82 protein-coding genes, 1 other RNA gene and 2 riboswitches are annotated in these 87,275 nt (G+C 36.2%); of the genes, 39 read left to right on the forward strand and 44 right to left on the reverse strand.

Translation table 11 applies throughout. The annotated features are described in order from the left end of the window. Window positions 1-19: 19 nt before the first annotated feature. The 17 genes from ACE199_RS15180 to ACE199_RS15260 form a co-directional block, all read right to left on the reverse strand. Window positions 20-511: a PCYCGC motif-containing (lipo)protein gene (locus tag ACE199_RS15180; protein ID WP_375350606.1), complete on the reverse strand. Its 492-nt coding sequence runs from the start codon at window positions 509-511 to the stop codon at window positions 20-22. Window positions 512-1,063: 552 nt separating this feature from the next. Further along, window positions 1,064-1,276 carry a DUF4176 domain-containing protein gene (locus ACE199_RS15185; protein ID WP_375350528.1) on the reverse strand — a complete coding sequence of 71 codons (213 nt, stop codon included), beginning with the start codon at window positions 1,274-1,276 and terminating at the stop codon, window positions 1,064-1,066. A gap of 534 nt (window positions 1,277-1,810) precedes the next feature. Then, window positions 1,811-2,518, reverse strand: coding sequence for a hypothetical protein (locus tag ACE199_RS15190; RefSeq protein WP_375350529.1), 708 nt, complete (start codon window positions 2,516-2,518; stop codon window positions 1,811-1,813). A gap of 41 nt (window positions 2,519-2,559) precedes the next feature. Then, window positions 2,560-3,276 carry a hypothetical protein gene (locus tag ACE199_RS15195; RefSeq protein WP_375350530.1) on the reverse strand — a complete coding sequence of 239 codons (717 nt, stop codon included), beginning with the start codon at window positions 3,274-3,276 and terminating at the stop codon, window positions 2,560-2,562. Between the two features lie 30 nt (window positions 3,277-3,306). After that, window positions 3,307-3,540 carry a hypothetical protein gene (locus ACE199_RS15200; protein ID WP_375350531.1) on the reverse strand — a complete coding sequence of 78 codons (234 nt, stop codon included), beginning with the start codon at window positions 3,538-3,540 and terminating at the stop codon, window positions 3,307-3,309. A 316-nt stretch (window positions 3,541-3,856) separates the two neighbouring features. Next, window positions 3,857-5,590, reverse strand: a complete 1,734-nt coding sequence (thiC, locus tag ACE199_RS15205; RefSeq protein WP_375350532.1) for a phosphomethylpyrimidine synthase ThiC — start codon at window positions 5,588-5,590, stop codon at window positions 3,857-3,859. A 120-nt stretch (window positions 5,591-5,710) separates the two neighbouring features. After that, window positions 5,711-5,825: riboswitch (TPP riboswitch) on the reverse strand. Between the two features lie 67 nt (window positions 5,826-5,892). Then, window positions 5,893-6,786 carry an intracellular short-chain-length polyhydroxyalkanoate depolymerase gene (gene phaZ, locus ACE199_RS15210; protein ID WP_375350533.1) on the reverse strand — a complete coding sequence of 298 codons (894 nt, stop codon included), beginning with the start codon at window positions 6,784-6,786 and terminating at the stop codon, window positions 5,893-5,895. Between the two features lie 54 nt (window positions 6,787-6,840). Then, entirely contained in the window at window positions 6,841-7,020 is a 180-nt protein-coding gene (locus ACE199_RS15215) for a hypothetical protein (RefSeq protein ID WP_127760080.1), read from the reverse strand. A 1-nt stretch (window position 7,021) separates the two neighbouring features. Then, window positions 7,022-8,029, reverse strand: a complete 1,008-nt coding sequence (locus ACE199_RS15220) for a branched-chain amino acid ABC transporter permease (RefSeq protein WP_375350534.1) — start codon at window positions 8,027-8,029, stop codon at window positions 7,022-7,024. A 4-nt stretch (window positions 8,030-8,033) separates the two neighbouring features. Then, entirely contained in the window at window positions 8,034-8,894 is an 861-nt protein-coding gene (locus ACE199_RS15225; RefSeq protein ID WP_127760079.1) for a branched-chain amino acid ABC transporter permease, read from the reverse strand. Between the two features lie 10 nt (window positions 8,895-8,904). Further along, window positions 8,905-9,612, reverse strand: a complete 708-nt coding sequence (locus tag ACE199_RS15230; RefSeq protein ID WP_127760078.1) for an ABC transporter ATP-binding protein — start codon at window positions 9,610-9,612, stop codon at window positions 8,905-8,907. Beyond that, window positions 9,590-10,360, reverse strand: coding sequence for an ABC transporter ATP-binding protein (locus ACE199_RS15235; protein WP_375350535.1), 771 nt, complete (start codon window positions 10,358-10,360; stop codon window positions 9,590-9,592). Before ACE199_RS15235 ends, ACE199_RS15230 begins: the two co-directional genes overlap by 23 nt. Window positions 10,361-10,454: 94 nt before the next feature. After that, window positions 10,455-11,663: a substrate-binding domain-containing protein gene (locus ACE199_RS15240; RefSeq protein WP_375350536.1), complete on the reverse strand. Its 1,209-nt coding sequence runs from the start codon at window positions 11,661-11,663 to the stop codon at window positions 10,455-10,457. 129 nt (window positions 11,664-11,792) lie between these two features. After that, a complete protein-coding gene (locus ACE199_RS15245) occupies window positions 11,793-15,050 on the reverse strand; it encodes an AfsR/SARP family transcriptional regulator (protein ID WP_375350537.1) in 3,258 nt (1,085 codons plus the stop codon). A 157-nt stretch (window positions 15,051-15,207) separates the two neighbouring features. Next, window positions 15,208-16,083, reverse strand: a complete 876-nt coding sequence (locus ACE199_RS15250) for a patatin-like phospholipase family protein (protein WP_375350538.1) — start codon at window positions 16,081-16,083, stop codon at window positions 15,208-15,210. 311 nt (window positions 16,084-16,394) lie between these two features. Continuing rightward, window positions 16,395-17,087: an LrgB family protein gene (locus ACE199_RS15255; protein ID WP_375350539.1), complete on the reverse strand. Its 693-nt coding sequence runs from the start codon at window positions 17,085-17,087 to the stop codon at window positions 16,395-16,397. After that, window positions 17,057-17,461: a CidA/LrgA family holin-like protein gene (locus ACE199_RS15260; protein ID WP_375350540.1), complete on the reverse strand. Its 405-nt coding sequence runs from the start codon at window positions 17,459-17,461 to the stop codon at window positions 17,057-17,059. The genes ACE199_RS15255 and ACE199_RS15260 overlap by 31 nt, the downstream gene beginning before the upstream one ends. Window positions 17,462-17,675: 214 nt before the next feature. Between ACE199_RS15260 and ACE199_RS15265 the strand changes: the two genes are divergently transcribed. Together ACE199_RS15265 and ACE199_RS15270 are read left to right on the forward strand one after the other, a co-directional pair. Further along, the gene (locus ACE199_RS15265) at window positions 17,676-19,337 is read left to right on the forward strand and encodes an alkaline phosphatase (RefSeq protein WP_375350541.1); all 1,662 of its coding nucleotides are present in this window, start codon (window positions 17,676-17,678) and stop codon (window positions 19,335-19,337) included. Window positions 19,338-19,583: 246 nt separating this feature from the next. Then, on the forward strand, window positions 19,584-20,213 hold the full coding sequence (locus ACE199_RS15270) for a 2OG-Fe(II) oxygenase (RefSeq protein ID WP_252290697.1): 630 nt from the start codon (window positions 19,584-19,586) through the stop codon (window positions 20,211-20,213). Between the two features lie 373 nt (window positions 20,214-20,586). Here the strand turns inward: ACE199_RS15270 and ACE199_RS15275 are convergent, their stop codons facing one another. From ACE199_RS15275 to ACE199_RS15285, 3 genes are all read right to left on the reverse strand, one after another. Then, complete coding sequence (locus tag ACE199_RS15275; protein WP_375350542.1) at window positions 20,587-21,669, reverse strand: hypothetical protein; 1,083 nt, start codon at window positions 21,667-21,669, stop codon at window positions 20,587-20,589. A 264-nt stretch (window positions 21,670-21,933) separates the two neighbouring features. Next, the gene (locus ACE199_RS15280; RefSeq protein ID WP_375350544.1) at window positions 21,934-22,620 is read right to left on the reverse strand and encodes a response regulator transcription factor; all 687 of its coding nucleotides are present in this window, start codon (window positions 22,618-22,620) and stop codon (window positions 21,934-21,936) included. Beyond that, window positions 22,598-24,064: a sensor histidine kinase gene (locus ACE199_RS15285; protein WP_375350545.1), complete on the reverse strand. Its 1,467-nt coding sequence runs from the start codon at window positions 24,062-24,064 to the stop codon at window positions 22,598-22,600. Before ACE199_RS15285 ends, ACE199_RS15280 begins: the two co-directional genes overlap by 23 nt. A gap of 636 nt (window positions 24,065-24,700) precedes the next feature. Between ACE199_RS15285 and ACE199_RS15290 the strand changes: the two genes are divergently transcribed. Next, complete coding sequence (locus ACE199_RS15290) at window positions 24,701-25,162, forward strand: nucleoside deaminase (RefSeq protein ID WP_375350546.1); 462 nt, start codon at window positions 24,701-24,703, stop codon at window positions 25,160-25,162. Between the two features lie 95 nt (window positions 25,163-25,257). On the opposite strand, the gene nhaC is transcribed toward ACE199_RS15290, so the two are convergent. Further along, window positions 25,258-26,640, reverse strand: a complete 1,383-nt coding sequence (gene nhaC / locus ACE199_RS15295) for a Na+/H+ antiporter NhaC (protein WP_375350547.1) — start codon at window positions 26,638-26,640, stop codon at window positions 25,258-25,260. Between the two features lie 278 nt (window positions 26,641-26,918). On the opposite strand from nhaC, the gene ACE199_RS15300 reads away from it, so the two are divergent. The 3 genes from ACE199_RS15300 to ACE199_RS15310 all read left to right on the forward strand — a co-directional run bounded on the left by ACE199_RS15300 (window position 26,919) and on the right by ACE199_RS15310 (window position 29,584). Beyond that, entirely contained in the window at window positions 26,919-27,599 is a 681-nt protein-coding gene (locus tag ACE199_RS15300) for a lysozyme family protein (RefSeq protein ID WP_483878204.1), read from the forward strand. Window positions 27,600-27,721: 122 nt separating this feature from the next. Next, window positions 27,722-28,864 (forward strand): CAP domain-containing protein, encoded by a 1,143-nt coding sequence (locus tag ACE199_RS15305; protein WP_375350549.1) that lies wholly within the window; start codon window positions 27,722-27,724, stop codon window positions 28,862-28,864. 129 nt (window positions 28,865-28,993) lie between these two features. Next, window positions 28,994-29,584: a DUF502 domain-containing protein gene (locus ACE199_RS15310; RefSeq protein ID WP_375350550.1), complete on the forward strand. Its 591-nt coding sequence runs from the start codon at window positions 28,994-28,996 to the stop codon at window positions 29,582-29,584. Window positions 29,585-30,271: 687 nt separating this feature from the next. Here ACE199_RS15310 and ACE199_RS15315 read toward each other — a convergent pair. From ACE199_RS15315 to ACE199_RS15330, 4 genes are all read right to left on the reverse strand, one after another. Then, window positions 30,272-31,684 carry a LysM peptidoglycan-binding domain-containing protein gene (locus ACE199_RS15315; RefSeq protein ID WP_375350552.1) on the reverse strand — a complete coding sequence of 471 codons (1,413 nt, stop codon included), beginning with the start codon at window positions 31,682-31,684 and terminating at the stop codon, window positions 30,272-30,274. A 117-nt stretch (window positions 31,685-31,801) separates the two neighbouring features. Next, window positions 31,802-32,968 (reverse strand): LL-diaminopimelate aminotransferase, encoded by a 1,167-nt coding sequence (locus ACE199_RS15320; protein ID WP_375350553.1) that lies wholly within the window; start codon window positions 32,966-32,968, stop codon window positions 31,802-31,804. Window positions 32,969-33,103: 135 nt separating this feature from the next. After that, complete coding sequence (locus tag ACE199_RS15325) at window positions 33,104-34,255, reverse strand: CapA family protein (RefSeq protein WP_375350554.1); 1,152 nt, start codon at window positions 34,253-34,255, stop codon at window positions 33,104-33,106. Window positions 34,256-34,485: 230 nt separating this feature from the next. After that, entirely contained in the window at window positions 34,486-35,640 is a 1,155-nt protein-coding gene (locus ACE199_RS15330) for an MFS transporter (protein WP_375350555.1), read from the reverse strand. A 285-nt stretch (window positions 35,641-35,925) separates the two neighbouring features. On the opposite strand from ACE199_RS15330, the gene ACE199_RS15335 reads away from it, so the two are divergent. The 6 genes from ACE199_RS15335 (at window position 35,926) to nikE (ending at window position 41,833) form a co-directional block, all read left to right on the forward strand. Beyond that, window positions 35,926-36,408, forward strand: coding sequence for a C40 family peptidase (locus ACE199_RS15335; protein ID WP_375350556.1), 483 nt, complete (start codon window positions 35,926-35,928; stop codon window positions 36,406-36,408). A 345-nt stretch (window positions 36,409-36,753) separates the two neighbouring features. Next, window positions 36,754-38,379, forward strand: a complete 1,626-nt coding sequence (gene nikA, locus ACE199_RS15340) for a nickel ABC transporter substrate-binding protein (RefSeq protein ID WP_375350557.1) — start codon at window positions 36,754-36,756, stop codon at window positions 38,377-38,379. A 20-nt stretch (window positions 38,380-38,399) separates the two neighbouring features. Then, window positions 38,400-39,344, forward strand: a complete 945-nt coding sequence (gene nikB / locus ACE199_RS15345; RefSeq protein WP_375350558.1) for a nickel ABC transporter permease subunit NikB — start codon at window positions 38,400-38,402, stop codon at window positions 39,342-39,344. After that, complete coding sequence (nikC, locus tag ACE199_RS15350; protein ID WP_252294889.1) at window positions 39,341-40,174, forward strand: nickel ABC transporter permease subunit NikC; 834 nt, start codon at window positions 39,341-39,343, stop codon at window positions 40,172-40,174. Before nikB ends, nikC begins: the two co-directional genes overlap by 4 nt. 66 nt (window positions 40,175-40,240) lie before the next feature. After that, window positions 40,241-41,008, forward strand: coding sequence for a nickel import ATP-binding protein NikD (nikD, locus tag ACE199_RS15355; protein ID WP_375350607.1), 768 nt, complete (start codon window positions 40,241-40,243; stop codon window positions 41,006-41,008). Window positions 41,009-41,026: 18 nt separating this feature from the next. After that, window positions 41,027-41,833 (forward strand): nickel import ATP-binding protein NikE, encoded by an 807-nt coding sequence (nikE, locus tag ACE199_RS15360; protein WP_375350559.1) that lies wholly within the window; start codon window positions 41,027-41,029, stop codon window positions 41,831-41,833. A 649-nt stretch (window positions 41,834-42,482) separates the two neighbouring features. Here the strand turns inward: nikE and ACE199_RS15365 are convergent. Beyond that, a complete protein-coding gene (locus tag ACE199_RS15365; RefSeq protein WP_375350560.1) occupies window positions 42,483-43,364 on the reverse strand; it encodes a hypothetical protein in 882 nt (293 codons plus the stop codon). Window positions 43,365-43,538: 174 nt separating this feature from the next. Here ACE199_RS15365 and ACE199_RS15370 point away from each other — a divergent pair, with 174 nt between their 5' ends. Together ACE199_RS15370 and ACE199_RS15375 are read left to right on the forward strand one after the other, a co-directional pair. Beyond that, a complete protein-coding gene (locus ACE199_RS15370; protein ID WP_375350561.1) occupies window positions 43,539-43,673 on the forward strand; it encodes a YuzL family protein in 135 nt (44 codons plus the stop codon). 50 nt (window positions 43,674-43,723) lie between these two features. Further along, window positions 43,724-43,894, forward strand: a complete 171-nt coding sequence (locus tag ACE199_RS15375; protein ID WP_164853176.1) for a hypothetical protein — start codon at window positions 43,724-43,726, stop codon at window positions 43,892-43,894. 96 nt (window positions 43,895-43,990) lie between these two features. Here ACE199_RS15375 and ACE199_RS15380 read toward each other — a convergent pair whose 3' ends face one another. Next, window positions 43,991-44,380: a YidH family protein gene (locus ACE199_RS15380; RefSeq protein ID WP_375350562.1), complete on the reverse strand. Its 390-nt coding sequence runs from the start codon at window positions 44,378-44,380 to the stop codon at window positions 43,991-43,993. A gap of 251 nt (window positions 44,381-44,631) precedes the next feature. Between ACE199_RS15380 and ACE199_RS15385 the strand changes: the two genes are divergently transcribed. From ACE199_RS15385 to ACE199_RS15400, 4 genes are all read left to right on the forward strand, one after another. Next, entirely contained in the window at window positions 44,632-45,021 is a 390-nt protein-coding gene (locus ACE199_RS15385; RefSeq protein ID WP_375350563.1) for a thiol-disulfide oxidoreductase DCC family protein, read from the forward strand. A 116-nt stretch (window positions 45,022-45,137) separates the two neighbouring features. Next, window positions 45,138-45,275, forward strand: a complete 138-nt coding sequence (locus tag ACE199_RS15390) for a hypothetical protein (protein WP_375350564.1) — start codon at window positions 45,138-45,140, stop codon at window positions 45,273-45,275. A 249-nt stretch (window positions 45,276-45,524) separates the two neighbouring features. After that, window positions 45,525-45,764, forward strand: coding sequence for a hypothetical protein (locus ACE199_RS15395; RefSeq protein WP_375350565.1), 240 nt, complete (start codon window positions 45,525-45,527; stop codon window positions 45,762-45,764). 165 nt (window positions 45,765-45,929) lie between these two features. Further along, a complete protein-coding gene (locus ACE199_RS15400; protein WP_375350566.1) occupies window positions 45,930-46,220 on the forward strand; it encodes a hypothetical protein in 291 nt (96 codons plus the stop codon). 139 nt (window positions 46,221-46,359) lie between these two features. On the opposite strand, the gene ACE199_RS15405 is transcribed toward ACE199_RS15400, so the two are convergent. Continuing rightward, window positions 46,360-46,875 (reverse strand): undecaprenyl-diphosphatase, encoded by a 516-nt coding sequence (locus ACE199_RS15405; protein WP_375350567.1) that lies wholly within the window; start codon window positions 46,873-46,875, stop codon window positions 46,360-46,362. 420 nt (window positions 46,876-47,295) lie between these two features. On the opposite strand from ACE199_RS15405, the gene ACE199_RS15410 reads away from it, so the two are divergent. Further along, window positions 47,296-48,069, forward strand: coding sequence for an alpha/beta fold hydrolase (locus ACE199_RS15410; protein WP_375350568.1), 774 nt, complete (start codon window positions 47,296-47,298; stop codon window positions 48,067-48,069). Between the two features lie 135 nt (window positions 48,070-48,204). On the opposite strand, the gene ACE199_RS15415 is transcribed toward ACE199_RS15410, so the two are convergent. From ACE199_RS15415 to ACE199_RS15425, 3 genes are all read right to left on the reverse strand, one after another. After that, window positions 48,205-48,330 (reverse strand): hypothetical protein, encoded by a 126-nt coding sequence (locus tag ACE199_RS15415; protein WP_252283341.1) that lies wholly within the window; start codon window positions 48,328-48,330, stop codon window positions 48,205-48,207. A 194-nt stretch (window positions 48,331-48,524) separates the two neighbouring features. Continuing rightward, a complete protein-coding gene (locus ACE199_RS15420) occupies window positions 48,525-48,821 on the reverse strand; it encodes a hypothetical protein (RefSeq protein ID WP_375350569.1) in 297 nt (98 codons plus the stop codon). Window positions 48,822-48,850: 29 nt separating this feature from the next. Beyond that, window positions 48,851-51,427: a DEAD/DEAH box helicase gene (locus ACE199_RS15425; protein ID WP_375350571.1), complete on the reverse strand. Its 2,577-nt coding sequence runs from the start codon at window positions 51,425-51,427 to the stop codon at window positions 48,851-48,853. Between the two features lie 629 nt (window positions 51,428-52,056). Here ACE199_RS15425 and ACE199_RS15430 point away from each other — a divergent pair. From ACE199_RS15430 to ACE199_RS15455, 6 genes are all read left to right on the forward strand, one after another. After that, window positions 52,057-52,557: a hypothetical protein gene (locus ACE199_RS15430; protein WP_375350572.1), complete on the forward strand. Its 501-nt coding sequence runs from the start codon at window positions 52,057-52,059 to the stop codon at window positions 52,555-52,557. Then, window positions 52,538-53,332, forward strand: a complete 795-nt coding sequence (locus ACE199_RS15435; protein ID WP_375350573.1) for a 6-carboxyhexanoate--CoA ligase — start codon at window positions 52,538-52,540, stop codon at window positions 53,330-53,332. The genes ACE199_RS15430 and ACE199_RS15435 overlap by 20 nt, the downstream gene beginning before the upstream one ends. Continuing rightward, window positions 53,329-54,525 (forward strand): 8-amino-7-oxononanoate synthase, encoded by a 1,197-nt coding sequence (bioF, locus tag ACE199_RS15440; protein WP_375350574.1) that lies wholly within the window; start codon window positions 53,329-53,331, stop codon window positions 54,523-54,525. The genes ACE199_RS15435 and bioF overlap by 4 nt, the downstream gene beginning before the upstream one ends. Before the next feature lie 175 nt (window positions 54,526-54,700). Beyond that, a complete protein-coding gene (locus tag ACE199_RS15445) occupies window positions 54,701-55,183 on the forward strand; it encodes a DUF2975 domain-containing protein (RefSeq protein WP_375350575.1) in 483 nt (160 codons plus the stop codon). 10 nt (window positions 55,184-55,193) lie between these two features. Next, the gene (locus tag ACE199_RS15450) at window positions 55,194-55,412 is read left to right on the forward strand and encodes a helix-turn-helix domain-containing protein (RefSeq protein WP_119117935.1); all 219 of its coding nucleotides are present in this window, start codon (window positions 55,194-55,196) and stop codon (window positions 55,410-55,412) included. Window positions 55,413-55,457: 45 nt separating this feature from the next. Beyond that, window positions 55,458-56,249, forward strand: a complete 792-nt coding sequence (locus ACE199_RS15455) for a DUF817 domain-containing protein (RefSeq protein ID WP_375350576.1) — start codon at window positions 55,458-55,460, stop codon at window positions 56,247-56,249. Window positions 56,250-56,471: 222 nt separating this feature from the next. Here the strand turns inward: ACE199_RS15455 and ACE199_RS15460 are convergent, their stop codons facing one another. Further along, window positions 56,472-56,912, reverse strand: a complete 441-nt coding sequence (locus tag ACE199_RS15460; RefSeq protein WP_127760043.1) for a peptidylprolyl isomerase — start codon at window positions 56,910-56,912, stop codon at window positions 56,472-56,474. Between the two features lie 288 nt (window positions 56,913-57,200). Here ACE199_RS15460 and ACE199_RS15465 point away from each other — a divergent pair, with 288 nt between their 5' ends. Beyond that, window positions 57,201-58,379, forward strand: a complete 1,179-nt coding sequence (locus ACE199_RS15465) for a chromate transporter (protein ID WP_375350577.1) — start codon at window positions 57,201-57,203, stop codon at window positions 58,377-58,379. Between the two features lie 100 nt (window positions 58,380-58,479). Here ACE199_RS15465 and ACE199_RS15470 read toward each other — a convergent pair whose 3' ends face one another. Together ACE199_RS15470 and ACE199_RS15475 are read right to left on the reverse strand one after the other, a co-directional pair. After that, window positions 58,480-59,532, reverse strand: coding sequence for a zinc-dependent alcohol dehydrogenase family protein (locus tag ACE199_RS15470; RefSeq protein WP_375350578.1), 1,053 nt, complete (start codon window positions 59,530-59,532; stop codon window positions 58,480-58,482). Window positions 59,533-59,729: 197 nt separating this feature from the next. Beyond that, a complete protein-coding gene (locus ACE199_RS15475) occupies window positions 59,730-59,867 on the reverse strand; it encodes a hypothetical protein (RefSeq protein ID WP_164853174.1) in 138 nt (45 codons plus the stop codon). A 411-nt stretch (window positions 59,868-60,278) separates the two neighbouring features. On the opposite strand from ACE199_RS15475, the gene ACE199_RS15480 reads away from it, so the two are divergent. The 9 genes from ACE199_RS15480 to mscL all read left to right on the forward strand — a co-directional run bounded on the left by ACE199_RS15480 (window position 60,279) and on the right by mscL (window position 67,924). Continuing rightward, window positions 60,279-60,407 carry a hypothetical protein gene (locus ACE199_RS15480; RefSeq protein ID WP_375350579.1) on the forward strand — a complete coding sequence of 43 codons (129 nt, stop codon included), beginning with the start codon at window positions 60,279-60,281 and terminating at the stop codon, window positions 60,405-60,407. A gap of 406 nt (window positions 60,408-60,813) precedes the next feature. After that, window positions 60,814-62,073: an ATP-binding protein gene (locus tag ACE199_RS15485; RefSeq protein ID WP_375350580.1), complete on the forward strand. Its 1,260-nt coding sequence runs from the start codon at window positions 60,814-60,816 to the stop codon at window positions 62,071-62,073. Between the two features lie 73 nt (window positions 62,074-62,146). Further along, window positions 62,147-62,256, forward strand: a riboswitch (TPP riboswitch). A gap of 92 nt (window positions 62,257-62,348) precedes the next feature. Next, window positions 62,349-62,966, forward strand: coding sequence for a thiazole tautomerase TenI (tenI, locus tag ACE199_RS15490; protein WP_375350581.1), 618 nt, complete (start codon window positions 62,349-62,351; stop codon window positions 62,964-62,966). Beyond that, window positions 62,950-64,050 (forward strand): glycine oxidase ThiO, encoded by a 1,101-nt coding sequence (thiO, locus tag ACE199_RS15495; RefSeq protein WP_375350582.1) that lies wholly within the window; start codon window positions 62,950-62,952, stop codon window positions 64,048-64,050. The genes tenI and thiO overlap by 17 nt, the downstream gene beginning before the upstream one ends. A gap of 4 nt (window positions 64,051-64,054) precedes the next feature. Further along, entirely contained in the window at window positions 64,055-64,261 is a 207-nt protein-coding gene (thiS, locus tag ACE199_RS15500) for a sulfur carrier protein ThiS (RefSeq protein ID WP_119117943.1), read from the forward strand. 5 nt (window positions 64,262-64,266) lie between these two features. Continuing rightward, window positions 64,267-65,034, forward strand: a complete 768-nt coding sequence (locus ACE199_RS15505; protein ID WP_252294851.1) for a thiazole synthase — start codon at window positions 64,267-64,269, stop codon at window positions 65,032-65,034. Next, on the forward strand, window positions 65,031-66,047 hold the full coding sequence (locus ACE199_RS15510; RefSeq protein WP_375350583.1) for a ThiF family adenylyltransferase: 1,017 nt from the start codon (window positions 65,031-65,033) through the stop codon (window positions 66,045-66,047). The genes ACE199_RS15505 and ACE199_RS15510 overlap by 4 nt, the downstream gene beginning before the upstream one ends. A 155-nt stretch (window positions 66,048-66,202) precedes the next feature. After that, window positions 66,203-67,438, forward strand: a complete 1,236-nt coding sequence (locus ACE199_RS15515; protein WP_375350584.1) for an ATP-binding protein — start codon at window positions 66,203-66,205, stop codon at window positions 67,436-67,438. Window positions 67,439-67,543: 105 nt separating this feature from the next. Next, a complete protein-coding gene (gene mscL / locus ACE199_RS15520) occupies window positions 67,544-67,924 on the forward strand; it encodes a large conductance mechanosensitive channel protein MscL (protein ID WP_375350585.1) in 381 nt (126 codons plus the stop codon). A 72-nt stretch (window positions 67,925-67,996) separates the two neighbouring features. On the opposite strand, the gene ACE199_RS15525 is transcribed toward mscL, so the two are convergent. The 6 genes from ACE199_RS15525 to ssrS form a co-directional block, all read right to left on the reverse strand. Beyond that, window positions 67,997-68,215 (reverse strand): hypothetical protein, encoded by a 219-nt coding sequence (locus ACE199_RS15525; RefSeq protein ID WP_375350586.1) that lies wholly within the window; start codon window positions 68,213-68,215, stop codon window positions 67,997-67,999. Between the two features lie 280 nt (window positions 68,216-68,495). Then, window positions 68,496-71,612: an MMPL family transporter gene (locus tag ACE199_RS15530; RefSeq protein WP_375350587.1), complete on the reverse strand. Its 3,117-nt coding sequence runs from the start codon at window positions 71,610-71,612 to the stop codon at window positions 68,496-68,498. 62 nt (window positions 71,613-71,674) lie between these two features. Next, window positions 71,675-72,244: a TetR/AcrR family transcriptional regulator gene (locus ACE199_RS15535; protein ID WP_375350589.1), complete on the reverse strand. Its 570-nt coding sequence runs from the start codon at window positions 72,242-72,244 to the stop codon at window positions 71,675-71,677. A 183-nt stretch (window positions 72,245-72,427) separates the two neighbouring features. Beyond that, window positions 72,428-72,628, reverse strand: a complete 201-nt coding sequence (locus ACE199_RS15540) for a cold-shock protein (protein WP_127760028.1) — start codon at window positions 72,626-72,628, stop codon at window positions 72,428-72,430. A gap of 243 nt (window positions 72,629-72,871) precedes the next feature. After that, complete coding sequence (locus ACE199_RS15545; RefSeq protein WP_375350590.1) at window positions 72,872-73,507, reverse strand: GGDEF domain-containing protein; 636 nt, start codon at window positions 73,505-73,507, stop codon at window positions 72,872-72,874. 148 nt (window positions 73,508-73,655) lie between these two features. Then, window positions 73,656-73,844, reverse strand: a non-coding RNA gene (gene ssrS, locus ACE199_RS15550) — 6S RNA. A gap of 170 nt (window positions 73,845-74,014) precedes the next feature. Here ssrS and tatA point away from each other — a divergent pair. Beyond that, window positions 74,015-74,239, forward strand: a complete 225-nt coding sequence (tatA, locus tag ACE199_RS15555; RefSeq protein ID WP_375350592.1) for a twin-arginine translocase TatA/TatE family subunit — start codon at window positions 74,015-74,017, stop codon at window positions 74,237-74,239. 147 nt (window positions 74,240-74,386) lie between these two features. On the opposite strand, the gene ACE199_RS15560 is transcribed toward tatA, so the two are convergent. Next, window positions 74,387-75,688 (reverse strand): protoglobin domain-containing protein, encoded by a 1,302-nt coding sequence (locus ACE199_RS15560; protein ID WP_375350593.1) that lies wholly within the window; start codon window positions 75,686-75,688, stop codon window positions 74,387-74,389. A 1,131-nt stretch (window positions 75,689-76,819) separates the two neighbouring features. Next, on the reverse strand, window positions 76,820-77,542 hold the full coding sequence (locus tag ACE199_RS15565; RefSeq protein WP_375350594.1) for an SH3 domain-containing protein: 723 nt from the start codon (window positions 77,540-77,542) through the stop codon (window positions 76,820-76,822). A 613-nt stretch (window positions 77,543-78,155) separates the two neighbouring features. On the opposite strand from ACE199_RS15565, the gene ACE199_RS15570 reads away from it, so the two are divergent. Beyond that, window positions 78,156-78,638: a hypothetical protein gene (locus ACE199_RS15570; protein ID WP_375350595.1), complete on the forward strand. Its 483-nt coding sequence runs from the start codon at window positions 78,156-78,158 to the stop codon at window positions 78,636-78,638. Window positions 78,639-78,901: 263 nt separating this feature from the next. Here ACE199_RS15570 and ACE199_RS15575 read toward each other — a convergent pair whose 3' ends face one another. Then, entirely contained in the window at window positions 78,902-79,489 is a 588-nt protein-coding gene (locus ACE199_RS15575) for a branched-chain amino acid aminotransferase (protein WP_375350597.1), read from the reverse strand. 400 nt (window positions 79,490-79,889) lie between these two features. Here ACE199_RS15575 and ACE199_RS15580 point away from each other — a divergent pair, with 400 nt between their 5' ends. Beyond that, window positions 79,890-81,236 carry an MFS transporter gene (locus ACE199_RS15580; RefSeq protein ID WP_375350599.1) on the forward strand — a complete coding sequence of 449 codons (1,347 nt, stop codon included), beginning with the start codon at window positions 79,890-79,892 and terminating at the stop codon, window positions 81,234-81,236. 166 nt (window positions 81,237-81,402) lie between these two features. Here ACE199_RS15580 and ACE199_RS15585 read toward each other — a convergent pair whose 3' ends face one another. After that, window positions 81,403-85,746 carry a lamin tail domain-containing metallophosphoesterase family protein gene (locus tag ACE199_RS15585; protein ID WP_375350600.1) on the reverse strand — a complete coding sequence of 1,448 codons (4,344 nt, stop codon included), beginning with the start codon at window positions 85,744-85,746 and terminating at the stop codon, window positions 81,403-81,405. Window positions 85,747-85,939: 193 nt separating this feature from the next. Here ACE199_RS15585 and ACE199_RS15590 point away from each other — a divergent pair, with 193 nt between their 5' ends. Beyond that, window positions 85,940-87,052 (forward strand): NAD(P)/FAD-dependent oxidoreductase, encoded by a 1,113-nt coding sequence (locus ACE199_RS15590; RefSeq protein ID WP_375350601.1) that lies wholly within the window; start codon window positions 85,940-85,942, stop codon window positions 87,050-87,052. Window positions 87,053-87,275: the final 223 nt, after the last annotated feature.

The following is an 87,275-nucleotide window of genomic DNA, read 5'->3' on the forward strand; positions in this document are numbered from 1 at the left end:
ATTAAATTACCAATAAAATTCACACTTCCGGCGTATCCGTTGGCTTTGCATATCCGTCTTTATATTGTTGATCAATTGCCTTTCGTATTTCTTTTACCGTTTTTCCGTTGTTAAAATCAACTACTGCCTGAGCGGCAATTTCTAAACAGACACCACATTTCGTCCCATGATCATCCCAGACAACAGCTCCGCTTTCTCTGTTTTCAAACACAAAGCAGTCGTAATTGTTTTTGTGGTTGGCCGATTCCCCGCATCCACAATAACAAGGGATTTGTTCTAATAGCTTTTGATGTTTAGCAGCAGCTGCATAGATGGTCTGCATATCCTCTGGTTTATCCGCTAGAAATTCAGGCATTTCTCCTATCCCGCTTGTTTCTTCACGAATATCACCTGAATCTGTATGTTCCGTATGAATTGGATGATTATCATGACTTTCTTCTTTACTAGAACAAGCTCCAAGTAATAGGGTAGAACAAATTCCAAATGTTAGCATTGTTTTTTTCCATCTCATCATATACACCTCTAGAAAAATTTGGTTTTTATTATTTTACTAGAAAAAGTGGGGCTTCTTCAAAGTTAATGTTTTCTTAAAGCAAATTTATCAACATTCAATTGATAGGATTTTTTTACAAAAAATGGGTAAATGAATTAATTTTGATTTCCTTCCATTCTCTCAATTCAATCCTTTTGCTTTTCTCCCCATTTTCTTATTAACAAAATAAACAAGCTGAATATTTTCTTTTATAAAAAAGTATTTATGAAAATATTTAGCTAATAACCAAACAAAAAATAAGAAAAACCATACCAAACAATGATCATGACAACAAGAACAATGGTTGGAGAAAGTCCCATTAGGTAATGAGCAATAATATATCCTCCAGGAACGGAAACACGGACCAATGTATATTGCCAAGCTGGTGTGTTCTTCTTTGGCCGTTTACTTCCTTTTTTTACAAACCAATACTTTTCATTCCTTCAATACGTATTATCAAAATAAAAAAGAGAGTGCTCACAAGCTATGTCTCGCCTTTTAATTTTTTGTTTTTCTCTCTATCAATGAAGCCTATTGTTTAACCTGCTCCAATACAGTTTGGAACTCTTCCTCTTCTTCATTAGCAAATCCTTCAAAGATGACTTTAACGATATTAGCATGATTAAACACATACGTATACTCCTGTGATATATAGCCTTCTGGATAAGGGACAGCTAAATAATCATATATCGTTCCCTGTTGATCGTCTTCCGTCATCAGAATTTGTTTTCTTCCGTAAATCATTAACTTTATCTTTTCCCGACAGAAGACCCCCATCCTCAAGGAATATGAAGGGCAATAGCCCAATGAGTAGGTGGGAGATGAATGTCAGTTGGCGGTAGCCAAAACACTTGTTTGTATGGTAGAATATTCCTGTAAGTTGTTCTTTGAAAACTGAAGATAGGAGGTTGTGACAGGAAAAACGTCTGTCGCGTAAAATCTTCAACGTTCTAATCGCCTCCACACGCACCGAAGTAGCGAAAACCAAGCAGAGTAGGGCGTGTGGCGAGTTCAACGTACAAAATAGCAACACCGCGCAGGAGGCTAATAAGCCGTCTGCACTGCTAACTGTCGGTGCGACAGGGTTAGCCTGCTAAATAACTAGTGGATACACTGGTGTTCGCAGGAATCCCCCACTTCAAGCTTTAGCTAAGTGGTGGGTAGTTCAAATTCCCGCCTTCTAGTACTACAATCGAACCATTAGGTAATAATTTCTGCTTCATGTTATATCCTCACTTTTTTATTCACATTTTTCAACCTACATTTCTGCCCGTTCTCTCAATCCAATCCTCTTACTTTCCGATACAGTTCTTTATTGGCAAAGTACGCTACATGCATGTTTTTCTTAATAAAAAAATATTTATGAAACGACCTAGCCATTATAAAAATAAAAAAGATACAAAAAATCCAATAGACCAACATCATAATCGAAAGGAGGATTGATTGAGAAAAGCTCATTACATATTGTGCCACAATATATCCTGCTGGTACTGATATACTTACCAAGGTATACTGCCAAGCCGGTGTTTTCTTCTCTGATTGTTTTTCCAAAGACGAATATTTTTTTATTTGTTGACGCACAAAAAAATAAATTAACGCTGCATAAATGATAAACCAGATTACATAATAAATTGGTGATATAAATCCTAACATATACGAATACTTAAGAATTAACATAAAGTAACAAAATGATCCGATGATGCCTGAACCACCTATAAATAAAAGGGATTCCATTTCGGTTTTTTCTGGTTTTCTAATCAGAAGCGCGATTGCCCAAATATTAATCATGGCCATTAAAGGAAATGTTACATAAAGAATCGGTTTGATAACCGGAAAAAGGAGTGGCATGATAATAAGAAAATCAAGAAGAAGGAAGGTATAAGCAAAAATCATTCCTTTAATTTGCACTGTAGAAAAAGGGGTTAATCCTTCCTGAATATGATCGGGTAAATCTCTTCGTTTTATATCTTTGCTGATTGTTAACATGTACTAAATCACCTGAAAAATGAAAGTAATCCATAAGACTATCATTTCTTACTGTCAAGTCCTCTTATTTTTCGATTCAATTCCTTATTAGAAAAATAAACAAAGTGAATATTTTCCTTCATAAAAAAGTATTTATGAAAATATTTCGCTAATAACCAAATAAAAAAGTAAGAAAAACCATACCAAACAATAGTCATCACAACAAGAACTAAGGTTGGAGAAAGTCCCATTATGTATTGAGCAATAATATATCCTACAGGAACGGAAACACGAACCAATGTGTATTGCCAAGCTGGTGTGTTCTTCTTTGGCCGTTTTTCAATTGAACCATATTTTTTATATTGCTGAAGGATAGAAAAATAGACCGTCGCGAGAAATAATACACACATCACAATATAAAAGATGGGTGATTGTATTCCTCCTATATAGGAATACTTTAGCCCCATAAGAAAATAACTAACTGCACCAACTATACCTAAATATCCACTAAATAATATAGAATCTAGTTCTATATCTTCTACTTTCTTACACAAAAGCCAGATCGCCCATACACTTATTCCTGCTAATAAAGGTAAAATGACATACAGAAAAGCCTTTATATACGGAAAAAGTAAAGGTACAAGAACAAAAGCATCCAGCATTAAAAATGTACTACCTGCAATAACAAATTTAATCTGATAAACAGGTAAAGGCTGTAACTGGTCTTGAATATGTCCTGGTAATTGATTAAATCTTTTATGTTGTGGTATTTTCAACATGTATAAACCACCTAATTTCTTGATTGTCATTTACTTCATCCAACCTGCAACTGTTTTAATTCCTTTTTGCACTCCATCCTTGAGTCCATCAGAAAGGTTTTTCTCATCCTTGCCTATCTTAATACCATCTGTCAAATACGTAGTAACGAGAGAAGCACCAAGCCCAATAGCAGCTACTCCTACTAAAGGTGCACCAAACATACCAGCAATTGAAACCACTACAGCTCCCGCAGCTAACGATACAGCTCCTAGCCCTGCATCCACAATTGCATCTCCAGCAATTTTCTCAATTAATGTTTCTCACAAATCTATTAAATCATAAAAAATTTAGAAGTCTCAATGCTATTGATGAAGGATATACCAAAAATGAGCCTTATTCCCTGTTAGAGTAAAATCGTTTCACAGGAAGAAAGAACCGATCTGATTTTTTATCATCTCCCGACAGAAGACTCCCACTTCAAATTTCGTTAGAAATTAAGTGGTGAGTAGTTCAAAGAATCGACAAATTGATCCAAATCTATGAAACGATTCATTATAAAAAAACAAGCTCCCTTCAAAAGAAAGGAGCTTACTGATGCTATTATTGATAAATCTTTGAACCACTCTGACGGAATTCCTCCGCTTTCTCTTCTAGCGCTTTATCTACTTCCATATCACGAATGTTATGAGAAATCTTCATGCTGCAAAATTTCGGGCCGCACATTGAACAGAAATGAGCGGTTTTAGCTCCTTCTGCTGGCAGTGTTTCATCATGGTATTCCATCGCTCGCTCTGGATCGAGTGATAAATTAAATTGATCACGCCAACGGAATTCAAATCGTGCTTTTGAAAGAGCGTTATCGCGAAGTTCTGCTCCAGGATGTCCTTTTGCAAGATCGGCTGCATGAGCGGCAATTTTATACGTAATAACCCCATCGCGCACATCGTCTTTATTTGGTAAGCCTAAATGTTCTTTCGGTGTTACATAGCAAAGCATCGCTGTTCCGTATGAAGCAATCATCGCTGCGCCAATGGCTGACGTAATATGATCATAGCCTGGTGCAATGTCAGTCGTTAATGGCCCAAGCGTATAGAACGGCGCTTCCATACAAATATCTAATTGCTTATCCATATTTTCTTTAATTTTATGCATCGGTACATGACCTGGTCCTTCAATCATCACTTGCACATCATGTTTCCAGGCAATTTTCGTTAATTCACCGAGCGTTTCGAGCTCTGCAAATTGGGCATCATCATTCGCATCAGCAATCGAACCCGGACGAAGCCCATCTCCTAATGAAAAAGCAACATCGTATGCTTTCATAATTTCACATATTTCTTCAAAATGTGTATATAAGAAGCTTTCTTGATGATGAGCTAAACACCATTGCGCCATAATCGAGCCGCCCCGAGATACAATGCCAGTCGTGCGTTTCGCTGTTAGTGGAATATATGGAAGGCGTACTCCCGCATGAATCGTAAAGTAATCCACCCCTTGTTCCGCTTGTTCAATTAATGTATCTCGGAACACTTCCCATGTTAAATCTTCAGCAATACCATTCACTTTTTCAAGCGCCTGATAAATTGGGACTGTTCCCACCGGAACTGGGCAGTTGCGAATAATCCATTCTCGTGTTGTATGAATGTTTTTCCCTGTAGAGAGATCCATCATTGTATCGGCTCCCCAGCGAATAGCCCACGTCATTTTTTCCACTTCTTCATCAATCGACGAAGTCACTGCAGAGTTACCGATATTGGCATTGATTTTCACTAAAAAATTGCGGCCAATAATCATTGGTTCACTTTCTGGGTGATTAATGTTAGAAGGAATAATTGCTCGACCTTCCGCTACTTCTTTACGAACAAATTCAGCGTCCATATTTTCTCGTAGCGCAATGTATTCCATTTCAGGTGTAATGATTCCTTGACGCGCATAATGCATTTGTGTCACATTTTTTCCTTTTTTTGCACGAAGCGGCTTTCTTTTTAATCCAGGAAATACAAATTCTTTTCCTTGATCGATATTTTTATAGCCATTGTCTTCAGGCTTTATTTCACGCCCGATATATTCCTCGGTATCTTCACGATCACGAATCCATTCGCTCCGTACAGATGGTAGACCTTTTTCAATATCAATCTTCACTTGTGGATCCGTATAGGGACCACTCGTATCATAGACACGGATAGGCGGATTTACTTCTTCCCCTCGCGCTGTCACAGTTGGAGACTGTTCAATCTCACGGAAAGGAACCCTTATACTTGGTTGTGATCCTTCTACAAATACTTTTTTACTAGCTGGAAAACTTGTCATTACGACGTTCTTTTGTTCACTCATCATCAATTCCTCCTTTAGTTATAGGACGAAATCTGATTCCCAAGCGGCATGAAAAAACCGGGATCTGTATAAACAGAACCCGGTAGTAGTCAGTTTTTTAAACGGCACAAAGCCATTAAAAAAAGCAGATAGCAACTTCCCCACGCTGGTATGAGCCAGATCAGGTCCTGAGGGTTAAGAAACTTTATCGTGTCTCTCTCTCAGCCCAACTTATTGGACACCCCTAGTATGAAAATATTAACTTTTCTACTACACTATAAAATAAATTCATAGACATGTAAAGAGAATATTGGAAATTTTGTCTATTGAGCCTTATTGTCTAAAAACTGAACAATTTCATTACATAACAAATCCAGATTATCGATTAATGGAGAATGACCACAAGCCGCCAATTCTTTAAAAACCGCTCGGCCATGAAAATCTTCCATGATTTCATCGGCCATTTGTTTAGAAATCACTAAATCATCACTTCCTCGTAATATAAGGACAGGTATTTGAATATCCCTCACTTGATTTCTACCTTGAAGCAATCCATTATGTTGATCACTTATATTAAAAATATTTAAAGTATGATAGACTTCAGCAAGATTGCGCTGTGTAAGCATATCGTCCACATATTCCTCATACTTCCTGTCATCAGGCTGCTTCTTTGTATAAATTAAAGTATTCCACACAGACTTCAAAAAGTCTCGATTATTCGTATCATACGCTTGTTGTACAGTCATTGTCTTAGCATCATTTCTGACTTCTTCCTGTGTTTGCAGTCGCTTCGTCAAGTCCGGGCTTCCAAACGTTGGATAGCCCCTCGTTGAAACAGAGGCTAATAAAATTAATTGCTCGCATAGCCCTGGATAATCCGCACAAAACTGCATTGCAACTGCACCACCAGTCGACCAGCCAATCATACTAAACTTGGACAGCTGTAACTGATCAACAAACAGTTTGAGATCATCTGAAAAATCTTTGATGCTTTCAACCGAACGTATATACGTCGAATGACCGAAACCTCGTAAATCCACAGCTAATATTTTATAAGAGGAAGGAATAACATCAATTAAAAGATCCCAATGCTTAGAAGAGGTCATATTTCCATGAACAAGAAGTAACACTTTATCTCCGCCTGCCCTTTCACGGTATCCTAATGTTTCTCCATTTGCTAAAGTCGTTCTTTTCAGTTCCACTCCCACTTTATTCATTCACTTCATCTCCTCATCTACTATTTGCTAAATACCCCCCTCGACTTCTTTTCTCTATCGTTTCGTAAGAGATTGTCTTACAAAATTTACGGCATCATCTAGATTTTCGAAGGTCATTTCATCATCGTCTTGAATATGAGTCACTTTAATCCTCCACTGCTTCTCTTCTGTCAACGTTTCCGTGTTTGCGAGATGGAAGCGAAAGATAAATGAAACGATTGTTTGCCCGCTCATCTCACCCCTCCTTCACTATATTCTCTGAAGTCGACACATCTTCCTTCTTTCCTTTTTTTGCAACAAGCTTTCGGACACTACCGACAATCCCATTTGGAAAGAACATTACTGCAAGGATATACACAATGCCAAACAAAATAAGCCAACGCTCAAAAATCCAATGCACCTTTGCAAGTCCTGTCAGCCAATGGTGAGCCAATTCAATAATAGCCGCCCCTAAAACAGGGCCGATTAGTGTACCCACTCCACCAATAATCGTCATTAATAAAGCATCCAGCGTAATGTCCATCGTAAATACACTCGTATTGACAAAACGCAGCGATAACGCATATAAAGAACCACTTAAACTCGCAATTCCGCCAGCTACGATACTAGCAATGATTTTATAATGCAAAACTTGATAGCCAAGCGATTCTGCCCGTTGTTCATTATCCTTAATAGCTAGCAATATTCTTCCTAATGGAGACTGGATAAATCGTTTTAATCCAAAATAGACAATGATCATCAGCACAAGACAAACAAGATAAAAGTGAAGTCGATTATGGAAAAACTCAGGAACTCGAAACGTAAATCCATCATTTCCATACGTAAGGGTCCTCCATTTTTCTGCAGCGACAAGAAATAGACCAGCAAGAGCCAGCGTCAACATCGCATAATAATGACTTTTTAAACGAAGCGTCATCAACCCTACAACAAAACTGATGATTAAAGAAAACAAAACACCCAAAATAATCGCCCCAGTAACAAGAAGCATCGTTGGTTCATAATGCTTTAACATAACGCTCACACAGTAAGCTCCAATGCCAAAAAACATTGCATGCCCAAAAGAAACAATGCCGGTAAAACCAAGTAAAATATCATAGCTCATCGCAAAAATCGCAAAGATAAAAATTTGTGTAAAAAGGATTAACATGCTTCGATCTTCATAAATAAACGGAAATACGAATAAAGCGATACCTATAATCAAAAATAGCAGAGACTCTTTATCAGTAAATCTATTCCTTCTCACCTCATCACCCCTTTAGCGCAAACAATCCTTGCGGCCTAACTAGTAAAACAACAGCCATAATCAGCATATTAACGGCTAGCGAAAGCTCTGGGACATAATAAGCCATAAAGGAACCAATAAGTCCAACAAGCGTAGCTGCTAAGATGGAACCTGTAATATTCCCCATCCCGCCAATGACAACGACGATAAAAGCAAGAATCGCATATTCCATCCCCATATTTCCATGAATCACTCCCGCATATGGAGCAATCAACATGCCGCTTAATGCTGCCATAGCCGCTCCAGCCATAAACACATATAAAAAGATCCGCTTAATATTAATACCTAATGACTGAACCATTTCTTTATTAATCACTCCTGCACGCACAATCAGCCCGATCTTCGTATGTTTTAACATATAATAAATCAAGGCGTACATGAGGAAGCCGACCACAATAATAAAAGCTCGATATTTAATAATTAAAATATTCCCGATTTCCCAGCTTCCTGTTAAATAGGCTGGAGGTGTAACAGCAATTTGATTAGGTCCCCAGATTACTTTCAAAAATTCCGAGAGAACAATCATAAAACCGAGTGTAATCAATATTTGCTGAACATGATTTCCATACACAGGCTGAATAATCCACTTTTCCGTTATAAAACCGAGAATGATACCCATGAAAATAGCTCCTATTATTCCTGCTATAAAACTATTTGTTAATAGATACAGCCAGACACCGGCATATGCTCCCCAAGCAAAAAGGCCCCCATGAGCAAAATTCAAAACACTCATTAAACCGAAAATTAATGTTAAACCTGCAGCTAGAAGGAAAATTAACATTCCTGTTGCAAGACCATTAATCGTTAAATTAATGAATAGCTCCATATTATGCCCCCTAAGCGATTCCTAAGTATTTCCGACGAAGACTTTCATCTTCACGAAGAAGCTGCATCCGTCCATTAAATACTGTTCTGCCGTCGTCAATAATATAAAAAGAGTCTCCTATTTGACTGGCCATCAAAAAGTTTTGTTCAACTAGAATAATCGTTGTTTTTTGCTTCATTTCTTGAATAGAATGCATAACTTTCTCCACAACAATCGGTGCTAAGCCTTTACTTGGTTCGTCAATCAGCAACAATTCGGTTTCATTGACATAAGCTCTGGCAATAGAAAGCATTTGCTTTTGCCCGCCGCTTAGCAGTCCGCCTGGCTTTTTCCAAAATGTTTTTAAGTCTGGAAAAAGATTAAGAATCCATTCCATTCTCTCCATCACATCATCACTTTCTTTTTTAATCGCTACTTTCATATTTTCTTCAACTGTTAACTCTCCAAAGATTCCTTGGTCTTCTGGCACATACCCAATCCCTCTATTGGCAATGTCATGTGGAGGCAACCCGTTCATGATTGCTCCTTTAAAGGCTACCTCTCCCTTTGTCGGTGGATTTAAGCCCATAATCGTTCGTAAAGTTGTCGTCTTGCCCGCTCCATTTCTACCTAATAGCACCGTTACTTCTCCAGCTGGTACTTCAAATGAAATATCTTGAAGAATATGATATTGGTCAATATACGTTTCAACATTTTTAAGACTGAGAAGTGAATTCATCGTACAAACCTCCTAAATAAGCGGACTGCACCATTTCATTGTCCATAATTTCCCTCGGTGTTCCTTCCGCGAGAAGTTTCCCATTAAATAACACCATAATTCGATCGGACAAATCCATAATCATATCCATTTTGTGTTCAATCAATAAAATCGTTTTATCTCCTTCTTCTTTAATTTTTTTAATCACTTGCAGAATAGCTGGTACATCTTCCAACGACATTCCTGCTGTCGGTTCATCTAATAAGAGTAACTCTGGTTCAAGTGCAAGCAACATGGCCATTTCTAGCTTTCGTTTCTCTCCATGAGCAAGATTAATGGCTAATGTGTTTTCTTTATGATCTAGTAGAGCTACATGCAGCCAATGTAACGCTTTTTCTTCAAATTTTTGATAGCTGCGATAATGCGTAAAAGCTTGATAGCGCAATTTAGCTTGGGACTGGACAGCCAATCTTACATTTTCTAATACAGTTAAATTAGGGAAAACATTGGTAATCTGAAAAGAACGTCCTATTCCTAATCGTGTTCGTTCAACGACAGAGCGCTTCGTTATTTGTTGACCCTTCAGATATATTTCTCCTTTTGTTGGCTTCAATTGTCCACTTAAGAGATTGAACAAGGTCGTTTTCCCCGCTCCATTTGGACCGATAATCGATTTAAATTCATTTTTCTCAATCGAAAAATTAACATCCTGTACAGCTTGGTGTGCTCCAAATGTAATACCGAGATTTTTCGTTTCAAGAATCGCCACGCTCACTCACCATCCTTTTTAAGATGTTCTATTTAAAAACCCCCCCTACACCTTCACAGTCTGGTCCAAAGGCGTAAGGGGAGTGCAACTACATTTACTTATTCCGAATTGGTGGCGCTGTTTCTTCAGGACTTAATTCTCTAATTAAAACAGGCACTGGATAATCCACGCCCTTCTTATTCTCGAGTTTAATAGAATAAAGAGTTTGAAGGGCTTGATGATCTTCTTTACGGAAAGTCATCGTGCCTTTCGGTGTTTCAAAACTCATTCCTTCCATAGCCTCAATCAGCTTATCAGAATCCGTACTATTCTCTGCTTTCTTCAAAGCTTCGACAATCGAAATAGCCGCACTCATCCCACCTGGTGTAAACAAATCAGGAAGCTCACCATTAAAACGATCTTTATGCTCCTTTACTAACCAATCATTGACTTCATTGTTTGGCAGATCATGATAGTATACGCTAAACCCTTCCATTCCTACTAATGGCTTCATTGTTTTTAACGCGGCAATATCCGGAGCACCAGTCGAAATGGTAATTCCTTTGTCTTGTACTTTCATATCAGCGATTTGATTCCAGGGAGAATTAGCTCCCGCCCACACAACAAATAAATAATCTGGTTTAGCATTGATAATTTTTTGGATATTGGAAGTAAAATCTGTTCCAGCCGGATCGGCAAATTCTTCATGAGTAATGGTTGCTCCCAATTTTTCTGCCGCTTCCTTAAATGCAGTTATTCCATCATGCCCGAAGCTGTTATCTGGTGCAAACGTAGCGATTTTCACTCCTTTTTTAGCAATCGCTGCTGCTCCTGCTACAGCATCTTGTGAGGAGTTTCGCGCTGTTCTAAACACGTATTTATTGAACTCTGAACCAGTAATACTATCTGCAACAGCCGGTTCTACAACGAAGATTTTTTTATATTCTTCTGCAAGCGGTACAACAGCTAGCGTATCAACAGAACTAGATGATCCCACTAAAAAATCTACTTGATCCTCTTCAAGTAGTTTCGTTGCTTTTTGTACAGCTACTTCTGCTTTCGTTTCTGTATCTTCTATAATGAATTCAATTTTTCGCCCATCGATTTCTCGCGTTCCATCCGTTGCATAATCAAGCCCTAGCTCAAACCCTCTCGTTGTTTGCTTACCATATGATTCAAGTGCCCCTGTCATCGAAGCAAGCACACCAATTTTGATTGTTCCTTCTTTAGATGATTGCTCCGAGGATGAAGAGCCAGAGCTACAAGCTGATGTAAAGACCATCATAAGTAAAACTACAAACAAAGCACCTTTCATTTTCCTCATTCGTTTTCCTCCTATTTTAAAAAATGAAATCCATTCCTGCTTGATATCATCTTAAAAAAAGGGAGTTACAAAGGAGTTACAAAATCGGGAGCGAATAAAAAAGCTGAATCGAGGCTTCCCTCATTCAGCTTAGATTGAGTCATTTTCGGATAAGGTGATATCTGTTGCTTCCATAATCATCTTATACATTTCTTTTGTAGCAGCAAGTGGTTCGACACCGATTTCTTCTTGCAGCACATCACAGCACTTTTTGTACCATTTTAAACTTTGCGGACGATTGTTATGCATATAATAACAATACATTAAGAGACGATATGCTTCCTCCCAAGTGCGATCTTTTTCTAGAATTTTTTCACACCAGTAAATGGCCTCATGGTACGCTTCTGTGACAATACTTAATTGAGCATACCTCTCCGCTCCTCTCAGAAACAGCACCAATAATCGTTCTCGTTCATTTAAACACCAATCATGAAATTTGCGCTCAGGTAAATAGTCTCCTTTATAAAGTGTCAATCCTCTTTTTAAATATTCTTTCGCCTGCGCTTGATTACGTTCTTCTAACCCGCTTAACATCCATTGTTCAAACATGGTAGTATCCAGCATATAAGCTGACTGGTCATTTATTCCGTAACTACTGCCCACTCTTTTAATAAAAAAAGATTGTGACCTTGCTTTCCGTTCCGGCTCTAGTACACTATTAAGAGCATTTAAAGCTACTTTAAAATCTCGGTCTGCTGTTTTCTCATCTTGTTCAGGCCATAGTATCTCTATAATTTCTCGCTTTTGCAGCAGTTTATTTCTCTTTGTAAGAAATAGTTGAAACAATTCTTTTGCTTTGCCTCTTTGCCAGCCTTTATCCTTTACTTCCTGATTGCCCAAAAGGACTTTGAATTGTCCGAGCGTTGAAATCTTTAGTGTATAACCAGGATGTGTCAAAAGATCATGATATCCTAGTTCCTTTAACGTTTTAGAAACAAACGATTGCCCAATATTCCGTTTTTGAGCTTCGAGCAGAATGGGGACGAACTGCTGGACATCCACCGGACCATACAGTGTTCGTTTTAAAAGTAAATATTCATACTGTCCAAGTTGAATTTTTTGAAATAATTTTATACATTCCTGCTCAAATACATGCCAGGAACTTGAGGAATAAGCAAGCTGAACTTTCCATAGCGTAACAAGAGTAAGCCCGTAAGCATCGCCGCATTGCCAAAATAGCTGCTCCGCTTCGTCCAATTCTTGCTCAGCCATCGTCCAACTTTCCGTATAAACATAAGCAATGGCGATACTTAAACGAATATAAGCTGTCAGCCATTGGTCATGTACCTTTTCTGTTTCCTCCATAGCCAATCGTCCGTATTCAACCGCTTGTTTATCATCTTTTCTTCCTGCATAGTACAAACATAAGCCTAAATACGGTTCTGCTTTTCCTCTTGAATTTTTTATATCTCCCATAATCGTTAATGCCGTTTCATAACACTGTATCGATAAAGCAGGATCATAGGCTGAAAGCAGTTGAATAGCATGCCCCATTCTAATCCAGCCACAAGCTTCTATATAAGATGATTTTAGTTGAATTCCATGTCCAATCGCGGCTTGAGCTAAACGTTTGCTCTCTTCAGCATTACCAATGTAGGTCTCTACTAAGGATAAAATAAGTTCCGTTTCTCGATGAAATTGGGGAATATGCGTTTCTTGATTAAAAGAGTACTCTTTCTGTCTTTCTTGTAAAATTTCTTTCGCCATGATTAATCTGCCTGTTCGCAAGTATAAACGAGCTAGCAAATTTCCATTCTTACTTGTGTTGATTTGTTTAATACGTGTTAACCATTGTTCTGCTTGATTCGTTTTTCCAGAATTAATTAAGTTTTCAACTAACAATTGATGCAGTTCTGCGATTTCCTCTTCATCGACACCATAGCTATTCTCTCTTAATTGAATGGCTGCTTGTAAATGCCGTTCAGCTTTACCAGGCTGGAGCGTGTCTAAATATATCCTCGCTTTCCCCTCGTGGGCACGACTCATTATTTGTTTATCATCATATTGCCTACTAAAAAAAATCAATCGATTATAACAAAATTCCGCTCTTTCATATTGAGAACAAAGCCGCATCACTTCCGCTTCAATCAACCATAGCAAATAATGTTCATCTTTTTTTATTTCAGGAAGAGCGGTTACTTTCTCCAATAAATAATGAATCTTTCCTTTTTTCAACATACTCATCCCGTGCATATGCAAAATTCTAGCCATCCCACCGAAATCAACAAGTTTCTCCAAATGATAAAGACTCATTTCAAACAAACCTCTATTTTCATAATAGTGGGCGGCTCTCTTATTTAATTGAAAAAAACGGTCTGATTGCATGTCTTTACATCGGTTCTCCAATAACTCTTGGAATAAGGGATGATAACGGTATTGTTGATGACCAGTTGGTATAATAAACAAGTTTTGATGATTCAAATATTGCAGCATTTCCTCAGCATTCTCGATATCCAGAATATAATCACATGCTTCGGGAGACAATTCTTCTAATATACTTGTTTGTTCCAAAAAGGATTGAACTGTTGAAGATTGATTACGTAATACTTCCAACGTGATATATTCAAAAAAATCCTCTAAATAGGAAGAACGATTGGTGATGATTTTATGAAGATGTGTTCCCTCCATCAATTGTTGAGCAACAACTTCTAGAGCAATAGCCCATCCTTCCGTTAACTGAAAAATACGTGCTAACTCTTCATCACATAACGTCAGATGGTAAAAGTCGATGAAAAGAAGCTCAGCCTCTTCCTTTGTTAACGCTAAATAATCTTGAGTTATTTCAAGCATATGGCCATTCATCTTTAAACGAGGAATCCAGTTCCACTGCGGTTTATTTCGGCTAGATACAACAAGGTGCAAGTTCGAAGGATAATAGTTGATAAGATATTCCATAAACAATTGAATAGACATAGATTTTTCTACATGATGAAAATTGTCGATAATTACAATCACTTCTTCAGATAAGGCAGCCAGTTCATTAATAAATAAAATACTCCATTCTACCAGCTCATCTGTTTTAGAAAACGGGGTACTTGCGTAAGCCCTTTCTAGTAAAACTTGTCCGAAAGAAGGATAGAGTTGTTGAATACTATGAATCATATACTGATAAAATTGAAAAAAATCATCATCTTGCGAAGAAACATCGTACCAACATACTTTTTCTTTCACATCTTGGACAAAAAGAGCTAAAGCTGTACTTTTTCCATAACCAGCACCAGCATGGATGATTGTCAAAGGATACTGATTGATCTGTTTCAATTTCCGGTATAACCCAGCACGCCTAATCTTTGGTTCGCGAATCATTGGAGGCTTTAGCTTAGTACTAATCACAGCAAGTGGTTTCATAAGCTTCACCCTTTTTTCATAATTATCCAGATTCACTATTATATAAGCGCTTTCATTTTGATATTACACGATAAAAACAAAAAGGGAAAGTTATCCAAAAGCATAACTCCCCAAATCAACATCTTTCATCTGCTTACTACAATAAACACTATTCTTTCTATTTAGAATAACTAGCCGCTGTCCCATGTACCATTTCGACGATCAAATTCATCGTTGCTTGTGCGTCCTGTATTCCTAACTGATAAAGCTTCTTAAGCTTTTCCTTATTTTTTTCAAAACGACTAATCGTAATCGGAGAACCTGGCGCAATAACAAGTGCTCTTCCCTCACGTTCAAGCTTCGTCACATAATGAAGAGTTTCATTATAGATTTCATGACGCTGATCTAATAAACGAATCATTTCCGGATATTTCTTAAATAGACGTTTATAGATGATTCGGAATTTCTCAGGTGTTTTCACATAATTGCGATCACGTGTTAAAACGACAATTACTTTGTCACATCCATCCGCAATCGCTTTCCGTACAGGAATTGGATCAGATGTTCCACCATCTAAATATTTTCCACCTTTATAGTCGACCATAGGCGAAAATACCGGAATCGATGAAGAAGCACGAAGAACAGTCGAATCATAATTCATATGTTCTTTTCCAAAATAAACAGGCTTTCCTGTTATCACATCCGTTACACCTGTTACAAACTCACAAGAAGAGGCTAGAAAAGCATCATAATCAAAAATTTCTAATTGATGCGGAATTTCATCAAAAAGAAAATCCATCCCAAATAGCGATTTTGTTTTCATAAAGTTTGACAGGCTTACATATCTTTTGTCTTCAATATAGTTTGTGTTCACGCGATAATTGCGACCATATTGTTGAGAAACATAAGATACACCATTACAAGCTCCTGCCGATACACCAATCACATAATCTGTCATAATCTGTTGATCAATAAACGAGTCAAGGACGCCGATTGTATACAATCCGCGCATACCTCCACCCTCTAAAACGAGTCCAATTTTTTCTTTTTTCATTATAATCCTCCCAACTGACATAAAACAAAATAAGTTCGTATACGTGTACTATTCATAATCATTAACAGGTATATTAATCTAGCATACACTTTTTCAAAGTAATATTTTCTCCATTTTAAGGATATCATTCATTCAACATATGTAACAGCAATTAGCATTATAACCCTTAATATAGAAACAACCGAATCATTTAGCACCATTTATTAGTTATATCGAAATAAAGTAAAACTTCCAGTAACCCAATGTGGAGTACTGACTCTTCATCCGTACACAAAAAATCCTTTGCTGAAATAGGCAAAGGATTTTTTGTACTATATATGAAAAAAGAATGGAATAAAGGAGCCAATAATCGCACCTAAAATAGCCGTTAACGCCATTGAAATCGAACTCATCGAGAAACTCAGTTCTCCATATTCAGAAGCCTTCGACGTTCCTAGCGCGTGTGATGCGCTACCAAGAGCAATTCCTTTCCCCATATCACTGTTAATACGGCTCCATTTCAAAAAAGCAGGTCCTAATACAGCTCCAACAAAACCTGCAATCACCACGAATACAACGGTAATAGCTGGAATACCACCTAATTGAGCAGAAACTTCCATTGCTATAGGGGTTGTAAGCGATTTTGGTAAAAGTGAGAGAATCATATCTTTATGTAGTCCAAATACAAATGCCAATATAGAACCACTGATTATTCCTACAAACAACCCAATACATACACCTGTAATAATAGGTGCTAAATGCTTCATTAACATTTTTCTTTGATTATATAAAGGATAAGCTAAAGCGACAACAGCTGGACCTAGCAAAAAATTAATCCATTTTCCGCCGATTAAATATGTGTTATAAGGAATATGAAAACAAACAAGAAATGCTATAATGATTAGCACTGTTGTTAAAATCGGTGATAAAAGCGGTGAAGAGAAACGTACATATAACCGATTCATAGCTAAATAAATAATGACTGTTAACGTAATTATAATGATTGCGATGAGTGTTTGTGCCACTTTTTCTTCTGCTTCCTTTCTTTCGTCTTGCTTTCAGCAACTTCACTTGCTTTCCCTGCTGCGATCATTGTAATAACTGTGCTGATAACGACAACTAAAAGGATTAAAACTCCTTTGCCGGTAAAAAGCTCCGGGTACTTAATAATTCCTACTAGCGTTGGGACAAATAACAGTGGTAAAAAAGCTAATAAAAATCCCGCTCCTTGTTTAATCCATTTAACGGAGAAAATATTTAAAGATAATCCAAGGAAAAGTAACAGCAATCCTATAATACTCCCTGGTAATGGAATATGTAAGTAGGTATGCACTAGATCACCTAAAAATGAAAAACCGAATAAAATCGCAATTTGTACAATAATTCTGATGATATTCATAAATAAATAGATATCCCTTTTTAGGACAACTATCCTCCTTCTCTTTTAGACTATGTTAAATTCTGTATTCTTTCAAAATCATTATACTCCCTTTTCCCCCTTCATGAAACCTTAACAATTGAAGCTCTCCTTTTACATCATTTCCACCTTTTATTAACAATCTTCTTCTATTATGGAATTATTGGAAGAAATACTACATACTGGAGGAGAATATATGAGACAAATCAGTAGAAAAGTTGCTGGACTGACGCTTGCTGGAGCAGTCGCTGTTTCATCAATCGGATTTACTGCTGCAAATCATGGAGTGACGGAAGCAGAAGCAAAAACAAAGAAAAAGGAGCCGACGAATGTCATTATGATGGTGATGGACGGGGCTAGTGATGATGCGGTCACTTTATCAAGATGGTATAAAGGAAGTAATCTTGCTATGGATGGAATTCTATCTGGCGGTGTCAAAACGTACTCAGCAGAATCTGCCATTACCGATTCTGCACCAGCAGCAACGGCCCTTGCCACAGGTCATAAGTCAAATGACAAATTTGTCGGTGTCCTCCCTTCTATTGTTAATTCTCCTGGGCTTTCACAAGTGAAGTCAGAAGATGCTCAAAGGCCAGTAGCCAATGTTCTAGAAGGAGCGAAGCAACAAGGAAAAGCAACCGGTCTGATTTCAACTTCAGAAATTCAGCATGCTACACCAGCAGGTTTTTCTGCCCATGTAACACATCGAAGTAACTATGAAGATATTGCAGAACAACAAGTCTATCAAAATATTGATGTTGTATTAGGCGGCGGAAAAGAGTCCCTCTCCCCTGGTTCAACGAAGAATGCTCGTAAAGATGGCGAAAATCTAACTGATGTACTAAAAGAGAAGAACTATGATATCGTTGAAAATCGCGATGATTTATTAAATAGTAAATCAAAGAAAATTTGGGGAAGCTTTGCTCCAAGTGCTCTTGCCTATGACATGGATCGTGCGACAACTAAGCCAAGCGAACCGACATTAGCAGAAATGACTGATAAAGCGATTAAAACATTAAATAAAGACAAAGATGGATTCTTCCTATTTGTAGAAGGAAGTAAAGTGGATTGGGCTGCTCATGCGAATGATTCAATCGGCATGATTAGCGATATTTTAGCTTTTGATGACGCAGTGAAAAAAGCAGTAGAGTTTGCCAAAAAAGATGGAAATACAATGGTCATCGCTGTGACGGATCACGGAAACAGCGGTATTACAATTGGAAATGCTAATACAAGTTCAACTTATCCAAGCGTGCCTGTTTCTGCCTACATCGACCCGCTTAAAAAAGCGAAAATGACCGTAGAGGGTGCATTAAGTCAACTAAAATCAGACAAATCTAATCTAAAAGAAGTCGCTGCCTTGTATGGTTTAGACGACCTTACTTCTGAAGAACTGGCTACTTTAACCGCTTCTAAAAACATAGCTGCAGATATGGTAAAAATGCTCGCTAACCGTGCAAATATCGGATTTACAACAACAGGACATACTGGTGAAGATGTATTCCTCTATTCTTATGGTCCATCTAAACCAACTGGGTTAGTAGAAAATACAGATTTAGCGAAGAGCATGGCAAAATTTATGAACTTCAATTTAAATAAGGTAACCGACTCTATGTATTTAAATGCAGATCAAGCGTTTAAGAAAAAAGGCTATTCTACTCGTATCGACCAAACAGATAAAAACAATCTTGTTTTTGTCGCTACAAAACGAGATCAAACGATAGAGATTCCTGTCAACAAAAATATTGTGATTCAAAAAACGAAAAAAGGTCAAACAAAACAAGAAGTAAAGACCATTAATATTTATAACGGAAAAGACTTCTATGTTTCTGATGAAGTATTGAAAATAGTAAAATAAGAATAAGCAAACATAAAAGGAACCCCTTATTTTGTTATATTTAAGTTGAATAGGCAAACGTATGAAGATAAAAGGGTCGTACATATTAGATATGTCTAATATGTACGACCCTTTTTTTATTTCTTGTTGAATAAGGAACAGGTAAATAACAGAAAGTTCATGGTATAATTATCATAAATAACCATTTGAGAAACAAATCAATTATTCCGAGAATTAAATCTCTTGAGAGGGCGATGAAAGTTGATAATGGATGGTAAAGAACAAACTATTTTTAATCACATCGGAAATAAAATCAAAACAGAAGATAGAGAAATTAATATAATTGCTAGATTAGAAGAACCACTAATAGTAATTTTAGGAAATGTTTTGAGTAATGAAGAATGTGACGAACTAATTAGATTGTCACAAGACAAAATGCATCGTTCTAAAATTGGAGTTACCCGCGAAGTAAATGAAATCCGAACAAGCAGCAGTATGTTTTTTCAAGAAAAGGAAAATGACATCATTACCAAGATTGAAAAAAGAATATCATCAATTATGAATATACCCATTGAACATGGAGAGGGTATTCAAATTCTTAAATATACTCCTGGTCAAGAGTACAAAGCTCATTTTGATTTTTTTACCTCTGCAAGTAAAGCAACAAAAAATAATAGAATCAGCACGATCGTCATGTACTTAAATGATGTGGAGCATGGAGGAGAAACTTTTTTTCCTAAACTAAATTTTTCAATATCCCCCGGAAAAGGAATGGCCGTGTATTTCGAATATTTCTATAACGACAAAAACATAAACGAACTAACTTTACATGGTGGAGCGCCAGTTATAACTGGCGAAAAATGGGTTGCCACACAATGGATGAGAAGACAAAAATAGTAGATTCTTCACCTGCACTCTTACATTCTAAAACGGACACATCTTCTCAGAAATCATTGTAAAGACTTAACTAAAATGTGTCCATCCATCAAATCTAATAACATGGAGAAACAATAGAAATAGCATACAAAAACGAGTATAAAATCACAAAGGTTTTATACTCGTTTTTTTGTTATATAAGGGTTTATCGCTCTTTTATGATGAATTGACAATAGAAATAGCATACCAATTAACAAGATGACAATAGTTATTGTCACTTGGCTATTTCTTATGCAATTTAGGTTGTTATTTGAGGTTTTCTCCACAATAACGGAACTACTTATTTTAATAAGAGGTTCCTTTTATGTTTTTTATTTTTAGCCCCAATTACACCTTACTTGCCTATTAAAAATACAGAACCTGCAGTTGCCCAATTGTTCAATGGCACTACTGTATATTTAACGTTAGGTTTCAATGTGCTATTTGTCATATCGAAAATTCCAACTGCCCCTTTACGAGAAGAATTGCGATATTGAGCTTGTAAAATGCTACCGTCTTCCCCTTTTAATTGTACACTTCGACCTGCAAATAACTCCATGCCTGGGTCTTTATCTAATACAATTCGGAATGTCTTATTATCAATTGCTTCTGCCGATTGAAGTGTAAGCGGTGCGATATATTGTGCCGTAAATGTTCTATTTCCAATGTCAGCCCACTTAGATGTCACTTTATATGTCACACCTGGTTTTAATGTTTGTCCTGCTGGTAGTCGGAATTTTGGTGCTTGTCTTCCATCAGCAGCCTGAGTGAATGGAACGTAATTGGCTACAAACTGTTCTCCGTTATTTCCAGTAATCGTTACAACACGATCACGTAAAGACGAAATAATATCAAAATGCTTTCCGTTTTCATCCCTGTTTCTATTATTTAATTCAAATGCGAAATCACCACGCCCTGCACGGTAGGCTTCAATAATATTTGCGTAGTCTGTTACTCCATCTTCTAAAAATGATTCTATCTCAAATGTATCATTTGTTACTTGTTGAGTTTTACGGAAATCAATCTTTTGATCTGTGCCTTCGAAGGATTTTACTTGTTGCCCTTTGTAACTTAATCTATATTTAACGTCATCTTTTTGAATGGTAACTGGCACAATATATGTTCTTTTTGCTCCTGTTTTTAAACGAGGTACATTGACAATGCTCATACCATGATTAAATTTGAATTGTTTCTTAATATTTTCCAAGTTATTCGGGTCGATATCTTCTGCCGCTAATGGTTTATTAAAAGTAATCTGTAACGTCATTGTATTCAATACATTTATTTTGCTAATTCTTGCTTCTTGTTGCTTCTTCTCTTGTGCTGTTATGTGTTTACTTGCTGCCTCTACATCTACTGTTGGATGAACAGTAACTACTCCAGATGATAATACAGATACAGCTAATACTGCTGGTATAATACGTTTTTTAAAGTGCATTTTTCACATTCTCCTTATTTTGTATTGTTAATTACAAAATTTATCATACAAGTAACATCTAAACTGGCTATAAAAAAATTCTTAAAAAAGATAAACTTATTCATAAAATTTTTTAATGTTTATAAAAACCCGCCACCTTTGTGTGACAGATTATAAAATATACTATTTAAAGATCCGCTCTATTAAACAATATTATTGATCAAATAATTTTGGGCTCATTTCGCATGAAATGAGCCCAAAATCAACAGTATCCTATTACAAATCCTACACATTAAAGCGATATCCCGCTCCCCAAACAGTTTCTAAAAATTTCGGATGGGCAGGATCTCTTTCGATTTTTTCACGTAATTTTCTAATATGGACGGTTACAGTTGAAACATCTGCCGCTGACTCTAACCCCCAAATCCTTTCATAAAGCTGCTCTTTACTTAATACTTGATTCGGATGCATTACAAGAAACGCTAACAAATCAAATTCCTTTGTCGTAAACGGCTTCTCCTCGCCGTTAATATGAACTTTACGCGCAGACTTATCAATAGAAATTCCCTGAACGAAAATCGTATTTGTTTGAACTGAACTTCCTGCTAAACGTTCATAACGTGCCAAATGTGCCTTTACTCTAGCAACCAATTCACTTGGACTAAATGGCTTCGTAATATAATCATCTGCTCCTAAACCAAGACCTCTAATTTTATCAATATCTTCCTTTTTAGCAGATACAAGCAAGATAGGGATATCTTTGGCCGCTCGTATTTGTTTACATATCTCAAATCCATTTAAACCTGGAAGCATGATATCTAATATAATTAAGTTATAATCTCCCTGAAGGGCCTGCTGGAATCCCGCATCGCCTGTATGTTGCATATCAACATAAAAATCATGAATTTCTAAATAATCTCGTTGCAATTCTGCGATGCTAATTTCGTCTTCAATCAATAATATCCTTTTCACCTTGTTCACCTTTCCTTAAAGAAAAGAAAATACTTGTACCTTTTCCTATTTCACTAGTCGCCCAAATATTCCCTCCATGCTCTTCAATAATTTGCTTTGTAATAGCAAGTCCTAAACCACTTCCACCTGTCTGAGAATTTCGAGATTGCTCCGCACGATAAAAACGATTAAAAATGTATGGTAATGCAGAGGCTTCTATCCCCGCTCCATTATCAGCTACTTGTACGATGACATCATCCTCTCCTCCATGCAAAGACACAACAATCTTCTTCTGTTCTTTATTCATATACTTCACACAGTTGCTGATTAGATTCGTCAATACACGTTTTAATTTCTCTCTATCTGCTATCACGTATATAGATTGGTTTATCAGTTGAAGGTCAATCTGGATTCCTTGTTGAAGTAAATCGAGATAAAGTTCTTCAATGAAGTCTCTCATATAGCTATCTAGTTCCATCGTTTCAAAAGTAAAAGGTTCTTTTTTTAAATCTAACTTTGAAAATAAAAACAGTTCATCTATTAATGCATCTATATCTTTCGCTTTTAAGTACACAGTTGATAAATACTTGTCCATTTTCTGCGGAGTGTTTGCCACACCATCTTTAATCCCCTCAACATACCCAATAATCGAAGTAATCGGTGTCTTTAAATCATGCGAAATATTAGACAGAAGTTCTTTTCGATTTTCCTCGTACTGAAGCTGAAGCTGTATGGACTCTTTTAATTTTATTCTCATTTCCTCAAACGTTCTATTTAATTGTCCAATTTCATCATTCGAAGTAGCCTTGATTTCAAAATTTAAATCGCCTGATTTAATTCGTTCTGCTCCTTCCTTAAGAATCAAAATAGGCTTGATGATGCTTCTTGAAACTAAATAGTTCAAAAGCCCAATAATCATGATAAACAGCAATAGTAATAAACCAAATAAGATTGGAAACAACTCTCGAGTCAACTCAGCATAGGAACTTGCCTTTCTCAAAACAAAAATACTTCCTTCGCTTTTATCTAAAAAATAAAAATCAAACTTCACATACGTGAAAAAAAAGTCATCGATTTTAATCGTATCTCGTGTATTAATGTTTGTGGCTTCAAATCTAGGAAGAGACTTAACCAATACATGCTTATCAAGAGTTGATGAAGCGTACTCGATATGTGTATCTTTCCTAACTACAATTGCAATATCTTTCTGTTCAATCTTCTTTAGTTGCTCTTCGTTTAGAAGCTGGTTCGGATTATTTTTAGCCAATAGTTTTAAATCCAGAAACGCATTTTCTTCCGCTGTAGTCAATGGCCTTTGAACATAAGACTTTTTGTAAAAATGCTCCATAGATTTTATATCACCCGTTATCGAAAAGATGATTAAAAAACCAGCTACTAACAACAAAGTAATAGAAATAAGAATTACTCCAACGTAGGACAATAGAAATCTCGTTTTAATCGACATGATTAATCACCCCGGTGTTTTTATACTACGTCTACTGATTTCCCTAAACGAGAATACCATTACGGTACGTTAACACGTTATTTAGGGATGTGAGTACGGTTAAATACGCCATGCCACTAAAAATTAAAGGTTTGTTGCGCTTCATCAAATATAGTGCAAGGAACACCGTATAATTAGACTGTTCTTAAAGTGCAGAAATACCAATTACAAACTACACTATCCTAAATAATAGATTTTATTAAGAACGATAACATACAAACCTTAAAAATTTCTAAAGTATATATAAAAAATCTCTAAACATCAGACTACGTCTCTTTTAACATGAAATAAACAATTCGCAAGATCCATTAATTAGTGATAAACAATAGAATCTTGCCACTGAAAGAGAACCTTATTTTTATCCAGAATCTAGACCATACTATCCGTATTACTATCCACGCCCTTATCCTTATTACCCCTAGTATGAATATAGCGGAGGAGATATTAGGTAAACCGAAAAAATTGTTAAATTCGAAAACTTCTCACATCGCTATCAAACTAAGAATAAAATTATCCCAAAATGGAGAAATATGCTATTCTTCTGTACAAAGGAAGGATAGCTTTTTTATTTTTCGAGTGTAAGGGAGTGTAATAAATATGAGTCACAATGAATTTATGCAACAAGCAATCGAGTTAGCTTATGAAAATACCAAGAAGAAAAAAGGAAAACCATTTGGCGCTCTTATAGTCAAAGATGGAAAGATTATTGCAAAAGGCGTAAATGACGTTCTCGAAACGCATGATCCAACTGCGCATGCTGAACTTCAAGCTATCCGTGAAGCTTGCCATATCCTTGGCACCTCTAATCTTTCTGATTGTGAACTTTACGCAAGCGGTGAACCTTGTCCTATGTGTTTAAGCGCTATTTATTGGGCAAGTTTAAAAAATGTTTATTATGCCTACACAGCAGAAGAGGAAGAAGAAGCTGGGTTAGGTACAAAATACGTTTACGACCAAATAGCACTCTCAAAAGAGGAACGAGATATCAAGCTAAAAAACTTGGACAAAGACCTCCAAAGAAAGAATCCTTTTGCTCTTTGGAAAGAACTAAAAAAATAGGCTCTGTTATAGGACGTTCTCACACAAATGAGCCAAAAATTAAAAAAGCGCTGCTGACATTGTCAGCAGCGTTGTTACTAAACGAAACTATTTGTCTATTTCTTAAAATGCAAGCCCACTTTCGTCCATCCACTTACTAAACTTAAAAATGGACAAAGAATGCAGAAGAATGCAAACGGTGCATATTCAAGCGTTGTAACACCGAGCACCTGCGTAAGGAATACACCACAAACCCCCCATGGGACAAGTGGGTTCACAACTGTTCCCGAGTCCTCTAATACTCGGGCTAAAGATTTCCCTTCTAGTCCTAGTTCACCATATTTGTCTTGAAAAGCTTTCCCTGGTAATAGAACAGATAAATATTGCTCCCCAGCTAGGAAGTTCACACCAATTCCTGCAAAAACGGTTGCTGAAACTAATCGACCTACATTAATCAGCATTTTTTGAATCGCATTTAAAATCGATGGAATAATACCCAGTTCAAATAAAAGTCCTCCCATTGCGAGAGCTAGTAACACAAGCGAAATGGAAAAATACATACTTGCAATTCCACCGCGAGATAATATTGTATCAAGCTGCTCTACTCCACTATTTAAGACAAAGCCGGAGTATAATACATTTGCCATTTCTTTAACTGTTAGCGCTGGCGTTTCTATAAACGTAATAACGACCGCTGATACAATACCCGCAGCTAATGTCGGAATCGCGGATACTTTTTTCAAAGCCATGCCTCCAACGATAATAAACGGCAATAGGCTCCAAGGACTAATCGTTGTATACATACTCAACGCTGCTACCATATCTTCAATTTCTTGCACTTTACTTCCACTAGATTGTGGTGAAAGAAAGAAAAATAGTGCAAACGTTACCACGAAACCAGGAATCGTTGTCCATAGCATATTCTTAATATGCTCAAATAATGGAACACCAACTGTTTCAGAAGCGAGATTCGTAGTATCAGATAGCGGTGACATTTTATCCCCAAGGAATGCACCAGAAATAACCGCTCCCGCAGTAATCGCTAATGACAAATCTAACGCACCTGCCATTCCGATAAAAGCAACACCGATGGTTGCTGACGTTGTTAAGGAACTACCAATACATAAGCCAATTAAAGACGTAATCAAAAAGACAACCGCATAGAAAGCCTGACCTGAAATAAACTCAAAACCGTAAAACATAATTGTCGGAATCGTACCGCTTGCCATCCAGCTAGAGATTAACATCCCGATTAGAAAGAAAATATAAATCGCTCCTAAACCAGATGATGCCCCTTGCACCATCGCTCTTTCCATACCGGAAAAAGAAACTCCTTTCATCCTGCCATATAATAACAGAAAGAAAACTCCTCCTAGTATCGGCATATGCGGAGTCATTTCAAAATAAATAATCCCCGTTCCAATGACGATAAATAAGCAAGCAAGTATAATCGTTGCTTCTAGCCATGGGAGTTTAAGTTTTGCATTTTCTAGTTTCATAACCATTTCCCCACTTTAATAATATCGGTTTCTCTAGTTTCTATATTATTTTTATACATAAACGCTTTTGTGCATAAAAGCATAAAAAGATTCTAAGGGAAAATAATATGTAAGTCAATGCGATCGTTTGTATATCTACAATTCTGATAATTCATTCAATTCTTTTATGTATCTATCCAGCTCTCTTCAAACATCTTTATGATACTAAAATAGTGATAATCTCATATTTTTTGTTAAACTATTTGTATAAGAGATTTGTAAAAATAATTGGAGAGTAGATGATGAAAAGAAAACGGACACTATTTAATATGACTTTTGGAATAGCTATCTTATTTTTTATTTGTACAATGATTCTTCTATTCCATACAATCGAACAGTTTTTACACTCAACAAATGAGACAATCACAGAAACCAAAGTGGATTCTTTTGCAGATGTAAAAAAATACAGCTCTCTCCTTGAAGATGAATTAAAAAAGTATGAGCTTGAGGAATATACAATCGTTCTTTTATCCTTGATGCAGCAAGAAAGTCGAGGAAAAGGCGGAGATCCGATGCAGTCTTCTGAATCAGCAGGCCTTACCCCTAATACAATCACAGATCCTAAAGAAAGTATTAAACAGGGCGTAAAGCACTTTCATCGTGTCCTTCAATACGGAAAGAAAAAAGATGTTGATTTTCCAACAATTATTCAATCATACAATATGGGGTTGGGCTATATTCATTACATCGCAAAAAACGGCGGCACACATAGCGAAGAGCTAGCAAAGAAATTCTCAATGATTCAAGTAAACAAAAATCCAAAGCTCTATAATTGCGGCGGAGATAAAGACAATTTTCGCTATCCTTACTGCTATGGAGACTTCACTTATACAACTAAAGTCACTAAAAATATTGAAATGATTTCTAGTGATAGCATTCCGACCATGAACACAGAACAAATCACAGGTAAAGCTTTTTGAGGTTTGCCTGTGATTTGTTTTTTATTGAATTCCATTTTTTACAAAACCATTACCTTTTCTTTTGATGATTAATCATTATACAATAATTTCACTGCATATCGTTTAAACAAGGAGGTATTACATTGAGAGGGCTTACCAAACTTCTTATCTTTCTATGCCTAGTCGGCTTTATTTGGTATAAATACGGAGAAGATCTTGCAGATTCTAACTATCAAGCAGCATATGAAGATGTACAATCTGATATTCGCTCTGTCATTAATCACCCTAACGTTTCGGCTTCACTTGATACACTACAAGATGGTCTTAATCATCTAATTGGTGAACTGAATCAACTGATAGAGCGTATCCCAAGTGAAGACAAACAACAAACACAAGATCAGGTGGAGCAACCTGATTTAAAAACACCTGACAAGCAATCCCTCTCTGTTTATAATATTGAGCTTGGTGATTCGAAAGAAGACGTTGAAAAACAAGCAGGGACAGCCAAGCGCTCTTCTTATAATGAATACGGTGTGAAATGGTACGCTTACCATAAAAACTACCACAACTTTTTCATGGCCGCTTATGATGAAAACGAAAAAGTAGTCGGTTTATATACGAATCAGGATTTAATTTCAGCGAAACAAGGGATTAAATTAGGAAGTGCAAAAGATACCGTTCTTAAGCAATTTGGTGAACCGATTACAAAGATTCGAAAAGGTTTTGTCTTTTATCAACTGCAAAACAACGATGAATATCATTTATTTCAATTAGATGATAGTTATGTGACCATCTTTTATGATAAACATGAGGGCAATACCGTAACAGCTGTACAAATCATAAGCGAAGAAGTCGAAGAACAAAAGAAAGACTTTTATGTCGAAGCAAGTCCGCAATTAAAGGAAGGTTTTGAATTTCAACTGTTTGATTTAACAAATGCCGCTAGAGTTGAGCACGATCTTCCTGCTCTTTCTTGGGATAATACTGTAAAAGAAACAGCTCGCGATCACAGTTCAGATATGGCTGCAAATAATTATTTCGATCATACAAATTTGAAAGGGCAATCCCCCTTTGATCGAATGAAAGAAGATAATATTCGCTTTAGAGTAGCCGGTGAAAACCTTGCTGCTGGCCAATTAAGCAGCATCTTTGCTCATGAAGGTCTTATGAACTCACTTGGACATCGTGAAAATATTTTGCATAATGACTTTGAATCATTAGGAGTAGGCGTAGCCTTCAATTCGGAATACAAACCATATTATACAGAGAATTTTTTAACAAAATAAGAAAATATACCCTTGAAGAATGCACCCAACCTCCTTATCATGATGGACAATAAGTGCAGATTACTTGTGACATATGATGAATAGTGAGTTATGTTCATACATGTAGAAAATATTTAGGAGATTTAAAAAGTGAAGATTATTGTACAAAATTTTATTAAGGGTATTTTAACGATTGTACCCATTATTCTAGTTGTATATGTTGTTTTTAAAACATTTATCTTTTTAGATAGCATTCTTGGTAATGTATTAAAACCTTATTTAAAGGAAGATTACATCCCTGGAATTGGTTTATTAGCGACGATTGCTCTCATCACACTTTTAGGCTGGTTGTCTACGAAGTTTTTCACAGGAACAATGATTGGGTTGATTGATAAGCTTCTTGAACATATTCCAATTGTTAAAACAATCTACTCTGTAATTAAAGACACCATTCATTCATTTCTTGGTGAGAAAAAATCTTTTTCGAAGGTAGCCTTAGTTACAATACCTGGCACAGAAATCAAAAGCATGGGGTTCATTACAACAGAAGATTTAGAGAGCTTTTATGAGCCATTAAAAGACTATGTTGCCGTTTATATTCAGCAAACCTTTCAAGTAGCTGGTGTGACCTTATTGATTCCAAAAGATCAGGTAGAAGTGATTGATGTAAAGCCGGAAGAAGCAATGAAATTTATTCTATCCGGGGGAATGACCTCTAAAAAAGAAAAACAGAAGGTGTAAATATAGTCATCCTCAATCGAGATCATACACCATTTAATATTTGTTAACAAAAAAGCGACCGTGTTAGTCAATACTACTAACACGGTCGCTTATACTTTTATATTCATGATATTCGCACTTTTTCCTCATCTACTTGACCCGAGGCATCTCTATAAAATTGATGAAATAAATATGTCAAATACGAATTTAATTCAAATCGATCTTCTTGAACAAAATCAGATAATCTTAATTTATTTTTTGTAGACATCGCTTCTCCCTCTCTCCATTATGTTTTCTTTTATTATAATCCCTTGGCTATTATTGTTTTAGACATCCCTTTTTAAAGTTTCGTAAATATTCAGTAAATCTCCTCACAAAACCATTTTTGAAATCATTCACAAGAAATTATGTTGTACAGGCCCCACCTACGCCTAATACTATGATGGCCACGCATGCCATCCACCTATCTATAATTATAAAGAAAACGCTTACATTTTCCAATAACTTTCATACAACAAGTTTCGACACATTCTGTTTATCGTAAATATTACACATACACATAGTGAAGTAACTGTCTATTCAAAAGACAATGCGTATATATCGAAATAAAGCTCTGCTAAACCGTATTGTTGATTAACTAATTTCCGACCGAAATACGCCAAAATTCAACAATATTATTTAACAGAACCTTATCTTTAAAAGTTGCCACTAACTTCGCTTCCTCACTCTAAACTGATCGTTTAGTAATACCCAATTTTGCGGGAACGGATAACCGGTTACCCAATACCCAATTCCACGTATACCATATTCCTTTACTAGGTTAAATTGGGATTGAGCACTTCTAGCATCTTCGAACCACACTTCATGTCTTTTCCCTTGTTCATCTACATATTGATAAAACGGGGATTGAGCAATTTCATCATATTGAATCGTTGTCTTATACTTTGCTGCCCTTTGCACGGCTTCTTGCATATCAAACGTTTCAGCTTCTTGGCCCTGCACGTGCGGAAGAAGCCAATCACGAGCGTACAGCTGAAAACCCATTAATATTTTATTCCTTGGGATAACTGTTACAGCGTACTCAAGTACACTTCTCATTTGATTCAGCGGCGAAATAGCCTGAGGCGGCCCTAATCGATAGCTCCACTCATACGTCATTAAAAAAACAATGTCAACGATTCGACCATGGGCAGCATAATCATGTGCTTCATAAAGAAATCCTGTTTGTTCAGCACTTGTTTTTGGAGCAACGGCAGTCGAAACAAAATAACCATCTTCATGCAACCGATTAACAGCCCGTTGCAAAAACTGATTGTAATTCTCACGGTCCGTTGGATATAAGTTTTCAAAATTGATATTTAATCCACGATATCTCTTTTGCTCAATCGCCTCTACAATATTTTCCAATAGTTTATCTTGCAGCTCTGTACTTGCCAAAATGGTTTGGGCAGCGTCCGATCCCGGATCCCCATACGTAAAATTAGTGATGCACATAACTGGAAGAACTCCTTTAAAACGAGCAGCCTGGATAATAGCTTGATCATCTAATGGCTGTAATTCTCCATCGCTTCGCACAACGTAAGAAAAAGGAGACATACAAGTTAAAGAATCCCCTGCCTCCCGCACTTCATCTGCTCCTTTTTCTCCCATGTTAATGACGTAAGTATAAACATCAATGATAGCTTTTGAAAAAGGAATAATTAAGCTAGTTCCTGAATAGACCTGATTAAGATTTTGAATAGAATTCGCTTCAATAATGTCCTGCACTGTTGTTCCATAGTTTTGAGCAATTTGCCCTAAACTTTCTCCAGGCTGAACCGTATGTGTACGAGCAGGAATATATAAAACCTTTCCTCGATTAATGACCAAAGAATCGGTTAATTGATTAGCTTGCATAAGGCTATCTACTGAAACTCCGTATTGTTGGGCAATTTTCCATAATGTTTCCCCAGATTCGACAGTATGTTGACGAGCAGCGCTAGGAATGATGAGCGCTTGACCAATCACTAATCGACCTGCATCTGGAAGTTTGTTCACCGCCACAAGCCGTGCAAAATCTACACCATAACGACTCGCAATCTGCCACAATGTTTCTCCCGGTGTTACAACATGAATAAGCATAGTAACCCCCTTGCCCCTAGATCCTATCCCTAATGTATGCGGCCATTTATCTATCCATGTAACTCCTAACTCAAAAAAGGAAGGGATACTGAACGTCCCCTCCTGTTTCTCATTCATTTATTTCTGTAAAAATTCTTGAATTCGCTTCGCTGCTTCTCTCAGTCTTTCAGCCGGTTGCACTAAAGCCATGCGAACATATCCTTCCCCTTCCTTTCCAAAAGCATCTCCAGGAACGACTGCAACGCCGGCTTTATCAATCAACTCATAAGCAAATTCACGTGACTTCCACCCAGCAGGAATTTTTGCCCAAACAAACATCGTCGCAGCTGATTTAGGTACTTCCCAGCCAGCTTCAGCTAGTCCAGATAGCAGAGCATCTCGACGTGCCTCATACTCTTTCACTTGTTCAGATAGAATAGCTGGATCTGCCATAAGTGCTTTTTCAGCTGCTTTTTGAATGGGATAAAAAATGCCATAATCAATATGAGATTTTAATGTAGCTAAAATATTTAGCGCTTCTGTATTTCCAACTACATAACCAATGCGGCAACCTGCCATATTAAAGGTTTTCGATAAAGAATTGAACTCAATTCCTACCTCTTTTGCTCCCGGAATAGACATAAAGCTAATTTGCGGATGATGATCGAAAATTAATTCAGAATAAGCAAAATCATGAACAACTAAAATGTGATGCTTTTTCGCAAACTCAATGACCTCTTTAAAAAACTCTTCATTTGCTAAAGCTGTTACCGGATTTCCCGGGTAACTAATAATCATCATTTTTGTTTTTTTCAATACATCTTCTGGAATTTGATTAAGCTGCGGCAAAAATTGATTTTCTGCCGTTAAAGGCATTGGATAAATGATTCCTTCAGCAAGTGATACACTAGCTTCATAGATTGGATAACCAGGATCTGGCACCAACACATAGTCTCCTGGATTAATAATAGCCGTCGCTAAATGGGCAAGCCCATCTTGTGAACCCATAAGTTGCAGCACTTCTTTTTCTGCATCAAGCTCAACCCCGTAACGATTTCTATAAAAATAACAAACTGCATCATGAAATTCCGTTATCCCTTTTAACGTATAACCATATTTGCTTGTATCTTTCGCATATTCAATTAGCGTATCAATGACAAAGGAAGGAGGTGGTAAATCCGGGCTTCCTACACTTAAATCGATTACATCCTTCCCTTTTTGCAATGCCTCTTGTTTCCGACCTGCTACTTCCATAAAAACTCCTGTTGTTAACTGTGCCACTTTTTCTGACGCTGTAAATTGCATGTAACATTCTCCTTTTAAAATTTATATCCAATTTTCCTTATTTTTTGAATCTTGAATAATATTATTATAGCAAAATAAAGAGGAAGAACACCCTATTTTAGTGTTCTTCCTTCCATACTAACTATCATCATGCATTTATTCAGTTTCATATTGAAGCCAGTCTGACCCATTAATTTGATTAGAGACGTCAATGATTTTATTTTTCACTCGCTCTGCTTCTGCTCCTCCTAATAACAATGGTTGATAATTATTTCTAGACGTAACAGAAGAAATCGAGAACGGTACAACCTTTATTTCTTTTTGATCTGTCAGTTTCCCATCCTTCAAGTGAAACGTTTGCTGAAACACATATGTATCCTTATCTGCCGGATTTCGGTTCCCGCCAAACATAAAGTTTCCTAAACTATAGACAATAAACTTGCCCTTATACTCCTCAATTCCTTGAACAACATGAGGGTGATGTCCTAGAATCAAATCCGCTCCGCTATCGATTGCATAACGAGCCAGTGATTGTTGGGATTCAGTTGGAACATAGCTTCTTTCAATTCCCCAATGAAAATGGATTAAAATAATCTGGACACCTTGTTCTCTTAAGCGCTTTATATTCGCATCAACAATAGCACGCGTTTCTGGTGTATCTTCCCAGCCTTCATATCCAAGAGCCCCTACTTTCACGCCTTTAATCGTCGTAACATAGTGATGTTCGTACCCGAAATAACCAATTTTTTGCTTCTCTAGTGTTGCAATTGTATCATCATACCCTTGTTGTAAATAATCCATAGTATGATTGTTTGCTAGATTGACCGCTTCGATTCCACCAAGTTCTAAAATTTGAGCATAAGAAGGATCTCCCTTAAAGCGAAACTTTTTGATTGCTTTTTCAGTAGCATTTGTTAATGTAGTTTCTAAATTAACGGTTGTTAAATCGTCTTCTTCGAAAATATGATCCAATTTTTCAACAAAGTAAGGCAATCCATTTTTAGAAGCTTCGTCTGGAAATGAACCTGCATATGTAAAACTTTCATCCGTTCCGAGTGTGAAATCCCCTGCTGCACTGATTTTAATCGTTTCAATAACGGGTTCAGTTGGTGCCTTTTCCTCCCCGGATTGCGTTTTCTCTTTTTTCTCTTCTTCCATCACACCGCTTGTAACTGGCTGGTCTTTCGTCATAATGTTATTAAAAATAAGCAGTGCGATAATTAGAAGCACTCCCGCCGTTAATATACGTCGTACCGACCTTTTTAACCGCCTCCGTTTTCTCATTCGCCTCATATCTCTATTATCCATACTTGACGACCCCCTACCTTTCCCAAAACACATGCACATTATACCTTAATTAACTAAATATATACATACATATTACTATAAAAATTGAATATTATGTATTTTTTAGTGGAAATTTGTAAAAAAATAACCCCTTATTCTAGAAGGGATTATCATACTAAAGTACGAATTTATTAAGAGTATATTTTAGCTTCAACTTTGAGCAACGGTATTCAAAAAAAGACATCATATTTTTAATAGTTGTATTTTCTCATTGTAAATAAAGTGAGTAATAAGGCGGGGACCGAAGATAAAGTCATACCTAAAAACGATAGCTTCGGGGATATTTCGTATAAGAAGCCTCCTAAAAACGTAAGGAGTGCTATACTTAACCCCATCGCAAAAGCAGCATACATACCTTGAGCCGTTGGAATTTGATTAGGCTTTAATTTTTGTGAAATATATTGAATGAATGCATAGTGTGCAACACCAAATGATAAAACATGTAAAGCTTGAGAAAATATAAATACAACAACGTTTGGAAATAAATAAATCATAACCCATCGCAGAGTAGAACCAAGCGCAGCAATACTATACATCGTAGATACTTTCATTTTTGAAAAAAACTGATCCACCTTTGTAAAAAATACGATTTCACATACTATAGCAACATTTAAAATTAACCCGATATAGAAGCTGCCCACCCCTAAATCTTGTAAATAAACAAACCCATAATTGTAATAAGAAGCGTGAGACCCTTGCAATAAGATAGAAATAAGAAGAACGATAACAAATCCTTCTGATGCAAATAATTTATTCAAACTCCCTTTTTCATCCACTTGATTAATCGGCTTAGTTTTTACATGTAATACAACTGGAGAAGCTTGAAATTGAGAAAAAACGATGGCAATTAGACCTATAATCATTAGCCATAAAATCGCTGCCTCTTGAAATACCGCAGTTCCTGCACCTACGATTAAAAGAGCAATTGTATAGCCAAGCGAGCCCCATGACCGACTTCTTCCATAATGGATTTTTCCAGTACTCACCAAGACTGAGGCACTGCTTTCCATAGCAGGTAAAAGATTTGGATAAACAGCACTAAATAACACTGTAATGATGAATAATGAACTATATGTATCGAATGGTATGTATAACAGTACTACTCCTAAGGACCCGACAGCCAAGCACTTCATTACAACACTTAAAGAATATAGCCTAGTGAACAGCGGAAATAGGAATAAGGTTGAACAGGCACGTACAATCATCCCCGTCCCCATAATCATACTTGCAGCGGAAACTGAAAGATTTTTTTCTGCAATAAGCCAACCGGTCCAGTATGGCAAAAAAATACCCCACGTAAAGAAAAAAGTATAAAAATTTAAAGATAACCAACGTTGATTATTCATTTAAATCCTCCCTAGAATTTCAGCTCACTATGGATTACAAATCGATTATTTGTTGGGCCTAACGAGCAACTCGCTATAATGCAAATTTACCCTTAAAAGCAAACAAATTCGTGGAAGTAATTGTAACACAAAGAAAACGAATACGATATTCAATAAGCATTTATCACCTCTTAGAAGGATACTGCTCCAAAAATATTAACTGGATATTTTTGGAATGAATATAAAAAGCGCTCATAAACTTAGCATTGTGTGTTAGCTTGGAATTCAATTTTAGGGGGAGAAAAAATGAGTATGAGTGTACAGTTTCCAAGATGGGTTGCAGTTATTGTATCAATTTTCGCTTTAGCAATGGCCTTCATCTTTAGTTCTACTTCTAATGCTTCAGCATCTATTAACTATGGAGAAGAAGTAGCAGCAACAGCGGAGTTATATATTGGCACACCTTATAAATACGGAGGAACTACACCAAAAGGCTTTGACGCAAGCGGTTTTACTCAATATGTTTATAAGCATGCGGCAACAGAATTAACGATTCCACGAACGAGTGCCGCTCAATATAAAATCGGGAAAGCTGTTAAAAAGAACGCATTAAAGCAAGGTGATTTAGTATTTTATGCTACAGGTAAAAAAGGAAAAGTATCCTATGTAGGAATTTACAATGGTAATGGCACATTTATCGGTACTACTTCAAAAGGAGTAAAAATCGTTAAAATGAGTGATAAATATTGGAAAGAGCGCTACATTGGAGCAAAACGCGTAATTAAATAGAGCAACAACAAAAGAACATCTATATAATAGGCCCCGAACTGAAGAACCGGGGTCCATTTTTTTGTCTATTTTCATATAAACTGATAACATACCTCCAAATAAAATATTATTACAATATAATTCTATCCCCTCTTTCCTTACACATCACTACAAGACGAAATGACATTACACTCTCCCATTAGATTACTTTACTATCACATCATTCCCCTTTTTATCACTCTGTAAAATTCTGAATTTATAAATTAACAAAAATAATTTTATTTATGCGAAATATTATATTGACAATAATGTCCTTATCCGAATACAATTGAAAATGATTTTCACTATCGAATTGGAGGAAACAATATGCTTTCCATATATAGAAGCAGAAAACACATTTTATTAGTCACTGTATTTCTATTAATTTTATCAACCTTTTTATTTGGCTGTACAAATGAAACAAAACAAGAGTCAGACTCAAAACAAAAGCAGAAAGACACGCTAACATTTGCATGGCCGCGGGATATAGGTGAAATGAATCCACATGTCTATAACCCTTCTCAATTAATTGCACAATCTATGGTGTATGAATCTTTAGTTAGCTATCAAGATGGTGGAGAATTAAAACCACAATTAGCAGAATCTTGGGATATTTCAAAAGACGGAAAAAAATACACATTTCACCTTCGTCAAGGAGTAAAATTTTCAGATGGAACAAGCTTTAATGCTGACATCGTGAAAAAGAACTTTGATGCCATTTTGAAAAATGTTGCTTTACATAGTTGGTTAGGATTTATTCCAAAGATTGATCAAACGAAAGTAATTGACGAACATACATTCCAATTGACATTAACAGAACCGTATTATGCTACGATTCAAGAATTAGCGGTTGTTCGTCCGGTCCGTTTCTTAGGTGAAGCAGGCTTCCCGAAAAATGGTGACACATCAAAAGGGATTGAAAAATCGGTCGGAACAGGTCCTTGGGTATTAGATGAATATAAAGCGGATGAATATGCGACTTTCAAACGCAATGAAAATTATTGGGGCGAACTCCCTAAAGTGAAAAAAATTAAAGTGAAAATCATTCCTGACGCTGAGACAAGAGTCCTTGCATTTGAAAAAGGAGATCTGGACCTTATTTATGGTGAAGGAGTAATCAGTTTAGATACATTCAAACAATTAGAATCAACTGGAAACTACGAAACTAGTGTGTCTGAACCAGTTGCAACCCGTCAACTCGTCATGAATACGAAGAAAGAACAGCTTTCAGATGTACGTGTTCGTCAAGCGTTACAGTATGGATTTAATAAACAAGCAATGGTCGATGGTATCACTTCAGGATTAGAAGACAAAGCAGATTATATTTTACCAACAAACTTCCCTTACACGTCAAATATCAAGGCACAGCCAATTGATTACGATGTAGAAAAAGCAAAAGCATTATTAGATGAAGCAGGTTGGAAACTTCCAAAAGGAAAAAATGTTCGTGAAAAAGATGGTAAACTATTTGAAGTAGAATTAATGTACGACTCTGCGGAATCGATTCAAAAAGCGATGGCAGAAACATTACAAGCTGAGTGGGCAGCACTTGGTGTGAAATTAAACATCGTTGGAGTAGAATTGCCTGTGCAAGTTCAACGATTTAAAGGAAACGATTTTGACTTAAATTTCTTTAGTAATTATGGTGCACCGTATGACCCACATATATTCGTAAACGTCGTTGGTTCAGAAGGATTCGGCTTTAAGGAAGCCATTTCATCATATCCAAAGAAAGAAGAGTTACTACAACAAATTGCTGACGTTTTAAAATCAACAGATGAAAAAGAACGTCAAAAGCTATACTCTTCTATTTTAACATCACTACAAGAGCAAGGATCAATTGTTCCAATCTCTTATGTTAAGAAAGTCGCAGTTTATCAAAAAAATGTATCTAATTTTACTTTCCCTGCTAATCGTGACGAACATCCCTTCACTGGTATTAGCATCGAATAGTTAGCAACAGGAGGGTTTTCATGGGCACTTATATCGTGAAACGTATGATGGCGATTATCCCCATCTTTCTTCTCGCCACACTGCTTACGTTTGGAATGATTCGGCTTTCACCAGTCGACCCAGCTGAAGCTTATTTAGCAGCTGCCCACATCCAACCGACAGAAGAAATATTGGAACAGAAAAGACATGAATTTGGCCTAGATCAACCTCTCCTCGTTCAATATGTAAACTCTATTATTAAGATATGCCAATTGGATTTTGGCATATCTTATGTTTCTAATAAGCCTGTTTGGGACGAGGTTACATATCGAATGCCAGCCACGATTCAGTTAGCTCTAGGCAGTATTCTACTAGCTATATTGGTTAGTGTCCCGCTTGGTTTCTTAGCTGGAATCAAGAAAAACAGTGGAATCGATTATTTTAGTCGATTTCTTGCTTTTTTCGGGGCATCCATTCCATCTTTCTGGTTAGGATACTTATTAATCTTTTTCTTTTCTGTGAAGCTCAATTTATTTCCAGTAGAAGGAATTGGTACGGTACAACATCTTGTTTTGCCTTCGATTACATTGGCATTGCCCTTAATTGCGTTGTATACACGCTTATTACGTGCTAGTGTTTTGGAAAATTTACAAGAACCATATATATTGTTTGCCCGTACAAGAGGGATAAAGGAGAGCATCATTATGGGTAAACATGTTTTACGCATAGCCATCTCCCCTATGATTACTGGACTTGGAATGAATCTAGGTAAACTACTCACAGGGACCATTATTGTTGAAGCCGTGTTTTCATGGCCAGGATTTGGACGCTACTTTATTGAAGCCATTTTTAATCGAGATATTCCTGTTATCCAGTGCTATGCGCTACTAGCAGCTGGACTGTTTCTTATCAGTAATTTAATTGTAGATTTAATTCAAATGTACATTGATCCACGCATCTCCAGAAAAGGAGGGCACAGCCAATGATTGCTACTATACGTTCTCAATTGCGAAGTCAAAAAGCGTTGGGCATTTGTTTTATCATAATAAGTATCCTATTCTTTCTAGCTATTTTCGCTCCTTGGCTTGCACCTAACGACCCAGTTGCAGTGAATTTAGCGCTAAAACTTCAGCCTCCTTCTTGGAATTATCCATTAGGAACCGATCATTTAGGTCGTTGTAACTTATCGCGTCTCTTAATAGGAGCTCGCATCTCATTAGGCTTTGCTTCACTTATTTTTCTTTCATCTTTAGTCATTGGCTTAATTATCGGAACACTTGCTGGCTATACAGGCGGTTGGTTGGATTATATCTTAATGAGAATATGCGATACTGTTATGGCATTTCCTAATCTATTACTTGTTATTGGACTAGTTGGGATATTCGGACCTGGACTTTCCCAAGTCGTTTTAGCCTTAATTCTTGTACAATGGGTTTATTATGCGAGAATATTTCGAGGAATGGTCCTCAGTGTGAAGGAACAAAACTATATTGCAGCCGCAAAAATAAGTGGCTCGTCTTCTTGGAAAATTATGAAGAAACATATCGTACCTAATATTCTCCCTCCCCTTGCTGTCATGGGTACTTTAGAAATGGGCTGGGCTATTATGGATCTATCTGCGATGTCATTTCTCGGCTTAGGAGTGCAGCCTCCTACTCCAGAATGGGGAGCGATGATTCTTGAAGGAAAATCTTACATTCGAACGAATCCAGAATTAATGCTCTATCCAGGTTTAATGATTATGCTCGTTGTCGTGACCTTCAATGTTTTAGGTGAAGCTTTATCTGAACGCTTTGGAGTTAAACGTCGTTTTTAAAAAGGAATGAAGAAATTGAAAACAGAACAGTCAAATGTATTGCAAGTCAACAATCTATCTGTACACATGCAAACAAAAGATAATACCTCCACCCTCGTACATGACATTCAGTTTGAATTACATCGTGGAAAAGTACTCGGTATTGTCGGAGAAAGCGGGAGCGGTAAAACGGTCACAAGTATGGCTATTCTGCAACTTCTTGATCAAAAAACAACAACGATTGAAGGTAGTATAAAACTGCAAGGACGCGAGTTGAACGGATTAGATAAGAAAGCCATGCGGAATATTCGTGGCAAAGACATTGCTTTTATTATGCAAAATCCAATGAATGCTTTTACACCTGTGTATACGATTGGTAATCAATTCATTGAAACCATTCGCTCTCATACGAAAGTGACTAAAAAACAAGCAACAGAGATGGCAATTGAAGCAATGCATCATGTAAATCTACCTAATCCTAAGGAATTATTAACATCCTACCCTTTTCAATTAAGCGGCGGAATGCTTCAACGAGTCATGATTGCAATGGCCGCATGCCTGCATCCTGCTGTTATTATTGCAGATGAGCCAACAACTGCCCTTGATGTTAAGAACCAACTTCAAGTGCTGCGTCATTTGGATCAAATTCGTACAGATTATGGTTCAGCTATTTTATTAATTTCCCATGATCTTGGTGTCATTTCAGAAATGGCTGATGATGTCGTCGTGATGCAGCACGGTCGTATTGTCGAAAAAGCGAACGTATTTCAACTATTTGATCACCCGCAGCACGAATATACGAAAAAACTACTTCATGCTCGCCCGACAATACATGCAGAAGAATATATAGGATAATTTCAAAGGAGAATACACATGAGTTTATTACAAATAAAAGAAGTAACTCATAGTTACGGCTCTCATAAATTATTCAAGTGGAAAGATACTTCAAAACAAGTACTCAAAAACATTTCTCTCTCTATTGAAGAAGGAACATGCTTAGGGTTACTAGGTACGAGCGGCGCTGGAAAAAGCACATTAGGCAAAATCATTCTTGGTTTAGAACAACCTCAACAAGGACAAGTTCTATTTCAAGGACATAATATTTATACAGCGGATAAATGGACTCGCCAAAAAATCCGCCGCGATTTACAGGTTGTCTTTCAAGATTCCTATTCAGCCGTTAATCCTAGACTAACAGCTGAACGAATTATTGCTGAACCGTTAGAAAACTATGAAAGGCTAACGATATCTGAACAAAAACGAACTATTATTGAATTACTGGAAAGAGTTGGTCTCAGTGAAAAAGATTTAACTAAATACCCTCATCAATTTAGCGGGGGACAATTACAAAGAATCAATATCGCTAGAGCCATCTCCCTAAAGCCAAAACTAATTGTCTTAGATGAATCTGTCAGTAGCCTTGATATGGTCAACCAAACCCTTATATTAAATTTACTAACCGAACTTAAAAAGGATTTTGGACTATCCTATCTATTTATCACTCATGATATTAAGGCAGCCTATGCAATCGCTGATACATTAGGTGTATTAGAAAAAGGCGAAATAGTCGAGTTTTACGACTCCAAAGAGCAGTTTTTCACATCTAAACATCCTGTCGTAAAACAAATGCGTGGTTCTATACTTGCAGAACATCCACGATATCGCTCGATTCGCCATTAAAGCTGATAAAACAGCCTCGACTTCAATAGAATCGAGGCTGCTTTTATATCACATACAAATATACGCCATCATAATAAAACTTTCTTAATCATTTACTACATAATCGTTGCCTTTCATCTAACTGCTTACATTTCATGCTATGCAACTTAACATACCGCAACATAGAATTGGGTCTTCTAGCCTTTCAACATCGTTAACCTTCCTAACGAAACTCTACTCAAGCCTCGCTGCTATTGACTTAGTCTGTCCCTGTAAAATCTCCACGTTTAAAAATAACACAAGCTAGGATAGATTATTTTGAAATTTAAGGAACAATATAGAAAACCATTAAATGCCTATCAATATTTAGACCTTTTCATCATTAAATAAAGAAAGAATATTATTAAAGTAAGGATTGATGAAAATGGCTAAAAAATATAGAGGAAAAACGTTAAAAAAGCTACCGTCAAATGGACGCGGAGAATGTCCATTATGTAAGAAAACAAGAATCAAGCTATTGTATCCTCATAGAACGGAGACAAACCAATTGATTCAAGTATGTAAAAACTGTCGTAATAAATAGTATGCGCCGGGCTGTCACAAGCCCTTTTTTCTTTATTACAACTCATTTGTGCCACGCAAGAATTCTATCTACCTTGATTTCAATCAACTAACGATTCAACTTTCCTAAAAGCCCCATCGTCAAATACTGCTTCTCTTCATTAAAATCCCACGGCCAATATTTTAGTGAAAAATCTGCTTTATTTGCATTCTCGATAAAATCTTTTATAGCAATGAGTGCAGCTCCATATCCTATATTCGAAGCTAAAGCAAAAATAGCATTTGGTCCTTGCTTAATCGTGTCTATGTACTCCGGTTCCATCTTTAAAATATCCGTCCATGTAATAACGAAGCCTGTTGTCTTGCAGCATTTAAAAATGGAATCGTGGTAAGCAAGAATGATGCTATCTCTTAAATCCAAAAACCCTTCTTTGATTTGTTCTAATTCTTCCTTATTATATTGGGTTTCATATTGAGATAACGTATCCAAAGCCCAGTTATAAAACAATTGCGTATAAATAGCTGATGATGCGACAATGTCAAAGCTATCAAGAAAATCTGCCCATTCATCCTTTGAGCTTTCAACCACATACTTCTCTATATCCCTCACATACTGTAGAATGCTCTCAACCTTCTCACCACATTTCAATAAAGAAGACAAATGATGTTCAAAATCGATGTTCTTTAATCCTGTCACGTCCAGCTCAACGAGTTTGATTTTGTTACGAGTACTTGCTAAGAGATACTGAGTCCCTCTCTTCATACTTTCTACATCGAGATCAAATAAATAAATCGAGTTACAGTTGGATGCCAAATAATTCAACTCTAAATCATCACAATTACCCGCTCCAAAGATAGCTATTTTATCAACGGACGCTTTTTTTAAAAAAACATCATGAAATAAGCCACTTACTTGGTTACGATGCCCCTCCCATTTCGTTCTTCTCGATTTATCTCTATTTTCATTCAGTTCCCTTTGAAAATCTTCCAAAAATATCTCTCCTTTTACGTATATACCAACATAGTTGCCACACTCACTTCTTATTTACAGTAAATCTCGCTGCAATCATTAATAAAATTGTACACTATTTTGTTTTTTAACGGATAATCTTCTCCTGTATAGTTTCTCACCTCTAAGCAAACAGTAACATTGGAGGTGAGCGAAATGAGTCAAAAAATTAAAAAAGATCGTTCCAAATCAGTCCTTGGTTCTTCACAAGTCGAAGGTCAAGGAACAACTACACAAGAAACAGGTTCTATGGAAGTTCCTTCATCGAATAAAAAACAAAAACGTGATTAACCCTATTTTCTTTCATATGTTAACGAAACCATTGAAGCGAGGCTGAAGCTATGACGACAGAAAAACAAACCCAACATACTCCAAGAATTTACGCTGAGCCCTCAGAAAGTCCAAAACTTGTTATCACTACAAATTTGGATCAAAATGCAACAGAACAAAATCCATATGAACAAAAAAATAGCCCTAACAAGAAAGAATTCAAAGAATTTTTTGATGAATAATATGTTCAGGCGACTCAAATGGGTCGCCCCCTTTTATTCCCGGTTACAACCATGCTCTTAAAATATTTTCCCCATAAAGGTTGATAAATAATAAGATTAAGCAATTAAAAAGTATATACAAAAAACTAATGAAATAATAATAATAAAGATACTAAGTATTACCACAGTCTTTTTAGGTGCCCGAAATGTTTGATTATTAATAGCAGTAATTTTTTTCATATATACAGCGGTAGCCATAATAATCGTCAAAATACCTAATCCAACCGAAGATATCCCAATAATATTAGCTAATAAGTCACCTATTGGGGAAAGGCTTGATTTCATTGTAAAATGGACATTTGTAACAAGAAACCCTACTCCAATAATAGCAATTGCTGTACGAATCCAAGCTAAAAATGTACGTTCATTAGCTAGATGCTGCTGAATATATGTAGAATCAACAGTTGGAGAGCTGCTTTCTAATTTTTTTGTTTGATTTTCCTTCATAAACAATCACTCACTTACTAAAATAGATGTTATTTGCGTTGTTAAACTCTTCTTATATATAACACTAAAATGATAAAATATTTACTTCTTTTTATACTTTTCACTAGTTCTTTTATGATCTCTCGATTCACTATAACAACAATTTTCTCCCCCAATTAGACCTTGATTATCCATTACATAGCTTGTTGGAATGGTTCCTTTTTACTTTTAGTCATATATTGATAGAATACTTATTAAAAAGGAGAATGAAAATGAACAGAGTTATTTTATTTGATGGAGAGTGTAATTTTTGTGACCAAAGTGTTCAATTCATCATCAAAAGAGACCCTAAAGGCTACTATAAGTTTGCCTCCCTGCAAAGTGATATTGGTAAACAATTGTTAAAACAATTTAATGCTCCAGAAGATATGGATAGTTTCTTTCTGATAGATCATAACAAATGTTATTTTAAATCCTCAGCAGCTCTTCAAGTTTGCAAAAATTTAAAGGGCCTTTGGAAAATCCCCTATTTTCTTTTAATCATTCCAAGACCTATTAGAGATTTCTTTTATGAAATAATCGCCAAAAATAGATACAAATGGTTTGGCAAAAAAGATAGTTGTTTATTACCTTCTCCTGAAATTAGAAATCGGTTCTTATAATACTGTACTTGTCGTAGAGGTTTAAGTTTCTGTTCCAATGTATTTTTTCACCTATATAGTACATGCTTTAAAATAAGATCTATCAAATTTAGAACAAGTGGAAGGAGTTTCTCACCATGAACAAAAAAGGTAAACAACATGCAAAAATGAACGCGGAAAAACAAGAAGAATTACAAACCGTAAATGATTTTTCTAACAAAGAAAATACGCAACCATTACCTCAACCAAAAGATTATGATGAAATAGAATATTAAGATGAAAATATACTCCGACACAACCACGAATGGATAAACTCCTCGAGCAACAAATTCAAGGGTATAGTTAAGAAAAAACTATTTACAAATTTAGGTTTCTTCAATCTGATTTATCTCTATTAGATATGTTATACAGGACTTTTAATTTTAGGTAAATGTGGAATTTTCATTAGGACAAAAACCAATATCTAACCTCACCATAAAATAACATCACGTTTGAAGTATATCGAGGAAGGACGAGGATCACTAATGTATTATTATCCACCTTTAAATAACATGCTTTATATGCCTTACGGAGATTTAAAAAGTGAAACATTACAAGCTATAAAACCTTTTGTGGATTATGGTTTACTAGAAGCAACTTCTACATCATATTCTCATGCACTTACAGAAGTCGCAGCAATCGCCTATTTGCTCGGAAAAGGGTATGACCCGCAAACCGCTTATAAAACGGTTGAATCATGGGAAATGAACGAAAAATTTTTTTAGACATATGAGAATGTTATCTGTTAAGTAACAATTTTATCGAAGGGTTATTGACATTTAAGTCCCTATCAAAACATTTCCAGCATTATCAAACACCAAAAAGCAAATATTAGATGATGAAGGCCATAAATTTTGCTTTCCAAATGATTGATTGAGGAGTGTTTGAAATTGAATAACTGGATATCTTCGCTTTTGAATATAGGGATGCGAAAAAACATGCTTAAAATGTTTGGCAGAAAAAGAAACAATAACGGGATGATGTGGACGTCTTTATTAGGTCTAGGAATTAGTGCAGTCGCTTATGGATTAGGAAAAAATCGAAACAGAAATATGCAGACTCCTGTTGAACATGTAACGAACAGGAGTCGAACGCAAACAGCTAATCCAATGCTAAAAGCTGCTCTAGCAGAGTTTTCAACAGAATTAGGACTCGATAAAAATCCTTCAACAAAAAAATAAATTTCATTCACATAAAAATACCTACATTGATGTGGGTATTTTTATGTGAAGAAATTTAAATTAATAAAATCTGAAACAATTTATTCTCTGGCTAAAGCCTAAATAATAATCACACATAATATCGTCTAAAATATAGCTGCTATTGACGTACGAAATAATTTGCAAATCTAGAGATTCTATCTAATGTGATGCTAATCATAGTACCAATAAAGGCACTTCCGATAATATCAGATGGATAATGATGACCTACCCAAATACGTGAGAAGCCTGTCAACACAGATAATCCCCACATGATTGAACCAAGAACACGCTCATAAAGAAAGATAGAAGTAGATATAGCAAATACAAGCAGAGTATGTTTACTTGGAAAGGAAGAATCTTTTTTTGAAGGAATGAGTATACCAACCCGACGTTTTACAAACGGACGTGGTTTAAAATAAAACAATTTAATCAAAGTATTAATAAACAAAGTTACCCCTACAGATATCACCGCATTGCAAGATACTTTTTTAGAAAAATCATTTCTAAACCACATAAAAATCAAAACAAAAATAAACACATAACGAATCTTATTTGATATTAATATCATCAGCAAGTCAATTGAAGAACAACGTCTAGAAAGAGGATTGACTGACTGAAATACTTTGTAGTTCATAACAATTGTCTCCTTACTTTATATATGAGGTCTTTTCAATCTTTACTTATGATTCCTCATATGTATAAAGTTATGAATAAACTTTTTCAAAGTTTTTATACATTTGCAATCGAAACAATTAGTAATAAAAAAATGGTTTAAAGAAAAAATAAAATATAAAAAATTTTAGAGAAATATATGATAAGGAACACTAGACGGTAATTACACACGTGCTCTTCTAATAGGAATTTTATTTTATCTATACTCTTTTCAACCCCTATATCTCTAAATCCACATCGCTTGTTATTAAGATAAAACACTTATCTCTTTATTGGATTTCATATGGGATTTAGTACAGCAATACATATTAACTATTCTGAATAAAGAATAATACTTAAGGATTTTAGAAATGATTTCAAATTGATTGAGGTGATCATATACATGCCAATGTTAGATATAGATGGTATAAGCGTATATTATACTGTTAAAGGAAACGGGATTCCTATTGTATTTATTCATCCCCCTGTGCTCACCGGTTCAAACTTCAAATACCAAGTAGAGGGATTATCTCGGAATTTTAAAGTTATTACTTTTGATATTAGAGGCCATGGCAGAAGTCAATATTCAGACACGCCAATTATCTATTCACTAATTGTAAAAGATATCAAACGTTTATTAGATCATTTAAACATTCAAAAAGCATTCATATGCGGCTATTCAACCGGTGGCTCTGTTGTACTAGAATATTTATTAAATGCCCCTGATAGAGCTCTAGGAGGCATTGTAATAAGCGGTATGTCTGAAGTAAAAGATAGGGAGTTAAAGCAAAAGATTTCTTTAGGAATATCGCTTGCCAATAAAAAAGCAGTTCCACTTCTTGCACTAGCCATTTCGTGGGGCAATTCAAATAAGCAAGAGTTATTCAATAAGATGTTTAATGAAGCCCTAACAGGAGATGCAATAAATATCGAACAGTATTACCGTTATAGTTTGCACTATAATTGTACTAATCAGCTAAAGAACATTACCCTACCCGTTTTACTTGTTTATGGTGAAAAAGATAAACCATTCCATTATTATGCTGAGTTATTACATAAAAACTTGCCATATAATGAATTACAAGTCATTAATCATGTAAAGCATCAAATCCCTACAAAATCAGCTAATGATTTAAATCGACTTATTACACATTTTATTGAGATGAACTATAAATGAAATCACACAAAGATATTGATGTAAGAACGCAAAATACCGCTCACATTATAATAGAATGAGCGGTATTTGACTATATAGACAGATTGCTTTTTAAAAGGGCATACTCCCATTAAAATTTAGTAATTGGAGCCGAGACTATTTCTTTCGCTTTTGCGCAGAAAATTCTTTACCATGTGCCTCTTGTTCTGCAATAACAGCTTCTTCTGGAACATGGTTATTCTTTTTTGGAGAATTGATGCGATTACGATGTTTTTTACCCATTATTGAACTCCCCTATCTATATGTTTTAAATTTTGATGATGGTTAGGTCTCATCTTGTATGTTGAACTACTTGAAACTTCCATCAGGTGTGGGGTCTTACCACTCGTTCATTTGTGATAAAAACCGCTTTTAAACAAGCATTAATAGCTTCCCCATCTAAGATAAAAACATGCTCCAGAAGCACTCTTGACCAACTATTGGTTATCCTCTAAGACCTTACTCTCTTTAAACACTTGAATAAACGTCCCAGGATCATCCTTAACAGTAAAAGGGTATACACCCGCACTTGTATGAAGGTACAATATTCCTTCCTCATCTCCAATTTTCCGAAAAGATATATCATGAACGGCATGAATAGGAAATTCACGATATTTTGTAGTAATTTTATTTTCGTATAAATACATATCACGATTGGAAATGACTGTTCTTTGTTCATTATAGGTGACTTCTCTAAGAATTCTATAATACGGCTGATGAGCTTTCCACTTCATATAAAACATCTCCATCATAATAAGCTAGCCTAATGTTGACTTGATCGATACCTTCTTCGATATCTACTATGATAACAAGAGTCACAGATTGGAAAACGTGATTCATCCGGTAGCTTATTCCCACATTGTTTACATTTTTTCTGGTAATTGATTACTTCATCTTTTAATTGATCATGCACACCGTTGCTAATCTCTTCTCGGACGCGTTCCCAATAAATCGCTTCACTCCTCCGATCGATACGGTATAAAAATAATAGATGAAGGCCAATAGCTTTATACGAAAGCTCAAGCTCCTCTAGATTTCCCCTTTTGATGACCGGTTCTGGAAGCTCCCGATTCTCAGCAATCGCGAATATAGTATCCAACCATTGATTGACGAGTCTTGGTTCTTTTGTTGAGAATGGAAGATGGAGAAATCCATATAAATCCATTAAGGAAAAGCGAACTTCAATTTCCGTATCACGAACCAGTTCATATAGCTCGCGTTCCTCTGAAAGAGAGGCTTTTTTTGTTCCTTTTGGTGGATCAAATCTATCCCACAGTTCAAAAAATATCCCTAAGTTTCGATAATATTTCTGAAACCGTTCAAATACAGCTGATGTAGGAGCAATTGCAAAAGTTTTAATCGGGTCATCTGCCTGCTCCAGCAGCTTACGCATCATTTTAATGTCAGATGTAAATGCAACTTTACCGGTGTTATAAATGCCTTTCCGCCCAGCTCTCCCAGCAATTTGCTTAACTTCCTGGGAGGTCAATCTTCTCCTGCTCGTTCCATCGAACTTCTCATTTTCTAAGATGACAATACGACGAATTGGTAAGTTTAATCCCATTCCAATTGCGTCTGTTGCGACAACAACAGATGTTTCACCACGATTAAAAAGCTCAATTTGCCTTTTTCTTGTTTCTGGAGGCATGCTGCCGTATATCATACTAACGTTATGTCCGTTCCGTCGTAAACTGGAAGCTGTTTCAAGAACTCGTCTCCTTGAAAAACAAACAAGAGCATCCCCTTTTTGCGTGTTTTTCAAACTGAACTCTCCATTCTCTACCTCCAAGGGGATTTCACGGCTATATTCATGTAGTTCAATATCAGCTCCATCTAGGAGATTAAGAAGCATCATTTTAGTATTTTGGCTTCCAATGACATGTACTTCTTTTGCATTTGCCTTCGTGATGGCTCGATACCATGAGAAACCACGATCTTTATCAGCAATCATTTGTGCCTCGTCAATGACCATCACTTCATAATAGTCCTTCTCATGAAACATCTCGACTGTAGAGGAAATATGGTTGGCATCCTCCATCAGCTTTTCTTCTTCACCTGTCTTTAAAGAGCACGGGACACCCTCTGCATTCAGCTTGTCATAAACTTCAAGTGCAAGAAGCCGAAGGGGAGCAAGATATAAACCACTTTGGGCGCTCTTCATTTTTTGCAGCGCTTGATAAGTCTTCCCTGTATTCGTCTCTCCAATATGGAGCACATATCTCGTGTCTTTTCCTAAGGCCGCGCTATACGCCTTGCCAAAAATATCGTCAAGGATTCTTTCCTCTTCTGCTTTCCTGCGTTCCTGCTCTGCCAACTCTTCGGCCAGTCTTCGTTCTCTAGTCGCTTCATCTTTCTCAAAGATCTCCTGATGCAAAGTTTCGTCAAAAGGAACCTTGGCCAGTCTTAACAAATCAGAAAGGTATTCCTCCTGAAGCTCATCAAAACAAGCCTCAGATAAATCTGCCAATTCATCTCGCAATACCCCTTTTAGAGTTCCTGTAGTCAGGGGTTCACCATAAATTTCCGTATACTCCTCCATTAGCTTCTCGGGTAAATGTTCGATAACTTTTTTCGGAGCAAAGTCTAAAATGAATTCCGACACAATTCTTTCATAGCGATAGAAATAGGTTTCATATTCAAAGTCGCTTCTTCCCCAAACAAATAGCGAGTGAATATCACCTGTCAATTCTTCAAAGAAATCAGTAAGCATTACATAATCTGTCGCGTTAAACTCCCCCTGCACCCTCAATGGTTCTTCAAGTAAGTAGGGTTCTGTATAATGATACTTTTTCTTATTTTGAATATCATCAGACAACATTCGAGCTACGTGATAACGGACATGCAAATATGAGAGAAAAGCATTCTTATCCAAAAAGTCATATGCAGCCTTTTGTAGTTTTTCTCGAATATGCCATCGCAGTTCGGCTTGCCTTTTCTCTTCTTGCCTCTTAAAGAAAGTTTGCCTTGCATTGACATATCTTTGCTCCCAGTCTTGCTCATTTTCAGATAAAATTTGTTTCAGCCAAGGCAGCACATCAAAGGGATAATAATTTCTTAATTCGTTACGGAATAATTGATTAATTAGCTTTTTATCTGTCCCTTCAGTAACATATCCCTTTTCATTCAAAAAGGCCTTTTTTTCTTTTCTCGGTACATCATTTGAAGCTTTATTTAGCCAAACATTAATCCAAATCTGCTCAATATAAGATTGTCTGTCAGAAATATATGTTTGCCAGGCAGGAAGCGTATCTTGTGTTTCTAAATAGCGCTCAATATCCTGGATAACCTTTTGTTTCGTTTGCTCAATTGCGAGCGGATATATCTCTTCTAATTTTCCCATCATAATCCCCTTTTACGTGTCACAATATATAGTTATGCAGTGTTGTTTAATTAGTTAGATTTGAAACTAATAGCCTTTATGGACTTTCATTGCATGACACTTCTTTCTTTATTATCCATATTATATCAACCAGGAGAAAAAACAAAAACATTCGTTCTATTTTAGCCATTCCCTTAGCAAATACAATTGAATAACTAAATGTACGTATTTGTTATTGTTAACTCCCCTTTTTATTTTATAACCTGGCTGAAAAGCTAAGATTGTCCTACCATGTGTAAAGGTCCACTTCTCAGCTTTCCAACTATCTCCTGAACCAAATACAAATTCTCGATTGCAACACCTGTATTTACTGCATCGGAACTTTGAAAAGCCCTTGTAGTGTAGGTGCTTTTCTAGCTAATATGCAGCTTGATAAATAAGCTCTACAGGGCTTCAGTTATTTGTGCCATTTTTTCAGATGTCCAACTCATCTACAGATTGGAACATAATTATTCTCTTAGAACATCCTACCCAGATACAGGATCATTAAGAAATTCAATTTTTCCTATATTGACGATATCACTGTATTATGTTTTAATATTCTAAATTGTAAACTTATTTTAATTTAAGTTTACAATAGAAAGGCTCTTATGAAAAAATGGACAACTTACGATCTTGCACTGATTGCTTTGCTTGCTAGTTTTATAGCCATTACAGGAGCAATTAAAATTCCTATCGGTATTCCAGGCTCAGAATTCCAGCTTTCTGCTCCTATTGCTGTAGCAATTGCCGCTGTATTTGGATTCAAACGCTACCTTCTTGCAGGTATCCTTGCTAGTCTGATTTTATTTCTGCTTGGCATTCATAATCTATTAAACATCGAAATAGCGATGACATTTCGAATTGTCGCTGGTGGAATAGTAGCTTTATTCGGAACTTCGCTTCCTGTTTTAATGCTAGCTGGACCGATTGGGACTGCCGTTGCTCGCTTCGTACTTGCCTTCACTCTTGGCGTTCCTTCTGGTCCGTTGCTTTTAGCGGCGATTCCAGGAATGATTTTTACCGCCTTAACAGTATGGCCATTAAAAGAAGTGTTTAAAAAAATTAGTGAAAAACAAAGGAGACATCATCATGTTAAACGAGCTTTATAGCATTAGAATGAGAGCAGCCGAAGGAGGAGCCCATGAGCAAGGTGGTCGGCATATATCGGGCGGAGAGCGCCTCGGACAAAAAGAAGAACTACATAAATTAGCAACAGAACTGCTTACTAAATCACTTAATCATTCACGTGGTGATTGTGATTTCATTCAGTTAGTAATTGAAAAACTCCAAAATCAAGAAATCAAGACAATTAGCCCTCTTCCTGTTTCCACTGAACATGTACAAAACGTGACGGAAGGACGAAAAAAAGCTGTGTCTCTTCTTTCATTCCTTGGAATTTCAGATGAAGCGATCACACAAGGGCTGAACTTTCTCAAACAATCAACACATCAAAGAGGTGCCATTATTGTAGACAGCCAAACCGGAAAGCGGCTAGATCATCGAGAACTGAAAGGTGTACGGGTATCCCGAATGGATTGGCATACACAAAGTTGGAGTAACTGGTCTACATTTCACCAACCTTTTATCTCTTCTCGTATTAGAGAGGCACTCGCTCTCGCTTCAAAGGTCACAGCTTCTCCTTATACAGTAGCTGAATTATGCTGGTCTGATGACCCAGATTATATAACTGGCTATGTGGCAAGTTCTGCTACTGGTTATAAACGGATTACTCACTTAAAAAATATTGGAGAAGATTGTGGAGGACGCATCTTTTTTGTTAAACAACATTGTCCTCTAGATGACTATATTTCTTATTTAGAAACAACACCTGTCTGTATTACATATGAAAACGAAACCGAGCATAGAAGGAGGGCAAGCTCATGACAGATTATCTTAACCAAGAATTACAGCAAATTCGAGAACAAGGATTATTTCGAACACTGCGGAGGATAGATGCAGCAAGTGATACAGAAACAGTGCTAGAAGGAAAGAAGGTTCTTCTATTTTCTTCTAATAATTATCTAGGTTTAGCCAATGATTCACGTATGAAAGAAAAAGCCATTGAAGCAATCAAACAATTTGGTACAGGAAGCGGCGGCTCTCGTTTAACGACGGGAAATCTTTCTTTGCATGAACAGTTAGAACGTGACATTGCCTCTTTTAAAGGAAAGGAAGCTAGCCTTGTATTTAGCAGCGGATTCCTAGCAAATGTCGGCATTATTTCTACTTTGATGAAGCAGGGTGATGTTATTTTAAGCGATTCCCTAAACCACGCTAGCATCATTGATGGCTGCCGCTTAAGTAAAGCTGATACGGTTATTTACAATCATGTTGATATGAACGATTTAGAGAAAAAATTACAAAGTGTAACCTCTTATCAACGAAAGCTCATTGTTACAGACGGTGTGTTCAGCATGGACGGAAATATTGCTCCACTCCCTGCTATCGTCTCACTTGCAAAAAAATACGGAGCTATGGTAATGGTCGATGATGCACACTCTACAGGAATTCTGGGTAAAACAGGTGCTGGCACAGCCGAATATTTTGGATTGACGCAGCAGATCGATTTATTAATGGGAACGCTTAGTAAATCAATTGGCGCAGAGGGTGGATATGTCGCGGCATCTCAATCCCTCATTCAATACTTACGCAATAAAGCTCGTTCTTTTATTTTCCAAACGGCTTTATCTCCTAGTGTTGTCGCTGCTAGTATAGAAGGAATTCGTATCATTCGTGAAGAAAGAGAAAGAAGCGTACGACTGCTTGAAAATGCGGAATTTTTACGGAACGGATTGAAAAAATCAGGTTTTACACTTGTAGATGGCTCTACTCCGATTCTTGCGGTTTTAATTGGTTCCGCACAAGATGCTGTGCGTTTTTCCAAAAGATTAGAAGAAGAAGGAATTTTTGCTCCAGCTATTCGCCCACCTACAGTACCTGAAGGCATGAGCCGTATTCGACTAACCATAATGGCCACTCATCAGCAGGAACAGTTGGAATACGCTTTACATACCTTTGTGAAAATCGGAAAAGAGATGAATCTTCTTTCTACAAAAAATGTCATGCAATCGAAATAGGAATCAAAAAGAAAGCATTTCTCTATAAATAATGAGGAATGCTTTTTATTTTATCTAAAATCAAAGGGACAATTAAATAACAATAAAAATACTATTAAAATAAATAATTTTTTATTGTAAAACGATAAATACTGTGCTAAATTCAAATTGAAAATAAATAAGTGAGGTGCTTTTTATGAAACAAGTTACAACACTATTTTTAAAGATAGCTGTTATTTTTATTGGAATCCCAGTTCTTGCTTTGTGTATCTTTTTGGTGCCTGAGATAGGAAATATTACAGCACAATTGCTGCCAGAGTTTGCTTATATAAAATATCTCGTTTCCATCGTTTTTTATGCATCAGCGATACCTTTTTACTTTGCTCTGTATCAGGCATTTAAACTTTTAAGATATATTGACAAGAACAAAGCTTTCTCCGAATTATCTGTAAAATCTTTAAAGAAAATCAAATACTGTGCCATCACAATCAGTAGCTTACATGTGCTAGTCTTGCCGCTCTTTTATCTATTTGCGGATAAAGACGACGCCCCAGGTGTCATCTTTATCGGATTGGTTGTTCCTTTTGCTTCAATGGTGATTGCAGTCTTTGCTGCTGTTCTTCAAAAACTGTTAAAAGAAGCGATTGATATAAAATCAGAAAATGACTTAACGGTCTGAGGTGAAAACAATGGCAATTATAATCAATATTGATGTGATGTTGGCGAAAAGGAAAATGAGCGTGACAGAACTATCCGAGAGAGTTGGCATAACAATGGCTAACCTTTCTATATTGAAGAATGGAAAGGCAAAAGCGATTCGATTATCCACTTTAGAGGCGATTTGTAAGGCTTTAGAATGTCAGCCTGGAGATATTTTAGAATACAAAAGTGACGAAGATACCCAATAAGCAGGACTTACACATATTCAGAAAAAACTTTTGGAGGCACCAATCATGAGAACACTAAAACAACTCGTTCGTTTTGGTTGGGAGCAAGCCCTATCGTGTTTGTTTCCTGTCATTATTTTTGTCTCTTTGGCTTTTACACAAATCATACCACTTCCCTTTCTACCACGGTATGACTGGCTGCTCATCATCTGCCTTCTGATGCAGTGGTGGATGGTGCGTTCTGGGCTTGAAACAAGGGATGAACTAAAGGTTATCACCTTGTTCCACCTTATTGGACTTACTCTTGAACTTTTCAAGGTACATATGGGCTCCTGGTCTTATCCAGAGGAAGGGTATTTCAAAATTTTTGGAGTGCCTTTGTATAGCGGATTCATGTACGCAAGTGTAGCGAGTTATCTTTGCCAGGCATGGAGGCGGTTGAAAGTTGAACTGGTTAAATGGCCACCGTTTTTGGTAGTTGTACCTCTTGCAGCTGCGATTTATTTGAATTTTTTCACCCACCATTATTGGATTGACGTTCGTTGGTGGTTATCTGGACTTGTAATGATCGTCTTTTGGCAATCATGGGTTACATATGAGGTTGATGGAACTCGTTATCGTATGCCACTCGCGCTTTCTTTTGTACTCATCGGATTTTTTATATGGATAGCTGAAAATATCGCAACGTTCTTTGGAGCGTGGAAATATCCAAACCAAACCGAAGCATGGAGTCTCGTTCATCTAGGAAAGGTAAGTTCATGGCTCTTATTGGTGATTGTTAGCTTTCTTATAGTAGCGACGTTAAAGCAGGTTAAGGGAAGAAGTTCCGCTAGAATGGATACTAGTCAATTTTTATAACTGTTAAATATCTTTAGGTTGAAGTTCTCCTAGCGTACAAAATTCCAATTTATTTGACTTAGGTCTTGATCAAACATTGTATATAATCCCCATCTTTATCCTCTCCCCTGATTTCGCAGGACTATCCTTAGAGGCATTCAAAAAACTGTGACAGGCTATAAATTAAGGAACAAAAAAAGAGCAGAGCTGATTAACAGCCCTGCTCTCATTTACATGATTTAATTACTCCGCATCAAATACTCTTACTTCTTTCATTGTGTCACCATTTTTCATAGCTCTTGCAGTTTCAAGACCTGATGTCACTTTACCAAAGACAGTGTGGACTCCATTTAGATGAGGTTGCGGCTCATGAACAATGAAAAACTGGCTAGAGCCTGTATCTCTACCAGCATGAGCCATAGATAAGCTGCCTGCTTCATGTTTATGAGGATTTCCCTCAGTCTCACATTTAATAGTAGTACCACTTCCACCCATTCCTGTACCTGTAGGGTCTCCACCTTGGCTTACAAACCCTGGAATTACTCTATGGAAAACTACTCCATCATAAAAGCCCTCATTAGCTAGTTTTTCAAAGTTAGCTACTGTGTTAGGAGCTTCATTAGGGTAAAATTCAAGCTCAATCTTTTCTCCATTTTCCATTACAATGTATCCCTTTTTAGCCATTCTGTTCATCTCCTTAAATTATGTATGTAAAACCAATGTATATAATATCATTTATAATTCAATAAAAAAAGCAGGGAGATTATAAGTTACAGTTTGATTAATATCTTACACAGCTTCATAAAAGCTTGTAGACAACGCCTCCATATCAGGGTCTGTCTACAAGCTTTTTTTATATTAAAACTATGTAAATTTTCTATTAATCAAATTGAAAACGAACCATGCACTATGTTACATTTTATGAAACTTTGATTTTACCGTTGCAAGATTAAAAGAATGGAGAACCTCGATATGAACAGTAGATTTAAATCATTACTAGAAATACTCTTCGTTTCGACTAAACTTGGATTAACATCGTTTGGCGGTCCCGTTGCTCATTTAGGATATTTCCATGAGGTATATATTCGAAGAAGAAAATGGATGGATGAAAAAAGTTATGCGGACTTAGTAGCACTCTCTCAATTTTTACCCGGTCCAGCTAGTAGCCAAGTAGGAATTGGGATAGGAGTTATGCGCGCAGGAATTCTAGGTGGAATCGTAGCTTTTATCGGATTTACACTTCCTTCCGTAATTGCTCTCATGCTATTTGCCATACTCCTTCAAGGGCTGGATACAGGAGAAGCTGGCTGGATACATGGATTAAAAATAGTAGCGGTAGCCGTAGTTGCACATGCTATTTTAGGGATGGCAAAAAATTTAGCCCCTGATTTAAAAAGAAAAAACATTGCATTATTCTCATTAGTAGGAACACTTTTATGGCAATCTATCCTTACTCAAGTAGTTGTTATTTGCACCTCTGCACTTCTTGGTTATCTTCTATATAAACAACATACTGAAAGTGACGAAGAAAGTATCCAGTTCCCCATTACACGAAAAGCAGGAATCCTATGTTTAACATTATTCTTTGGATTACTGATTCTATTGCCTATTTTAAAGGAAATAACTACATCTCACTGGGTGGCCATGTTTGATAGCTTCTATCGATCTGGTTCTTTAGTCTTTGGCGGCGGTCATGTCGTTCTCCCTTTACTAGAACGAGAATTTGTTCCCACTGGATGGATTAGCGAAGAAGCTTTCTTAGCTGGCTATGGTGTAACCCAAGCAGTACCTGGCCCATTATTTACATTTGCCTCCTATTTAGGTGCTATTATGTATGGTTGGCAAGGCGGCTTAGTCGCAACTATTGCTATATTCTTACCCGCCTTCCTTCTAATCCTTGGTACGTTACCATTTTGGGATACTTTACGTCGTAATCCTAAAATTAAAGGGGCGTTTATGGGGGTAAATGCTGCAGTAGTTGGTATTTTAATCTCCGCATTTTACCAACCTATTTGGACTAGCTCCATTCTAACCTCCATTGACTTCGCCTTTGCTGCCATCTTATTTAGTATGCTTATGTTTTGGAAGCTCCCTCCTTGGATTATTGTTGTTTGCGGAGCCATTGGCGGTATATTACTTACATTTATTTAATCAAATATTTTCTAAGCTACCAAATTTGGTAGCTTAGAAAATATTTTAAACTCAAAAAAGTAGACACAAACCAGAAGCCTGTGTCAAAGTCATCTCTCTTCTATTTAAATTGTGTAATTACATTAAACCCATATGTTTTATAGCTTGTCATATCATGAAGCACCTCAGATACATCATCTAAGGCAATCTCACGTGAAACGAGTGACTTTGGATTTAACTTCCCTTGAGCAATCAATGCTAGTAAACCATTATACTCCGAGCGAGGGTTACCTAGACTTCCGACCACTTCTAACTCCATTGCCGTAATCGCATCAATCGGAAGACCAACTAAGCCCCCTTCATTTTTTGTAGTTAAACCGATTTGAACATGTCGGCCTCCTTTGCGTAAAGAAGTGACCGAATTTAAAATCGTTTCTTGAATTCCAAGTGCTTCGATGGATGCATGTGCCCCACCCTTCGTTATTTCTCGAATGGCTTCCACGACATTTTCTTGGCGAGCGTTCACACCAACAACGGCACCTTCCTCCTTAGCCATGTCCAATTTAGCCTCATCTACATCAACTGCAATGACTTGAGCGCCTATCGCATTGGCAACTTGAACAGCAGATAGCCCAACACCTCCTGCACCATGAACAACAAGCCAATTCCCTGGCTTAATATTGCTGCGCATGACGCCATGATAGCCAGTCATATAGCGACAACCAATAGCTGCAGCTGTAAGCGTGTCCACTTCATCAGGAAGAGCAACTAAGTTAAAATCCCCATTTGGTACTTTCACATATTCTGCATACGCTCCATCATAACTAAATCCAAAAATTTGTAAAGAATCACAGCGATTTGATTGACCACTCAAACAGTTTAAACAATGTGAGCACCCTTCGTGGAAAGGAGTCGTTACTCGATCCCCTGGACGAAAGTTTTTCACTTCTTTTCCTACCGCTTCAACAACACCGCCTAATTCATGACCTGGAATAATCGGAAGTACGGGACTTAAACCAATCCATTCCCAATCTCCCATCCAAGCATGCCAATCACTACGGCACACTCCGCTTGCTTCGACTTTCACAATGACATCATGCGGACCTGGAGTTGGGTCAGGTACATGACCTACTCTTAACGGTTTTCTTTGTTCAATAATTTGAGCAGCTCTCATATGCTTGTCCCCCTTAATTACAGTATTTGCATATTGTTAACGCCTTCTTTATCAAAGATATTCCGCAAGTCCTTTAAACATGAACAAAAAACTTTCTTCAACAAACATAATTAAACCCTGCCTGTTTTTATATATAAACGGGCAGGGTTTCTATTTGGCTTCAACTGCGAGATCCGTAGTCATCACGTCCTTTTTCATTAACTAGCTTGATTATCATATTCATTCAATTGTTCTTTCGTTAAGTGTGTTACAAAATGATAAAAAGTCATCGACTCCATTCCGTAATTTTCACATGCTCTTTTATAGCTTTCATATGCTTCACGATACGTTTCCATCTTCGCTTCCCCCTGTTGTATAACAATTATTTAAGTTATATAAAATATATAACAGAACCACCACTGTGTCAATACATTTCTAAAAATAAAAATCTGTTATATAACAAATTTTTCGATCGATTTTTGCCATTATCCCTCTTTTTAATTACCATAAATTACTGATAGCGTTTAGATCTAACATGAATTAGGATTATATTCGAATATACATTTTTAAGATGTGCCACTATCGGTTCATCTGGAAAACTTATAGTTTCATTGTTTGTTATCTTATATCTCACTTTATGTTGTCATTAAAAATTATAGAGCGAAACAGATTCCTGGATTTTCCCAGACCTATATATTAACGATAAATTCAAAGATGCCCTGGATTTACAGTTTTATTCGACTAAATACAATGAATTGGATACCATTGTGGAGCTTGCTAAAGGTAAAACTTTAAGTGGATATTTGACTTATCGAGTATCACCAGGTAAAAAATTAGAATTAGTGTATAAAGATTTTGATAGCTTTGATGAAATTACATTTTTCGGAACAAATTAATCCAGCTCATTCCAAAATATAATAAAAAGACTGATCATAGAATGCTAGTGATCAGTCTTTTATTGTTTATTTACCCTTATTAATAGCTAAGCTTTTTTTGCAACACTATGTATTTTTGCGTTAACAAACTAACTACGACAAACACGATAAATGAAATCACGATGGGTAACACAACGATATGCATACCGAGTACATTCGGCTAAAAACAATCAAATATAATAACTAGCAAAATAAAGAATGGAATACCAAGTACAATTCCAATTTCCGCTTCTTTAAAGCCATCATCATTTACAGAGCAGAAAACAAAAGTGTATTTTTCTACCATTTTTTTTAAAATAACAAAAGGAATTTCACCTAATAATAGCGAATATTTAAAGTTATAAATTATTGAAAGTTCGGTGCAACTATGTCTTTGATAACAAAAAATTTGTTAATTAACTTCCTATTTACTATTCTTCCTTTATTTTTGGTACAAATGATTTACTTCGCCAAATATTCTTATAAATTCGAAAACTTCAAAAAAGGGACATTTGCCATTTTCCCTATCGCCTCCCTTATTCTTTGTATGATGTTCCCTGTTGATACAGGGCCTTATTATGTATGGGATCTTCGTTGGGTTCCCTTTATCCTAGGTTGGTTATATGGCGGATATAAATTAGGAATTCCTTTATTATTCTTAATGTTATTCATTCGCTTTTGGCTAAATGGCGATAACGGCTTTTATATAGCATGTATTACTTTCTTTTCTTTTTCTATTGTACTATTCTTTATATCTAAATATTTTTTTCAATTTTCTGTAAAATATAAAGTGATAATAAGCACTTCACTAACTTTTATCGGTTTACTGCTCTCCCTGTTGGTATCTGAACAACTATTTGACATAAACAGAGAAGCAAATCTATGGGTACAATATATTTCCATTGAAATTATTGCGATGGTGTTTACGAACTTGCTGTGGGAAGTCATTCAAGCTAATTTCCACATACTTCAAAAGTTAGTGAAAGCAGAGAAACTACAAATGGTTAGTCATTTAGCAGCCAGTATTTCTCATGAAGTTCGTAATCCACTCACCGCCAGTAGAGGATTTATCCAAATGCTATCTGAGGAGACCTCTGACCAAAAAAGAAAACAATATACAGAAATTGCACTACAAGAACTGGATCGTGCAACAGAAGTCATTAATGATTATTTAACATTTGCTAAGCCTGCGCTTGAAAAAGAAGAAAAAATCAATGTTGCGGAGGAAATTCAGCATGCCATCAATGTCATTACCCCTTTAGCTAATATGAACAGCATACAAATCAAACTATCTTTATTAGATGATGGCCAATATGTCGTTAAGGGAGAGCGCAAAAAGTTTCAACAATGTTTAATTAATATGTTAAAAAACGGCATAGAATCTATGGGGATTAACGGAAAACTGCACATTATTCAAACCAATACTCAGCATACCATTCAAATCGATATTCAAGATGAAGGAACAGGTATGACACAAGAACAAATCAATCGCCTTGGGGAGCCCTATTTTACAACAAAAGAAAAAGGCACAGGGCTTGGAATGATGGTTTCGTATAGTATTATTAATCAAATGAATGGCCAGATTACAGTCGTAAGTGAACAAGGAATAGGAACTTGCTTTTCTATCAAGCTTCCTATTTATCAATAAATTATTTTTTAAATTTTTATTGTACACCTTCCAGATTTATGATATTTTAAATATAAATTTTAAAACTATTTAATTAATTCACTAGGGGATCCCTTGATAAGGGCTGAGAATAAAGTAGTTACTTTTAAACCCTCATAACCTGAACAGGTTCGCACCTGCGTAGGGAAGTGTTCGTTATTCTTTGTGCTTATTTGTGTACAAATAACAAAACCACTTTCCTATTTAAGGTTAGTGGTTTTTTTGCGTGTACTACTAGTAAAGAGGAGTAAACGAATATGAAACTGATTGCTGTAACAGATGATTCACATACAGTTAGCGAACTGACAAGTATCATTTCTTCTATTCAAAATGTTGTTGATTATATCCATATTCGTGAAAAATCAAAAACGGCTCATGAAGTTCTGTTACTCATTCAGCTTTTAGAACAAGCAGATGTAAACAAAGAAAAACTCGTCATTCATGACCGCTTAGATATCGCGTTACTCACACAAATTTCGAATATCCATCTTCCATCACATAGCCTTCCTATCCAAAAAGTGAGAGAAAACTTTCCGCACTTACGGATTGGTCGTTCGATTCATTCTTTAGAAGAAGCAAAACAAGCACAAACAGATGGAGCGGATTATGTGTTATATGGACATTGTTTTGAAACAGATTGTAAAAAGGGACTGGCTCCAAATGGCATACATACTATTAGCAATATGAAACAAGCACTAAAAATCCCTGTATATGCCATTGGTGGCATTACACCAACTCGGGTAGACGCCCTTCAACAACTAAAAACAGACGGCATTGCGGTTATGTCGGGCATTTTTTCTTCACCAAATCCCTATGCATCCGCATTAGATTTTTTTAAATTATGTAAGGAGAATTCATGTGAAAACAAATTATGAAGTAGCCATTATAGGCGGTGGAATTATCGGCTGCTCCATCGCCTACTATTTAGCGAAAGAACAGATTGATGTTGCCGTGTTTGAGGAAAAGCAACTAGCTAGTAAATCGACAAGTGCAGCAGCTGGTATGTTAGGAGCTCATTCAGAATGCAATGATCTTGAGATTTTCTATCCTTTTGCAAGAAAGAGTCAACTAGCCTATTTCCAGCTTCAAGATGAGCTAAAAGAGCTAAGCGGTATCGATATTGAGTTAAGAAAAGGCGGAATTTTTCAGCTCGCTTATTCAGAGGCTGAAAAAAGTGAGCTAAGTTCTACCCTCTCCCTTCCTACCGTCAAATGGTATGACAGAGATAATGTACGACATGAAGAATCTTCTGTTTCAACGAATATTATCGGAGCCGCTTTTATTGAAGATGATGTTAATGTCTTACCTAGTTCTGTTTGTCAAGCATTTGGAAAGAGTGCTCAAGTATTGGGGGCATCGATTTTTGAATATACATCCGTTTTCTCGATTCAAAAGCAAGACAGTTCCTATACGATTAAAACGAGCAAAGGAAATTTCCAAGCTAAATATGTCGTTGTCGCAAATGGTGTATGGAGCTCAAACTTTTTCCATCAGCTTGGTTTAACCAATACGCTTACTCCTGTCAAAGGGGAATGTGTATCAGTTTCAAGTGAAAAGCCGCTTTTAAAGCATACATTATTTCATGAACACTGCTATATTGTACCGCGAAACAACGGCAGACTTGTGCTTGGAGCCAGCATGGTCGAAAATGATTGGAATGAACAGGCAAGTCTTGGTGGTGTCGAGAATCTCATTGCTAAAGCAAAAACGATGCTCCCGTCCATCATCGATATGAAAATCGAGTCCTTTTGGGCAGGGCTTCGTCCACAAACGTTTGATCAAAAGCCATTTATCGGTCATCATCCTGATGATGAAGGCATTTTATTCGCCACAGGGCATTATCGAAATGGCATTTTGCTCGCTCCTGCCACAGGACAAATGATTCGAGATTTTATTATGAAAAAAGAAATAAGAAAAGATTGGATGGAAGCCTTTAAAATCAATCGCCAAAAGAGGTGAAATCATGAAGTCGATTCAATTAAACGGAAAAACTATTGAACTGCCAGAAACCGTACACTGTATTCAGGATTTACTTGAATTATATAAACTGGAAAACCGCATTGTTGTCGTAGAAGTAAATAAAGAAATTATTTATAAAGAGCAATACACAGCACAAGCATTATCAGATCGAGATACAGTAGAAATTGTTCATTTTGTAGGAGGAGGATGATAATCATGTTAAAAATAGCTCATCACACATTTCAATCAAAACTTTTACTAGGAACAGGGAAATTCCCTTCCTTTGAGGTTCAGAAGCAAGCCGTTGAAGTTTCTGGAACCGAGATTTTAACGTTTGCGGTTCGCAGAATGAATATTTTTGAAGAATCTCAACCAAACTTTCTTGAACAATTAGATTTAACTAAATATAAACTGCTTCCAAATACAGCTGGTGCCAAAACAGCTGAAGAAGCTGTTAGAATTGCTAAACTAGCAAAAGCTTCGGGCTTATGCGATATGATTAAAGTTGAAGTAATTGGCTGTGACAAATCTTTATTACCGGATCCTGTTGAAACACTAAAAGCTTCCGAAATGCTGTTAGCAGAAGGATTTATTGTCCTGCCTTATACCTCTGATGATGTTGTATTAGCTAAAAGGCTTGAACAACTTGGAGTTCATGCGATTATGCCTGGTGCATCGCCAATCGGCTCTGGAAAAGGACTCATCAATCCGTTAAATCTTCAATTTATTATCGAACAGTCTTCCGTCCCTGTCATTGTTGATGCCGGTATCGGTTCTCCGAAAGACGCTGCGTATGCAATGGAGCTAGGAGCAAATGGCGTTTTACTTAATACAGCTGTTTCAGGTGCAAAAGACCCTGTCAAGATGGCACTGGCTATGAAACTAGCGATTGAAGCCGGGCACCTTGGCTATGAAGCCGGAAGAATAGCAGAGAAAAACTACGGTGAAGCAAGCAGCCCTACAACGGGGATGGTGACTTCTTGATTAATCGCTATCAAAAACAAGCATTATTTTTAGGCAATAATGAACAGGAACAATTACAACAAGCACATGTACTCATTATAGGAGCAGGTGCACTAGGATCAGCTAATGCAGAAATGCTTGCACGAGCAGGTGCCGGGACCATTACGATTGTGGACCGCGATTATGTCGAATATAGTAATTTACACCGACAACATCTTTATACAGAAGCAGATGCGATGAATAAGCTACCAAAAGCAGTGGCAGCCAAAAATCGTCTGCAGCAAATAAACAGTGAGATTACTATTAACAGTCACATTGTCGATATCAATGCCTCTAATATTGAAGCATTTGTCCAAGGTCAATCAATTATTATTGATGCAACAGACAACTTTGAAACAAGAATGGTTGTAAATGATGCCGCTGTTAAACAAGGCGTGCCTTTTATATTCGGTGCCTGTGTAGCTAGTTACGGTCTAACTTTTTCTATCATTCCAGGTAAGACTCCCTGTTTACATTGTTTAATGAATCACTTGCCCCTTGATGGCATGACGTGTGATACAGTCGGCGTTATTGATCCAATCGTTCAAATCATCGCATCGTTTCAAGTGACACAGGCTTTAAAGTTACTCACTGGTCACGAGCTTGTACCAACGCTTCAATCAATCGATATTTGGAAAAATGAAAAAGCGGACATTACAATCGCTACTATGAAAAATAAACATTGCCCGACATGCGGTGAGAAAGCGACCTATCCATATCTATCATTTGAAAACCAAACAAAAACAGATGTTTTATGTGGTCGAGATGCCGTGCAAATTCGCCCAGGTATCTCCCTTACGCTCTCACTAGATCGCTTGAAAGAAAGCTTACAACCGTTTGTTACTCAAGTGACGGTCAACCCTTATTTACTGTCATGCACATTTGAAGACTATCGAATCGTTATATTTAAAGATGGTCGTGCGATTATTCACGGCACACATGATTCGAAAAGAGCACGAGTCGTATATAATCGAATCATTCAATGTTATTCATGATAAAGACTTTATAATAATGAGGTAAGTATCTATTATAAAAGATAGGTACTTACCTTTTTACATTTATCGATACTATCTTAATAAAATTATAGTATGATAAAAAGCGAATATTATTGTATGGCATGTATTTAAGTCCCTATGAAAGGAAGCTTGCTTTGATTGAAATTTTACTTTTAAACTTTCTTTTTTTACTTCTTCCCGTTTTAACGTTTCTTATTTTTTTTGAAAATAGATTACCAGCTAGGCATCATACATTCATTTATATTTTACTTTCAGCTGCTTCCATGTTTTTATGTATGGCCTACCCTATTAAACTAGAAGTAGGATTTATTTTTGATTTACGCTTCGTCCCTTTTCTCATTCTCGCACTTTACAATGGATACAAAATGGTGTTCCCACTTTATGTAGTACTTAATATTTATCGATTCTTTATTGGCGGAGAAGGTGTTATACAGTCTTTCTTGTTCTCTTCCGTTATTTTTATAGTAATTCCTTTATTCAAAGGAAAATTCATTCAACTACATTCAAAAAACAGGGTCTTATATGCAACAGTAACAGCTTTTTTTACTATGTTCCTGTATCTTCTTACCTTAAGCTTTCAAGTGCCAATCAATCAAGAATTTTGGGAATTAACATTCTACGCTATCATTACTTACAGTATTGCAATAATGATTATTACTACTTTAATAGAAAAAATTATCGCTAATATGAAAGAGCGAGAAACGTTTATTCATTCAGAGAAGTTAAATATCGTGAGTGAATTATCAGCTAGTGTAGCTCATGAAATAAGAAATCCACTGACTGTTACAAACGGCTTTCTCCAATTATTAAATACATCCAAAACGATAAGTATGGAGGAAAAGAAGTACATTGAATATTCCTTACTTGAATTAGAACGTGCCGAAAAAATCGTGAGTGATTTTTTAGTTTTTGCTAAACCGCAATCGAACAATATGGTTTACTCTAATTTTAAAGCAGAAATAGAATATGTAACAAACGTCATGACGCCCTATGCAAATATGCATCATGTTGCTATACAGGTAAATTTTAATAACTCCTTATATAAAACATTTGATATAAATCAAATTCAGCAATGTTTAATTAATTTGTACAAAAATGGAATCGAAGCAATGAAAAAAGATGGCGGTACTCTATATATCGATGTTTTAGAACGAAAGAAAAAGATCTTCATCCAAATTAGAGATACTGGAACGGGAATGACAAGTGAAGAAATTTCACATTTAGGAAAACCCTATTATTCTACGAAAAAAGAAGGTACAGGACTGGGTATGCTTATGGTATACAGTACAATCAGCAAAGTGAAAGGAAAAATTGAGGTAGAAAGTGAAGTTGGACAAGGAACCACTTTTCTCATTACCATTCCTGTTTGATACTGCTTGCTATTTTTAAACGTCATTAGCTTTTATTAGCGATGAAAATATGCTATAACATATTGAACAGTTCTTATTGCTACAGAACTCGAAAGGATGGCATATATGTTAAATGATTTCAAAAAATTTGCTTTAAAAGGAAATGTTGTCGATCTAGCGGTCGGGGTTATTATTGGAGCCGCCTTCGGTAAAATTGTCTCATCTCTAGTAGAAGATGTTATTATGCCACTGATTGGTTTGCTTCTTGGGGGCATCAGTTTTGCAAACTTGCAATTTACACTAGGAGATGCTGTTGTAAAATACGGAAATTTCATTCAAACGATTGTTGACTTTGTCATTGTGGCCTTTTCTATTTTTATATTCATTCGAGTATTCAATCGTTTACAAAGAAAGAAAGATAAAGAAGAGATTGCAGAACCAGCAAAGCCTACACGTGAGGAAGAATTATTAACGGAAATTCGTGATTTATTAAAAGCACAAAAATAAGAAGGATAAGGGTTTATGTCTAGCACTTATCCATACATTCAAGTCCCCTTCAATACCGAAGGGGACTTGAATTTACATTCTCACAATAACCGATCCTCCGCCTGACGTTACAACACGATTTTGCTGTTGCTCCATCTTTCGTAATAATTTATTATTCTGTTCCATCAATTGAATAAGCCTGCCTAATTGATTTTCAAGCATAGTTATTCTTTGGATGATTTGTTGTGAATCTACAAACTCCGGCATACTTTGAACCGGATAATTCGGATGTGAATTTCTGTGCGGATACATAAACTAACTCCTCCTCACCTAGATCTAGGTAATCCATTTTATGTGCTATAAACGTGAGTGTTCGCCTATTTTACTTATCCAACACCATTAAATATTCCAAAAACATAGTAAACTAATAGATGGTTTATTTTATACACCTACCTCATTAATATCGTTAGTGTTTTTTATGTAGAAAGTATCAACTCAACGAATGATTCAATGATTAGAAAACCGCACTAAAAAAGAAAAGATTAGAAAAACACCCCTGATATGGTGAAATAAAATCAGGGGATTACTTTTCTTAAATTTCTTTTGTACCACGACTAAAGCTGTTTAATTTAGCCATCAATGCCATTAACGCTGGTATAAAAATCGGCAGCATGACAAAACTTAGTAGAATTAATGCAATAATAACAGCCGTTGCTATTTCGATGAGTGTGACAACTCCGGAAGGATACAAAGCAGCAAACGTTCCTCCCAAAATAATTGCAGCTGAAATAACAACTCCACCAATATGACGCGCCGCTTCTATAATAGCGGTCACCTGAAATACACCTTCTTCTATTTCACGATAGCGCATCATTAAGAAAATACTATAATCGACTCCTAATGCAATGACCATAATAAAACTAAAGAACGGAACATTCCAGCTTAAATAATCCACATCTAAAATTTTTGTACAAATCATTTCGGCAATTCCAATAGATGTACTATATGCTAGTATTAAAGAGCCGATAATGAAAATAGGCTGCCAAAATGAGCGAGTGATGATAATAAGAACAAGCCCTATGCCAATTAACATAATTGTTGCAGTGCGACTAAAATCCCCACTAGCAATATCCTGTAAATCTGCATTTTGCGATGTTTTTCCACCAATCGCTACTTGCGCTTTTGATAATTCACTTCCTTTTAACGAAGCTTCTACTTGTTTTTCAATATTTCTAACAACTAACATCGCTTCTGCTGAATAAGGATTCACATCTAAAATAATATTCATTCGAACCGTTTGACGATCACTAGACATATACATATCTAATGCCTTTTGGAAATCCTCACTTTTCATTACCTCTTTAGGAATATACAATTGATCAGAGGCCTCTGACTCACTAAGTCCACTTAAATAGCCCCTAGCATCATCCAGCCCATTACTTACTTCATCCAATCCTTCTGAACTTTTTGAAAGGCCTGACTGTAGTTTTTTCATTTTCTTTTCTAAATCATTTAGTCCAGTTTGCAGTTGTTTTTGTCCTGCATTAATTTGTTGTAAGCCTGATTGTAAATCTGTCGTTTTATTGGCAATCTGGCTAGAACCTGCTGCACCGTCTCGTAAACCACTTTGTAAACTTACCGCTCCTGACTGTAACTTACCTACTCCAGTCTCCATTTGTGATAAGCCTTTGTTCACTTGTGCCAGTGCTGTATTCGCCTCTTTAAAGGAAGACATCGCTGCGTTATATTGAGGTGTCACTTTACTCAACTCTTCCGCCAGTTTTCCTAATTGTTCTTTTCCTGATTTGGCAATTCCAATTGTTTTCTGTACATTTGAATCATTGGCTGCTTCTGGGTTAGCTTGAATATAACTTGTCATTAAAGTTTCAATTTGTTCGTAACCAGCCTTAGCACCCGTTATTGCTTGTTCGATACTAGAAAATTGATTACCGACAGCACCTAACCCTACTTGCAGTTGATTATAGCTTTTAGCTAATTCAGCAGTCCCATTTGATAATGTCCCGACTGTTTCTTTTAATGAAGCGAGACCCGTTGCTAATTGCTCTGCTCCTTGGGCCCCATCATTCATTCCTGCCGTTACTTGATTCATGGCCTCTCCCATGGCTGAAACGCCATTTTGTAATGCACTCGTGCCATCGATTAACTGCTGTACACTGTCTTGTCCATTCGTATTACTTGCTAGCTGATCTCCAGTAGAAGAAAAACCTTCGCTTATTTTCCCAATTCCTTCATTAGCGTCACCGATTCCCTTATAAAGGGTATTTGTTTGATTATCAATATATAAATCTTCTATTTTTTCACCAGCTGGACGTGTGGGCGTATAGACATTTGATACACTATCAATCTTCAACAATTTATTGGATAATTCATCCAAAATTTGTAGTGACTCTTGATTATCTAACTTCTGACCTGATTGAATAACTAGAGTAGTTGGTGACGAAAAACCTGGTGGAAAATGGTCATCAATAATCTGAATACCTTGCTTAGATGCATAGACATCATCCACTTCTAAAAGGTCATTATAACTAAGTACACTACTATACTTTAATAAAAATGGCGTACATAATATCGCTACTACTATGATAGATATAATTGGTCGTAACACCGATTTGCTTGCAAGAAATGCCCAGATACGACTATCTGCATGTCCCTCAAACCGTTTAATCGGCCAGAACATTCTTTTTCCAAGTACAGCCATAAAAAATGGATTTAGAGTAATTAAAACTAGAAGTAGAATTGCCACTCCAATGGCTACAGGAGAACTTGCTTGATAGAGCTTAAACTCCGCCAAAATAAGCGCCATAAAGCCAATAAAAACAGCAATACCACTATATAAGACCGTTTTTCCTGCTGATTTATAAGTTACTTTAATCGCAGAAAGTACATCCTCTTGCTTACTAAGTTCTTCTTTAAATCGGGTATATAATAAAATATTATAGTCGGTCCCAATTCCAAACAAAATCACCACTAAAAACACTTGTGTAAAGTTAGAAAATGGATAATTAAACTGGTCAACTAAATGAGCGATAATTCCTAAGGAAACGATATAAGATACTCCAACTGTTAACAGAGAAATGACTGGAACAATTGGCGATCTAAAGATAAGAATTAATACAGCTAAAATAAAAATAACAGCAATTTTTTCTGTTGTTTTAATGCCTTCTTGCGAAGATTGAACAAAGTCTTCTCCAACTACTTCGCTTCCTGTTAGATAGGTGTTTACCCCTTTTATCTCTATCCCTTTATAAAGGCGATCAGTTACCTCACTTATCGTCCCGGTCTCTCTCTCCACAGATATTTGCGTTAGAATGGTTGTTTGATCTTCAGAAAATAGTTGTTTTTCAACTTCTTTACTATCCAGATGAGAAACAATATCTTTAATTCCTAACTGTTCTTTCTTAGCTTTCAATTGATTAATAACTGATTCAATCTGTTCTTTTTGTTCTTTCGTTAATTCATGATCATTTCCACTATTGAAAACAGCAATAATCTGATAGGCTTCATCTCCATTTTCATCCATCTCTTTAATCATCGATTGCGCAACTTCACTTTGTGCATTTTCAGGAATTGTCAATTGCCCTTTGTCTCTTACTAATTGGTTCATATCAGGCATTGTAAGAACTGTTATAATCGTCAGTACAATCCATATAAATAAAGATAATGTCCTCCAATTCTTTACTTTCTTCATTGTATTTCTCCTTCCCCTTTTAGGAATGAATATTCATTCCGCATATTTCAACGCTATCCAAGTCAATGAGCTTTGATAGCATTCCAACAACATTCTTCAATATTAACTAATAGTTCTGGTGTCTCTTCAAGTATATTCATGCGCATTAGTTTAAATAATTGAACAATAGCACCATATACGATCGCTATTAAAGCATCAGCAGGCATTGAACAAATATCTCCTTGTTTTTTGCCCCTCTCTAAAATCGACCGAAGAAATTCAAGAAAATCAGCAAACAGCTTTTGACTCTTCTCATCTAAGTAATGAGTGCTGCAGTGAGAATCAATAAAGTGCAGGGCATGTTCATTATGATTCACAAATTGAATAATTTGAAAAAATATATGACGATGATGTAAACGAATATTTGTTAGATCGTTCGGAAAATTATCCTTGACTATTTCGGATAATCGAGTAACCCAATATTGAAATAAACAATTAAAAAGCGCTTCTTTATTTTCAAAATAGCGATAGATTGTACCCGCTCCTACTTTTGCTTTATCGGCAATCATCGGTATCGTTGTCCCATCGAATCCTCGTTCAGCGAATAAAATTAAAGCTGCGTCTAATACATCATCGCGTTTGTTTGTAACCATATATTCCTCCTTCTAAAAACGGAATGAATGTTCATTTCGTTTTATTATATCAAAAAGAAAATTTGAGAATCAACGATTTGTTTTTGAATCAGAAGCATCATTCTTCCTGCTATCGGGAAAGTTTTTTCCTGCAAATAAAAGAGACTGAACCAAAGTTGGAACAGTCTCTCTGCATTAGATATATTAAGCTTTATTTACGTTTGTTGCTTGCGGTCCACGTTGGCCTTCTTCTAGCTCAAATGTAACCTCTTGGCCTTCTTCTAATGTTTTGTAACCTTCACCTTGAATAGCCGAAAAGTGAACAAATACATCATCGCCACCTTCTCGCTCAATGAAGCCAAATCCTTTTTCACTGTTGAACCATTTTACTTTACCGCGTTCCATTTAATGCAACCTCCTAAATATGTAAATCAAACTACAATTTCGCCTTGCGTCTGTAGTTTGACCAAAAATAAATCATTTCATACATACTACTCGAAAAGTTATTTTGATACAAAAATGATTCGGTTGTCGTTTAATAAACGGATTGTTCGTCTAATGCATATATTCTTCCTAAAGAGGGAAAAACAATGGAGTATTATGTAGAGGTTGTGAGCATATTAATCAATTTTGTAAAAGATATCCGAATTATCTCGAGCTAACTTTTCGCTCTTCTCTATCTCGTATAAATAATGTAGCCAAGTTACTTTTTCTTAACCGTTTATTTTGATACATTGCTTTATCAGCAGTAATGCGTAACTGTCTCATATTACCTAATGAACAATCCGTATACGCATAGCCTTTGGAAATTTTTAAAGTAAGTGTATTATCTTCTAAATTATATTTCATTAATTCATAATCGATTTGTTTCATAAGTTGAATAACGTTACTTTCCTCTACATTAATCATCAAAATCGTAAATTCATCTCCGCCAATTCGGGATACAATAATATGTTCATTAGAATACTGATTTAAAAACTGGGCAGCACTCTTAATTAATTCGTCTCCTGCCTCATGCCCCATCTGATCATTTATATATTTCAGTTCATCTAAGTCACAGAGAATCATACCAACGGGTACGTCTAGATCTTGGTTGTACTTATTAACTTCCTGTTCGAAATACGCACGATTGTAAATCTTCGTCATATAATCATGCGAAGTATTATAGATTAATTCCTTTTGAAGTGAGCTTTGTAGCATACATGCTCTTACTTTCTCTTTATGATATAAGCTTGTCACAATAATTCCAATTATTAAACCACTTATTAAACCGACAGCAAACATATGTATACCTCTTAAGTACAGATAATTCCGTAATATTTTTGTTAGTTTGTTTCTATGAGACTACCCTAATCCTTTTTAATAGAAAAATGATTCTTTACATATAAAAAAACAGCCCCAACATGGAACTGTACTGTTTCTTAATTACAATTAAAAAGCCGCAATTGCCGTAGTTCAAGTAAGAAAGTTTTAAACCACCACTCCTCAAAGTGGGTGTTTGCAAAAACATTCCTGTTGTCCAGGTCAGTGACTAGGCTTAACATTCCTGTTTTAATATAAAACTCCCTATTACAGCTTAAAGGTTAAAACTTAATTATCATTACGTACAACGCAGCTTATAAAAGTATTGTACCGAAAAGCTTCAATAAAATCAATGTAATAATTTAATAATTAACTATCTTAATCTCTGATTATTGTTTGGGGCAACTCCATTAAAGGAATTGACTGCGATGAATTAAAAAAATCGGCTATAATAATACATATACAGATTATTCAGGAGGTAATGCTACCATGCTTTCTAATATTGGCTTCCCCGGATTACTATTAATTCTTACTTTAGCTCTTATCGTATTCGGCCCAAACAAGCTCCCGCAAATCGGACGAGCTATTGGATTAGCATTAAAAGAATTTAAAGAAGCAGCAAAAGATATCCCTAATGAAATACAAGAACAAGTAAAAGAAGAAATTCGAATGGCCAAAGAAAGTCTCCCAAATAAAGAAAAAGACACCGACTAAATGCCGGTGTCTTTGATGCGTTTGTGGCGAGAACCGTTGGGCCACATCCCAACGTTTAGCATAAAGCATATTCTTCGACTTACACAAATTAGCTCATCGCTTTATTAATATAGCATATTGAAAATGAGAACACAAGTAATTTTTCTCTTATAACACCATCGTCATTTGTGTTAATTCATCAGAAGAATGGGCAACCTGTTCAAATGCTTGGTTCATTCCTTCAAAAATATTACTTAACTCTGTCATTTCTGAAGCAATATTGATATTTTGTTCTTTAACATTATTCATTGATTCAACAATTTGATCAAAAAAGAGGCTCGTCTCTTTCCCTTCTTGTGTGCTCTTCCTAATATCTTCATTTACAACAGAAATCGACGTATTCATAGTGCTTGTATACCGACGAATTCCCTCGACAAGCTTTGAAACCTCCGATACAGAAGTTTTTGTATGTTCCGCTAATTTCCTTACCTCATCTGCGACAACGGCAAAGCCTCTTCCATTTTCTCCAGCTCGTGCCGCTTCAATCGCTGCGTTTAATGCTAATAAGTTCGTTTGTTCAGCAATCGATGTTACCATCGTGACAATCCGCTCAATTTCCTTAGACGTTGAAGTTAATTGCTCCATTTCCACAGCGATATACTTCATATTATCCTGTGCCTGATTCATTAATTCCTCCAGCGCTTTCAAACGTCGAAGACCTTCTTTCGATTTTTCTTCCGTTTTAATCGCAATCTCTGAACCTGTTTCCGTGATTTGATGAATCTCAGACACTTTATTAACGATTTGAACACTCGTTGCGCTCGTTTCTTCACTAATAGCAGCCAATTGCGCGGCGTTGTTGTTCACCTGTACACGAAGCGCTTTTTTCTCTTTATCGTTTTGATGACGAATACGCTTATTTTCTAGTTCATATGCTTCTAATACAATCTGCTGCTCTAAATTAATGATTTTCGTAATACTTAACGCCATTTCATGATAGTGCTGTACACTATGACAAGTCGGCATAATAATCGTTAATATAGACTGCAGCAGATCCTGAAAGGCACTCATATACCATTTAGGGTCTAAGCCGATTCGAACATGGACATGAGCAATAGTATAGCGCTGTTCTACAAACTGATCATCAAGAACACCTAAAAACATCTCACCTATATGTTTTTGAAGTGATTGTCGTAACCGACTAACTGAACTATTGTTATCGATAATCTCCATTAGCGAAGATTCTTTTTCAAGATTCTTATAAAAACGACTCACTAAATCTACTAAATGTTCATTAACCGTATCTTGGATAGAACGAATCCTGCATAAATCTTCATGTGTTAAATGAATCATCTCAATTTGCGTTAATAACTTTGAGTATTTATGTAAATCAATTCGAACATCATTTTTATATGTTAAAAAATATTCTCTATCAACAGTAGGTTTATTTCTTTTCCATAAATTTTTCATAGTGCCTCCGATTCTCTTTGCCATCCCAAACTCATTATAGTACTTTTATTGTGGATGATGTATAAAATATGTAAAAATTATTAAGAATATCCTCATTTAGCTACTTTTGGACTAGTGTTTTATGACTACTAATTATTTTTCATATAATGAAAAATCACATGCAATATAACCATCGTTCTCAACTCACTTAAACTTCTTCCTTAACATTAGATTATCTAGAATATGAAATATTACCAGAAATTATTGAGGTCATCCTACTTCATCTACGATTAAATTCAATAAAAGCTAAAGTGTATCGCTAAAATAAAAAAAGCCAGGATTAAAATCCGGCTTCTCACTAAGAATCGAGCAATTGATCAATGTCTATTTTTTTAATTTCCTCAAATTTGTACTGTTCATCAACTAAACCCAATGTTTCTGCTAACAATTTATCAATATCTATTCTATCCATATTATTATGATACAATATTCCCCTAATTGTGTTAGTATCATAAACATTAAAGTATTGTTACTTTTCTTTTACGGCATAAAATATCCGCAATCAGTTCGGAGCAAACTATGGTCATGAGGTCATAAAAAAGGCAGTCAGTTTTTAAGGATAACTGACTGCCTAAATGAGTAAAAAGAAAACAATCAACGCAACATGATTGCTTTCTACATTGAATATAAAATACTTATTGGTTTTTGTCGACGTGTAATTTTTGGAATAATTTAAAATATTCCAACTATTCATAAAATAAGGCACCCCCGCTCGGTACATGGCATTTCTTAAATCATGAAGTTGTTGATTAATTTATTAAAGCTCGTATAGCAAAAATAATGATAATCCACATTGGAATGGATAATAGGGATTCCCCACATGCAGCCTTTGAAAAAGTTTATTTCCCTACACCCCTTTCATCACTCTAATCAAGTCAGAAAAAATATACCTACTTTTAAAGTGGTGTTTGATGCACATAATCTTCCGAATGTATAAGAAAATCGACGTCCTACCAATATGTACGAGCGAATTCATCGTGTTCTAAGTGCATACAAAACATTCATTTTGACAACAAATGTAATATATCCCTTCCGCTTGCCATCCATATAAACAAAAAGAATCGGCACGTAGCCGACTCTTCTAAATTATCTTTATCTGTTTTTCAGACTAACAAGTTGGCTAAGTGTCTTCCCTTTATAAACTAATTTAACATGTCCTACATTTTTCGCATAATACCTTTTATACCCAAACTGATCTGTCACTTCAATACAGTTTTTAAATGTTCCTGCAGGTGTTTTAACTGTTTTAGAAATAGAAGTAATACGAGTATAGTTAGGTTCGCCAAAACCATTATCCCATGATTGACCCACTTTAACAGGATATTTTATATCAACAACATATTCAGATTCCATCCAACCCGAGTATAATCCATTTTTATCTTCATCAACGATATAACTGCCCTCTTCACTTTTCCATATATCCCATTTTTTTGAGTCAGGAGCATATATACCTGTATACGTATGTTTCGATTTTTCCCCAGTTTTCATGTCTATGTATGTATATATCTTCTTTTTATCCATTAAATAAGAATTAGCAAACTTCAAATACTTTGTTGCTACATAGGCTTTCTTGTTTTTATAACGAATTTCTGACCAACCACTTTTAGTTTGGGAATAAACGTACACTCCTGCATCCTTTTTCAATGATCCAACTTTCTTATATTTTGTTCCTGCACCGCTTCGAATGGTAAGAGTACCACTCTTAATATTCACGTGCGCTATTTTAGTAGTAGCGGCTTCCGTATTCGATGAATTAAAAGAGAAAAACGATAATACTAAAATAAGCATAATCAATATCTTAAATAACCTTTTCACAACTATAGTCCTCCTTTACTGTTAAGATAATACAATTCTACTATATTTTCATAAAGAAGGGTTATTTAATTTAAACTTCTATACTCTTCGCTTGCCGTTGATAAAATAAAAAAGCGTCAACACTCCATTGACTCATGTAATCATCATTAATTTCTTTTAAAATTAATAATTTCATAAGATGTCTTACCTTTATAAACCTCGTTTCCCTCTGTATTTCTCTAAATTCCTATAAACGGTCCATAACATGATCTTCCCCCAAATAAACTCCATATTGGGAAACATCTGTCTGTATTTATTTGTAAGCATCAAAAAGCCGAGGATTTAAACCTCGGCTCTCCCATTGAATTTAATGTTTTGCCACTTTAGTAGTTGCCTTTCAATTGCACAGTCATTGCTTCATCTTTCTCCCAATCATTAATGAACCACTTTTTCTGTTGAATGATTAACAGGAAAGATATTTTTTGTTTGAAATATGGATATTTATTCAAATCTCACTTACCAACCAGTTATTAACTCGGGTTTTATTTTAGATACATATATTTATTAAAAAGAAAAAACAAGGTAATGTGTCAACCCCTTTCTTCAATAAACTGAACCAGGGAGGGGATGCCTAATGAGAAAAACTTTATTCAGATACTTTTTTTTGCTCATAAGTGTATTTTTGGTTGGGTGCGGAAGTGATCCTGTACAAGAAGATTTATTGAATTATGTGAACAAAGAACTAAAACAAACCGGGGAATTAGAGAACATAGCACTCGATGCCTACGACAGCGTTACAGGACAAAATTACAAGGACGATCAAACCATGTACGACGTTATCTCCCTTACCGTTATCCCCACTTATCGAGATTTTATTACGGAATTAGAAGATGTTAAAGTAGAAACAGAAGAAGTAAGAAAATTACATGAGCAATATATTGAAGCTGCTACTATACAACAAGGTGCATTTAGCCTCATTTTAACAGCCCTTGAGAATCAGAGTCATGAAAAAATGAGTGAGGCAAACGCAAAACTTGCGGAAGCTAGAAAGATGTTGAGGGATTATAACAAAGGAATAGAAGACTTAGCAAAAGAACACGATGTTGAATTAAATTGAACAACCATATAAAATACAATTCAAAATTTGCTAATGCTGCATACTAAATGGCCATTTAGTAGCTTAGATAATTTAGCACGAAGGAAACCTCCCACTATGTTCAGGTAAAATAAGAAAACCCTTGTCATATATCAAGGGTTTTCTTATTTATTGGCAGATCACATTTTGATAGTTCTGCAGCACATCAGCAGTCTCAATCACTTTTACCCGTGTTTCTTCAAATATTAATGACTCACCGCCAGCAAAGTTTATATGAACCCTTATTACTTCTCTTCTATCGCTTCCATCAACTTAAATAAAAATTGATAAATGCACTGATATGCTTCACCAATGGTCATATCTTCTGTAAATCCTTTTACATCATTTAAGGAGAAATTAAAGTTCCATAGGCCATCTTCTGCGCTAAACATTAACGCAAATTTTGCATTTTCTCCTTGTAGTTCAGCTTGTAAATAGCTTCGGATTGCTTTGTCATATTTCTTCTGCAGCTTTAACCCTAATAACGCTTCATATGTACCGAATAAATCATCGACTTCTAATGAAACAGCATCGACGCCAATAAGCTCAAACCACTTCGATTCTAGGTAAATAAATTCTTTTTTGTTTGTTTTTAGAAAAGTTAATGGTTGGTGTAAAAATTCTGATGTTTCTACAGCAATAAGATTTTCAAATTCTTTATCGGAACGCTCAATATAAGCATCGGTAAAGCGCACTTCTGCATCCTTTTCTACGATTGTCATGCCTCCTTCAAGCAATTGATGCTTTTCTACATATTCTTTCTCTTCTTTATGTAAGGCAATCTGGTCACCCTTGAATGTCTTAATATGTTGTTCAATTTGGGTTTTTAGCATATTTTTATTCCTCCTGATGGTATCAATCCCCTCTAGTATGAATCATTCATCGCTCAGTGTCCAATCTGGTTTAGGCACGGGGTTATTGCTCTAGTCCTTCAGATAGTTTACGTAAAAAGTAATTCGCAATTCTAAGTATCAATCATGCGAAAAATATCAAAATTGCGAAAATTTCATTCAATCTTCCCTTATAAATAACTAGTAAAATCGGCACATAAATTGCTTGGAAAAGTAAGAGGACTAACCATTAAATGATTGTCCAAGTAATTCTACTGCATATTCATAAAAATGCACCTAACAGCTATCTCTCATCTCCCATTTCTGTCAGAATGCATTTTTATTTTAAATAGATTTTTAAGAGCTTGTTTATGCATTCTAAATAAAAAGTAGGAGGAGAAATATGCGTTCAATTAATATCAGTCGTACCGTTGATGAGTCAAAATTTAACCGCTTTCATGGTCTCGTTTTGTTCTTGTGTGCCTTTATCATTGTCTGTGATGGGTTTGATCTGGTGATTTATGGATCTGTCGTATCTGTACTGATGGAAGAGTGGCAATTAACAGCAGTTCAAGCAGGCACTTTAGGGAGCTATGCTCTTATAGGTATGATGTGCGGTGCTTTTATTTTTGCACCACTTGCGGATAAGATTGGGCGCAAAAAAGTTATTATTGTATGTGTGTTACTATTTAGTCTATTTACTGGTTTAATCGGTTTGGCCAAAAACCCTACTGAATTCGGCATCTATCGTTTGATATCAGGTTTAGGATTAGGAGGTGTTCTACCAATTACAGTAGCGTTAATGACGGAATATGCCCCGAAACCTCTCAGAAACCGATTAGTTACTATTATGATGTGCGGTTATTCTCTAGGTGGAATTATAGCAGCAGGGCTAGCAATCTTCCTCATTCCTAAATTTGGTTGGGAGTCTGTCTTTTTCGTAGGCGCTCTCCCTTTACTCACCTTACCTATTATTATCAAATTGCTCCCAGAGTCTCTAGAATTTCTTTTAGCTAGAAATAAACATAAGGAGATTGGTCGATTGTTATCAAAAATCGATCCATCCTACACACCTGAGAAAAATGATCGTTACGAAAGTGTTATTCCTAAAAAAACTGGTATTACAGTAGCAAAATTATTTGGAGATGGCCGAGCTTTAAGCACCCTCTTATTTTGGGTATCGTTTTTCATGTGTTTACTAATGGTCTATGGATTAAATACATGGCTGCCGAAGTTAATGGCTCAAGCAGGCTATGCCCTAGGTTCTAGTTTAATGTTCTTATTAGTGTTAAATGCTGGAGCCATATTAGGATCGGTTATTGGCGGATGGGCAGCAGACCGTTGGAATACGAAAAAAGTTGTGATTTGCTACTTTATTCTGGGTGGAATCGCTTTAACTTTACTCGGAACTCACCCAAATACATTTGTTCTCTATACTCTTGTTGCAATTGCAGGGGCTACCACAATCGGAACACAAATTATTCTATATTCATACGTTTCTCAATATTATCCAATCCAAATCCGTTCAACAGGACTCGGATGGGCTTCCGGGGTTGGTCGAATAGGCGGTATTGTAGGTCCAATACTGGGAGGAGTTCTTCTAAGCGCTCAATTGCCTTTACAACTAAATTTTATGGTTTTCGCTATCCCAGGAGTTATTGCAGCTATTGCTATCGTTATTATACGAGAAAAAAAGAGTCCTTTGTCAGAAGTTTCTCTAGAAAGATCTGAACCAATCGAGAAAGTGTAGAAATCGTGGCGGCTGAGCGGGGAACAACTGCCCGTAAAGCCGGATTAGTTCAACTTCCATCAGTGAGGATGAAGAAAAATCCCCACCGATGGAAGTTTCACTTTATAAACAGTAAGGCCTTTTCGATGAACGAACGTTTTATATAAAAAACACAGCCCCTCTTACATTATGGATTGTTTGTCCGGAATGTCCAAACCTTTGAACGAGTCTGGCCATTATACTTGTCAGACACCTTTACATACCATCCATATTCTCGGTCCTTCTCAAGACCTGTCCATACCATTTCCGCCATTTGTTGATTCGCTACATCCTTTACTTCACCAATTTTTTCATCAGTATATATATTAACTTCAAATAAATCGGTGGAAACCACTTTTTCTTTCGGTGTTAAGTCTGTCTCTATGACAAATTCATCTTTGCCAGGGTAGTTTTTCCGATTGTAGTAGTTATATCGATTAAGATATGGAGAATACGTTTTCATATAAATTTTATTCTCTACAGGATTAACTTGCATCATGCGCAAAAATCCTTGTCCACCTTCTGGCCCGCCTTGATAGTCCGCAAGCATTTGATATACTTTTCGATCAATGACACCATCTTGATTATCGTCTATTTCATTAATTAATGTTTCACTATCATGATAATGGCCGGATAATACGGCAATGACATTCTTATTCGGTAAGACAACATCGTTATAAATTTTCTCTCCAATCGGGCTGCGCTCTCCTGTGACAAGCAAATATTCATGAAAGCTTAAAATGGCTTTTCTTTCAGGATATTTCGCAAGAACTTTATTAATCCAAGCTATATCCTTATTACCTACTCCCCACCCCATATAAAGCATAATAAAATCATTACCCTTTACGCTAATTAAATCATAATGACCTCGGTTGTTTTGATATGATTCACCATAATAATTTTTGTTTTTAAAACGATTGGCTCCAAAATATTTACTAAATTGATGATAGTCACCTGTTTTATGGCCAACATCGTGATTACCAGCTAAAACACCATAAGGGATTTTTGTATGTTCTAAATAGCGCATATATTCATCTGCATATGCCCATTGCTTGGACTCACTTGCTCGATCTACAAGATCTCCTGTATGAAACACATATTGAATATTTAGCGCCTTTCTTTGAGCAACAATCCATTCTGTCATATTTTTATAAATATGAGGGTAGCTAGCGCTATAGTATTGCGTGTCCGACATCCAAATAAACGAATAATCAAATTGATTAGTGGCTGCAATTTCATCTTGAATCATAACTTGCACTTTTTGTTCCTTTACATAGTGAGAACCTTTTACAATACTCTGAAGCTTAAAGTTCTCTTCGTTTTCTGCGATTTTCCAACTTTTTCGTTCCCATTTCGACTTTTCATAGTTCCAAACATACATGGATACTTTTCGACCAATCAATGACTTACCTTCCCAACGTAATTCCACTTCGTCGTTCTGATTCACTTTTTGATCAAGGGTAATTTCAAAGCGCTGATACGGAAATTGATTCGTTGATTTTGTTGTCACATATTTTGAATCAACATCTGTAAGAGCATGTAACGCTGTAACTTTTTTCTCTCCTTCAGGAATCATCTCTTTTGGCGGCTCATAATCCACAGAATTTTGATAAACGACAACTTTATCCTGTTCGTTTGCTTTGTATTGATACCCCTTCATAAAAGAAACATCGAGGGAATCCTTAGTGGGGTCAGATACTCTCACCCCAAGCTTTGGAGCTAATGATATATGATTTGCACCATCTAATGGACTTACAACCTTAGGTTTATCCGGCTTTTCCTCAACAACTTGAAAATGTACAGTCTTAGAAGCTTTATTACCTGCTCGATCCGCTGCTATAATCTGAAACGAATGCTGCCCTGGTGTAAGTGCTGCTGATGATATTTGATAAGGTAATGTAATATCCTTTCCATCGAGCTTTGCTGTCATTGTTTCAACACCAGACAGTGCATCTTTCGTTTTAGCATGCAGCCTAATATCACCTTTATATATTTTTCCTTCTTCAATAGACGGTATAATAATAGGTGCACTGTTATCGACAATAACGGTTGATTTTTTTGATTTTCCATTATTGATTGCTTCGATTGTATGAGTGCCTTCCCCCACTTTTGTTGTATCCCAGCTGTACATTTTCGCTTTATATTTATTTTTAGGGATAGAGAACGCAAAATTAACGACTGGTCTCGCTTGTTTGCTGTCACCAATAAACAGTTCCTTTGTTGGATCCGCGTATTTAGGATCATAAATAACGGTTCCATCTTTTAAAACAAGACGAATATTTTTAATATAAAAGTCATCCCGATTTTGTTCAGAGTGTCGATCAAATGGAGACACTTTTGTACCTGAGCGAATGGAAATGACCGTCTTTTCTCCCCTTTGAAAAAACTTTGTATCAATCGGAATCGTTACTGCTTTATATTTATTGATAATATTGTCAAGCGTATACAATGTTTCCTTCCCAATCGTCACGGCATTTTTAAAATAAAGATTTACATTTTTAACATCAAAAGCAAAATAAGCAGGCTCTACTAACGTATACGATGCAGCGTCTGTTACATCTTGTTCATCAATCAGTAATCTTGTTTGTGAGAAGTTGTCGATATCATACGCTTTAATTAATACTTTGTCGTGTAATATTTGATTGTTTTTTATATTTAATCGAACACCCGGTTGGGGCTCTTCTTGTTGAATGGCAATTGATTTTGTTTCCGTTTTTGTTTCATTTTCTCCATCCGAAGCTACTACATAATAATCAAGTGAATGCTTTCCGATTAAATTCGTGGAGTCAATTGTATAATGAAACAAAGAATCATCAAAGCTTTCCGTTAAATCGACCGCATGGAACTCTTTTTCACTGTTATTTTTATAAAATAATCGTGCTGTTTTTACAACATGATTATCTTTTATATCGAATTTTAATGACAGGTCCTTCATTTCAGAAAGCGGTGCTTCATAGCTGGAAAGATCTTCAATGACTGGATTGAGTGTATCCTCAACTGGGATTACCTTTTGAGATGGCACTTGTCTTTTAGATACTCCCCCCGGTGTCCCTAGATTTTTCCTGCTGCTATATTTTTTCATTAAGAGATCCCCAGGTTTTTTTGGAAAGGAGTAGAGAATGGCTTTGTTTTTTTTCACGTCTTTCTTGTTCCCTTGATTATAAAAAGCAATTGAAACTTCTTTGCCTGTATTCGTTGCAAGAACAATCCCGCGAAGATCTCTATATGCCATCCCTACAGAATGTATTTGAACGATGTTAACATTTTCAGTTAAGTTCACACCGTAATGATGATTAAAATCTGCAATCGTTAAATCTTGATTACCAGCATTCATAATCCAAAAAACCATCGTTTCTCCGGAAGGAAGCATAAGATTTTCCTTCTGGGGTTTCCAAATAAGGTCAGCATTATACCCTTCGAGGGAAAAACGGTACCGAATATGATAATCCTTTAAATTAATCGCTTTTGTCGTATTGTTGTAAATTTCAATGAATTGATAGGCATCAAAGTTCCCCGTATTCGTTGAATGCGGCATTAGTTCTGTCACTAATAATTCTGGTACTTTTTGTGAGTCGTATACTTTAACAGCATATTGCTTTGTTTTTTTTGTATTTGTACCGTCGCGAGCTAAAATGCGGTAATATACATGCTTCCCGCTATATGTTTCCTGTGGAATGATCGCTGTATATATACTAGAACCTGTTTTTTTCATTGGGCTTTCAATCCAAACATCATTTTTATTCGTTCGATATTGAAGCTGCACATTTTTTAGATTGGTTTCATCGGTCACTTTTGCTTGAATAGAAAGGTCTTCTTTTGCTGCAATTAATTTTACTGGTTGATGCTTAATAACGGGCGCTTCTCTATCAATAAAATATACAGGTTCTTTCGGTACTTGGTTTGTAAGTAAGACTCCTGGTGTAGCTAGTTCCTCAGCTTGCATTACTTTCATCTTTTTTTTATTGATTGAAATTTGAAAGTGAATGCCATTATTCTTGTTTACATGCTTTGGATGATACGCTGCCGTTGATAGAGCCTTCCCTTCCAAATCAGTCAGTATAAGTGTTTGTTTCGATTGATTCGATAAACCATTTGTTTTAACGGTTGTCAGCTGCTTACTAGATACATTCGTTTTATAATGTTTATTAAAATCGTTCAGCGTTAAAGATTGATTCTTTTCATTTTTAATCCATATGACCATCGCTTTTTGTGAAGGAATCGTTTTGTTCTCCGTAAATGTCCATTCAATACCTTCGACAACTAGCTTAAAATGGCTAAGAGAAACAGGTTTATCGCTATTATTGTAAAGCTCAATAAACTCATATTCACTTTGTGTTGTACGGTTAGTTGTATCCACTGCTAGTTCTGTAATAAAAAGAGTTGGATTTCTCTGGCTTCCACTTAGCTTCTTCGCTTCTACAGGAATAGACGTGAATAATAATAAAAGCATGATATAAGCTGCAAAGGAGAAGTGGAAAAACTTCTTATTCATAGAAATCACCTAATCGTAGAATGTATTTTATATCGTAAATAAACGTCTTCATAAAAAATAAATACTTTGTGACATGCTCACTAAAAAAGCCGTGATAAGTAGAAAAATAATGCCTATAACAGTAGTATTAAGATATACGTTTCAAGCTATTAGTGTTTCCTAAGTAAAACAAGAATATAAAAGGATGTTTACCATGAAAAAGATCATTATAATTGGTGCCGGAATTTTAGGAGCTTCGACGGCCTATCAACTGGCAAAAAAAGATGTAGAAGTAATTATTGTAGACCGAAAAGATCAAGGACAAGCAACGGCAGCAGCAGCTGGTATTGTCTGTCCTTGGATTTCACAGAGAAGAAATAAAGCTTGGTATCAACTTGCCAAAAATGGAGCTCGCTTTTACCCTCATTTAATCAAAGAGCTTGAATTGGACGGAGAAACCGACACAGGGTATGCCCAAGTTGGTGCGATTAGCTTACATACAGAGGAAAAAAAGTTAGCTGGAATGGAGGAGCGAGCGACAAAACGAAGAGAGGTTGCACCTGAAATTGGTAATATTACAAAGCTTGATGCTGGAGCAACGAATGTTTTATTTCCCCCGCTCGCTGAAGAATATGCGTCCGTACATATAAGCGGAGCCGCAAGAGTAGATGGCCGTGCCCTTTGTACCGCGCTATTACGCGCCGCGCAGAAGCATGGAGCAACGCTTATTCATGGAGATGCCATTCTTCAATATGAAGAAAATCGGATTACAGGCATAACAGTAAACGATACATTTATTCATAGCGATGAAGTAATCGTCTGTGCAGGTGCTTGGGCAAAACAGTTATTACAGCCATTAGGAGTAGACTTTAAAGTAAGCTTTCAACGGGCACAAATTATTCACCTTTCCTTACCTGACCTAAACACAAATGAATGGCCTGTCGTTATGCCGCCAAGTGATCAATATCTTCTTGCATTCGATAATCATCGAATTGTAGCCGGGGCTACCCATGAAAATATAGAAAAATTTGATTATCGGATGACAGCAGCTGGCTTACAGGAGGTATTTAACAAAGCACTGCACACCGCTCCTGGTCTAGCAGATAGTACATTTCTTGAAGCAAGAGTCGGCTTTCGCCCCTTCACACCAGGCTTTCTTCCTGTAATAGGAGAGTTGCCAGGCTGGGAAGGTATAATTGTAGCCAATGGTCTAGGATCATCAGGTTTGACCATGGGCCCCTATATCGGAGAACAGCTTGCTCAGCTTTCTTTAGGCCTAGAAGTCGAAATTGATTTAAGTCTTTATGATGTGAGCACGGCCTTGTGAAACTTAAAAAGCACTATCCGAAAATGAAGTGACCCCTAAAAATTAGACACGGTTATTTCATTAGGCAGCTTGATGGGCATGAATTCGGTATTGTACCGGACTCATGCCTTTCTTACCTCTAGTCAAGTATTTTTAGATAATTTTATTCTAAGAGGTGAGTTTGTTTTGGAAGGAAGGGGTACCCCTTCCTTCCAAAACAAACTTTCGCACGATGAAAAGACCT

Source organism: Peribacillus sp. Hz7, assembly GCF_042136355.1.
Taxonomy (GTDB): Bacteria; Bacillota; Bacilli; order Bacillales; family DSM-1321; genus Peribacillus; species Peribacillus asahii_A.

Coding starts and splice junctions, on each gene's coding strand:
- ACE199_RS15330 (WP_375350555.1), bottom strand. CDS start 35,640: ATGAATAATCAACGTTGGTTATCTTTAAATTTTTATACTTTTTTCTTT.
- nikC (WP_252294889.1), top strand. CDS start 39,341: ATGATTGCTACTATACGTTCTCAATTGCGAAGTCAAAAAGCGTTGGGC.
- ACE199_RS15185 (WP_375350528.1), bottom strand. CDS start 1,276: ATGATTTACGGAAGAAAACAAATTCTGATGACGGAAGACGATCAACAG.
- nikA (WP_375350557.1), top strand. CDS start 36,754: ATGCTTTCCATATATAGAAGCAGAAAACACATTTTATTAGTCACTGTA.
- ACE199_RS15190 (WP_375350529.1), bottom strand. CDS start 2,518: ATGTTAACAATCAGCAAAGATATAAAACGAAGAGATTTACCCGATCAT.
- ACE199_RS15245 (WP_375350537.1), bottom strand. CDS start 15,050: ATGAAACCACTTGCTGTGATTAGTACTAAGCTAAAGCCTCCAATGATT.
- ACE199_RS15375 (WP_164853176.1), top strand. CDS start 43,724: ATGACGACAGAAAAACAAACCCAACATACTCCAAGAATTTACGCTGAG.
- ACE199_RS15195 (WP_375350530.1), bottom strand. CDS start 3,276: ATGTTGAAAATACCACAACATAAAAGATTTAATCAATTACCAGGACAT.
- ACE199_RS15285 (WP_375350545.1), bottom strand. CDS start 24,064: ATGTCGATTAAAACGAGATTTCTATTGTCCTACGTTGGAGTAATTCTT.
- nikD (WP_375350607.1), top strand. CDS start 40,241: ATGCAAACAAAAGATAATACCTCCACCCTCGTACATGACATTCAGTTT.
- ACE199_RS15530 (WP_375350587.1), bottom strand. CDS start 71,612: ATGAAGAAAGTAAAGAATTGGAGGACATTATCTTTATTTATATGGATT.
- ACE199_RS15250 (WP_375350538.1), bottom strand. CDS start 16,083: ATGAAAAAAGAAAAAATTGGACTCGTTTTAGAGGGTGGAGGTATGCGC.
- ACE199_RS15525 (WP_375350586.1), bottom strand. CDS start 68,215: ATGTATCCGCACAGAAATTCACATCCGAATTATCCGGTTCAAAGTATG.
- ACE199_RS15560 (WP_375350593.1), bottom strand. CDS start 75,688: ATGAAAAATTTATGGAAAAGAAATAAACCTACTGTTGATAGAGAATAT.
- nikE (WP_375350559.1), top strand. CDS start 41,027: ATGAGTTTATTACAAATAAAAGAAGTAACTCATAGTTACGGCTCTCAT.
- ACE199_RS15315 (WP_375350552.1), bottom strand. CDS start 31,684: ATGCTTATTCATGTTGTAACACCGGGAGAAACATTGTGGCAGATTGCG.
- ACE199_RS15265 (WP_375350541.1), top strand. CDS start 17,676: ATGAGACAAATCAGTAGAAAAGTTGCTGGACTGACGCTTGCTGGAGCA.
- ACE199_RS15575 (WP_375350597.1), bottom strand. CDS start 79,489: ATGCTAAAAACCCAAATTGAACAACATATTAAGACATTCAAGGGTGAC.
- ACE199_RS15590 (WP_375350601.1), top strand. CDS start 85,940: ATGAAAAAGATCATTATAATTGGTGCCGGAATTTTAGGAGCTTCGACG.
- ACE199_RS15370 (WP_375350561.1), top strand. CDS start 43,539: ATGAGTCAAAAAATTAAAAAAGATCGTTCCAAATCAGTCCTTGGTTCT.
- ACE199_RS15420 (WP_375350569.1), bottom strand. CDS start 48,821: ATGAAGTGGAAAGCTCATCAGCCGTATTATAGAATTCTTAGAGAAGTC.
- ACE199_RS15450 (WP_119117935.1), top strand. CDS start 55,194: ATGGCAATTATAATCAATATTGATGTGATGTTGGCGAAAAGGAAAATG.
- ACE199_RS15335 (WP_375350556.1), top strand. CDS start 35,926: ATGAGTATGAGTGTACAGTTTCCAAGATGGGTTGCAGTTATTGTATCA.
- ACE199_RS15180 (WP_375350606.1), bottom strand. CDS start 511: ATGAGATGGAAAAAAACAATGCTAACATTTGGAATTTGTTCTACCCTA.
- mscL (WP_375350585.1), top strand. CDS start 67,544: ATGTTAAATGATTTCAAAAAATTTGCTTTAAAAGGAAATGTTGTCGAT.
- ACE199_RS15445 (WP_375350575.1), top strand. CDS start 54,701: ATGAAACAAGTTACAACACTATTTTTAAAGATAGCTGTTATTTTTATT.
- ACE199_RS15275 (WP_375350542.1), bottom strand. CDS start 21,669: ATGCACTTTAAAAAACGTATTATACCAGCAGTATTAGCTGTATCTGTA.
- ACE199_RS15415 (WP_252283341.1), bottom strand. CDS start 48,330: ATGGGTAAAAAACATCGTAATCGCATCAATTCTCCAAAAAAGAATAAC.
- ACE199_RS15215 (WP_127760080.1), bottom strand. CDS start 7,020: ATGAGCGGGCAAACAATCGTTTCATTTATCTTTCGCTTCCATCTCGCA.
- ACE199_RS15460 (WP_127760043.1), bottom strand. CDS start 56,912: ATGGCTAAAAAGGGATACATTGTAATGGAAAATGGAGAAAAGATTGAG.
- ACE199_RS15540 (WP_127760028.1), bottom strand. CDS start 72,628: ATGGAACGCGGTAAAGTAAAATGGTTCAACAGTGAAAAAGGATTTGGC.
- ACE199_RS15270 (WP_252290697.1), top strand. CDS start 19,584: ATGGATGGTAAAGAACAAACTATTTTTAATCACATCGGAAATAAAATC.
- ACE199_RS15320 (WP_375350553.1), bottom strand. CDS start 32,968: ATGCAATTTACAGCGTCAGAAAAAGTGGCACAGTTAACAACAGGAGTT.
- bioF (WP_375350574.1), top strand. CDS start 53,329: ATGACAGATTATCTTAACCAAGAATTACAGCAAATTCGAGAACAAGGA.
- thiS (WP_119117943.1), top strand. CDS start 64,055: ATGAAGTCGATTCAATTAAACGGAAAAACTATTGAACTGCCAGAAACC.
- ACE199_RS15225 (WP_127760079.1), bottom strand. CDS start 8,894: ATGGAGCTATTCATTAATTTAACGATTAATGGTCTTGCAACAGGAATG.
- ACE199_RS15385 (WP_375350563.1), top strand. CDS start 44,632: ATGAACAGAGTTATTTTATTTGATGGAGAGTGTAATTTTTGTGACCAA.
- ACE199_RS15570 (WP_375350595.1), top strand. CDS start 78,156: ATGAGAAAAACTTTATTCAGATACTTTTTTTTGCTCATAAGTGTATTT.
- ACE199_RS15505 (WP_252294851.1), top strand. CDS start 64,267: ATGTTAAAAATAGCTCATCACACATTTCAATCAAAACTTTTACTAGGA.
- thiC (WP_375350532.1), bottom strand. CDS start 5,590: ATGAGTGAACAAAAGAACGTCGTAATGACAAGTTTTCCAGCTAGTAAA.
- ACE199_RS15475 (WP_164853174.1), bottom strand. CDS start 59,867: ATGGAAACGTATCGTGAAGCATATGAAAGCTATAAAAGAGCATGTGAA.
- ACE199_RS15240 (WP_375350536.1), bottom strand. CDS start 11,663: ATGAGGAAAATGAAAGGTGCTTTGTTTGTAGTTTTACTTATGATGGTC.
- ACE199_RS15425 (WP_375350571.1), bottom strand. CDS start 51,427: ATGGGAAAATTAGAAGAGATATATCCGCTCGCAATTGAGCAAACGAAA.
- ACE199_RS15390 (WP_375350564.1), top strand. CDS start 45,138: ATGAACAAAAAAGGTAAACAACATGCAAAAATGAACGCGGAAAAACAA.
- ACE199_RS15380 (WP_375350562.1), bottom strand. CDS start 44,380: ATGAAGGAAAATCAAACAAAAAAATTAGAAAGCAGCTCTCCAACTGTT.
- nhaC (WP_375350547.1), bottom strand. CDS start 26,640: ATGAAACTAGAAAATGCAAAACTTAAACTCCCATGGCTAGAAGCAACG.
- phaZ (WP_375350533.1), bottom strand. CDS start 6,786: ATGAATAAAGTGGGAGTGGAACTGAAAAGAACGACTTTAGCAAATGGA.
- ACE199_RS15535 (WP_375350589.1), bottom strand. CDS start 72,244: ATGGTTACAAACAAACGCGATGATGTATTAGACGCAGCTTTAATTTTA.
- tatA (WP_375350592.1), top strand. CDS start 74,015: ATGCTTTCTAATATTGGCTTCCCCGGATTACTATTAATTCTTACTTTA.
- ACE199_RS15430 (WP_375350572.1), top strand. CDS start 52,057: ATGAAAAAATGGACAACTTACGATCTTGCACTGATTGCTTTGCTTGCT.
- ACE199_RS15395 (WP_375350565.1), top strand. CDS start 45,525: ATGTATTATTATCCACCTTTAAATAACATGCTTTATATGCCTTACGGA.
- ACE199_RS15260 (WP_375350540.1), bottom strand. CDS start 17,461: ATGAATATCATCAGAATTATTGTACAAATTGCGATTTTATTCGGTTTT.
- ACE199_RS15455 (WP_375350576.1), top strand. CDS start 55,458: ATGAGAACACTAAAACAACTCGTTCGTTTTGGTTGGGAGCAAGCCCTA.
- ACE199_RS15585 (WP_375350600.1), bottom strand. CDS start 85,746: ATGAATAAGAAGTTTTTCCACTTCTCCTTTGCAGCTTATATCATGCTT.
- ACE199_RS15410 (WP_375350568.1), top strand. CDS start 47,296: ATGCCAATGTTAGATATAGATGGTATAAGCGTATATTATACTGTTAAA.
- tenI (WP_375350581.1), top strand. CDS start 62,349: ATGAAACTGATTGCTGTAACAGATGATTCACATACAGTTAGCGAACTG.
- ACE199_RS15405 (WP_375350567.1), bottom strand. CDS start 46,875: ATGAACTACAAAGTATTTCAGTCAGTCAATCCTCTTTCTAGACGTTGT.
- ACE199_RS15485 (WP_375350580.1), top strand. CDS start 60,814: ATGTCTTTGATAACAAAAAATTTGTTAATTAACTTCCTATTTACTATT.
- ACE199_RS15230 (WP_127760078.1), bottom strand. CDS start 9,612: ATGAATTCACTTCTCAGTCTTAAAAATGTTGAAACGTATATTGACCAA.
- ACE199_RS15580 (WP_375350599.1), top strand. CDS start 79,890: ATGCGTTCAATTAATATCAGTCGTACCGTTGATGAGTCAAAATTTAAC.
- ACE199_RS15325 (WP_375350554.1), bottom strand. CDS start 34,255: ATGGATAATAGAGATATGAGGCGAATGAGAAAACGGAGGCGGTTAAAA.
- ACE199_RS15290 (WP_375350546.1), top strand. CDS start 24,701: ATGAGTCACAATGAATTTATGCAACAAGCAATCGAGTTAGCTTATGAA.
- ACE199_RS15545 (WP_375350590.1), bottom strand. CDS start 73,507: ATGTTTGCTGTCGGTTTAATAAGTGGTTTAATAATTGGAATTATTGTG.
- ACE199_RS15470 (WP_375350578.1), bottom strand. CDS start 59,532: ATGAGAGCTGCTCAAATTATTGAACAAAGAAAACCGTTAAGAGTAGGT.
- ACE199_RS15435 (WP_375350573.1), top strand. CDS start 52,538: ATGTTAAACGAGCTTTATAGCATTAGAATGAGAGCAGCCGAAGGAGGA.
- nikB (WP_375350558.1), top strand. CDS start 38,400: ATGGGCACTTATATCGTGAAACGTATGATGGCGATTATCCCCATCTTT.
- ACE199_RS15465 (WP_375350577.1), top strand. CDS start 57,201: ATGAACAGTAGATTTAAATCATTACTAGAAATACTCTTCGTTTCGACT.
- ACE199_RS15300 (WP_483878204.1), top strand. CDS start 26,919: ATGATGAAAAGAAAACGGACACTATTTAATATGACTTTTGGAATAGCT.